This is a genomic window from Vibrio sp. HI00D65, from assembly GCF_001635455.1.
Classification (GTDB): Bacteria; Pseudomonadota; Gammaproteobacteria; order Enterobacterales; family Vibrionaceae; genus Vibrio.
Map to the genome: position 1 here is coordinate 1 of NZ_LWEH01000016.1, position 90,595 is coordinate 90,595.

Annotated in this window: 100 protein-coding genes, 1 tRNA gene, 1 rRNA gene, 3 pseudogenes and 1 riboswitch; of the genes and pseudogenes, 48 read left to right on the top strand and 57 right to left on the bottom strand. The window is 44.5% G+C overall.

Translation table 11 applies throughout. The features are described 5' to 3' along the window. The 7 genes and pseudogenes from A3712_RS04805 to A3712_RS04835 all read right to left on the bottom strand — a co-directional run. Positions 1 to 115: ribosomal RNA gene (locus A3712_RS04805) — 16S ribosomal RNA — on the bottom strand; the annotation flags it as partial. 555 nt (positions 116 to 670) lie between these two features. Next, a pseudogene (locus tag A3712_RS04810) lies at positions 671 to 1,824 on the bottom strand (HD-GYP domain-containing protein). A 79-nt stretch (positions 1,825 to 1,903) separates the two neighbouring features. After that, entirely contained in the window at positions 1,904 to 2,311 is a 408-nt protein-coding gene (locus tag A3712_RS04815; RefSeq protein ID WP_063522539.1) for a VOC family protein, read from the bottom strand. 820 nt (positions 2,312 to 3,131) lie between these two features. Next, the gene (locus A3712_RS04825; protein WP_063522541.1) at positions 3,132 to 3,335 is read right to left on the bottom strand and encodes a hypothetical protein; all 204 of its coding nucleotides are present in this window, start codon (positions 3,333 to 3,335) and stop codon (positions 3,132 to 3,134) included. A gap of 713 nt (positions 3,336 to 4,048) precedes the next feature. Next, positions 4,049 to 4,399 (bottom strand): IS66 family transposase, encoded by a 351-nt coding sequence (locus A3712_RS28810; protein WP_443083576.1) that lies wholly within the window; start codon positions 4,397 to 4,399, stop codon positions 4,049 to 4,051. Positions 4,400 to 4,683: 284 nt separating this feature from the next. Then, positions 4,684 to 4,839 (bottom strand): annotated as a pseudogene (locus A3712_RS28815) (hypothetical protein); the annotation flags it as partial. A gap of 835 nt (positions 4,840 to 5,674) precedes the next feature. Next, positions 5,675 to 5,759: transfer RNA gene (locus tag A3712_RS04835), tRNA-Leu, on the bottom strand. Between the two features lie 194 nt (positions 5,760 to 5,953). On the opposite strand from A3712_RS04835, the gene A3712_RS04840 reads away from it, so the two are divergent. Beyond that, positions 5,954 to 6,430 carry an RDD family protein gene (locus tag A3712_RS04840; RefSeq protein ID WP_004738663.1) on the top strand — a complete coding sequence of 159 codons (477 nt, stop codon included), beginning with the start codon at positions 5,954 to 5,956 and terminating at the stop codon, positions 6,428 to 6,430. A 59-nt stretch (positions 6,431 to 6,489) separates the two neighbouring features. On the opposite strand, the gene lptG is transcribed toward A3712_RS04840, so the two are convergent. Together lptG and lptF are read right to left on the bottom strand one after the other, a co-directional pair. Continuing rightward, entirely contained in the window at positions 6,490 to 7,560 is a 1,071-nt protein-coding gene (gene lptG / locus A3712_RS04845; protein WP_063522542.1) for an LPS export ABC transporter permease LptG, read from the bottom strand. A 3-nt stretch (positions 7,561 to 7,563) separates the two neighbouring features. Continuing rightward, positions 7,564 to 8,664 carry an LPS export ABC transporter permease LptF gene (lptF, locus tag A3712_RS04850; RefSeq protein ID WP_063522543.1) on the bottom strand — a complete coding sequence of 367 codons (1,101 nt, stop codon included), beginning with the start codon at positions 8,662 to 8,664 and terminating at the stop codon, positions 7,564 to 7,566. A 192-nt stretch (positions 8,665 to 8,856) separates the two neighbouring features. Between lptF and pepA the strand changes: the two genes are divergently transcribed. From pepA to A3712_RS04865, 3 genes are all read left to right on the top strand, one after another. Then, positions 8,857 to 10,377, top strand: coding sequence for a leucyl aminopeptidase (gene pepA / locus A3712_RS04855; protein WP_004738667.1), 1,521 nt, complete (start codon positions 8,857 to 8,859; stop codon positions 10,375 to 10,377). Positions 10,378 to 10,476: 99 nt separating this feature from the next. Next, complete coding sequence (locus tag A3712_RS04860) at positions 10,477 to 10,926, top strand: DNA polymerase III subunit chi (RefSeq protein ID WP_004738668.1); 450 nt, start codon at positions 10,477 to 10,479, stop codon at positions 10,924 to 10,926. A 102-nt stretch (positions 10,927 to 11,028) separates the two neighbouring features. Next, complete coding sequence (locus A3712_RS04865; protein WP_063522544.1) at positions 11,029 to 13,902, top strand: valine--tRNA ligase; 2,874 nt, start codon at positions 11,029 to 11,031, stop codon at positions 13,900 to 13,902. Between the two features lie 81 nt (positions 13,903 to 13,983). On the opposite strand, the gene A3712_RS04870 is transcribed toward A3712_RS04865, so the two are convergent. Both A3712_RS04870 and A3712_RS04875 read right to left on the bottom strand, forming a co-directional pair. Then, positions 13,984 to 14,985: a M48 family metallopeptidase gene (locus tag A3712_RS04870; RefSeq protein ID WP_063522545.1), complete on the bottom strand. Its 1,002-nt coding sequence runs from the start codon at positions 14,983 to 14,985 to the stop codon at positions 13,984 to 13,986. Beyond that, on the bottom strand, positions 14,985 to 16,157 hold the full coding sequence (locus A3712_RS04875; RefSeq protein WP_063522546.1) for a YjgN family protein: 1,173 nt from the start codon (positions 16,155 to 16,157) through the stop codon (positions 14,985 to 14,987). Before A3712_RS04875 ends, A3712_RS04870 begins: the two co-directional genes overlap by 1 nt. A 332-nt stretch (positions 16,158 to 16,489) precedes the next feature. Here A3712_RS04875 and A3712_RS04880 point away from each other — a divergent pair, with 332 nt between their 5' ends. Together A3712_RS04880 and A3712_RS04885 are read left to right on the top strand one after the other, a co-directional pair. Continuing rightward, positions 16,490 to 16,888: a DUF2061 domain-containing protein gene (locus A3712_RS04880; RefSeq protein ID WP_063522547.1), complete on the top strand. Its 399-nt coding sequence runs from the start codon at positions 16,490 to 16,492 to the stop codon at positions 16,886 to 16,888. Between the two features lie 121 nt (positions 16,889 to 17,009). Next, positions 17,010 to 17,915, top strand: a complete 906-nt coding sequence (locus A3712_RS04885) for a bifunctional helix-turn-helix transcriptional regulator/GNAT family N-acetyltransferase (RefSeq protein WP_063522548.1) — start codon at positions 17,010 to 17,012, stop codon at positions 17,913 to 17,915. A gap of 8 nt (positions 17,916 to 17,923) precedes the next feature. Here A3712_RS04885 and A3712_RS04890 read toward each other — a convergent pair whose 3' ends face one another. Further along, positions 17,924 to 18,718, bottom strand: a complete 795-nt coding sequence (locus A3712_RS04890; protein ID WP_063522549.1) for a glycosyl hydrolase 2 galactose-binding domain-containing protein — start codon at positions 18,716 to 18,718, stop codon at positions 17,924 to 17,926. A 124-nt stretch (positions 18,719 to 18,842) separates the two neighbouring features. Beyond that, a complete protein-coding gene (rraB, locus tag A3712_RS04895) occupies positions 18,843 to 19,259 on the bottom strand; it encodes a ribonuclease E inhibitor RraB (RefSeq protein WP_004738675.1) in 417 nt (138 codons plus the stop codon). Between the two features lie 576 nt (positions 19,260 to 19,835). Here rraB and arcA point away from each other — a divergent pair. The 5 genes from arcA (at position 19,836) to A3712_RS04920 (ending at position 24,412) form a co-directional block, all read left to right on the top strand. After that, positions 19,836 to 21,056, top strand: a complete 1,221-nt coding sequence (gene arcA / locus A3712_RS04900; RefSeq protein ID WP_063522550.1) for an arginine deiminase — start codon at positions 19,836 to 19,838, stop codon at positions 21,054 to 21,056. Between the two features lie 156 nt (positions 21,057 to 21,212). Beyond that, positions 21,213 to 22,214, top strand: a complete 1,002-nt coding sequence (locus A3712_RS04905; RefSeq protein ID WP_063522551.1) for an ornithine carbamoyltransferase — start codon at positions 21,213 to 21,215, stop codon at positions 22,212 to 22,214. A 269-nt stretch (positions 22,215 to 22,483) separates the two neighbouring features. Next, a complete protein-coding gene (gene pyrB / locus A3712_RS04910; RefSeq protein ID WP_063522552.1) occupies positions 22,484 to 23,413 on the top strand; it encodes an aspartate carbamoyltransferase in 930 nt (309 codons plus the stop codon). A 12-nt stretch (positions 23,414 to 23,425) separates the two neighbouring features. After that, positions 23,426 to 23,887: an aspartate carbamoyltransferase regulatory subunit gene (gene pyrI, locus A3712_RS04915; protein ID WP_063522553.1), complete on the top strand. Its 462-nt coding sequence runs from the start codon at positions 23,426 to 23,428 to the stop codon at positions 23,885 to 23,887. A 135-nt stretch (positions 23,888 to 24,022) separates the two neighbouring features. Continuing rightward, positions 24,023 to 24,412, top strand: a complete 390-nt coding sequence (locus A3712_RS04920; protein WP_063522554.1) for a RidA family protein — start codon at positions 24,023 to 24,025, stop codon at positions 24,410 to 24,412. A 108-nt stretch (positions 24,413 to 24,520) separates the two neighbouring features. Here A3712_RS04920 and A3712_RS04925 read toward each other — a convergent pair whose 3' ends face one another. From A3712_RS04925 to mlaF, 8 genes are all read right to left on the bottom strand, one after another. Further along, on the bottom strand, positions 24,521 to 25,246 hold the full coding sequence (locus tag A3712_RS04925) for a 1-acylglycerol-3-phosphate O-acyltransferase (RefSeq protein WP_063522555.1): 726 nt from the start codon (positions 25,244 to 25,246) through the stop codon (positions 24,521 to 24,523). 152 nt (positions 25,247 to 25,398) lie between these two features. Continuing rightward, positions 25,399 to 26,664 (bottom strand): UDP-N-acetylglucosamine 1-carboxyvinyltransferase, encoded by a 1,266-nt coding sequence (gene murA / locus A3712_RS04930; protein ID WP_063522556.1) that lies wholly within the window; start codon positions 26,662 to 26,664, stop codon positions 25,399 to 25,401. A gap of 8 nt (positions 26,665 to 26,672) precedes the next feature. Beyond that, the gene (ibaG, locus tag A3712_RS04935; RefSeq protein ID WP_004738686.1) at positions 26,673 to 26,927 is read right to left on the bottom strand and encodes a BolA family iron metabolism protein IbaG; all 255 of its coding nucleotides are present in this window, start codon (positions 26,925 to 26,927) and stop codon (positions 26,673 to 26,675) included. A gap of 13 nt (positions 26,928 to 26,940) precedes the next feature. Then, positions 26,941 to 27,249: an STAS domain-containing protein gene (locus A3712_RS04940; protein ID WP_063522557.1), complete on the bottom strand. Its 309-nt coding sequence runs from the start codon at positions 27,247 to 27,249 to the stop codon at positions 26,941 to 26,943. Then, positions 27,249 to 27,863, bottom strand: a complete 615-nt coding sequence (locus A3712_RS04945) for an ABC transporter substrate-binding protein (RefSeq protein ID WP_374955532.1) — start codon at positions 27,861 to 27,863, stop codon at positions 27,249 to 27,251. Before A3712_RS04945 ends, A3712_RS04940 begins: the two co-directional genes overlap by 1 nt. 49 nt (positions 27,864 to 27,912) lie before the next feature. Then, a complete protein-coding gene (gene mlaD / locus A3712_RS04950) occupies positions 27,913 to 28,404 on the bottom strand; it encodes an outer membrane lipid asymmetry maintenance protein MlaD (RefSeq protein WP_063522558.1) in 492 nt (163 codons plus the stop codon). 2 nt (positions 28,405 to 28,406) lie between these two features. Next, positions 28,407 to 29,186 (bottom strand): lipid asymmetry maintenance ABC transporter permease subunit MlaE, encoded by a 780-nt coding sequence (mlaE, locus tag A3712_RS04955; protein WP_004738692.1) that lies wholly within the window; start codon positions 29,184 to 29,186, stop codon positions 28,407 to 28,409. Position 29,187: 1 nt separating this feature from the next. Continuing rightward, a complete protein-coding gene (gene mlaF / locus A3712_RS04960; protein ID WP_063522559.1) occupies positions 29,188 to 29,982 on the bottom strand; it encodes a phospholipid ABC transporter ATP-binding protein MlaF in 795 nt (264 codons plus the stop codon). A gap of 265 nt (positions 29,983 to 30,247) precedes the next feature. Between mlaF and A3712_RS04965 the strand changes: the two genes are divergently transcribed. The 12 genes from A3712_RS04965 (at position 30,248) to mgtE (ending at position 39,519) form a co-directional block, all read left to right on the top strand. After that, positions 30,248 to 31,213, top strand: coding sequence for a calcium/sodium antiporter (locus tag A3712_RS04965; RefSeq protein ID WP_008220425.1), 966 nt, complete (start codon positions 30,248 to 30,250; stop codon positions 31,211 to 31,213). Between the two features lie 34 nt (positions 31,214 to 31,247). Then, positions 31,248 to 32,219 carry an arabinose-5-phosphate isomerase KdsD gene (gene kdsD / locus A3712_RS04970; RefSeq protein ID WP_063522560.1) on the top strand — a complete coding sequence of 324 codons (972 nt, stop codon included), beginning with the start codon at positions 31,248 to 31,250 and terminating at the stop codon, positions 32,217 to 32,219. Beyond that, positions 32,219 to 32,776, top strand: a complete 558-nt coding sequence (kdsC, locus tag A3712_RS04975) for a 3-deoxy-manno-octulosonate-8-phosphatase KdsC (RefSeq protein WP_063522561.1) — start codon at positions 32,219 to 32,221, stop codon at positions 32,774 to 32,776. The genes kdsD and kdsC overlap by 1 nt, the downstream gene beginning before the upstream one ends. Beyond that, on the top strand, positions 32,773 to 33,336 hold the full coding sequence (lptC, locus tag A3712_RS04980; RefSeq protein WP_063522562.1) for an LPS export ABC transporter periplasmic protein LptC: 564 nt from the start codon (positions 32,773 to 32,775) through the stop codon (positions 33,334 to 33,336). The genes kdsC and lptC overlap by 4 nt, the downstream gene beginning before the upstream one ends. After that, positions 33,317 to 33,811, top strand: coding sequence for a lipopolysaccharide transport periplasmic protein LptA (lptA, locus tag A3712_RS04985; RefSeq protein ID WP_004738701.1), 495 nt, complete (start codon positions 33,317 to 33,319; stop codon positions 33,809 to 33,811). The genes lptC and lptA overlap by 20 nt, the downstream gene beginning before the upstream one ends. A 2-nt stretch (positions 33,812 to 33,813) precedes the next feature. After that, a complete protein-coding gene (gene lptB, locus A3712_RS04990) occupies positions 33,814 to 34,539 on the top strand; it encodes an LPS export ABC transporter ATP-binding protein (RefSeq protein ID WP_004738702.1) in 726 nt (241 codons plus the stop codon). Positions 34,540 to 34,593: 54 nt separating this feature from the next. After that, complete coding sequence (locus A3712_RS04995) at positions 34,594 to 36,054, top strand: RNA polymerase factor sigma-54 (protein WP_063522563.1); 1,461 nt, start codon at positions 34,594 to 34,596, stop codon at positions 36,052 to 36,054. Positions 36,055 to 36,115: 61 nt separating this feature from the next. Next, on the top strand, positions 36,116 to 36,403 hold the full coding sequence (gene hpf, locus A3712_RS05000) for a ribosome hibernation promoting factor (protein WP_004738706.1): 288 nt from the start codon (positions 36,116 to 36,118) through the stop codon (positions 36,401 to 36,403). 1 nt (position 36,404) lies between these two features. Continuing rightward, positions 36,405 to 36,866, top strand: a complete 462-nt coding sequence (gene ptsN, locus A3712_RS05005) for a PTS IIA-like nitrogen regulatory protein PtsN (protein WP_004738707.1) — start codon at positions 36,405 to 36,407, stop codon at positions 36,864 to 36,866. Between the two features lies 1 nt (position 36,867). Beyond that, the gene (rapZ, locus tag A3712_RS05010; RefSeq protein ID WP_063522564.1) at positions 36,868 to 37,731 is read left to right on the top strand and encodes an RNase adapter RapZ; all 864 of its coding nucleotides are present in this window, start codon (positions 36,868 to 36,870) and stop codon (positions 37,729 to 37,731) included. Positions 37,732 to 37,739: 8 nt separating this feature from the next. Continuing rightward, a complete protein-coding gene (locus tag A3712_RS05015) occupies positions 37,740 to 38,015 on the top strand; it encodes an HPr family phosphocarrier protein (protein WP_008220439.1) in 276 nt (91 codons plus the stop codon). A gap of 148 nt (positions 38,016 to 38,163) precedes the next feature. Next, on the top strand, positions 38,164 to 39,519 hold the full coding sequence (gene mgtE, locus A3712_RS05020) for a magnesium transporter (RefSeq protein WP_004738711.1): 1,356 nt from the start codon (positions 38,164 to 38,166) through the stop codon (positions 39,517 to 39,519). Between the two features lie 95 nt (positions 39,520 to 39,614). Here mgtE and pmbA read toward each other — a convergent pair whose 3' ends face one another. Further along, positions 39,615 to 40,958 (bottom strand): metalloprotease PmbA, encoded by a 1,344-nt coding sequence (pmbA, locus tag A3712_RS05025; protein ID WP_063522565.1) that lies wholly within the window; start codon positions 40,956 to 40,958, stop codon positions 39,615 to 39,617. 118 nt (positions 40,959 to 41,076) lie between these two features. Here pmbA and yjgA point away from each other — a divergent pair, with 118 nt between their 5' ends. Next, positions 41,077 to 41,601, top strand: coding sequence for a ribosome biogenesis factor YjgA (gene yjgA / locus A3712_RS05030; protein ID WP_063522566.1), 525 nt, complete (start codon positions 41,077 to 41,079; stop codon positions 41,599 to 41,601). A gap of 77 nt (positions 41,602 to 41,678) precedes the next feature. Here the strand turns inward: yjgA and thiQ are convergent, their stop codons facing one another. The 5 genes from thiQ to mpl all read right to left on the bottom strand — a co-directional run bounded on the left by thiQ (position 41,679) and on the right by mpl (position 47,301). Then, positions 41,679 to 42,383: a thiamine ABC transporter ATP-binding protein gene (gene thiQ, locus A3712_RS05035; protein ID WP_063522602.1), complete on the bottom strand. Its 705-nt coding sequence runs from the start codon at positions 42,381 to 42,383 to the stop codon at positions 41,679 to 41,681. A gap of 10 nt (positions 42,384 to 42,393) precedes the next feature. Beyond that, the gene (gene thiP, locus A3712_RS05040) at positions 42,394 to 43,989 is read right to left on the bottom strand and encodes a thiamine/thiamine pyrophosphate ABC transporter permease ThiP (RefSeq protein WP_063522567.1); all 1,596 of its coding nucleotides are present in this window, start codon (positions 43,987 to 43,989) and stop codon (positions 42,394 to 42,396) included. Positions 43,990 to 44,071: 82 nt separating this feature from the next. Further along, positions 44,072 to 45,064, bottom strand: coding sequence for a thiamine ABC transporter substrate binding subunit (gene thiB, locus A3712_RS05045; RefSeq protein WP_063522568.1), 993 nt, complete (start codon positions 45,062 to 45,064; stop codon positions 44,072 to 44,074). Positions 45,065 to 45,117: 53 nt separating this feature from the next. After that, positions 45,118 to 45,237, bottom strand: a riboswitch (TPP riboswitch). Positions 45,238 to 45,280: 43 nt separating this feature from the next. Next, positions 45,281 to 45,904, bottom strand: a complete 624-nt coding sequence (locus A3712_RS05050) for a flavin prenyltransferase UbiX (RefSeq protein ID WP_063522569.1) — start codon at positions 45,902 to 45,904, stop codon at positions 45,281 to 45,283. Between the two features lie 38 nt (positions 45,905 to 45,942). Next, positions 45,943 to 47,301 (bottom strand): UDP-N-acetylmuramate:L-alanyl-gamma-D-glutamyl-meso-diaminopimelate ligase, encoded by a 1,359-nt coding sequence (gene mpl, locus A3712_RS05055; protein ID WP_063522570.1) that lies wholly within the window; start codon positions 47,299 to 47,301, stop codon positions 45,943 to 45,945. Between the two features lie 275 nt (positions 47,302 to 47,576). Here mpl and fbp point away from each other — a divergent pair, with 275 nt between their 5' ends. Beyond that, a complete protein-coding gene (fbp, locus tag A3712_RS05060) occupies positions 47,577 to 48,587 on the top strand; it encodes a class 1 fructose-bisphosphatase (RefSeq protein ID WP_063522571.1) in 1,011 nt (336 codons plus the stop codon). An 83-nt stretch (positions 48,588 to 48,670) separates the two neighbouring features. Here fbp and A3712_RS05065 read toward each other — a convergent pair whose 3' ends face one another. Genes A3712_RS05065 through tamA form a run of 3 tightly spaced genes read right to left on the bottom strand, consistent with a single transcriptional unit; the run spans position 48,671 to position 54,557 of the window. Beyond that, positions 48,671 to 49,030, bottom strand: a complete 360-nt coding sequence (locus tag A3712_RS05065; RefSeq protein ID WP_063522572.1) for a gamma-glutamylcyclotransferase family protein — start codon at positions 49,028 to 49,030, stop codon at positions 48,671 to 48,673. Between the two features lie 59 nt (positions 49,031 to 49,089). Further along, complete coding sequence (gene tamB, locus A3712_RS05070; RefSeq protein WP_063522573.1) at positions 49,090 to 52,848, bottom strand: autotransporter assembly complex protein TamB; 3,759 nt, start codon at positions 52,846 to 52,848, stop codon at positions 49,090 to 49,092. Beyond that, complete coding sequence (gene tamA / locus A3712_RS05075; RefSeq protein ID WP_063522574.1) at positions 52,845 to 54,557, bottom strand: autotransporter assembly complex protein TamA; 1,713 nt, start codon at positions 54,555 to 54,557, stop codon at positions 52,845 to 52,847. Before tamA ends, tamB begins: the two co-directional genes overlap by 4 nt. Before the next feature lie 193 nt (positions 54,558 to 54,750). Between tamA and msrA the strand changes: the two genes are divergently transcribed. Continuing rightward, on the top strand, positions 54,751 to 55,380 hold the full coding sequence (gene msrA, locus A3712_RS05080) for a peptide-methionine (S)-S-oxide reductase MsrA (protein ID WP_063522575.1): 630 nt from the start codon (positions 54,751 to 54,753) through the stop codon (positions 55,378 to 55,380). Between the two features lie 108 nt (positions 55,381 to 55,488). On the opposite strand, the gene A3712_RS05085 is transcribed toward msrA, so the two are convergent. Next, positions 55,489 to 55,689: a DUF1107 family protein gene (locus A3712_RS05085; RefSeq protein ID WP_004738731.1), complete on the bottom strand. Its 201-nt coding sequence runs from the start codon at positions 55,687 to 55,689 to the stop codon at positions 55,489 to 55,491. A gap of 251 nt (positions 55,690 to 55,940) precedes the next feature. Here A3712_RS05085 and A3712_RS05090 point away from each other — a divergent pair, with 251 nt between their 5' ends. The 7 genes from A3712_RS05090 to A3712_RS05120 all read left to right on the top strand — a co-directional run bounded on the left by A3712_RS05090 (position 55,941) and on the right by A3712_RS05120 (position 61,692). Beyond that, the gene (locus A3712_RS05090) at positions 55,941 to 56,492 is read left to right on the top strand and encodes a YtfJ family protein (RefSeq protein WP_063522603.1); all 552 of its coding nucleotides are present in this window, start codon (positions 55,941 to 55,943) and stop codon (positions 56,490 to 56,492) included. Positions 56,493 to 56,583: 91 nt separating this feature from the next. After that, complete coding sequence (locus A3712_RS05095) at positions 56,584 to 56,874, top strand: DUF2607 domain-containing protein (RefSeq protein ID WP_063522576.1); 291 nt, start codon at positions 56,584 to 56,586, stop codon at positions 56,872 to 56,874. A 41-nt stretch (positions 56,875 to 56,915) separates the two neighbouring features. Beyond that, on the top strand, positions 56,916 to 57,716 hold the full coding sequence (gene zrgA, locus A3712_RS05100) for a zinc uptake protein ZrgA (RefSeq protein WP_063522577.1): 801 nt from the start codon (positions 56,916 to 56,918) through the stop codon (positions 57,714 to 57,716). A 140-nt stretch (positions 57,717 to 57,856) separates the two neighbouring features. After that, the gene (locus tag A3712_RS05105) at positions 57,857 to 58,573 is read left to right on the top strand and encodes an ABC transporter ATP-binding protein (RefSeq protein WP_063522578.1); all 717 of its coding nucleotides are present in this window, start codon (positions 57,857 to 57,859) and stop codon (positions 58,571 to 58,573) included. After that, positions 58,570 to 59,829, top strand: a complete 1,260-nt coding sequence (locus A3712_RS05110) for an ABC transporter permease (RefSeq protein ID WP_063522579.1) — start codon at positions 58,570 to 58,572, stop codon at positions 59,827 to 59,829. The genes A3712_RS05105 and A3712_RS05110 overlap by 4 nt, the downstream gene beginning before the upstream one ends. Before the next feature lie 13 nt (positions 59,830 to 59,842). Next, a complete protein-coding gene (locus A3712_RS05115) occupies positions 59,843 to 60,358 on the top strand; it encodes a DUF3299 domain-containing protein (protein ID WP_063522580.1) in 516 nt (171 codons plus the stop codon). Between the two features lie 425 nt (positions 60,359 to 60,783). Continuing rightward, entirely contained in the window at positions 60,784 to 61,692 is a 909-nt protein-coding gene (locus A3712_RS05120) for a TIGR03899 family protein (protein WP_063522581.1), read from the top strand. A 131-nt stretch (positions 61,693 to 61,823) separates the two neighbouring features. Here A3712_RS05120 and cysC read toward each other — a convergent pair whose 3' ends face one another. The 4 genes from cysC to cysD form a co-directional block, all read right to left on the bottom strand. Continuing rightward, positions 61,824 to 62,444 carry an adenylyl-sulfate kinase gene (cysC, locus tag A3712_RS05125; protein WP_063522582.1) on the bottom strand — a complete coding sequence of 207 codons (621 nt, stop codon included), beginning with the start codon at positions 62,442 to 62,444 and terminating at the stop codon, positions 61,824 to 61,826. A gap of 24 nt (positions 62,445 to 62,468) precedes the next feature. Further along, a complete protein-coding gene (locus tag A3712_RS05130; RefSeq protein WP_063522583.1) occupies positions 62,469 to 64,193 on the bottom strand; it encodes an SLC13 family permease in 1,725 nt (574 codons plus the stop codon). A gap of 65 nt (positions 64,194 to 64,258) precedes the next feature. Beyond that, positions 64,259 to 65,689: a sulfate adenylyltransferase subunit CysN gene (gene cysN, locus A3712_RS05135; RefSeq protein ID WP_063522584.1), complete on the bottom strand. Its 1,431-nt coding sequence runs from the start codon at positions 65,687 to 65,689 to the stop codon at positions 64,259 to 64,261. A 17-nt stretch (positions 65,690 to 65,706) separates the two neighbouring features. Further along, entirely contained in the window at positions 65,707 to 66,651 is a 945-nt protein-coding gene (cysD, locus tag A3712_RS05140; RefSeq protein WP_269451410.1) for a sulfate adenylyltransferase subunit CysD, read from the bottom strand. Positions 66,652 to 67,063: 412 nt separating this feature from the next. On the opposite strand from cysD, the gene A3712_RS05145 reads away from it, so the two are divergent. From A3712_RS05145 to A3712_RS05200, 12 genes are all read left to right on the top strand, one after another. Continuing rightward, positions 67,064 to 69,040, top strand: a complete 1,977-nt coding sequence (locus tag A3712_RS05145; RefSeq protein ID WP_063522586.1) for a bifunctional 2',3'-cyclic-nucleotide 2'-phosphodiesterase/3'-nucleotidase — start codon at positions 67,064 to 67,066, stop codon at positions 69,038 to 69,040. Positions 69,041 to 69,367: 327 nt separating this feature from the next. Then, a complete protein-coding gene (locus A3712_RS05150) occupies positions 69,368 to 69,955 on the top strand; it encodes a DedA family protein (protein ID WP_063522587.1) in 588 nt (195 codons plus the stop codon). Continuing rightward, positions 69,952 to 71,085 carry an ATP-grasp domain-containing protein gene (locus A3712_RS05155; RefSeq protein WP_063522588.1) on the top strand — a complete coding sequence of 378 codons (1,134 nt, stop codon included), beginning with the start codon at positions 69,952 to 69,954 and terminating at the stop codon, positions 71,083 to 71,085. Before A3712_RS05150 ends, A3712_RS05155 begins: the two co-directional genes overlap by 4 nt. Positions 71,086 to 71,104: 19 nt before the next feature. Continuing rightward, positions 71,105 to 71,647 (top strand): DinB family protein, encoded by a 543-nt coding sequence (locus tag A3712_RS05160; protein WP_063522589.1) that lies wholly within the window; start codon positions 71,105 to 71,107, stop codon positions 71,645 to 71,647. Positions 71,648 to 71,649: 2 nt separating this feature from the next. Next, on the top strand, positions 71,650 to 72,399 hold the full coding sequence (locus A3712_RS05165; protein WP_063522590.1) for an NRDE family protein: 750 nt from the start codon (positions 71,650 to 71,652) through the stop codon (positions 72,397 to 72,399). Positions 72,400 to 72,411: 12 nt separating this feature from the next. Continuing rightward, positions 72,412 to 72,849 carry a YHS domain-containing (seleno)protein gene (locus A3712_RS05170; protein ID WP_063522591.1) on the top strand — a complete coding sequence of 146 codons (438 nt, stop codon included), beginning with the start codon at positions 72,412 to 72,414 and terminating at the stop codon, positions 72,847 to 72,849. A 12-nt stretch (positions 72,850 to 72,861) separates the two neighbouring features. Further along, positions 72,862 to 74,616 (top strand): lysophospholipid acyltransferase family protein, encoded by a 1,755-nt coding sequence (locus tag A3712_RS05175; RefSeq protein WP_063522592.1) that lies wholly within the window; start codon positions 72,862 to 72,864, stop codon positions 74,614 to 74,616. A gap of 71 nt (positions 74,617 to 74,687) precedes the next feature. After that, entirely contained in the window at positions 74,688 to 75,254 is a 567-nt protein-coding gene (locus A3712_RS05180; protein ID WP_063522593.1) for a Crp/Fnr family transcriptional regulator, read from the top strand. A 57-nt stretch (positions 75,255 to 75,311) separates the two neighbouring features. Next, positions 75,312 to 75,764, top strand: a complete 453-nt coding sequence (locus A3712_RS05185; protein ID WP_063522594.1) for a GNAT family N-acetyltransferase — start codon at positions 75,312 to 75,314, stop codon at positions 75,762 to 75,764. Beyond that, positions 75,764 to 76,642 carry a DMT family transporter gene (locus A3712_RS05190; protein WP_063522595.1) on the top strand — a complete coding sequence of 293 codons (879 nt, stop codon included), beginning with the start codon at positions 75,764 to 75,766 and terminating at the stop codon, positions 76,640 to 76,642. Before A3712_RS05185 ends, A3712_RS05190 begins: the two co-directional genes overlap by 1 nt. After that, positions 76,623 to 77,333 (top strand): AraC family transcriptional regulator, encoded by a 711-nt coding sequence (locus tag A3712_RS05195; protein ID WP_063522596.1) that lies wholly within the window; start codon positions 76,623 to 76,625, stop codon positions 77,331 to 77,333. The genes A3712_RS05190 and A3712_RS05195 overlap by 20 nt, the downstream gene beginning before the upstream one ends. 92 nt (positions 77,334 to 77,425) lie before the next feature. Continuing rightward, positions 77,426 to 77,902, top strand: coding sequence for a DUF4405 domain-containing protein (locus A3712_RS05200; RefSeq protein ID WP_063522597.1), 477 nt, complete (start codon positions 77,426 to 77,428; stop codon positions 77,900 to 77,902). Between the two features lie 111 nt (positions 77,903 to 78,013). On the opposite strand, the gene A3712_RS05205 is transcribed toward A3712_RS05200, so the two are convergent. Next, the gene (locus A3712_RS05205) at positions 78,014 to 78,598 is read right to left on the bottom strand and encodes a LysM-like peptidoglycan-binding domain-containing protein (RefSeq protein ID WP_063522598.1); all 585 of its coding nucleotides are present in this window, start codon (positions 78,596 to 78,598) and stop codon (positions 78,014 to 78,016) included. Positions 78,599 to 78,811: 213 nt separating this feature from the next. Here A3712_RS05205 and A3712_RS05210 point away from each other — a divergent pair, with 213 nt between their 5' ends. After that, on the top strand, positions 78,812 to 79,432 hold the full coding sequence (locus A3712_RS05210; protein ID WP_004738774.1) for an FKBP-type peptidyl-prolyl cis-trans isomerase: 621 nt from the start codon (positions 78,812 to 78,814) through the stop codon (positions 79,430 to 79,432). A gap of 134 nt (positions 79,433 to 79,566) precedes the next feature. Continuing rightward, positions 79,567 to 80,061 (top strand): DUF2780 domain-containing protein, encoded by a 495-nt coding sequence (locus A3712_RS05215; protein WP_063522599.1) that lies wholly within the window; start codon positions 79,567 to 79,569, stop codon positions 80,059 to 80,061. A gap of 208 nt (positions 80,062 to 80,269) precedes the next feature. On the opposite strand, the gene rplQ is transcribed toward A3712_RS05215, so the two are convergent. The 21 genes and pseudogenes from rplQ to rpsC all read right to left on the bottom strand — a co-directional run. Continuing rightward, positions 80,270 to 80,650: a 50S ribosomal protein L17 gene (gene rplQ / locus A3712_RS05220; RefSeq protein ID WP_004729812.1), complete on the bottom strand. Its 381-nt coding sequence runs from the start codon at positions 80,648 to 80,650 to the stop codon at positions 80,270 to 80,272. Between the two features lie 24 nt (positions 80,651 to 80,674). Then, positions 80,675 to 81,667 carry a DNA-directed RNA polymerase subunit alpha gene (locus tag A3712_RS05225; RefSeq protein WP_004729813.1) on the bottom strand — a complete coding sequence of 331 codons (993 nt, stop codon included), beginning with the start codon at positions 81,665 to 81,667 and terminating at the stop codon, positions 80,675 to 80,677. Positions 81,668 to 81,689: 22 nt separating this feature from the next. Next, a complete protein-coding gene (gene rpsD / locus A3712_RS05230) occupies positions 81,690 to 82,310 on the bottom strand; it encodes a 30S ribosomal protein S4 (protein ID WP_004738777.1) in 621 nt (206 codons plus the stop codon). Positions 82,311 to 82,341: 31 nt separating this feature from the next. Beyond that, complete coding sequence (gene rpsK, locus A3712_RS05235) at positions 82,342 to 82,731, bottom strand: 30S ribosomal protein S11 (protein WP_004738778.1); 390 nt, start codon at positions 82,729 to 82,731, stop codon at positions 82,342 to 82,344. Positions 82,732 to 82,750: 19 nt separating this feature from the next. Further along, the gene (gene rpsM / locus A3712_RS05240; protein WP_004738779.1) at positions 82,751 to 83,107 is read right to left on the bottom strand and encodes a 30S ribosomal protein S13; all 357 of its coding nucleotides are present in this window, start codon (positions 83,105 to 83,107) and stop codon (positions 82,751 to 82,753) included. Positions 83,108 to 83,255: 148 nt separating this feature from the next. Next, on the bottom strand, positions 83,256 to 83,369 hold the full coding sequence (rpmJ, locus tag A3712_RS05245; protein ID WP_000868186.1) for a 50S ribosomal protein L36: 114 nt from the start codon (positions 83,367 to 83,369) through the stop codon (positions 83,256 to 83,258). Positions 83,370 to 83,410: 41 nt separating this feature from the next. Continuing rightward, entirely contained in the window at positions 83,411 to 84,745 is a 1,335-nt protein-coding gene (gene secY, locus A3712_RS05250) for a preprotein translocase subunit SecY (protein ID WP_004738781.1), read from the bottom strand. 20 nt (positions 84,746 to 84,765) lie between these two features. Beyond that, positions 84,766 to 85,200: a 50S ribosomal protein L15 gene (gene rplO / locus A3712_RS05255; protein WP_004736758.1), complete on the bottom strand. Its 435-nt coding sequence runs from the start codon at positions 85,198 to 85,200 to the stop codon at positions 84,766 to 84,768. 5 nt (positions 85,201 to 85,205) lie between these two features. Next, positions 85,206 to 85,382 (bottom strand): 50S ribosomal protein L30, encoded by a 177-nt coding sequence (gene rpmD / locus A3712_RS05260; RefSeq protein WP_004736756.1) that lies wholly within the window; start codon positions 85,380 to 85,382, stop codon positions 85,206 to 85,208. A 7-nt stretch (positions 85,383 to 85,389) separates the two neighbouring features. Next, positions 85,390 to 85,890, bottom strand: a complete 501-nt coding sequence (rpsE, locus tag A3712_RS05265) for a 30S ribosomal protein S5 (RefSeq protein ID WP_004738783.1) — start codon at positions 85,888 to 85,890, stop codon at positions 85,390 to 85,392. A 14-nt stretch (positions 85,891 to 85,904) separates the two neighbouring features. Continuing rightward, positions 85,905 to 86,258, bottom strand: a complete 354-nt coding sequence (gene rplR, locus A3712_RS05270; protein ID WP_004738784.1) for a 50S ribosomal protein L18 — start codon at positions 86,256 to 86,258, stop codon at positions 85,905 to 85,907. Between the two features lie 9 nt (positions 86,259 to 86,267). Continuing rightward, entirely contained in the window at positions 86,268 to 86,801 is a 534-nt protein-coding gene (rplF, locus tag A3712_RS05275; protein ID WP_004738786.1) for a 50S ribosomal protein L6, read from the bottom strand. 13 nt (positions 86,802 to 86,814) lie between these two features. Further along, on the bottom strand, positions 86,815 to 87,207 hold the full coding sequence (gene rpsH / locus A3712_RS05280) for a 30S ribosomal protein S8 (protein ID WP_004738788.1): 393 nt from the start codon (positions 87,205 to 87,207) through the stop codon (positions 86,815 to 86,817). Between the two features lie 29 nt (positions 87,208 to 87,236). Continuing rightward, positions 87,237 to 87,542: a 30S ribosomal protein S14 gene (gene rpsN, locus A3712_RS05285; RefSeq protein ID WP_004738789.1), complete on the bottom strand. Its 306-nt coding sequence runs from the start codon at positions 87,540 to 87,542 to the stop codon at positions 87,237 to 87,239. Positions 87,543 to 87,558: 16 nt separating this feature from the next. Continuing rightward, positions 87,559 to 88,098 carry a 50S ribosomal protein L5 gene (gene rplE / locus A3712_RS05290; RefSeq protein ID WP_004738790.1) on the bottom strand — a complete coding sequence of 180 codons (540 nt, stop codon included), beginning with the start codon at positions 88,096 to 88,098 and terminating at the stop codon, positions 87,559 to 87,561. 24 nt (positions 88,099 to 88,122) lie between these two features. Next, positions 88,123 to 88,440, bottom strand: a complete 318-nt coding sequence (rplX, locus tag A3712_RS05295; protein ID WP_063522600.1) for a 50S ribosomal protein L24 — start codon at positions 88,438 to 88,440, stop codon at positions 88,123 to 88,125. An 11-nt stretch (positions 88,441 to 88,451) separates the two neighbouring features. Then, complete coding sequence (gene rplN, locus A3712_RS05300; RefSeq protein WP_004738793.1) at positions 88,452 to 88,823, bottom strand: 50S ribosomal protein L14; 372 nt, start codon at positions 88,821 to 88,823, stop codon at positions 88,452 to 88,454. Positions 88,824 to 88,984: 161 nt separating this feature from the next. Then, positions 88,985 to 89,239 carry a 30S ribosomal protein S17 gene (gene rpsQ, locus A3712_RS05305; RefSeq protein WP_004738796.1) on the bottom strand — a complete coding sequence of 85 codons (255 nt, stop codon included), beginning with the start codon at positions 89,237 to 89,239 and terminating at the stop codon, positions 88,985 to 88,987. Next, a complete protein-coding gene (gene rpmC, locus A3712_RS05310) occupies positions 89,239 to 89,430 on the bottom strand; it encodes a 50S ribosomal protein L29 (protein ID WP_004736737.1) in 192 nt (63 codons plus the stop codon). The genes rpsQ and rpmC overlap by 1 nt, the downstream gene beginning before the upstream one ends. Next, entirely contained in the window at positions 89,430 to 89,840 is a 411-nt protein-coding gene (rplP, locus tag A3712_RS05315) for a 50S ribosomal protein L16 (RefSeq protein ID WP_004736736.1), read from the bottom strand. Before rplP ends, rpmC begins: the two co-directional genes overlap by 1 nt. An 11-nt stretch (positions 89,841 to 89,851) precedes the next feature. After that, a pseudogene (gene rpsC / locus A3712_RS05320) lies at positions 89,852 to 90,427 on the bottom strand (30S ribosomal protein S3); the annotation flags it as partial. Positions 90,428 to 90,457: 30 nt separating this feature from the next. Between rpsC and A3712_RS26535 the strand changes: the two are divergent. Next, on the top strand, positions 90,458 to 90,595 hold a 138-nt coding region (locus A3712_RS26535; protein ID WP_443083577.1), incomplete at its 3' end, for a KH domain-containing protein.

The window sequence follows — 90,595 nt, forward strand, 5'->3', positions numbered from 1 at the left end:
CCGCTCGACGCCGTTATCGTTCCCCGAAGGTTCAGCTAACTCGTTTCCGCTCGACTTGCATGTGTTAGGCCTGCCGCCAGCGTTCAATCTGAGCCATGATCAAACTCTTCAATTTAAGATTTTGGTGACTCAATGAATACTGACTTCAAAACTACAAAAAGTAATTTTAAAGCTATTACCATTCCAACAGAATGATAATGAATTGACTGTGCCGATAATAAATTATCGATTGGTCACTCAGTTCATTGAAATCAATGTGATTCCTAAGAATCAATTTTGATATTCATCAACGAGTGCCCACACAGATTGATAGGTTTAAATTGTTAAAGAGCTTCTCTTCATTGTAACTTACGTCACTTCGCAAGAGGCGGCCATTCTAGCTACTTAATTCTCAGTGTCAAACACTTATTTGGAATTAATTTCTGCTTTCTAAAAGTAAGAGTAAATTATCACTCAAAGCTAGTTGCCTATACTAACATTCTTCGCTGAAGCCTTGTGGCGCTTGCCGTGTCAGTGAGGCGGCATTATAGAGATGCCTCTCACATTGGCAAGCATTAAATGCATTTTTTATTGAAAAAAGAGGTTAAGCGAAGACATTTCAACCAAGGGCTTATTTGTACCACTTTAGACCCAACTTTCGAACAAATTACTCACAACATCCTGTGGATAACTACTCACCACTATCAAAAAAGTAAGACAATCGAGACCTGGGGTTTAGGTACTCTCTCACTTGTTCAGGTAGTTTGTTGGGGTTAACCGCATTAACGATCTTGATATCTTTAGCAAGCAGGTCGATTACAGAGGCTTGTGTTCTGGGTACGCTAGGGTCATAGGTCAGTACATTAGGATAAAGCATATGCTTGGCATTTACCGAAATCACAATACCAATTGAATCATTGGAGAGCTGGACCACTGTTCCTGGCGGTTACACTCCCATAAACTTAACCAATAGGCTTAAGTTGTCTTGCCTATATAGGTGTTTGCAGTTCTTGTATAAGTGGGAAAGCGATAAATAAGGGATCATTGGCTGTGACTGTGTTTTGCCATGGCAGAAGTTATCGAATGCATTGGCCACCGCCACTATCTTGGCAAACTCATCAATCTCTTCTTCGTTTAAGCCTTCTGGGTAACCCGAACCATCATTCATCTCATGATGCTGAGCAATTACCTTTTTAGCTGTTTCAGGAAAAATCATCTATTCCTGAAACGATATCCGCACCATACTTAGTATGGAGCTTTAAGTAGTTCTCTTCTGGCACCGTCAATGCGCTCTGCTTTCTTAATATAGCAACAGGTATTTTGATTTTGCCCACGTCATGGAATAACGCAGCAAAAGAGAGCTCTTTCAATTGTTGAGTGTTGTAGCCTTTAGCTTTGCCGATCATCATGGCAACAACAGCAACATTTAATGTGTGGAAGTAGATATCTTCAAAGTCAGCTTTACCATTCATTAGGTGAAGTGTGACGTTATCATCACATACTAATGTTTCGACAATATCATCAACGAGGGATTTTACCTCCCCTACCGCATCTAAAGGACGATTGCGAATTTTGGTCATGACTGAACGCATTCGAGCAAGTGAACGCTCAAACTCTTTCTCACAATTACTCACTCTGCGTCGGTAAGAACTTAAAGTTTCAATGCGATCATGCTTTTCTTTCCACATTTTTTCAGCTTCAAGACTAACCTGATCGTCATCTCCTGATTCCAACTCAACCACATGGTTAACTGGCAAAGGTGAAGTATCACTTTGATTAAGGTTTATATAGACGTATATGTAGACCGGGCTGAATGCGATCTACGGTAATCTTTATGCTGCCCATTTATATAGCGCTGATTAATAATCTCTATTTATAGTTCTAATAAAACCAAGCAGCAATTTCACTATCCTATTTCACAGGTTCAATTTAAAGAATCGCAATGTACCATCCATCTTATACCGAACTTATCTTCAACTTTGCCAAACCTAGCGCCCCAAAACGTGTCTGCAAGTGGCGTCATAATTCGCCCGCCCTGCGTTAGTTTTTCAAAGATCTGCTCTTGGGTCGCTGTGTTGTCTGTAACAAGAGAAAGTGCAAGGTTGTTCCCTTCAAGTTCTTTAGCTTTGACCCCATCAGACATCATCAGCTTCATACCAAAGGCTTCAAATTTAGCATGCATGATCCAATCAGGCTGCGCTCCCTCTATTACCTGTGGAGCATCACTAAAAAGTTGTTTCGATAAGACCACTCCACCAAAGCATTTATGATAAAAATCCAACGCCTCGCCACAACGACCATCGAAAAATAAGTAGGGTGTTACTGTCAGCATATCTTTCTCCTCTATTTGCTACTTTAAACATAGACAATAGAAATAAGAATTACAGGTAACAGGCTGATTTAATATAATTAATTTATTGAAAGTTATTAACACGATGGGAATCAATGAGATTTATGAGTGAAACATCAAGATTTAACTGATTCGTAGTTTGCATCCAAACCGACACGTTGGATTTTAAATTCACAAACGCCTAAAACGACGAAAGGTCGCTACAAAAGCAACCTTTCTATATATGGTAACGGTTTAGGCGGCTTGATTGGACAGATATTCCTGCCGCTAACACGAAGGCAAGCTTTCCAGACTCCAGAAGCAACAAAGCCCCGACAGAAGTCGAGGCTTTGTTGCTTCAATATGGTACCAGTGGGCAGACTTGATCCACCACGCCCGAAGGCAACGGATTTTGAATCCCTTGAAACAACCTTAGTTATCGGCAGTCAATTTTCCGGCAAACAGCCACTACGATGCTTCACCGTCGATAACATTGCCACAGCTTAGACATTATCTTTAACCAATATGGTTTATTAGTGATCACAATTGATAGAGGCAGAAAACGTTTAGGCCATCCTGTTCGCTCAGTGACTGTTATCGTGGCACCACTAGGCACTGTAATAATCAATCGAAATAATGGCGATGAGCCTACCCCTCTCATAAAAGAGCGAAAATTGAGTTTCAATGCCCGCACAAGTTCAAGGCACGCTATCAACAACGTCGGATCACTTAGGTGAAGGGTAATTGTCTGTTCATTGGCAAGAAGGTGGATAGTTTTGTCATCCACCTCCATGACTAACGCTCCATGAATACTCAGCATATGTTACTCTAAGTTTCGACCTCGAATACTGATGCTCCCACTGATAGTCCAAGTCGCGTGATCCGATTTTTCTCCAGTGCCACTAGGTACACCGATCTCAATCTTGTCCAATTCATACGTTAATTCAGCCTGACGCTCAATAAGCTTGTCATACAAAGCTCCTGCCAACTCGGGCCAATTAGTTGTATTGTTGTTTGCATCTGCCATTGCTCTCTCCTACTTTTTTAATCCACACCGCCTTGTGATGGACAAAGTAAAATGCCATTTTTACCTTGCCCTAAAGCTAATAACTTTCGCCAGCTTATACACATAACCCTAACTACAGACTAGCAATTACTGGCATTTGTACCCAAATGAAATCAACGTCTCTAGTGGAGAGAGCAGTATAGCAATGCCTACCAGCCTCTCACATCTCGCTAAAATTAACATCTTGATATGACGTGGGTACACACATTATAGCTGCTGTAACAACTTACTGCTCTCGAGAACACGAGTCACCGCCGCTATATTGCCTGCTTTCTCTGATATTCAGTAATAAAAAGGTAAGCGTTCACCGGGATAGTTTGATTTATTAAAAATGGGCGGGTACAACCTAAAGATAAGAGACGTTCGGGTAAGGCTTCTTCTCAACGACTGATGTGATGATATCGTTCAACACCGACATTGGTGATAAACCACGTTTTTTTACAGGTTTCGATAAGTGTATGAATACAAATACGGAATTTATCGCCAGCATCTGAGGTCGCTCCAAAGCTGATTTTCCTTTGAATGACAAAACTTCTAATACATTGCTCAGCTTCATTATTAGTTAAGGTGATTGAGGTTCGTTAGTAAACAAAGGTGTTTACCAATATAAGCGGTGTGGGCACCGCCACTATAATCAGCTATTTGTTGAAGATTGCGCTTCACATGCGCCCAAGCTATAACTGATGAGGGTCTGCGGCTACCCAGTTATAGCTTGGGCACTGGCCGCTAACCACAATGCCTGTATAGTCTTCATCAATGACCTTTTTCGCTGATGAGATCGAGCATGAATACAGTATTTGTTCATAGACAAGGTCATCACTGACCACTAACCAACACCAACGAAGGCTTTGCTCATCATTTCTATGGTGAGAGGTTTCGTCTGTATGAATCAAAGGGGTTTTCTTTAACGCGTGTTTTACCGCTTGATGCAATGGAGTCAACATTGAAGCGACTTTGGTTTGTGCTTCGATAATCGCACCGACCGAAAAGGTTGTGCCAATCTGTTCTTTGAGCAGTGATTGGATTTTTCAAACGCTGGAATGATATTGTCCCGCAAGCACGCCAATGTAGCTTAATAGATTAGGCCCGATGATACTTTGTGAGACATTGTCAGGTTTTTGAGCTTTCACTGTTTCTTTGCAGTGGCGACATTAACCAGCAAATAAACGGTATTCAATGATGTCGACCGTAGGTTTGGGAATACCAAAGATTTGATGCCGGTAGTACGGCCCACCATAAAAATAGCTATCAGACTGGGCAAACCAAGGGCACGCCTCAGGAAAATAATCGATAACAACATCCATTGCTTTTAGAGGTGAGAGTTTGCGTTGATGCTCTGTGTGGCCTTCTTTAGCTCCTCTCGAATTGCGACCACCAGAGCTTTCATCTTTTTTTGCTCATGGCGATCTTTAGGGCTGCCTGATGAGAGGCGATTTGACGAGTTTTTGGAGCTAGTGGTTAGCTTATCTTCATAATGTCAGAGCTGTTCCCAGAACTCATTAATAAGTACCTTAGCCTCATTCAAGTCTGAGACTTTAGGTGGTGCATCTTAATATTTAGGTGCTTTTTTTAGTCATGAAACCATAATGACTTCCCAGAATGTTCACTCAATAGAAAAAGTTGGATCAAATGCGTAAGGTCACTCTTTTATGTCAATAGGGCTTGGTGAACACTTACAACCAACTTAACAGCATCTGATTTCGAAAATACAAATACCTTGTCGACAATCTCAGCATTGATCTTCTTAAGCTCCTTTAAACCTATATTTTCCACATCAACAAGTATCGCTTTTATTCAAATCAATTCCATTCACTTAAAGCCAGTAAAAAAATATAATGAACATAATCACGTAAAATGCAACCGAACACATACTTGTGGGATTAATTACTAATGTATATCTCCAGCGCGCTAGTAACACACAACCCAATACCACCCATGATAAAAGGCTTAACGATACTCTATCAAAACGATCTTCTATGCAAACCAGAATCACATTACAAATTCATAGCACCGTAAAGTCACCATGATCGTACCATGATTCTCTGACTCCACAGCCTTTGGTAATACTGGCTTGCAAGATTGCAGAAGTTTGCATTTATTGGATTTACTAGGATTCCCTTGAGCACAGAATCGACATGTGATGAACCATAGATGCACCATGGAAGAAAATTCAAGGTTGATAAAGTGAGTCTATTGAGGGGGAAAAGTGTAGATAACAGAAAAGGAAAACTAAGCTAAGCTTTTGATTAGCCGAGATATAACAAAGCCCCGACTTTCGTCGAGGCTTTGTCATTTAAATATGGTACCGGTAGGCGGACTTGAACCGCCACGCCCGAAGGCAACGGATTTTGAATCCGTCGTGTATACCAATTTCACCATACCGGCATTATCGTGGGCATTGCCCTTTCGATGTTTGGCATTATACGTATGCAAGCTGATGTGGCAAGTATAAAAACTTGAATTCACGTGTGTTTGCCGATAATTTCGCCACTAAGTCATAAGCTGTGCGTCATGTCTCTTTTCACGTTCAGCCTTAAACTATATTCTGACGCCTAAATTTTTGAAGAAGTAATAACACCATGACATCCACCAACACATTGCCACCAGCTGGAATGATGCGCCGATTCGGTGCTTTGTTCTATGACGCCCTTATCGTAATCGCTATTGAAATGATGGCAGCTGGCGTCATTATCGCTTTACTGCATGCGCTTATGGCTCTTGGCATTTTTGACCATAGTGGTTATGCTGATGTCAGTGACTTCCTAACCAACCACCCTATCTGGAGCCCGGTTTACACATTTTATCTAGTGGCGGTTTGGGTTTACTTCTTTGTGTTCTTCTGGACTCGAGCTGGTCAAACTCTGGGAATGAGAGCGTGGAAGCTTCGCGTCCAGAACAAAGATGGCTCTGCGATTACTGTCACTCAAGCTCTTATTCGCTTAGGAACTTCTGGTTTTGGTCTAGCCAATCTGTGCGTTCCCTTAGATCCTCAAAAGCGTGGCTTTCACGATATCTGGGCGAAAACAGAAGTGGTTGTGTTGCCTCAAGCACGTTAATGTTTCTAAACAGCTTCAACTAAGATCAAAAAAGGAAGGCGTTATGCCTTCCTTTTTCATTATAGCTTCCGCCTCAAGAGCATCACAGCTATTCCGAGGAATACCACGCTCGGTGCTATTGCACCAAAGGCCGGTGGTATCTGATACACCAAACTCACTGGGCCAAAGAACTCACTGGATATATAGAAGGTAAAGCCTGCGATAACACCAGATAGGATTCTTGCACCCATCGTCACACTACGCAGTGGACCAAAAATAAATGACAGCGCCATCAACATCATCACTGCGATAGAGATAGGCTGAGTTATCTTTCTCCACAATGCCAGTTCATAACGAGCGGCATCTTGTTCTGACGCTTTCAGATAAGATACGTAATCATACAAACCACTTAATGACAGTTCTTCTGGTTTAACCGTCACGATCGCAAGCTTGTCTGGAGCGAGTGATGTTTTCCAAGTATATGTTGGCAAATTCTCTTTTGTTATCTGCAGTTCATTTTCAAACGAAGTGACGACAACATCTTTCATCGTCCAAACATTGTCTCCAACGTAATCCACTTCTTCAGAATAGATAGCGGTTTTCAGAACCTTGTTTTCATCAAAACGCCACATGTTCATACCGTATAGCTTGTCATCATCGATTTTGACAATAAAGATGAAATCATTGGCATCTCGAGCCCAGACACCGCTTTGCGTGGAGATGATATTCCCTCCTGCAATCGATATAGTTCTTAAGTCACGAGCCATCTTTTGCGCTTGAGGTGCCCCCCATTGTCCTAATAGCGTCACCACTATCATTAATGGAATCGCAGTTTTAAGTACCGACAAACCGATATCTAACTTAGAGAAACCCGCCGCCTGCATGACGACCAGCTCAGAGCTCGCCGCAAGCATACCCAATCCGATCAATGCACCAAGCAAGGCTGCCATTGGGAAAAACATTTCGATATCACGTGGGATACTTAATAAAACAAAGTACAGAGCTTGGAGCAGATCGTAGGTACCACGCCCCACTTTTCTTAGCTGCTCTACATATTTGATGATCCCTGAGAGGCCAACAAACGTCACCAATACCAGTGATGTGGTTGCGATGATGGTTCTGCCTATATATAAATCGAGAATCTTAAACACGGCTTAAGCCAACCTCTTATTCTTGAATTTTTCTTTCAAACGCCTTACTGGCACGCTATCCATAAAGTTTGCACCAATCGCGACAATTAACAACAAAGCATTGATTGGCCACATGCCGACTACTGCAGGGATACTACCCTCTTCTATTGCTGATTTGGTTGCACTGATTGCCAAAAAGTAGGTCAGGTAAATCAAAATTGCAGGACCAATCTTAGCGAAGCGTCCCTGTCTTGGGTTTACCGCCGAGAGTGGCACAACAAGCATGGTCAACAACGGAATACAGAGTACCAATGAAATTCGCCATTGCAATTCAGCTTTTGCGCTGTTGTTTGGATTACCGACAAGATCAAGTGTCGGAATCGCTTCCCAATCACGACCTTTCTTCTCCACTTCTCGCTGGCCAATCAAGCCTTCATACTCTTCGAAGTGTGTCACCATATAATCAAGACGAGTTGGGACACCTTCATGACGAGTACCATCGTACATCACGATAACTTGGCGACCGTCGCTGAGCTCTTTTACATCGCCCGACTTCGAATACATAACACTTGGAAGTACAGAATCACGTGGACGCATTTGAGCAACGAACACGTTTTCTAGCTTATTTCCGTCGATATCATCGATGAACACCACAGACGAACCGTCTGGCGTTCCTTCAAACTTCCCCTTTGGTAGCAAATCAACACTGTTCTCTGCTGCCACTTCCTCATACATCTGTTCAACCTTGTCTTGCGACCAAGGGGATAACCAGAATGAGTTAAAAGCGGCAGCCGATGCGGTAATCAAAGCTAAGTACAGCGCCGATTGAATCAGGAATTTGTTACCGATGCCGGTCGCGTTCATGACCACTATTTCACTTTCAGCGTAAAGACGCCCAAAAGTAAGCAAAATACCAATATAGATGCTAAGCGGAAGCATCAATAAGCCCATCGCAGGCATATTAAGGCTAACGATAGACAAGATTAGACTCGCAGGGATAGCACCATCAGAGGCGTCCGCTAACACACTGATGAATTTTTGGCTGAGAAACACGAGAAAGAGAACAAAAAAGATCGCAAATTGGCTCTTGATTGTCTCGCGGATCAAATATCTAACAATAATCACGCTCAAATTACCTATACAAAACTTGTTTTTTTGATTGAATCACTATAATTTCCCGTTGAACCTTTTATTTTTTTAAATTTTAAGCTAAGTGTTAGCGTTCTTCTTTAAGGTTAGTTCCATTATAGGATCCAACAAGTAAGAACTCATTATCTAACATTTAGTTCGATTTGTCTTCAGGATGTAGGAGTACGCATGGAGTTCAGTGTAAAAAGTGGCAGCCCAGAGAAACAACGCAGCGCATGTATCGTTGTCGGTGTGTTCGAACCGCGCCGTCTTTCTCCAGTAGCCGAGCAATTAGATAAGATTAGTGATGGCTACATTAGTTCACTGCTTCGTCGCGGTGACCTAGAGGGTAAACCTGGTCAGATGCTACTACTGCATCAAGTACCTGGTGTACTTTCAGAACGTGTTCTACTTGTAGGCTGTGGTAAAGAGCGTGAGCTAGGCGAACGTCAATACAAAGAAATTATTCAGAAAACCATCAGCACACTAAACGAAACAGGTTCTATGGAAGCAGTATGTTTCCTAACAGAACTGCACGTTAAAGGCCGCGATACTTACTGGAAAGTTCGTCAAGCGGTAGAAGCGACTAAAGATGGTCTTTACACATTTGACCAATTCAAGAGCAACAAGCCAGAGACTCGTCGCCCACTACGTAAATTGGTATTCAACGTACCAACACGTCGTGAACTGAGCCTAGGTGAAAAAGCGATTGCTCACGGTCTTGCGATTGCTTCAGGTGTGAAAGCATCTAAAGACCTTGGCAACATGCCACCAAACATCGCTAACCCAGCATACCTTGCATCTCAAGCTCGTCGCCTAGCTGACGACTTCGAAACCGTAACGACTAAGATCATCGGCGAAGAAGAGATGGAAAAACTGGGCATGACCTCTTACCTAGCGGTTGGTCGTGGTTCAAAGAACGAATCTATGATGTCTATCATGGAGTACAAGGGCGCACCAGATTCTGATGCAAAACCGATTGTACTTGTTGGTAAAGGCCTAACGTTTGATTCAGGCGGTATCTCACTTAAGCCTGGAGAAGGTATGGATGAGATGAAGTACGACATGTGTGGCGCTGCGTCTGTATTCGGTACTATGAAAGCGCTAGCTAAACTGAACCTGCCAATCAACGTTGTGGGTATTCTTGCTGGTTGTGAAAACATGCCAGGTAGTAATGCTTACCGCCCAGGAGACATCCTAACGACGATGTCAGGCCAAACAGTTGAAGTGTTAAACACTGATGCTGAAGGTCGCTTGGTTCTTTGTGATGCGCTAACTTACGTTGAGCGTTTCGAACCAGATTGTGTGGTTGACGTTGCAACACTAACAGGCGCATGTGTTATTGCTCTAGGTCACCACATCAGTGGCGTTCTATCGAACCACAACCCACTGTCTCACGAACTTGTGAATGCTTCTGAGCAAGCAAGTGACCGTGCATGGCGTCTACCAATGGCAGACGAGTACCATGAGCAGCTAAACAGCCCATTCGCAGATATGGCGAACATCGGCGGCCGCCCAGGCGGTACTATCACTGCTGGTTGCTTCCTGTCTAAGTTCACTAAGAAATACCACTGGGCTCACCTAGATATCGCAGGTACAGCTTGGAAATCTGGCGCAGCAAAAGGCTCGACAGGTCGTCCTGTCTCAATGCTAGTCCAATTCTTATTGAACCGCAGCGGCCAAGAGACTGAAGAGCAATCTTCAAAATAATAAGAAGGGCCTACGGGCCCTTTTTTAATAAGCGGTATTTGTTAGGGTCTGTTGACCAAGCAAGATAAATAGCCACGATTTTCAGTTCGAGTATTCAGTATGCAAACAGCTACGTTTTACATAGTGTCATCAGACAGCCCACAAGCAAGTGAAGAAGGTTTCGCTAACTATGTGCTGTTTCTTGCTCAGCACTTTGCAAAACAAGGCGCTAAACTTTATCTCAACTGTAATGACAAAGCCCATGCCGAACGTATCGCAGAAGTTTTCTGGCAAGTCGAGCCCAGTGAATTTATTGCGCATAACTTGGTTGGCGAAGGCCCGAAGTATTCAACCAACATTGAGATTGGCTACCAAGGTGTAAAGCACAATTGGAATCGTCAGCTAGTAATTAATCTGGCCGATAATCATACAACCTTTGCGAACGCCTTTGCTCAGGTGATAGACTTCGTCCCTTGCGAAGAAAAAGCTAAGCAACTCGCTCGAGAAAGGTATAAAATTTACCGTCAGGCTGGATATCAGCTGCAGACTATCGAGATTCAACATCCATAGTCAAACCTCATAGATAAAGCTATCTTTGAATTTAGATTCAAGAAGCTTCACTTATGAAGTTTGACCACGATTAACCATTCACAGTATCCGTTTAAGAGCACTATGGAAAAGACATACAACCCAACATCAATCGAACAAGCTCTGTATCAGACTTGGGAAGAGAAAGGCTACTTTAAGCCACACGGTGACACATCAAAAGAAGCTTACAGCATCATGATCCCGCCACCGAACGTCACTGGTAGCCTACACATGGGTCACGCGTTCCAAGACACTATCATGGATACTCTAATCCGTGCTGAGCGTATGAAAGGTAAGAACACGCTTTGGCAAGTGGGTACTGACCACGCAGGTATCGCAACTCAAATGGTTGTTGAGCGTAAGATCGCGGCAGAAGAAGGCAAAACTAAGCACGATTACGGCCGTGACGCTTTCATCGACAAGATCTGGGAATGGAAAAACGAATCTGGTGGCACAATCACTAAGCAACTTCGTCGTCTAGGCGCATCGGTAGACTGGGACCGTGAGCGTTTCACTATGGATGATGGCCTGTCTAACGCTGTTCAAGAAGTGTTTGTTCGCCTATACGAAGATGACCTAATCTACCGTGGTAAGCGTCTAGTAAACTGGGATCCTAAACTGCACACAGCAATTTCTGATCTTGAAGTTGAAAACAAAGACAAAAAAGGCCACATGTGGCACTTCCGCTACCCACTAGCAGACGGTGTGAAAACCGCTGAAGGTAAAGACTACATTGTTGTTGCGACAACTCGTCCAGAAACCATGCTTGGCGATACTGGTGTTGCAGTAAACCCAGAAGATCCACGTTACAAAGATCTTATTGGTAAAGAGATCCTACTTCCTATCGTTAACCGTTTAATCCCTATCGTAGGCGATGAGCACGCAGATATGGAAAAAGGCACAGGTTGTGTGAAGATCACGCCTGCACACGACTTCAATGACTACGAAGTTGGTAAACGTAATAACCTACCAATGATCAACATCCTAACCTTCAACGCAGACATTCGTGATGCGGCTGAAGTCTTCACTACAAACGGTGAAGCTAGCGATGTTTACTCTACAAAACTTCCAGCTAAGTACCACGGCATGGAGCGTTTTGCTGCACGTAAAGCGATCGTTGCTGAATTTGAAGAACTAGGTCTTCTTGATGAAATCAAAGATCATGATCTAACGGTACCTTACGGTGACCGTGGTGGTGTAGTTATCGAACCAATGCTAACTGACCAATGGTACGTGCGCGCGGCACCTCTTGCTGAGCCTGCAGTTAAAGCAGTTGAAGATGGTGAAATCCAATTCGTTCCTAAGCAGTACGAAAACATGTACTTCTCTTGGATGCGCGACATTCAAGACTGGTGTATCTCTCGTCAGCTTTGGTGGGGGCACCGTATCCCTGCATGGTACGATAACGATGGCAATGTATACGTAGGCCGTACTGAAGAAGAAGTACGTACGAACAACAACCTTGCACCAGTCATTGTTCTTCGCCAAGACGACGACGTACTTGACACATGGTTCTCTTCTGCTCTTTGGACGTTCGGTACTCAAGGCTGGCCTGAACAAACTGAAGACCTGAAGACATTCCACCCTTCAGATGTTCTAGTAACAGGCTTCGACATCATCTTCTTCTGGGTTGCACGTATGATCATGATGACCATGCACTTCAACAAAGATGAAAATGGTAAAGCACAAGTACCATTCAAGACAGTTTATGTTACCGGCCTAATCCGTGACGAAAACGGCGACAAGATGTCTAAGTCTAAAGGTAACGTTCTTGACCCTATCGACATGATCGATGGTATCGACCTTGAGTCTCTAGTTGAGAAGCGTTGTGGCAACATGATGCAGCCTCAACTAGCGAAGAAGATCGAGAAGAACACTCGTAAGACTTTCGAAAACGGTATCGAACCATACGGTACTGATGCACTGCGTTTCACTCTTGCTGCTATGGCTTCTACTGGCCGTGACATCAACTGGGACATGAAGCGTCTTGAAGGTTACCGTAACTTCTGTAACAAACTATGGAACGCAAGCCGTTACGTACTGATGAACACAGAAGAGCACGATTGTGGCATGTCACTATCTGCAGAAGACCGTGAAAACATGGAATTCTCTCTAGCAGATAAGTGGATTGAATCTCAGTTTGAGCTAGCAGCGAAAGAGTTTAATGCTCACCTAGACAACTACCGTCTAGACATGGCAGCAAACACGCTTTACGAATTCATCTGGAACCAATTCTGTGACTGGTACCTAGAGCTAACTAAGCCAGTTCTATGGAAAGGTACAGAAGCTCAGCAACAAGCGACTCGCTACATGCTGATCACTGTTCTAGAGAAGACACTACGTCTTGCTCACCCAGTGCTTCCTTACATCACTGAATCTATCTGGCAGAGCGTTAAGCCGCTAGTAGACGGTGTTGAAGGTGAAACTATCATGCTTCAAGCGCTTCCTCAGTTTAACGAAGAGAACTTCAACGCTGAGATCGTAGAAGACATCGAATGGGTTAAGACTTTCATCACGGCTATCCGTAACCTACGTGCGGAATACGACATTGCACCTAGCAAAGGTCTAGAAGTGATGCTCAAAGTTGCTAACGAGAAAGACGCGGCGCGTATCGAAGCGAACAAGGTAGTTCTTAACTCTCTTGCTAAGCTAGATAGCCTAACAGTTCTTACAGACGATGCTAAGACGCCAGCATGTGCGACTAAGCTAGTGGGTCAATCTGAGCTGATGATCCCAATGGCAGGTCTTATCGACAAAGATGCAGAACTTGCTCGTCTTGATAAAGAAGTGAAGAAAACGCACGGCGAGATCAAGCGTATCGAAGGCAAGCTAGGTAACGAAGGTTTCGTTGCTAAAGCTCCTGAAGCGGTTATCGCGAAAGAGCGTGAGAAGCTAGTTGGCTACCAAGAGACACTAGCGAAGCTTGAAGAACAGAAAGCGACTATCGCTGCCCTGTAATTGGTTAGCTAATTAGCTTGCCAACTCGAGCATATAAAAAGGGCAGATAATTCTGCCCTTTTTTGATCTTGTCGTTTATCGCTAATGAGCACTTTTTAGTGAACCTATACGCTCGGTTAACTCTGGATGGGTGCTTAACCACGCAGGTATTTCAGCCTCATTTTCAGAGCTCTCTTGTAACAACTCAAACATCTCAATCATAGGCTGATTGGTGCCGTGTATCTGCCACATTAAATCCGACGCAAACCTATCCGCTTCTCGTTCTGCCTGTTGCGACTGACCATTATTGGCGACGAAAACCCCGACTCCAGCTAAGTTATCGATCACACCTGCGCTCTCACCTGTCAACATTGCGACAGAGAGTGAAAGCAAGCTAGAGCGAACAATCGCTTTCATGACGTGTTGTTGCTCAATATGTCCCAACTCATGCATTAGGATACTATCCAATTGCTGCTCAGTTTCCGTTAGCGCTACCAAATCATCAAGCACGATGATGGTACTGTGGCTCAAGGCAAAAGCATTGGCACCGAGCTCAGAGGAGCGAAACAGCAAACGGACGTCCTCATCAATACCGATCGCTCTCAAATGACTTTCAAAACGCTGGCGGATCATAGTTTGCTGAGACAGTGTTAAGTTCGATGGCTCAAACAATTGCTCATCCAGAGAGACTAACACCCTATCCTCTACCATCATTGATGCTGAGTCAGGAAGGTAAGTGACCATTTTATTTGTTAGCCAAGGGATGCCGTGAGTGAATATTCCAATGGTCAACGTCAATATAACGATACAAGATAGCAGAATCGCCGTAACATTCTTTTCTAGCTTACCCATCCAATCGTGCTGACCATGCTGGTTTAAAAACGCCGTCAGTTCATCACTCGGTTTCGCCACAAACAGCCAGCCGTCAGGAAATGCGATCTTACTTGGCGTTGAACCAACACCGACATTGATTTTCACATCAGCAACGTTGGCCGAACTGCGTTGATTGTAGGCATTAATCACCAATATACCGTTGAGCGATATCTCTAATGTTGCCTCACAGCGTTCAGAACTGCGAGGCGGATGAGCGACACCGGATAGCATTAGCCAATACCAAGATCGACATCAAAGGCTTGTGCAACCTCATCAGAAACCGCTGACTTCACATTAGAGTCTTGATCAGTAGCTACCAGCAAGTCGAGATCGCCGTAAATAGAGGTATTGTTTGCTAAATAGTTCATCGTTCTTACCATAACCCAAGGACGAGCAATACCTAGCGTAACGACTTGCAGTAAGAAGTTAACCACAACCAAGCTAACGTAACCCTTAACCGTCAGAGTCGAAGCAAAAGTAAACTTAGGCTCACTCTCAGCTTCGCTAGATTGAAGAACCAGTTGCAAGAATGTGTAGTTTCGAACACGCACTTTCAAATACGCGCCTACGGCTAGACCGATAGCAATGAAACCGAAGTAGTAGCCAATCATGATAACGGCTAGTTCACTATGTCCCATGAGATCAAGGTACGATTCTGGGTTACTCATTAGATTAACACCAGCCATCATAAAGAAAGCTGCGACTAAAACTGCAGTGATAACAAGCCACGCTATCGTCGCGATCATATAGGTCTTGAAGTAAAACGCGTTTTTGTAATCTGCGCTAAATTGGCACTCACCATAGCGGTAGCCATTCGAGAAATAATTAGCCATACCAACCAAAGACCAAGCCTGCAGGTAGACATAAGCAGGTAAGAGTATAAGGATGGCTGCTACACCAGCGGTCATATTAAGACTCATGGTGAAGAACCCGGCAGCAATAGCTGCAACAAAACCAAGCATGGCAAGCATGCCACGACCTAGAATCGACCAGTACGCACCAGCAACTGTGCCGTAAAACGAAAAGTGCACATTGCGGAAGCTCGTCATTGCCGCGTCAAAGCGTGCATTGCTGCGAGCAAGTAAAGGTAGCAGCAGAACAAAAGCCGCGATTAATCCCAAAGAAAGCTCAGGAGAAAACTGTTCTGCAATCGACCACACTAATACACAAACAAGCGCGATAGCACGGCCTTTAAGAATCTGCATTGGCTGTCCATGGTACTCGAAGCTATCACCAGCTATCGATGTATGACCGTAGAAGTAGCGCTTATTACGTACTTTGGCCCACGCTGAATAAATCCCAAGCGTAATCACTGATAGCAGGATATTGACTATCCATATGCCAAAGTACTCTTTACCTTTGCCACTAAAGAGAACTTTAGTTTCTAACCCTTTGGTTTCCATTTTTTACTCCATCTAACATTTATCATTAAACCATGTACATCTAAGTGCGCATTGGGAGAGAGCACGCTATAGAAACACGCCATGCTGATCAATCAGCTGAATTAATAAATCAAAGGAAGCTATCATAGTTATTGAAAATGGTTGCAACGATTGAAATAAGGATTAATGATGTGTTTACCACTAATAAACGCATACTATTTTTAGGACACCTTCTGCTCGTTCTTCTTTGATAGTTTCTACCTATCAAAACAATATTAACTTCCCATTTTATTTAATGATAATAACTCTCAATAATAGCTTTATCGAAACAACACAACGATTGAGTAATTATCATGAAAAAGACACTAACCTTTGCTGCATTACATTTTACTATCGCATTTAGTGTCGCTTACGTACTAACAGGCGACATCTTAATTGGTAGCTTAATTGCCATGATTGAGCCCTCTGTAAATACGGTCGCCTTCTATTTTCATGAAAAGGCGTGGGCTCAAGTTCCAGTGCTTAAAGCTCGTCAGTGGATGACCAAATTAAAAACCGCAAGCTTTGCGACCATCCACTTCAGTGTCGCTTTTACCGTAGTCTACTTGCTGACTGGCGATGCCTTTGTAGGTGGTGTGATGGCGATGCTAGAGCCCGCTCTAAATACAGTCGCGTACTACTTCCATGAGAAAGTGTGGTTACGTAAATCAGACGCTCAAGCACCACAATTTTGCGCTCACCAACATGCTTAACATAGATCGAGTTACCTCCTCCATTTTATAGCTAACGAGTTCTCACCATTGATAATGTTGCGAACCGCAATTATATTAGTTGTGGTTCACAACTTTATTTCGAGATACAAGGTAAGTGATGATGAATACTCGACAGCTAAGACACTACTCCCGCCAAGCCGTTCGCTTACTGGGTATGCTCGATAAGCAATGTGGTGAGATCTCCCTAACACCAGTCCAGGCTCATGCATTAGGAGAAATCCAGATCCAACCGCTGACGATCAACCAACTTGCACAACGGTTGAATGTCGACAAGTCGAATGCCAGTCGTACTGTCGCAGGGCTAAACAAGTTAAAGTTGACCGACAGTATCGAGAATCCGAATGACAAACGCAGTCAAAAGGTCACACTCACCACTCAAGGACAGCTGGTACTGTCCAAGCTCGACCTACAACAAAACGCTTTCTTCGACAATATGCTAGAAGGCCTGAGCCAGGATGAGCAGCAGCAGTTAAAGCTTGGGTTAGAGGTTTACCTCAAAGGGCTAACTAAAGTCTGCCAATCTGACAAGTTTGTATTACGCCCACTCACTCAAGCTGACAACGAACAAGTTGCCGATGTCATTCGAGAAGTCTCTGCCGAACATGGCCTAACCGCAGACAAAGGCTATGGTGTGTCTGACCCAACACTTGATGACATGTACTCTGTGTATAGCCAACAAAATGCGATGTACTGGGTGATTGAGTATCAAGGTGAGGTTGTAGGCGGCGGCGGCTTTGCCCCACTAGCAGGCCGACCAGACGTATGTGAGCTACAAAAGATGTACTTCTTAAAACAGACTCGCGGACAAGGGCTGGCAAAACGCATCGTCGCTTTAAGTTTAAAGCTTGCCAAACAAATGGGTTATCAACAAATGTACTTAGAGACAACAGAGTGTTTGGGAGCTGCGATTAAACTTTATGAAGCATTAGGCTTTGAGCATCTAGAGAGTGCTTGGGGAGAAACAGGCCACGACGCTTGTGAAGTAGTCATGGCCAAAGTGCTATAGTGCAGCTTCTAGCGTAGAAAATTACTCACACAAGACGCAGGATTGAGGGCAACAAAAGAGCTCTCTTTTTGCCCATCGAGCTCAACTTCTAATTGATATAAATGCTTAGGGTTGGGCTTATCAACATTAAAGACAATCGGTGCTTCAACTTGGAATACAACGCCAGTGTGTTCTGCACGCACATCTATCGGCATCACCAGCGTCATACCATCGAACTTAATTGATGCCGATACCAGCCCTGCTTTGAGCGTCTGGTAGATTACATCCACTTTAAACTCACAACCACCGCCGTGGTGCCAGATCTGCTCAGTGACAACTTGGTCCAGCTTCACATTGCGAACAAACTGCAGATAAGGAGCTTGCCAAATACCCATTCGAGAGTCTGATTTAGCAATGGTTGGCGAAGATAATGGCTCATCCATATCTTCTTCTAGCAACAACCCTTCCTCTTCTTCAAGAAACAGGATCTCAAAGCGATTTCGACCTGGCTGCATGTAAGGGCGAATGTCTTTACGGTACTCTTCTTGGCTGCCATCACAATCAAAGACTGCTACACCATTAAGTCGCACTTCAGCAAAATAATCAACACCCGAAACGACTAGCTCAACAAAGGGGCAAGCCAGCATCGCATCATCGACTTCAATGTCATGCATTAAATGCCACTCTTGCTCTGCGATTTGCTCTTCACTCAAGGTATCAGGGAGCTTTGAACTCAACGGAGCCGGAAAGGTCATGTCATCTTGTGGAATAGAAAGATCCGTCAGTGGCGAAATTTGCCAAAGACCATCTAGAAGTAACCGCATATCATTCCTTGAGCCAGATCAATTTTGACCGCATTATAATGAATGAATGCATTTAAAGACATTTATTTTTCTAAGGATAAAAAAATGCCAGCTCGAGGCTGGCATTTTTCAAACTGGGAAGAAACTACTCTTCGCCTTCATCATCTTCTTCAGGGTAGATAGCATCTTCACCTTCGTAGTAAGTGCCCCAACCATCGTAAATAATGTCGAATTTCTCTGCAAGGTTTACAAGCTTTTCAACTTGCGCATCGATCGCTTCTGCATCTAGAGCTGACTGCATAGTCGCATCACAACAAAGCAACTTATTGCCATCTTCGTCTTCTGTCTCTTCAGCTTCAAGTACTTCAAAACCCATTTTGAATGCTTCAACAACGGCTTTCTCAAGCACTTCGAAATCTTCAGCAAATAGGTGATGCTCGATATCGTATAGAGCTTCAGGATCGCTACCATCTTCAATTAGTGCTTCAATGATGTCGCGAGTCTCTTCCTTTTGAAATTCAATTAATTCCGCTACTGATAGATATTCATCTTCGTGAGACATGTGTCTGCTCCAGAGTGTTGACTATGAAAAGATCAAATTTGATTGCCACGAAATATGGCACGGATCGTCCAGAAAAGCCACCCAGATCAGGCCTAGAAAGATAAGTTTATCGCTAGATAGCGGAGGTAATATCAATTCAAAAGTGAAATCAAAATCACAGAAACAAATTTTCAACATTTTATTAACTGGTGACTATTTCAGCATTTCGTCTCTATTGTCACTTTTGAATATATCAAATAGAAATTGCGTGCTTAGTCATGGTAAATGCATACGATGAACCGGTTTTGAGATGCATAAAACCTCAAGTTGCTTTCAAAAAGTGCATAATAGTGAATAAAAAATCATTAATAATAAGCAAAATAGATTTCAAGCAGACCGCAGATAGAGCATAGATCCGCAAAAATGTTGTTCCATGCCAAACGCACTCAATTAGAATTTAACACCTATTTTCTATTTAAAAATGGTTTTTAGCTCGGATAATTTCAAAAATACTTCACTTTTACACGAAATCTAAAACTTGCATATTACGATCAAGCTTGTCATAAATAGACGCTGGATTAAAAGTAAGGATGCAAAATGAGTAAGCTGTACGTTGGCTCCGAAGTAGGTCAATTAAGACGAGTTCTCCTAAATCGACCTGAAAGAGCACTCACCCACCTCACCCCTTCTAACTGCCATGACCTTCTATTTGATGATGTGTTGGCTGTGGAAGCTGCTGGTGAAGAACACGATGCCTTTGCAGAGACACTACGTAATCAAGACGTAGAAGTGCTGCTACTGCACAATTTATTGGTAGAGACACTTGCCGTACCTCAAGCTCGCGAATGGCTGCTAAACACTCAAATCTCAGATTTCCGTTATGGGCCTACTTTTGCCCGTGACCTAAGAAACTATCTTGCTCAAATGGATAATGAGCACCTAGCAACAATCTTACTAGGTGGTTTGGCGTATTCAGAGCTTCCTATCAAATCATCATCGATGCTTCCTAAAATGCATCGCCCACTAGATTTCGTTATCGAGCCACTTCCGAACCACTTATTTACACGTGATACTTCGTGCTGGGTTTATGGCGGTGTGTCGCTAAACCCAATGATGAAGCCAGCACGTCAACGTGAGACAAACCACCTGCGTGCTATCTATCGCTGGCACCCAGTGTTTGCAGGACAAGACTTCATTAAGTACTTTGGCGATGAGGACCTTCATTACGACAACGCCAACATTGAAGGCGGCGACGTACTGGTTATTGGTAAAGGCGCGGTACTTATCGGTATTTCTGAGCGAACCAAGCCACAAGGTGTTGAGAACTTAGCGGCGAGCCTATTTAAGTCAGGGCAAGCTAAAGAAGTGATCGCTATCGATTTACCGAAGCACCGTTCATGCATGCACCTTGATACGGTAATGACACACATGGATATCGATACATTCTCTGTTTACCCAGAAATCGTTCGTAAAGATTTAGACACATGGCGTCTAACACCAAAAGAGAATGGTGAGATGCGTGTAGAGAAAGCGGAAAACTACCTGTCAGCGATTGAAGGTGCGCTGGGACTTGATCAGCTTAAGATCATCACCACAGGTGGTGACAACTACGAAGCTGAACGTGAGCAGTGGAATGACGCCAACAACGTACTCACCGTGAAACCAGGCACGGTTATCGGTTACGAGCGTAATGTTTACACTAACGAGAAGTACGACAAAGCAGGTATCGAAGTTCTAACGATTCCTGGCAATGAACTGGGGCGTGGCCGTGGTGGCGCTCGCTGTATGAGCTGCCCTATTGAAAGAGACGGTATCTAAGCAGATAACTCATTAGCGTAAAAATACAATAACTCAACTAGGCCAGTACTATTGTACTGGCCTTTTTCATGAGAGAATAAAATAAATATTCACAAATATAGCATTTTTATGTTTAACTAAGTTCTTCATTGATTCTATATACGCAAGGAGCGAAAGATGGTCTTCAATCTTCGCAATCGTAACTTTCTAAAACTACTCGACTTTACTCCTAAAGAGATTCAGTTTTTACTCGACCTGTCAGCTGACCTAAAAAAAGCTAAGTATGCAGGCACTGAGCAGAAGAAACTTACTGGTAAAAACATCGCTTTGATCTTTGAAAAGGCATCAACACGAACTCGATGTGCGTTTGAAGTCGCCGCTTTTGATCAAGGCGCTCAAGTATCTTACCTGGGCCCTTCGGGCTCTCAGATCGGTACAAAAGAATCAATGAAAGATACTGCACGCGTATTAGGCCGTATGTACGATGGCATCGAGTACCGTGGCTTTGGTCAGAGCATCGTCGAAGACCTTGGCGCTTATGCTGGTGTCCCAGTGTGGAATGGCCTTACTGATGAATTTCACCCAACTCAGATCTTGGCTGACTTCCTGACCATGCTCGAACATGGTCGCGGTAAACTGCTGCATCAAATCAGCTTTACTTATCTGGGTGATGCTCGTAACAATATGGGTAACTCTCTATTAGTAGGAGCTGCCAAGATGGGCATGGATATTCGTCTTGTCGCGCCAAAAGCCTTCTGGCCAGAAGAACAACTTGTCGAAGAGTGCCAAGCTATCGCGCAAAGTACCGGCGCTAAAATCACGCTGACTGAGGACGTTGCTGAAGGCGTAAAAGGCTGTGACTTCCTCTACACCGATGTTTGGGTATCGATGGGCGAAGCGCCAGAAATTTGGGATGAACGTGTGGCAGTGATGAGACCATATCAAGTGAATATGGATGTGATTAAGCTGACGGGCAACCCTCAAGTGAAATTCATGCATTGCTTACCCGCTTTCCACAATAATGAGACCGTTATCGGTCAGCAAGTAGCTGACAAATATGGTATGAACGGTTTGGAAGTGACGGATGAAGTGTTTGAATCTGACTACTCTATCGTGTTTGACGAAGCGGAAAATCGCATGCACACCATCAAAGCCGTTATGGTCGCAACACTCGGTTAATTGAGAATAGTGAAAGTAAACAAAAGCTTGATGTAATCGCTTGCGCTCACAAGTTGAAAGCGTATAATTCTCGGCAATTTGTCTGAGAGTAGTGAAAATGACGCCAACCAATATTGTGATCACACATAATAAAATTGTGAAAACACCTAATATTGCTCGCAAGCTAGCATGCTTGCCAGGCGGTCTATTCTGCTTTTCAGCACTTTTTTAAAGCCTCCCATTATGGGGGGCTTTTTTGTGGCCAATACATTATTGTGGGGAAGAAGATCATGGCGAATTCGCTCTATAAAAAGCACATCATCTCAATTCCAGAGCTTTCTCGTGAAGAGCTAGAATTAATTGTTCAAACGGCTGGTCAGCTTAAAGCTGAACCAAACCCAGAACTTATCAAGAACAAAGTTGTGGCGAGCTGCTTCTTCGAACCTTCAACACGAACTCGCCTCTCTTTTGAAACTGCGATTCAACGCATCGGTGGTGATGTGATTGGTTTCGACAGCGGCGGTAACACCTCACTTGCTAAAAAGGGCGAAACGCTAGCAGACTCAGTACAGGTTATCTCTTCATACGTTGATGCTTACGTAATGCGTCACCCTCAAGAAGGTGCTGCGCGCCTAGCGTCTGAGTTCTCTAACGGTGTCCCAGTAATCAACGCTGGTGATGGTGCTAACCAACACCCAACACAGACTCTGCTTGATCTATTCTCTATCGCGGAAACACAAGGCCGCCTAGACAACCTTAATGTGGCATTCGTTGGTGACCTTAAATACGGCCGTACAGTTCACTCCCTCACTCAAGCACTGGCTAAGTTCGATAACATCTGTTTCTACTTTGTAGCGCCAGAAGCATTGGCTATGCCTGATTACATCTGTGAAGAGCTTGACGAAGCTGGCATCAAATACCAACTACTGACCGACATGGAAGATGTGATTCCAGAGCTGGATGTTCTATACATGACTCGCGTACAGAAAGAACGCTTTGATGAGTCGGAATACGCACACATCAAGTCAGCCTACATCCTAACGGCTGCTCTATTAGAAAATGCACGTGATAACTTGAAGGTCCTGCACCCACTTCCTCGTGTTGATGAAATCACTGTCGATGTCGACAAAACATCTTACGCCTACTACTTCCAGCAAGCTGAAAATGGTGTTTACGCGCGTGAAGCATTACTAGCCCTTGTTCTTAACGAAACGCTGTAGAGGAGAGATATCATGTCTAAAGAGACTCAATTAAAAGTTGAAGCAATCAAGAACGGTACCGTTATCGACCATATCCCAGCAAACATCGGGATCAAGGTCCTAAAACTGTTTGATATGCACAACTCTCATCAACGTGTCACTATTGGTTTGAATCTGCCTTCTTCAGCACTTGGAGACAAAGATTTGCTGAAGATTGAAAATGTGTTTATTACCGAAGAGCAAGCAAACAAGTTAGCACTTTACGCACCTCATGCGACGGTAAACCAAATCGAAGATTACGAAGTGGTTAAGAAGCTAGCGCTTGAACTGCCTGAACAAATCAACGATGTGTTTGAGTGTCCAAACACCAACTGTATTACTCACAACGAGCCGGTTGAAAGCAGCTTTCAGATCTTTGAAAAGAATGAAGACATTCGCCTGAAATGTAAGTACTGCGAAAAAGTCTTCTCTCGCGAGATCGTGACCGAAAGATAAGCTTTCGCGTAGCACGCAATAAATGTAAAAACCATGAAATACCTCGCCCGTGCGGGGTATTTTGCGCTTTACCTAGCCACGGTTTGTAGGCAAACTGAAAAACGATTTTTATCTAATAACTGATGGAATAAACCAATGACAAAAGTACTTCACACAGAATCGGCTCCAGCTGCAATCGGCCCATACGTCCAAGGCGTTGACCTTGGCAACATGGTACTGACTTCTGGTCAAATCCCAGTAAACCCAGCAACTGGTGAAGTATCTGCTAATATCGCAGAGCAAGCACGCCAATCTCTAGACAACGTAAAAGCGGTTGTAGAGGCTTCTGGCCTGACTGTAAAAGACATCGTTAAGCTAACTGTATTCGTTAAAGACCTAAACGACTTCGGCACAGTAAACGAAGTTTACGGTAAATTCTTTGATGAGCACGGCGTTGCAAACTACCCTGCACGTTCATGTGTTGAAGTAGCTCGTCTACCAAAAGATGTTGGTATCGAGATCGAAGCTATTGCAGTTCGTAAATAGACTTCACTCTATTTAGTCAGTGGCTTAGTTCTGAACTAAGCACTGATGAGATACAAAAAAGGTTGCCAACTAGGCAACCTTTTTTATTATTCGTTTTCTGCGTTTAAGCTACTTCTTATTAAGCTCAATCACTTCTTTGTCTAGCTCTTCCAACTTAGCCGCCATCTGTTCACGAGTTAGGTTTGCCAATTCACGAACGTTCGACTTGTCGTAGCCTTCAGTATTAATTGGGTCTAGCATTTCCACAATCACGTGGCCATTGTTCCAACGGTTCAGCTTAACGCCACCTGTAGAACTACATACGATAGGGATAATTGGTAAGCCTGCACCAATTGCAGCATGGAAAGCACCAGTTTTAAACGGCAACAGACCACGGCCTCGTGAACGCGTTCCTTCAGGGAACATCCATACCGAAACATCACTGTCTTTCAGGTTATCAACTACTTGATCGATCGTACCAACCGCTTTGCTGCGGTTTGCACGGTCAATTAGGATATTACCCGTCAACCAATAAAGCTGACCAAACAGAGGCATCCACGCTAGACTTTTCTTACCAACTGTTACCACTTTGGGTGTCACAGCCGATGATACCGTGAACAGGTCCCAGTTATTCTGATGGTTCGCAACATAAACATGTTGGCCACGAGAGTATGCATCTTCAGGGATACGTAGCTCTAGCTTGATACCAAACACTTTCGACATACGACCAAAGTAACGACCAAAGGTAAATACGTGCTTCGGGTTACGTGGGCTAAGTAGACAGTAGCCACAGCCGAATACAAACATAAGAATCGCAAATATCGCCAATGCGAAAATACGTAATATTGCTATCATTTTGTTCCTCACAACCGCAAAGCTCACCCACCTATTCACTTTATAATAAGCAAAAAGATGCACTTGCGATAAATACAAATATAAAAAAGCCGAAACCAAGGTTCCGACTTTTGTGTTTTCATTTTACTGATTCATGAATTGACTAACCTAAGTTAGTTCGAGTCTCGAAATCGGGTAATGTTTGCGCCTAGTGCTGAAAGCTTATCTTCAATCTTATCGTAGCCACGATCGATGTGATAAATACGGTCAACGATGGTTTCGCCTTGTGCGATACAACCAGCAATAACAAGGCTCGCAGATGCACGAAGATCCGTTGCCATTACTTGAGCGCCACTCAACTGCTCGGTTTCACCACAGATAGCTGTATTACCTTCAATCTCCGCTTTTGCACCCATTCGCTGAAGTTCAGGAATATGCATGAATCGGTTTTCGAAGATAGTTTCAGTGATCACGCCACTGCCCTTCGCCATCATGTTTAGCAGAGTAAACTGAGCTTGCATGTCAGTTGGGAAGCCAGGGTGAGGTGCCGTTACAATTTTCACTGCTTTAAGCTCACGACCTGTCATATCAAGACTAATCCAGTCTTCGCCCGTTTCAACCTTCGCACCCGCTTCTTCAAGCTTCGCTAGGGCAGCTTCAAGAAGATGAGCGTTAGTGTTACGACAAACAACTTTACCGCCAGAAACCGCAGCAGCAACAAGGAAAGTACCCGTTTCAATACGGTCTGCAACCACAGAGTGATGACCACCACCAAGGCGTTCAACACCTTCGATAGTAATTGTATCTGTACCTGCGCCAGAAATCTTCGCACCCAGTTTGTTAAGGAAATCTGCCGTGTCAACAATCTCAGGCTCACGCGCTGAGTTATCTAATACTGTTTTACCTTCTGCAAGTGTTGCTGCACACATGATAGTAATCGTAGCGCCCACGCTTACTTTATCCATCACGATGTGTGCGCCTTTCAGACGGCCATCAACACTTGCTTTCACATAACCATCTTCCAATGTAATGGTTGCACCTAGTTGCTGTAAGCCATGGATATGCAGATCAACAGGGCGAGCACCAATTGCACAACCGCCAGGAAGTGACACTTGGCCTTCACCAAAACGAGCAACTAGAGGACCTAAAGCCCAGATAGAAGCACGCATTGTTTTTACTAAATCGTAAGGCGCACAAAATTCATTAATTTCGCTGCCATCAACGTGAACGCTACCATTACGTGATACTTTCGCGCCTAAACGCTTTAGCAGTTCCATCGTCGTATCGATGTCACGTAGGTGAGGAACGTTACTTACTTCTACTGGCTCTTCAGCAAGAATTGAAGCAAATAGGATTGGTAGCGCTGCGTTTTTTGCGCCAGAGATCGTCACTTCACCGCTTAGCGGCTTGTATGATCCAATAACTCGAAACTTTTCCATCATAAACCTTAAAGTGACATCAGTTTCTTATCACGTTCCCACTCTTCCGGCGTGAATGCCTTGATAGAAAGAGCATGGATATCATTGCGTTGAATGTATTCCATTAGTGGGCCGTAGATTAGTTGCTGCTTCTTAACTCGATTCATGCCATCAAAACATGGATCAACCGCAACAACTTCGTAATGACTGCCTTCACCTTTCACGATAATCTCTTGAAGGTTAAGTGCCTCTGCTAATAATTCTTGTACTTTTGTGCTGTCCACAAATAGCTCCTGCCTAATTTTTTATGTGTTCTGCCATCATTGGCTGGATATTGCTCAATTGGAACAACGTTCGTAATTGTTCTGGCACGAAACTGAGCATTATATGACAGTTTTGATTTTTTGCATGCTCTAATAAGTGAATTAGCATAACCATTCCTGCTGAATCGACTCGATTTATATGGCTAAGGTCAATTTCAACGATCGATTCCGTTGTTTGCCACTTTTCCAATATACACCAGATTGCAGGAACGCTGTCTCGGTCGATATCTCCGAGAAGCTGATACTCTCTAGAGCTTAGCGCTTGCCATTGAGATTGGCTCATTATTTATTACTCTCAAAGCGAATAGGCTGTGCAGCCAGTTTCTCTAGCTCGCCAGCAACCGCTAAGATACCGTCTTGACGAATCTTAGTATTCCACTCTGATTGCTTGCTCGACAGTAAGCTAATCCCTTCCGCAACCATATCAAATGCTTTCCACTCGCCAGACTTTTTGTCTTTACGGAGTTTGAATTCAATTTTGATGTTAGGTCTTGGCGTATCAATGATATCAACCTTGATACTGGTGATACGGCTGTCGGCTTTGATTTTTGGTTCCGGGCCAAATTCGATGGTTTGGTCCGTGTATTGAGTTAACACTTGTGCGTATGAAGAGACTAGGTATTTACGAAATGCATCGATAAATACACGCACATCTTTTCTATCCGCGCCTTTCAAGTTTGGCCCCAGCAACTTAAGTGCTGCATATTGAGCATTAACATAAGGCATCAACTCTTCTTCCACGATCACCTTGAGTAATTCTGGGTCTTTGTGGATATTGTCTTGCTCGCTCTTCAAACGCTCAAATGCTATCTCACTAACTTGTGTCATCATTTGGTAAGGCTGCGTTTTATCAATAGTCGCATCAGCAAAAGCTTGAGTAGAAATCAACAAAGCCATTACAGCGACAAACCCTATTTTCAAGTGACTCATCATTTTTAACATCGTCTTATTCCTCAGCTTTATTGTCATCAGATCCGCCAACGCTATACAGCACTTGGCCAATCAAGTCTTCTAGTACCAATGCAGATTTAGTGTCTTCAATCGAATCACCATCAACCAACATCTCTTCATCGTCAAAAATGAAGCCGGGAACTAAACTGATGTACTGCTCACCGATTAAGCCTGACGTTAAGATTTTAGCACTAGAGGTATCAGGAAAATGTGAGTACTTTGCATCAATAGACATTTCAACCACAGGCAGGTAGCTCTCGGTATCAAGTTCAATGCTTTTAACACGACCAACAACCACGCCACCAACCTTCACTGGAGAACGAACTTTTAGGCTACCAATGTTGTCAAAAGTCGCTTTTAGATTGTAAGTATGGTTTGAACCCAGCCCTTTTACGTCAGCGACTTGAAAGATCATGATTAAGATTGCGCAAATTCCGGCTATAACAAATGTGCCGACCCATAATTCTAACTTTCGAGTTTGTTGCATGATTAATTCCCAAACATCAATGCGGTAAGAACAAAATCTAGCCCTAATACCGCTAGAGAAGAGTGTACTACTGTACGTGTGGTTGCTTGACTAATACCTTCTGAAGTCGGTACCGCATCATAACCATTGAAAAGAGCAATCCAAGTTACGGTGATAGCAAAGACCATGCATTTGATCATGCTGTTACCGATATCTCGACCTAGCTCAACAGAAGACTGCATCGCAGACCAAAAGCTGCCGTGATCAATGCCTTTCCAATCAACACCGACTAACTGGCCGCCCCAAATTCCGACCGCCATAAAGATCATCGCCAGTAGAGGCATAGAGATAAGTCCAGCCCACAAGCGTGGTGCGATAATGCGCTTTAGAGGGTCTACCGCCATCATTTCTAAACTGGATATCTGCTCCGTTGCTTTCATCAAACCGATTTCAGCCGTCAGCGCTGAACCAGCGCGACCTGCAAACAGCAATGCGGTGACCACAGGGCCAAGTTCACGTAACAATGAAAGCGCGACCATTTGGCCAAGGTTGCCCTCAGCGCCATAATCAATTAACACGACATAACCTTGTAGGCTCAACACCATGCCAATGAATAAGCCCGAAACTAAAATAATAGCCAATGACTGAACGCCGACGCTATAAAGTTGTTTTACCAATAAAGGGAAGTTTTTTAGTCGCGGGATGCCAAACAAAGCCCCGAATAACATCAAGCTTGCTCGACCAAATGACTCACAGATCGCAAGTGTTCGCTTACCGACACCTGCAATAGTTTTACCAATCATATTAAAACAAATCCTTTTCAAGACTTTGCGCTGGGAACCTAAATGGCACAGGGCCATCCGCCTCACCTTGCAAAAATTGCTGCACTCTCGGATCGTCATTGTTGTACAACTTTTCCGGTGACCCTGCCGCAATGATTTTGCCATCTGCGAGTAAGTAAACCCAATCAGCGATACTCATCACCTCAGGAACATCGTGAGAAACGACGATAGACGTCAAGCCCAACGCTTGATTGAGGTTACGAATAAGCTCTACCAATACACCCATTGTAATAGGGTCTTGCCCCACAAAGGGTTCATCGTACATGATCAGTTCGGGATCGAGTGCAATAGCACGCGCCAGTGCGGCACGCCTTGCCATTCCGCCAGACAACTCACTTGGCATTAGCTGAGCAGCTCCACGTAACCCTACCGCCTCAAGTTTAAGTAACACGATAGTACGAATGAGTTTTTCGTTAAGTTCAGTGTGCTCACGTAGTGGAAACGCCACATTATCAAACACATTGAGATCCGTAAAAAGTGCACCCGATTGGAAAAGCATGCTCATTTTTTTACGTGCTTGATATAGCTTTCGACGAGATAAGGTCGGAATGTTGTCGCCATCAAACCAAACTTCACCACTATCTGGGGGCAACTGCCCACCAATCAAACGCAGTAAAGTTGTTTTACCGATCCCCGATGGCCCCATGATTGCGGTTATTTTGCCTTGAGGCACCTCTAAACTGATGTCGTCAAAAATAACGCGATCACCGCGTGAGAAGCTAAGGCTCTTAACTTTTACAAGTTCAGTATTCGACATACTCTTGTAGTTTCCTTGCTTTAAAAAACGCCAATTATGGCTGCAATAATAATGAGTCTACTTTAGAATTAAAAGCACTGTTCAATTAATTTATATTAAACAGGAATGTATGCAGGGATCTGAAAGCATTAGAAAATTATCCATTCAGCTCTCTTTCTTGGTGACTAACTGGTAATTAATTTGCCGAGTGACTTCCCTTTTACCTACCAACAGGTCAAAATTAGCGGTTAATTCTCCGTTTTTTATTAATTTTTTAGGAATCATCATGCTTGAAGCGATTGCGTTTCTTATTATCGGTCTGGGTTTTTTGGTGTGGAGTGCAGATAAACTGGTTTACGGCGCCGCAGCTCTTGCTCGCAACTTCGGTATCTCACCATTAGTTATCGGTATGACGATTCTTGCAATGGGCTCTTCAGCTCCTGAAATGATGGTTTCTGCAACGGCTGCACTTGATGGCAAAACAGATACCGCAGTCGGTAATGTTCTAGGCTCAAACATCGCCAACATCGCGCTAATTTTAGGTATCACTGCGCTAATCAAGCCACTATCAATCAGCTCAGCTGTGATTCGTCGTGAACTACCACTCATGATTGGTGTCACTTTACTAGCTGGCGCACTACTTTGGGATAACCACTTAGGTTTCTACGAAGGCGTATTGTTATTTGTTCTGTTCGGCGCGTTTTTGTTTGCCATGCTGCAAATCAGCCGCAGTGAGAAAAAGAACGGCGATGCGTTTCTTGATGAACAAGAATCAGAGATTCCTGAGGGCGTAAGTAACCCGAAAGCTGCAATGTGGGTTGTAATTGGTCTAATCATTCTTCCTTTAGCTGCTGATATGCTGGTTGATAATGCCGTGATCATCGCTAAGTTCTTCGGTATGAGCGACCTTGTTATCGGTTTAACCATTATTGCTGTTGGTACTAGCCTACCTGAGCTTGCTGCATCACTTGCTGGTGTAATGAAAGGCGAAGACGATATGGCGGTGGGTAACATCATTGGCTCAAACGTATTCAACATTCTGGCTGTCATGGGTATTCCTGGTATCCTAAATCCTTCTATCTTGAGCGAATTTGCGATGGGTCGTGACTTCTGGGTCATGCTAGGTGTATCTCTGCTACTTGTTGTGATGGCGCTAGGTAAATCGCGTAGTGTGAATCGTATTGAAGGTGGCGTGCTAATCGTGACGTTTGTGGCTTACCAAAGCTACCTACTAATGAACATGTCGGCTTAATTGCTGACTTAACTTTCCGTACTTGGAGTATTTGATGTCTCAGCCATTTGATTATCGCAGTGTTGCCAAACAAGTTTTGGAAACTGAAGTTGCAGGTCTCACTCAATTGGACCAATATTTTAATTATGATTTTTGCAAAGCTTGCGACCTAATCCTAAACAACAAGGGTAAAGTGGTTGTAATGGGTATGGGTAAATCAGGCCATATTGGCAACAAAATCGCAGCAACGCTAGCAAGTACTGGCACATCAGCTTTCTTTGTACACCCAGGTGAAGCAGCACATGGCGACTTAGGCATGATCGAACCGGGCGATATTGTGATTGCCATATCGAACTCAGGTGAGTCAGGTGAAATCCTTAGCCTGTTCCCAGTGTTGAAGCGTTTGAACATCAAGATCATCAGCATGACAGGTAAACCTGCGTCGAATATGGCGACCTTGTCTGACATCCATTTACAAATTTCTGTGCCGGAAGAAGCGTGTCCGCTAGGCTTAGCACCAACAACCAGCACAACAGCTACCTTAGTGATGGGGGATGCATTAGCCGTCGCACTTTTACAAGCTCGAGGCTTCACAGCTCAAGACTTTGCCCTATCTCATCCAGGTGGCGCTTTAGGTCGTCAGCTACTATTGAAACTGGAGGACATCATGCACACGGGAGATGCACTCCCTATTGTCGCTCCGGATGCATTAGTAAGAGATGCTTTACTAGAGATATCTCAGAAAGGCTTGGGCATGACAGCCATCGTAGATCAGGGTGGCCAAATGGCTGGTATTTTTACCGATGGTGATTTGCGCCGCATCTTGGATAAACGCGTTGATATCCATAGTACTCAAATTGGCAATGTGATGACGCTAAATCCTACCGTTGCCGATCCAAACATGCTTGCTGTTGAAGGTTTAAACTTAATGCAAGCCAAAAGTATCAATGGCTTGATGCTATGCCAAGATGGCAAACTAGTTGGTGCTCTAAACATGCATGATTTATTGAAAGCTGGAGTAATGTAATGACACAGAAAGTCGAAACTCTATACGGCACTGTTGACTCAGATGTTTTTGCAATCGCAAAAGACATCAAACTCCTAATTTGCGATGTAGATGGCGTGTTCTCTGATGGCCGCATCTACATGGGCAACAATGGTGAAGAGCTAAAAACCTTTCACACTCGTGACGGTTACGGCATCAAATCACTGATGAACGCGGGCATTGAAATCGCAATCATCACAGGTCGCAAGTCTCAGATTGTTGAGAATCGAATGACGGCTCTCGGTATCAAACTTATTTATCAAGGCCAAGACGATAAAGTTAAGGCTTACCAAGATATTTGCGATAAGCTTTCAGTTGCCCCTGAGAATACAGGTTATATCGGCGACGATCTCATCGACTGGCCGGTAATGGAAAAAGTTGGCTTAAAGGTTTGTGTGGCAGATGGTCACCCGCTACTCGCACAGCGAGCAAACTACGTGACAACCATCAACGGTGGTCATGGTGCAGTTCGTGAAGTCTGCGACCTGATTTTACAAGCAAGAAATGAACTCGACGTGCACAAAGGTTTAAGCATATGAGTTTTACTCGTATTATCTATTTAATACTTATATTTATTGCCTCTTGGTCGACCTACTACTTGTTCGACAAAGAGCAAACATCGACGATACAAGTGGCTCCAAATTTAGAGCTACCTGCTTTTAGCGGCAACAGTCTAAACAACATCAGTTACGATGAGTCAGGTATTCGCAGCTACCAAGTTGAGTCGACATATTTAGAACACTTCTCAGTGGTTGGCGACACGCACTTTCAAAACCCTGTTCTTTCGGTCTTCCGAGAAGGACACACAATTGAATGGCAAGTCACCGCTGATCGCGCGATTATGGATGAAAATCAAGTTGTCACTTTTTATGACAACGTTGTGGCAAAGAATCTACTGCCAGAGGCAAGCTTCGATACAATGACCACAGACAAAATGGTTATTGAGCTAAAAAGCCGAGATTTTTATTCAGATACTCCGGTCCATATGATCGGTACATTTTTTGAAAATGAGGGCCAAGCAATAAAAGGTAACTTCGGTACCAACAATGCGACTCTCTTTAATTCTGTTCAAGGTAGATATGAAACTCTTACACCTTAGTTTATTCGCTTTGACTCTTGCGGCACCAAATGTCTACGCCCTATCTTCTGATAGCGAGCAACCTGTCTACATTGACTCAGACAGCCAGCAATTGGATATGAAAAGTAACCAAGTAACCTTCATTGGTGATGTAAACCTTAAACAAGGCAGCATCAATATCAATGCGGATAAGGTTATTGTTACCCGCAACGCCGTAAACGGTGAAATTGAAGAGATTCAAGGCTTCGGAAAACCGGCGACCTTCTCTCAGCTGACTGATGACGGAAAGACGCTCTACGGTGAAGCGGACGACCTGCATTACCAGCTTGTTGCCGACAAACTGATCATGACCAAGAATGCAATGCTATCTCAAGATGGCAGTATCATCCGTGGCTCTAAAATCACTTACCAGATTGGCTCCCAGAAGCTAGTCGCTGACAGTGGTGAGAACAAACGAGTATCAACGGTTTTACAACCAACGGAAGTGAATAAGTAGCCATGGCCGTTCTTAAAGCGCAAAACCTAGCGAAAACATACAGCAAACGTAAAGTAGTGACTGACGTAAGCCTACAGGTTGAGTCAGGCCAAATCGTCGGTTTGCTTGGTCCTAATGGTGCCGGAAAAACGACATCCTTCTACATGATTGTAGGCTTGGTTGCTCGTGACGAAGGTACTATCAGCATTGATGACCGAGATATTAGTATCTTGCCAATGCATAGCCGTTCACGCCTTGGTATTGGTTATCTGCCTCAGGAAGCATCAATCTTCCGTAAGCTGTCTGTAGAGAACAACATCATGGCCGTTTTACAGACCCGTGATGAGATGACCAATGAACAGCGTCAGGATAAGCTAGAAGACCTGCTAGAAGAGTTCCACATTCAGCATATCCGTCACAGTAATGGTATGGCCCTATCGGGTGGTGAGCGTCGACGTGTTGAAATCGCTCGCGCTCTTGCAGCAAACCCCCAGTTCATCTTGCTAGATGAACCATTTGCTGGTGTTGATCCGATATCTGTTATCGATATCAAGAAAATCATCGAACACCTGCGCGATCGCGGTTTGGGTGTTTTGATTACCGACCACAACGTTCGTGAAACATTAGACGTGTGTGAAAAGGCCTACATCGTGAGCCAAGGGCACCTGATCGCAGAGGGTACTCCTGAAGATGTTCTCAATAACGAACAAGTTAAACAAGTTTATCTAGGCGAACAATTCCGTCTATGATTATATAGAGAGTATCGAGAGTTCTAAGAATAATAACTAGGTAAGTAACACTGAATGAAACCCTCATTACAACTTAAGCTAGGCCAACAATTAGCAATGACTCCTCAATTGCAGCAAGCGATTCGTTTGTTGCAATTGTCTACTTTAGATTTGCAACAAGAGATCCAAGAAGCACTTGAATCTAACCCACTACTCGATGTCGAAGAAGGCAATGAAGAAACGCCATCATCGGAAGAAAAGCCTAGCAGTGACGAGAAAGAAACAGTTGAAGCCGCAGAGCAAGACTTACCTGACAGCTCAGACTTAATCGAAAAATCAGAGATTGGTAACGAGCTCGAGATCGACACAACTTGGGAAGATGTCTACAGCGCAAATACAGGTAACACTGGTATTGCTATCGATGACGACATGCCTGTCTATCAAGGTGTAACCACCCAAAGCCTGCACGATTACCTGCTTTGGCAACTCGACCTCACCCCCTTCACAGAAACAGACCGCAGCATTGCATTCGCGCTAATCGATGCCATTGATGACTATGGCTACCTCACCGTATCTTGTGAAGACATCCTTGAAAATTTCGACAGTGAAGACATTGAGCTTGATGAGATCGAAGCAGTGCGCAAAAGAATCCAACAGTTTGACCCATTGGGTGTTGGTTCACTAAATCTTCAAGATTGCTTACTGCTACAACTGGCAACTTTCCCACAAGACACGCCTTGGCTTGAAGAGGCTAAGCTAGTACTTACTAGCCATATCGACCAACTCGGTAACCGTGATTACAAACTCGTGATCAAGGAAACCAAGTTGAAAGAAGCAGAGCTACGTGAGGTTCTGCAGCTCATTCAACAACTGGACCCACGACCTGGCAGCAAGATTACGCCAGACGAAACCGAATATGTGGTTCCTGATGTGTCGGTATTTAAAGACCTAGGTAAATGGTTAGTGAGCATAAACCCTGACAGTGTACCAAAGCTGAAAGTCAATCAGCAATATGCTGACTTAGGCAGTAAAGGCAACAGCACCGATAACCAGTACATTCGCTCGAACTTGCAAGAGGCGAAGTGGTTAATCAAAAGCTTAGAAAGCCGAAATGAGACGCTACTCAAAGTTGCGCGATGCATTGTTGAACATCAGCGCGATTTCTTCGAACATGGCGAAGAAGCGATGAAGCCAATGGTACTCAACGATGTTGCTTTAGCCGTTGATATGCACGAATCCACGATCTCTCGTGTGACGACTCAAAAATTCATGCATACGCCTCGTGGCATCTTCGAACTGAAATACTTTTTCTCGAGCCATGTCAGTACTGACAATGGCGGTGAATGTTCATCGACAGCAATTCGAGCACTCATTAAGAAGCTTGTCGCGGCAGAAAATACCGCTAAGCCTCTTAGTGATAGCAAGATAGCTGCTTTACTGGCTGACCAAGGAATTCAGGTAGCTAGACGTACGATAGCGAAATACCGTGAGTCTCTGGGCATTGCCCCATCGAGTCAGCGTAAACGCCTACTATAAGCTCATTGAGTCACTCTTAACTCAATCGCTATTATCGGGCACCAACCGAAAAGGAAAGTCTATGCAAATCAATATTCAAGGCCATCACGTTGATCTTACCGATTCAATGCAAGACTATGTTCACACCAAATTCGACAAGCTTGAACGCTTCTTTGATCATATCAATAGTGTTCAGGTTGTTTTAAAAGTTGAGAAAATCAATCAAATTGCAGAAGCGACCCTTCACGTAAACCAAGGCGAGATTCACGCAACAGCAACAGATGAAAGCATGTATGCTGCGATTGATGCGTTGGTTGATAAACTCGTACGCCAACTCAACAAGCACAAAGAAAAGCTAAGTAGTCATTAACATGCAATTAAGCGAAGTACTTTCATTGGACTGCACCAAAAGTGCAGTCCAATGCACAAGCAAAAAAAGAGCTCTTGAGCTCATCAGTCAAATCGCAGCAGAGAGCTGTGGTCAAGATTCAACAGAGCTATTCGAATGCATGTTGAGCCGCGAGAAGATGGGCAGTACCGGTATTGGTAATGGTATCGCCATTCCCCATGCTCGTATGAATGTCAGTGATAAAGCGATAGCTGTATTACTGCAATGCCAAGATCCGATCGAATTTGATGCGATTGATAATCGTCCTGTCGACCTACTATTTGCTCTACTGGTTCCTAGTGAACAATGTAAAGAGCATCTAAAAACCCTTTCTTGTATGGCAGAACGACTAAACGACAAGCAGACTCTTAAACAGCTGCGCAATGCTCAGAGCGATCAAGAGCTTTACGACATCATGATTCAAGTGCCAACTTGCGAGCAATAACATGCGATTAATCGTGGTTAGTGGCCAATCAGGGGCCGGTAAAAGTGTTGCATTACGAGTCCTAGAAGACTTGGGGTATTACTGTGTCGATAATCTGCCGGTAAACCTGCTCAACAACTTTGTCGAATCGGTATGCGAAAGCAACCAAAACGTTGCGGTAAGCATTGATATACGTAACCTACCGAAAGAGCCTCAGTTAGTCACCGACACGCTTGAGCAACTCGAGTCCGCTACCAACATCGATGTTGATGTATTGTTCCTCGATGCCAGTAAGCAGACGCTCCTCAAGCGCTACAGCGAAACTCGCAGAATCCACCCTTTATCAATTGGCCAGGAGAAACTCTCTCTGGAACAGGCAATTGATTTAGAAAAGACGCTTCTCAGCCCTCTAGCAGAACAAGCCAGCATTGTGATTGATAGCAGTGACTGCAACCTCTACGAGTTGAGTGAAAAAGTGCGCTTTAAAGTCGAAGGCAAAGAGAAACAAGAGCTAATCATCGTCTTTCAATCTTTCGGCTTTAAATTTGGTCTGCCAAGCGATGCCGACTACGTGTTTGACGTTCGCTTCTTACCAAACCCTCACTGGAAACCTGACTTACGACCAATGACAGGCCTTGATGCTCCGATTCACTCTTTCCTAGAGCAGCATCAAGAAGTGATTGAACTCAAACAACAGATTCAAGGCTTTGTTGAGCAGTGGCTACCAATGTTAGAGAAAAACAATCGCAGTTACCTAACGGTAGCCATTGGTTGCACTGGTGGTAAGCACCGCTCAGTGTATCTAACGCAGAAAATTGGCGAATACTTCGAACAACTTGGTCATCAAGTTCAAATCAGACATGCCTCTCTAGAGAAGCACCAATAGGGCTAACCATGGAATTAACTCGAACTGTACTGATCCAAAACCGCTTGGGTCTTCACGCTAGAGCGGCCGTAAAGTTGGTTGAGCTTGCACAAAGCTTTGATGCCACTATCACAATTCATAGTGAAGAAGATAAAAGTGCTACCGCAGACAGCGTGATGGGACTATTGATGCTGGAATCCGCACAGGGACAACACATCACGATTCAAGCTTCCGGGACTGATTCACAACAAGCACTTGATGCCGTTTGCCACCTTATCGAAGATAAATTTGATGAAGGTGAGTAGCCAAAACGCCTTACTCACAACGACGTAAACTCAAACGGTGAACCAACCTATATTAAATCTTAGTTCTACCTAAGTTTATGATTTAAATAAGCCCTAGAATTAAGTTACTATTCCAAGCATTGTAAGAATAATGAGATAGGAGGAAAATATGGCAGAGCAATTAGAATTCGACCAAGCTCACCAAACCCTCCAAGAAGTCAGCGAAGCCCTAGAAAACGGCCGATTTGTACACGTACGCCGACAACTTCAGGACATGGAGCCTGAGGATATTGCACACCTTTTAGAAGCCTCCCCTCGCAAAAGTCGTGACGTACTTTGGCAACTCACCGATCCAGAAGACTACGGTGAAATTCTTGATGAACTAAACGAAGACGTCAAAGATGCTCTTGTGTCAAAGATGGCCCCAGAGACCTTGGCCGAAGCAACCGAAGGCATGGAAACGGATGACGTCGCGTACGTACTTCGAAGTCTACCTGACGATGTTTCCCGCGAAGTCCTTTCTCAAATGGACTCCGCCGATCGTGCACTAGTTGAAACCGCCCTGTCGTACCCAGAAGACTCTGCTGGTGCGATCATGAATACCGACGTAATCACGATTCGTGGTGATGTCGATGTTGATGTTGTACTGCGTTATTTGCGTATGCGTGGCGAACTGCCTGATGCAACCGATGCTCTGTATGTCATTGATGAAGAAGAGCGCCTTATTGGTAATTTGTCACTGACGACACTGATTACGACTCAGCCTGATATCGCAGTTTCAGAAGTGATGGACGATGCAGATGAAGCCATCTCTGTAGAGACCAGCGCTTCAGATATCGCAAGCTTATTTGAACGTCGTAACTGGGTTTCAGCACCGGTTGTCGACAGCAACCAACATCTCGTTGGTCGTATCACCATCGATGACGTGGTTGATGTTATCCGTGAAGATGCCGAACACTCAATGATGAGTATGGCGGGTATGGATGATGACGAAGATACCTTCGCACCGGTCGTAAAATCGGCTCGTCGTCGTAGCGTATGGCTTGGTGCTAACGTTCTAGCAGCGCTTGCTGCAGCATCTGTTTCCAACATGTTTGAAGCAACGCTCGACCAAATGGCTGCGATTGCGGTTCTGATGACGATTGTACCGTCGATGGGTGGTGTTGCTGGCAACCAAACCGTTGCTCTAGTGATTCGTGGTTTAGCACTTGGTCACATCGGTGACAGTAACAAACGCGAACTACTATTCAAAGAAGCGGCTATCGGCTTCCTCAACGGCGTTTTATGGGCCGTTATCATTGGTGGTATTGTGGTAGCTTGGAAAGGCAACTGGATACTGGGAGGCATCATCTCAGCCGCAATGATGACCAACTTGATAGTGGCTGGTATCGCCGGTGTAACCATTCCTGTGATGCTGAAGAAGATGAATATCGACCCAGCATTAGCCGGTGGTATGGCACTGACCACAGTAACCGATGTTATTGGCCTATCGGTGTTCTTGGGCCTAGCGACCATACTTATCTAAGTTACAGCCATAAACCGCTTTAACAGTGAAACACTGAATACAAAAAGGGAGCCATCGGCTCCCTTTTTTAGTTCATCAATCTGGCGTTAAGTGAATTACTCGCCTGCCACTTTCATAGACTCAAGCAGGATAGAACCCGTTTGAATTTGAGAGCGTGTTTCAACATCGTTACCAACTGCAACGATCTGATTGAACATGTCTTTTAGGTTACCCGCGATCGTCACTTCCGATACTGGGTATTGGATTTCTCCATTCTCAACCCAGAAACCTGCCGCACCACGAGAGTAATCACCCGTTACGGTATTCACGCCTTGGCCCATCACTTCAGTTACGAGGAAACCTGTGCCCAACTCTTTAAGCATCTGCTCAAAGTTTTGGCCTGTCGATTTAACGAACCAGTTATGAATACCACCAGCATGACCCGTCGGACTCATATCCATTTTACGTGCTGCGTAACTCGTTAGTAGGTAAGTTGCGAGTACACCATCAGTGATGATTTCACGATCTTGAGTAAGCACACCTTCACTATCAAATGGGCTAGATGCCAAACCGCGTAAGATATGAGGGCGCTCAGAGATGTTGAACCAATCAGGCAAGATTTTCTGACCTAGATGATCCAATAGAAAAGACGCTTTGCGGTATAGGTTACCACCACTGATCGCCATCACTAGATGACCAACAAGGCCAGTCGCCACATCATTGGCGAACATGATCGGGTATTGACCTGTTGCTAGCTTTTTCGCATCTAAACGGCTAATCGTCTTTTCTGCTGCTTCTTGACCTACTCGTTCAGGCGTCCATAACTCATCGCGGTGACGTGCAACGGTATAGCTGTAGTCACGTTCCATTTCACCATTAGCACCCTCACCAATCAAGCAACAGCTCGTGCTATGGCGGCTTGATGCATAGCTTGCTAGCAGGCCATGGCTGTTACCATAGACCTTAACACCGTAATGACTGTCGTAGCTTGCACCATCGCTTTGTTTGATTTTATCGCTGTAAGATAGCGCTTGTTTCTCAGCTGCAATCGCTATCTCAGCCGCGTAGTCTGGGTTCGGTTCATCAGGGTGGAAAAGGTCCAAGTCAGGAATCTCTTTCACCATGTATTCTTTTGCTGCAGGGCCTGCGAACGGATCTTCTGAGGTGTACTGAGCGATATCGAGTGCCGCTGCGACCGTTTGAGCAATCGCTTTTTCACTCAGATCAGATGTAGATGCACTGCCTTTTTTCTGGCCGCGATAAACAGTAATGCCTAGCGCACCATCACTATTAAATTCAACGTTTTCCACTTCACACATGCGTGTTGAAACACTCAAACCCGTTGACTTAGTAATAGCGACCTCAGCGGCGTCGGCACTCACAGAGGCCATGTCCAACGCTTTTGCAACTGCGGCTTCTAGATCAACTCTTTGCTGGGCGACTTGCTGTTTTACATCCATATCTATTCTAATTTTGTAGGTCAATATTACATAGGATAACAAGAATTTCGCTTTCTCCCCAAGATTCTTGCTAAAATAGGCAATATATTCGTTTGAGATAGTGACATAGGCAGAAAAGATGGCTCGCAAAAACCAAAAAGCTCCATGGGAACCAGAAGAAGAAATCATCTGGGTAAGTAAAACCGAAATGAAAACGGACATGGAAGCCCTACAGAAACTAGGGGAAGAACTTGTTACCCTAAAGCCATCAGTATTAGAGAAATTCCCTCTGTCTGAAGATTTGGCACTCGCGATTAAAGACGCACAACGCTTTAAGAACGAAGCAAAACGTCGCCAACTTCAATACATTGGTAAGATCATGCGTAACATCGACCCAGAGCCGATTCAAGCGGCATTGGACAAGGTACGTAACAAACACTCACAAGCAACAGCAGAGCTGCACAAGCTTGAGCAACTGCGTGACCGTATCGTTGAAGAAGGTGATGCTGCTATTTCAGAAGTCATGGAGATGTACCCTGAAGCAGACCGTCAACGTCTTCGTCAACTTGCTCGCCAAGCTAACAAAGAGAAGAAAGCAAACAAGCCAGCAAAGGCTTTCCGTGAGGTCTTCCAAATCCTGAAAGAGCTAAAACAAGAAGACTAATCCGTCATCGCTTTATCAGTTACTAAAAAAAGACCTAGCACACGCTAGGTTTTTTTGATTCTATTGGCAATTGAGTACTACTCACCAGCTCTTACAAATGAGCTCAACTCTGACTGCGGGTGGTCAACCGTTAGCATTTCTATCGAGTCCTCGACTAACACCTTACCCAACGCAACGAACACAAACTTATTCGCAATACTACGCGCATCACCTAAATGGTGCGTCACCATCAAAACAGTAATATTGCGTTCTGCAGCTAGCCGTTTCACAAGGCAAAGCATCTCTTCTCGTAGTAACGGATCCAGCGCCGAGAATGGTTCATCAAGTAACCAAATATCGTGAGGTTGAACGAAACAACGTGCTAATGCGACACGCTGACGCTGACCACCAGATAACTGTTCAGGCAACCTATCCAAATACTCAGCGACGCCAACTTGGGCAGCCGCTTGCTCCACCGCTTGCTTTTGGGTTGCAGTAAGCTTTAAGCCTGGGTGTAATCCTAAGCCAATGTTTTCACGCACCGTGAGATGAGCAAACAGGTTATGCTCTTGAAACAACATTGCCAATGGGCGCTGATGCGCTTCTTTACCAATCAGCGATTGCCCGGCGACAGAGATCTCTCCGGATGTCGGCTCAATAAAGCCCGCCACTAAAGCCAGCAGGGTTGATTTACCCGCGCCACTTGGTCCCATTAGAGCAACAATATCGCCCTGCTCTGCTTGGAAATCAAAACTAAACAACTCTTGGTGATAGTGGTAATCCACACCTTTCATCACTAACATCATCGGTCCCTTAACTCTTTAGCTTTGAGCTTCGAGTAAACAAAAATTCAATCAGGCTAAAACTGCCAACACTCAACAACAGTAGACTCACTGACACCACTGCCGCTGCTTCCATTTGATAGCTACCTAATAATTGGAATAGATACAAAGGCAAGGTTCTAAAGTCTTGGCTACCAAACAAGGCAATCGCGCTTAGATCGCCCATCGCCAACATAAAGCTGATAGAGAAAGCCTGCGCCATCGGTTTACGCAATGCACGCCACTCCACTAACCTAAAGCGAGTAAAGCCGGTCATACCCAAACTGGCACACACATATTGATATTGCTGAGACAGATGCAACATAGGTTGGGCGAGTGTCTTAATCACATAAGGCAGCGCCATTAGGCTATTTACAGCAATCACAATAAAGAAAGCCAAACTGAACACATCGGTAAATGAACGTAACAATAAGAAGATACCTGTGCTGATCACTAATCCCGGCGTCACCAAGATCATAGTGCCGATCAACTCGATCTTATCAGCTCTGATCGTCTTGTTTTGCAAGCGCCATGCACGACTGGTGAGCAATATCGCGATACCTATACCGACTGCAATAACACTCGCCAATAAAGCGACTCTTACCGAAGTCATCAACGCCGCCCAAAACGGCTCACTACTCAGTACAGTCAATGCCTGAGCGTTAATACCACTAACAAGCACCATCAACAGTGGCGGTAATACGAGTATTGAGACTATGATGATCCAAAAGCTATCCCAAGCTTTTGACCACCAGCTGTCCTTAACCAAATACTTCTCTTCCGACAGCTGACTCGCGGTCACTGAGATAGGCTTAGATAGGCGCTGAATACTCACCGCTAACACGCCACATAAAAGCATTTGCCATATCGCCAGCAAAGCCCCTGCTTGCAGATCAAAGTCGAACTTAATCGCCTGATAAATAGCAAGCTCGATAGTGGTTGATTTCGGACCACCACCTAGCGCCATCACAGTTGCAAAGCTGGTAAAGCACAGCATGAAGACTAAGCCACATACATGGGGTAACTGTTGTCTTAAGCGAGGCCATTCAACCCATCTGAATTTATTCCAATGACTCATGCCTAAATGCGCGCATAACTTGTGTTGCTCAGCAGGCACGGTATCTAACGCTTGCAAAAGTAAGCGACAGGCATAAGGCAGATTGAAGAAGACGTGTGCCAACAAAATACCATTCAAGCCATAAATCGAGAATGGGAGCTCAATATCGAAGTTCGCCAAGAATTTAGCTAACCGCCCACTGTTACCGTAAATCGCCAGCAAGCCAAATACACCGACTAACACAGGCAGAACAAGAGTCGACGCAAAAAGCCTTAACAGTAGCGCTCGCCCAAAAAACTGTCTGCGACACAGGGCGTGTGCAATAGGTATAGCAAAACCAACACTCAGTACCGTTGAGAGTGTCGCTTGATAAAAGCTGAACTTCGTTACATGCCAATAATAGGGATCGGACCATACTTGGCTGATATCAAGAGAAGGGGCATTGCTAAGCAATGCCCCTACTGCTGAAACCACGAAGGAGGTAATGAGTATCGCGACCCAAATACCGACCTTAGGCGTTTTCTTTATCATAAATTGATTATTACCGTAAAAAGTCCATTCCAAACGTAAAGAATGGATTTAAATACAGGTCGCTCATTCTGTTAAAAGTAAATTAAAAAGTAAGTGCACTCTGCCATTCACGAATCCAAGGCTTACGCTTCTCGGCGATCTCTTCAGAGCTAAAGCTTAACGCTTGCTGAGGTACCGTCAGTTGTTCGAAACCTTTAGGTAGCTCAACATCTGTCACTGGGTACATCCAGTTGCCTGTTGGCATCGCAGATTGGAATTCATCACTTAGGATAAACGCCATAAACTCATCAGCAAGCTTTTCATTCTTACTGCCTTTGACCTTTGCAGCGACTTCCACTTGAGTGTAATGCCCCTCTTCAAAGTTCGCAGCTGCGTACTTAGAATCGTTCTCTGCAATGATGTGGTAAGCCGGAGAAGTGGTGTAAGACAATACTAGATCAGATTCACCCTCTAGGAACATAGAGTAAGCTTCAGACCAGCCTTTAGTTACCGTCACCGTTTTCTGAGCTAGCTTCTTCCAAGCCGCTGTCGCTTCATCACCGTACACCGATTTCATCCAAAGCATCATGCCTTGGCCAGGTGTCGATGTCCGTGGATCTTGGTAGATAACCTTCAGGTCTTCACGTTGCTCAACCAACTCTTTCAGACTTTTCGGTGGGTTTGCTAGCTTCTCTGTGTTGTAGACAAAAGCGAAGTAGCCAAAGTCATAAGGTACAAATGTATTATCGTCCCAGCCATTTGGCAGTGTTACTGATGATGTGTCAACATTGTGCTCAGCCAGTAAACCAGTCGCTTTCGCTTCAGCCATCAGATTATTGTCTAAGCCCAGAACGATGTCAGCTTTGCTGTTGCCACCTTCAAGACGTAAACGGTTAAGAATAGATACGCCATCTTCGAGCGCAACAAAATTCACATCACAGCCACACTTTTCTTCAAATGCTTTCTCTACAGCAGGACGAGGCCCCCAATCAGCAGCAAAAGAGTCATAGGTGTATACGGTTAACGTATCGTCTGCAGCAAAGGCAGAAAAAGAGATCGCTGTAGTAACAGCAAGGGTAGTTAATGTGAATTTCACTGGACGCTCTCCATGGTCTGAGCGGCACAGGTTTGAGGGAGGATAACGATAGAGGTTGTTCCTAACTCAATTCCTACGCCAGCATTATCTGGTTCAGGTTTACGGGTCCCAAGCACCTGCTTGATCTCAGCTCGCATTCATTATTTGAATGGTTTGCTCCCCGATGAGTGTCCGGAATTGTAATTCGATTTTTAACAATAAGCTATCAAGTTTGGATCAATTACGTTGATCATAGCCCCATCTAGGCACTAAACCTTGGTCAATAGCTAGATGGTCCAGAATGCGCGCCACCATAAAATCGACTAAGTCTTCTATTGACTTAGGCTGGTGATAAAAACCCGGAGCAGCTGGCATGATGGTCACGCCCATCGTCGACAACTTGTGCATGTTCTCTAGGTGTAGTGTTGAGAATGGCGTTTCACGAACCACCAATAGCAGCTGGCCTCGCTCTTTCATCACCACATCTGCTGCGCGCTCAATCAGGTTGTCCGATAACCCATGGGCTATCGATGCCAAACTGCCCGCAGAACATGGACAAACCACCATCTGCTTCGGCGCTGCAGAACCTGATGCTACAGGAGAGAACCAGTCATCTTTTCCGCACACCACCAACTTTTCTGGATCGCAGCACAAGTGCTTAACCAAGGCTTGCTTTGCCGCATCCGGCCCGGCAGATAACTTGAGCTCATGCTCTGTTGCCAACACCACTCGCGCTGCCGAGGAAATCAACAGGTAGACCTGATAGTCTGCTGCCAACAAGCATTCAAGCAAACGCAGTCCGTAAGGCGCACCAGATGCGCCAGTGAAGGCAAGAGTTATCGCTTTATCGTGTTTTGTCATGTTCTCAGTTACTTCAAATTATAAGGTCGTGGATTGGATTAACCTTTAAGAGCTAACGCATCCAACAGTTTCTGGTGAATACCACCAAAGCCACCATTACTCATTACCAGAATTTGGTCGCCCGCTTGCGCCTCTGAGACAATTTTAGCAACAAATACATCCATATCATCACTAACATGTGCAGGCTGGTGACAAGCATCCGCGACATCCTGTACCGACCAATCAATGTTGTCCGGCTGGAATAAGTAGGTGGAATCCGCTTGTTTGAGCGAATCAGCCAAAGTTTCTTTATGCACACCACGCTTCATGGTGGCGGAACGAGGCTCTAAAACGGCAATGATTTTTTTCGAGTCGACCTTATTACGTAAACCGCCGAGCGTAAGTTCAATCGCCGTTGGGTGATGCGCAAAATCATCATAAACAGACACACCAGCGACCTCGCCTTTAAATTCTAGACGACGTTTAGTATTGATGAATTTAGCCAACGATTCGCACGCTAAATCTGGTGTCACTCCCACATGCCTTGCCGCAGCAATCGCCATAAGAGCATTGTTGACGTTGTGATCACCAACCAGGTCCCAATCTACCGTACCAACACACTCACCTTGGAAGTAAACTTCAAATTGAGAGCCATCTTTAACTAGCTTTTTGGCATCCCAATCGCCCGCTTCGCCACTCGATTCTGTCTCGCTCCAACAGCCACGTGATAAAACATCTTGAATAGCGGTATCTTGCTTGGGTGAGAAAATACGACCATTGCCAGGCACAGTTCGCACTAAATGGTGGAATTGACGTTTGATAGCTTCAAGATCGTCAAAGATATCTGCATGATCGAACTCAAGGTTATTTATCACCAAGGTTCTTGGGTGGTAATGAACGAACTTAGAGCGTTTGTCGAAAAAAGCACTGTCATATTCGTCGGCTTCTACGACGAAGAACATGCTGTCACCTAGGCGAGCAGAGATACCAAAGTTACCTAGCACCCCACCAACCAAGAAGCCTGGGGCATAACCGCAGTCTTCTAAAACCCAAGCCAGCATGCTGGAAGTTGTGGTTTTACCGTGAGTACCGGACACCGCAAGAACCCAACGGTCGTGCAGTAAGAACTCTTGCAGCCATTGTGGACCAGATGTGTATCTAAGGTTGTTATCCAAGACATACTCAACACATGGGTTACCACGACTCATGGCATTACCGATAACCACCAGGTCAGGCCTAGGCTCTAGTTGGCTTGGGTCGAACCCTTCAATAATTTCAATCCCTTGCGACTCCAACAAAGTACTCATTGGAGGATAAACATTCGTGTCACTACCGGTAACCTTGTGACCTAATTGACGAGCCAATACCGCAGCACCGCCCATGAAGGTGCCACAAATTCCTAAGATATGAATATGCATAAATTGCTTCCAAACGCTTGGCTAATATAAACAGTGCCTAATTAAAACGGCTTGTACTCATTATCATTAAATGAAGATTAAAAGCGAGCGGCAATGCAAAACAATTTGAGTCGACATAGTAAGTGAGATCTGTGTCGCTTAGTTCATTACCATTAAAAAGATCTAAGCCTTAGAATTTAGGTAAGCGTCTAGATGAATAAAGCCCGCTTAAGAGGCAAATTCTATGGTGCTCAAATCCCCCCCCCCTAATATTCAGAGAAGTTTAAGGAAATAACATGTCTGAGATGCGCACCCTTGGTGAGTTCATTGTTGAGAAACAGAGTGACTTTCCCCATGCAAGTGGTGATCTATCATCCCTTTTGTCATCAATTCGTCTTGCTGCAAAAATTGTTAACCGTGAAATAAACAAAGCAGGTCTTGTCGACATTACTGGCGCTGTTGGTACAGACAACGTTCAAGGTGAAGAGCAGCAGAAGCTAGACCTTTATGCGAACGACAAATTTAAAGCGGCTCTAGAAGCTCGTGACCAAGTTTGTGGTGTAGCAAGTGAAGAAGAAGACGAAGCGGTTGCCTTCAATAAAGAGCTCAACAAAAACGCAAAATACGTCGTGCTGATGGATCCACTAGATGGCTCTTCAAATATCGATGTAAACGTATCGGTTGGTACGATTTTCTCTATCTACCGCCGTGTATCTCCAATCGGAACACCACCGACTCAAGAAGACTTCCTACAACCAGGTCACAAACAGGTAGCTGCCGGTTACGTGATTTACGGTTCTTCAACCATGCTGGTTTATACAACTGGTGCTGGCGTAAATGGTTTCACCTACGACCCATCTCTGGGCACTTTCTGTTTATCTCATGAAAACATGATGATTCCAGACGAAGGTAAGATCTACTCGATCAACGAAGGTAACTACATTCGCTTCCCAACGGGTGTGAAGAAATACATCAAGTACTGCCAGGAGAGCGAGCCAAGTGATAACCGCCCTTACACGTCACGTTACATTGGTTCTCTGGTATCAGATTTCCACCGCAACCTGCTAAAAGGCGGCATTTACTTATACCCAAGTACAGAAAGCCACCCTCAAGGTAAACTGCGTTTGCTTTATGAATGTAACCCTATTGCCTTCATCATGGAACAAGCAGGTGGTATCGCTTCTGATGGTGTACAGCGTATCATGGACATCAAACCAACTGAGCTACACCAGCGCATACCTTTCTTTGTTGGTTCAAAGAATATGGTACGTAAAGTAGAAGAGTTTCTTGAGCTGAATCCTGAGTAACCCTCTCGTTTCTTTCGCAACTTAATCTCATTAAAAAGCCAGCATCGAAATGCTGGCTTTTTGTTGTCTCGCTAGATGATTAGCTAATTGGAATCCCTGTTCCGCTTACACCAGTCCCCCGAAAATATTTCTTTATTAGCTGTTAGATCAAGCTGATACAAATATACCCATGCTAATCCAAATATAGTCTCTATTTGCTCACGACGATACTCGATAGGCACATCTTCTAGCCGATCGAGCGACTCCAAAACTTCGTCGTTAATCAAATAGACCTCCCCTGCGACACTTTTCTCTCCAAAAATCATCGCGGGATAAACATCTAGGTCAAAAAGAGCATATTCCTCTGGAGTATCAAACCTACCTAGTAATTGACAGCCCTTTAAATAATGGTGATTGGATTGGCCTTGCCTCAAGGTTCCATACACAAAAACAAGATGCTTCATAAATCCTCCACACCATTCATACGAGCACGGTAATCGACGGCTGATGTATTCAAATAGCTTTATTCGAACTCAAATTGATAAAGGAGATCTACCGCACTGTCTAAACCAGAAACGGCTTCAACGTAGAGATCCTGCATCAATCGATAACGAACGGTAAACTCACCAAGCGAGTTGAAGATACCCACACCATACTTAACCTGTAAGCCTGGAAGAATGTAACCGCTTACCGTTACTTGTGAATCCTCACCAGAACCTGCGGTATCCAGTTGCAAATCTTGTACACCAAAGGCCTGACCTATCTTCCCGACTACCTTACCGCTCTTCGCTAAGCTCAAACCAATTAAAGTGGTTGTCATAGAGCCACTCGACTCGCCATCGATATCTTGCCCACGCAAGATGTAGGAAAGAACATTCGCTTGCGGCATCGCAGGGTCAGAATAAATCTCAATAGCAGGCTCTGTCGCCGGGCCAGTCACTCGAATACCCGCTGTCACATCATCTTGCGTATTGTCAGGGTTACGGATCGCATTGATCGCTACATAAGGCTGATCCGGTGGTCCATTCATCAAGATCTTACCTTCTTCGATCAACAAGTCTTGACCGAAGGATTGGTAGGTACCATTAACGATGTTGACCTCACCAGTAACAAACGGACCTTGGTCTTTTTGAGCGACATTCAGTTTACCGACCAATTCACCTTCTAGGCCGAAGGCGGACAACTTAAAGTCATCGCCAATCGAGATATTAATGTTCGTCACGACATCAAATGGAATAGTCGATTCGCCCTCCGGTTGCAGATCTTTATTCAAGATAACTTGATCAGAAGAAACGCCAACCGCAGAAGGCGGCAAGTCTTCAACCACAATGCGTCCCCATGGTAATGCAATATTACCGGTAATTTTTGCAAGCTCAGGCGTAACGTCTATGGTCATATCAGGGACGACCTTAACCTTGACCATTGGAGGTACATCCACCATTAATTCATCGGCAAATACCCTAACGTTCGAGTGCCATGCTTGAAGATCTTGCCACTCACCAGAGCCTTCAATATCAAGCTGTCCATCTGGCGTTTCTACATTGGCATCCAGCTTTGCACTATAGCCATCAAAGTCGAGGTCAATACGGCCATCTTTCACATCAATTGGAGTAACATCGCCTTTAACTTGAATGCCGCCCACTGAGAATTGCCCGAACACTTGAGGATGCATCAAAGAACCTTTTACCTGCAAGTCACTCGAAAGATCCGCTTTCAACAAGCTGTATTCACCTAAAATAGGCTGCAAGAAATCCAAATGGAAAGTCGTCAACTTAATCGCAGCATCGACCATCTTATCTTGTGCAAGAATATCAGGCAGCGACACAGTACCAGACAAATCACCGTTATCAGAAACATCCAGTTTGAAGTCTGCATCTAGCTTGTTGTCTTTCAGTTGAGCGTTTAGAGCAACGCTCTCCCAACCGATTGTGATTGGTTCACCCACTTGTTGTACAGCCTGACCTTTGGGCATATCAAGGCTTATTGTGACTTCTGGCTGACCTTGTTCCGACCATTTTGCATGGGCTTTTACATTGACTAAGCCTTGTAGTTCTGTCTCTTTAGGAACAAAGGCTTTAATCTGTTCAAAGTCGAACTGATTAATTGCAATCTTGGCCTCACCCGATTTTCCCGCACGGATGTCTTCGTCCAGACACACACTCGAACCAGCTTGCTTCCAACAGTGCGCTTGGACATCAGCAAACTGCTTGTCGACATCAGCTTTAATAGAGACAGGTTGCTCAAGCACCCAAGGGCCTTGTTGAGTCGTGATTTTCACTCGGTCTAACGAGCCATTCCAAATAAGAGAAGGCTTTTGAATCAACTCACCAGAAATCGCCAAACTTGTCGATACGATGTCGGATATGACATCTAACATCACAATATGCTTTTTCTCACCGCTACTGACCGTTAAATCGATGCTTTCTACGTTTTGTTTTTGATAGCTCAAGTTCTTGGCTTTTAACACCAGGTCGGCTTGCGCTTCAGGTAATGGCAATGGAACTACTGAACCATTAAGAGATAGTGACTCTAGTGTTGCTTCGCTATTCCAATCCACCTCATTAACGTTCAGTGCTAGATCAACCTTAGGCTCTTGAGTTGGGCCGCTAAGTTGGATGTTACCAATCACTTGTCCTTTTAAGCCAGGAACACTTTTAACAAGCTCAGGGAAGTAAATATCAACGCCCATATTCCACTGGTTATCCAGCTGTCCCTGCGCCTTAATCGAATTAACGCCATGAGCCAAGCTCAAACCACTGGTTTTCAGTTTAGGCTCACCACTTGCGCTTCGATCTGACGCCGACAGCTGGCCTTCAATATCCAGTGTGTAACCACGCAAGATACCCTCGATATCAAGCTTAGGTAGCTCAATCGCCCAGCCACCAGCCTCAGTCAATTCACCCGAGGTCACTAAGCTACCGCTGATATTACCTTCCGCTTCAGGCCACTGCAGTCCAGGTTGAATATCTTTTAGGGATACATCTGCTTGCCAATTAACAAGCTTTGCCCAGCTAGCTTTTGCCGTACCATGGAGCTCACCGCCCAAGGTGTTCAATTTCAGTCGCTCAAGCTCTATTTTTTCAGGGGTACCTTTACCCTGTAAGTCGATGGCTAGGGCTGGAATCTCCTTACCGTCCGCCTCACCTTTAAGATGAACATTAAAACCATCTAATGAGCCATCAGCCTTGAAGCGTTCAATTTCAGCTTGGTAATCGCTTTCACCATTTAGAGGCCATTGTGCTTGTCCATCTTCTAGCAGTAAATCAAATGGCAGTGTCGGCTCTAAAGGTTGAAGATCCCCAGAGAGCTTTGCTTCTATCAAGTCAGAAAACTGCGAGTCGAGCTGTAGCTTAGCCACACTACCTTGTGCTTTTAGTGATAACTTCTGACCAGCAAGGTCGGTTTCCTTCACCTTAGCGTCCAATGAAAGCTCTAATGGGTAGCCATCTTTCAGTTCTACCTTAGTAGAAAGGTTCGCGCTCGCCTGTGGCATGTCGAGTTCAAGAGTGGATACATCGACGGTATTTTTTCCCGCTCTCGCTTCAAGCCCAAGGTGATTAACAACGATTGGCGCCTCTTGCTCTAAAGTGAAACGATTGAGATCAAATCGTTCTAGTACAACCTGTAATGGAATCCAAACCTCAGGCAGCTCTATCGCGGTTTTAACGGCAGGTTCAGGCTCAACGGCTTCTGGTTTTGACTCGTCAGTTGATTCAGCAAGTTTAACTTTTAGATCATTGAACAAGGTTGGCGATAATGTCAGTCTTTCACCTTGCATACTCAAAGCCGTTGAGAACAAGCTCCATTCAATCTCATTACCCAAGATGTTTAGCTTAATATCAGATAAAGCGATGCGGTTGATGGTGATTGGAAGTGGCGTTTTTACCGACTTAAGAGGTGGCGTTGGCTCATTCTCTTCCGTAGAGGCAGGAGGAAGCTCCGTAAAAGCAAAATCTAGCCCCTGAATTACAATGCGATCAACACACAACTTAGGATCGAGCAAACAACGAGGATTAATAGCCAATACCAGCTTTTCCACTTCGGTATCGATATGGAGGCTATCATCTTTGAATTGAACATTATTTAAGGTAAAGCTCGGGAATAAAGCACCTTTTGTGCTCCCCACTTTAAGTTGTGGTAGAGCTTTTTCAGCACCCCATAATACAGTGTTTAAGCCAGGGTTTGTAAACAATACAAAACCTAACAGGGCTATTAACAACAGCAAAATGGACGTCAATGAAATCGACGTCCATTTTATGCACTTGCCCATCACTTTGATCATAACTCTGGTCCTAAACTAAAGTGCAATTGGAACTCGTCACCTTTCTCTGCATCTAAGCCCCATGCAAAGTCAAGGCTGACAGGTCCAACGGGTGATGCCCAACGAACACCAACACCAGTACCACGTTTCCATTCAGGAGTATCATTAAATGCATCACCAATATCGTAAAAGGCTGCGCCCCACCAATTCCCAACTAAGCGGTATTGGTATTCGAATGAGCTGGTTGCGATGAACTTAGCACCTGTTAATGCCTTGCTTTCATCTCGAGGAGAAATCGATTCGTAGCCGTAACCGCGGATACTGTTGTCACCACCAGCGAAGAATCTTAGTGAGGGAGACAGTTTCTCAAACTCTTCAGCAAAGTTACCACCGAACTGCAGACGAGTTAGACCACGATGGTTATTACCAATGCTACGAATCCATGCCGTTTGCCCTTGAAAACGTACCACCTTGGTTTCCGACAATAAGGTGTCATCACCCGCTTCAATCATGATGGTTTGTTTGTCACCCCACATCGGCATCGAACCACCACGCGTTCGAGTTCGTGAGAAAGAGATACCCGGCAACACGAATTGCGCTAAATCATCCTGCAAACCTTGCTCATAGTTTTCAACCAAGTATCGAATGAAGACAGTACGTTGCCAGCCGTTATCAAGACGCCAATATCTCTCTAGTGCTAAGTTCGACTCCAAACTCTTGGTATCACGATTATCTAGGTTCTTCATCCCGTACTTAACTTGGTAATAGTCGTTAAGCACATCATCTAAGGGGATTTTATAAGTCGCAGTAATCGTCTGTTCAGGTTTGGATATCGACAAACTACTATTAAAGCTATGACCAAGTTCGTTAACCCAAGGTTTCTTCCATTTGAGCGTACCTTTAACACCAAGGTCAGTAGAAACACCAATACCCGTTTCAATCTGGTTACGCGCTTGAGGTGCAAGGCTAACCTTCATCGGGATTTCTCTACCTTCACCTAACTGGCTTAAATCAGGCTCAACAAAAACTGAAGAGAACCAATCCGTATTGGACAAGTTCTGGTTGTACTCACCCACTTTAGTAATCGAATAGGGCTCACCATCTTCAAAGGTCTTGAGAGATTGAACCTTATCGTCCTCGATTTGACTTCCAGTTGTTGTGGTTTTACCAAAGTGATAACGAATACCACTGTTGTAATGTAGGCGGACATAAGCACGATTCAGTTCAGGCGCAACCTCTAGCTTGCTAACCTCATATGCACCATCGAAGTAACCTTTAGCTAGACCGAGATTACGTATCGAAGACTTCAAAGAGTCGTAATTCCCATGATTCAAAATCGTGCCTTTCGAGAGCTTACTCTTCGCGATTAAGGCTAAAAAGTCTGGATCATCTTTGGCTTCACCACTCAGTACGATGTCTGATGTATAGATACGAACAGGCTTTCCCTGCTCAACGGTCACCGTAAGCTCAGTTTCATCTTCAGAGTGGGAAAAAGTAATGATGGGTTGGTAATAACCTAACGCATTGAGAGCTTCTTTAATCATAGACTCCAAGCGAGACTGGAATCTTAATGATACCGCATACTCTTCTTCAGGCACAGCACTCAAATAAGCATCTACGTTATCTTCAAGCGCTCTATCAAGCCCTTTAATTTCAAGGGAAACGTCAGCAAAAGCGAGCGTCGATGACAATAGAGTGCCAATCAGAACTGGTAAAGTTTTTCTTATCATGCTTAATTAGTGAAGAAGTTATCAATACGTTAATAATCAAAAAGAAATAATACCGCTAAAAAGGCATTGAGTCTGTAAGTAATCCTGCAATAACACGGTCTAATTTAAAGACTTATTTAATATGAACCAAGCGCTAATACACCCACAGTTCACAAAAGCCAACGTTGTCAACGTATGCGAAAAGGAATATGACATGCTGAACAAACAACAACTGATTTCCGCAGCCACCGCATTACCGGGAAATGCTGCTCCAATTCAAATCACTGAGCGCCATTACGTTAATCAAACTGACTTGCTAGCCGCCCCTGTGGGCTTCCAACAAGAAGTGTTGTTAGGCATGGGATGTTTCTGGGGAGCTGAACGTCTGTTTTGGCAATTAGACGGTGTGGTGTCTACGTCAGTGGGCTACGCAGGCGGTTACACAGTGAATCCAACCTACGAACAAGTGTGTACCGGACAAACAGGCCATACAGAAGTCGTTCGTGTCATTTTTGATAACGAGCAAACTTCTCTAGCACAAATACTAGAGACTTTCTGGGAGCGCCATGACCCGACTCAGGGCATGCGCCAAGGTAATGATTTAGGCACACAATACCGCTCTGCTATCTACACCTTCAGTGAAGAACAACAGACTATTGCTGAACAATCTCGACAAAATTATCAAAGAGCGATTACAGCCTCTTTAGGCAATAAGATTACGACAGAAGTTCTACCTGCTGGGAAATATTTTTTCGCGGAAACCTATCACCAACAGTACTTAGCTAAGAACCCTAATGGTTACTGTGGTTTAGGCGGAACCGGTGTTTGTTTCCCTCCGCAATAACGCATAGCGAGAGAGAAATTCAGAATAATCAAAACTAAAAAAGGGCTTTCGCTAGGAAGCCCTTTTTACGCTTAATCGTTCAAGATGAGAGCGATTTACAAAAATCAATTACACCGGAAGCGCTGCAATTGTGCCGTTCACTTCTTTAAAAATGGTGAGCTTTTGTTTATCTGAAACTTCGGGAAGCAGCACTTTACCATGGTCGAAACGAAACTCTCCGACGCCTTCGATGGCAAACTGGCCTTTGAATAGGACTTTAACGAAACGCGCCACCTGGTGTGGGCGGTAAGTAGAAAATTTTCTTAACATATTACAACCTCAATTCCATTTGAGTACTACAGCCACGCACCTGAACTCTGGCAAGTTCGAAGCACATTTAATCGCTAATTCCTTTAGCCAACAGCAAGATAATCTGTTGTTTATCTTGATATTGTTGCATTATACCTTTTGATAACAAGCTTGCAATTTTTTATACGCCGTACGATAAAAAAGTTAAGGAGGCATTTTTCAGATTTCATATTATACTTCCAATGCAAACCAACAAGCGGAACAAAAATATAATGAAAAACAAAACTCTACTGGCTTTATTAGCCGCAGCCTCTCCACTCTTCGCCAATGCTCACAACTTATCTGTAGGTTCAACTCTTCCTGCCGTTGATGTTAGCAACTATGGTGAGATCGTTCTAAAAGACGGAGCTACAGAATATCAAGCTTGGGCAACCAAGGATCTTCTGGGTAAAGTTCGTGTCGTTCAAGCTATCGCAGGCCGCAGCAGCTCTAAAGAGCTCAATGCACCACTGATGGCAGCTATCACAGCATCGAAGTTTTCAGAAGACAACTACCAAACTACGACCATTATCAATCAAGATGATGCGATTTGGGGCACAGGCTCTTTTGTAAAATCATCAGCTGAAAGCAGCAAAGAAGAGTTTCCATGGTCTTCTATGGTTCTTGATGAAAGTGGCACCGTTGCTTCATCATGGGCTCTAAAAGAAGAGAGCTCAGCGATTATCGTGCAAGACAAACAAGGTAAAATCTTGTTTGTGAAAGAAGGCGCACTTAACGAATCAGAGGTAACGCAAGTTATTGAATTGATTAAAGCGAGCCTTTAATCATATATTCGCGTCTTTTTCGAGACCTTATCAAAGGATATTGTTATATTATAACAGTATCCTTTTTTTAATTCTGTGGTTAATCATCCTCATGTGGCAAAACACACCCAACAATGTGAAACGCAAAACAAGCTTCTTGCTCGGGCTAATGCTCATGCTAAGCGTGCTAGCAGCGACACATATGATGGATATTGACCCGGAGCACCACACCTCACACCACTGTGAGCTGTTTTCCTTAAATCAGTTCATTACCTCGCACTCGCTGCCACAAGTTCCCGAGTTTCATTCAGAGTTTACTGCCATTATCACAGAGTCAGTAACCTCACTGCAGCGCCTGTATTTCGCCTATCTAGCGCGCTCTCCTCCTGCCAAAATTACTTAATTACCACTACTTTTTAATTAACCTTTATTCAGGAAAAAAACATGAAACCTTCTATTTTAGCCGTTGTTATCGGCATGACTGTCTCTACTAATGTTCTAGCTAACGAAGAATTCCGCTCTCACAGTGCACACGTGCATGGTCAGGTTGAAGTAAACATTGCTCAAGACGGACAAGAACTGCTTGTTGAAATAACAGCACCAGGTGCCGATGTGGTTGGCTTTGAACATGCTCCAGAAACCGCTGAGCAAAAAAAAGTGTTTGAGCAAGCTATCGCACAACTTAACAAGCCAGACGAGCTATTTAGCTTTAACAACGCGAACTGTACGCTGAAGTTTAAATCAGTGTCGAACACGTTAGAAGGCGATCATGATGAGCATGAAGGCCATAACCACGCTGAACACGGCCATGACGATCACAAAGACCATGATCACGCTGAACATAATCATGACGACCACGAAGGTCATGACCATGCTGAGCACGATCATGATGACCACAAAGACCATAACCACGCTGAACATGAGCATGATGACGATAAAGACCATGACCACGCTGAGCACGATCATGATGACCACAAAGACCATGACCACGCTGAACACGATCATGACGACCACGAAGGTCACGATCACCACGACCATGAAGGCCATGACCACTCTGAAGGTGGCCACGGTGAATTCACGGTTGAGTACCACTACCAGTGTTCAGATGTAGCTAAGCTAGACACAATTAGCACTCAATGGTTCTCTAAATTCAGCAACACTGAAAAAATGACTGTGAACTTACTAACAGACACAGCTCAAGTACAAGAAGTACTTAACGCAGAGCGTATTAGTTTTCGATTCTAATCACTCCTAGATCGGGTTAAACGTAAAATAAACAGCCAAGTAAGTGCCTACTTACTTGGCTGTTCAAATCGGTGTACTATGGGAATTTATGTCACTAACTGCTGTCCAGTAGATACACCGCTTTTATTATTGGAGCTAGCATGTCTTTTGACAGTTCATCACTTGTGGTCAAACTCGAAAATATCAGCTTTCGTTGGAAACCAGAATTACCCCCAACTCTAGAGATCCCTTCTCTGCATATCCAAGCCCAAGAGCACCTATTCATAAAAGGGCCAAGTGGCTGTGGCAAGTCAACACTGTTAGGGTTATTGACTGGCATAAACCAGGCTGAGCAAGGCGAAGTCTCTATTCTAGGTCAAGATTTGACTCAGCTAACACCTCGCCAAAGAGACACCTTTAGAGCCGATCATATTGGTTATATTTTCCAACAATTTAACCTTCTTCCATATTTATCAGTGATCGATAATGTCACGCTTCCTTGCCAATTCTCAAAAACACGTAAGCAACAAGTCACTGATAGCAAAAACAGTTTGCAAGAAACAGCCCAAGAACTGCTGCTCCGATTGAAGCTCCCTCAAGCTTTAATGAATAAGCCAGTGACTGAACTTAGTATTGGCCAGCAACAGCGTGTTGCCGCTGCCCGTGCTCTTATAGGGCAACCTAAAATCATCATTGCAGATGAACCTACCTCTGCACTCGATCATGACAACCGAGAAGCTTTTATCGAGCTATTGCTAGAGCAAGCCAATCAAGCAGGCTCAACCCTTATCTTTGTCAGTCATGATCCAACATTAGAAAAACTGTTCACTCGAACCATAGATCTAAAAACCGTTAACCAAGCTAAGGTTGCCGTATGAAAGTAATTACTCACTTAGCCCTAAAAAGCGTACTCAATCGTAAGGCCACGGCTATTCTCACCATTCTGACTGTGGCAGTCTCGGTCATTCTATTGCTCGGCGTAGAACGTGTTAGAACCGAAGCCAAGAGCAGCTTTGCTAATACTATTTCAGGAACTGACCTTATCGTTGGCGGCCGCTCAGGTCAGGTAAACCTTCTGCTCTACTCTGTATTTAGAATCGGTAATGCGACCAACAATATCGACTGGAAAAGCTATCAAGAATTTAGCCAGCACAAAGCCGTAAAGTGGGCGATCCCTATTTCATTGGGTGATTCTCATAAAGGTTTCCGTGTGATGGGTACTAACCATAGCTACTTTGAAAACTACCGCTATGGAAGTAAGCAACCACTTACTTTCCAGCAAGGTAAAGAGTTTAATGAGCTATTTGATGTAGTGATTGGTACCGATGTCGCGAAAAAGTTAGATTACAAGATTGGCGATCAAATCATTCTTGCACACGGTATCAGTGATGTTGCGTTCAGCCGACACGATAACCTACCCTTCAAGATTGTCGGGATACTCGCACCAACAGGAACGCCAGTCGACAAAACCGTGCATGTATCGTTAGAAGCGATCGAAGCGATTCACGTTGGTTGGGAGTCGGGTGCCAACCTAGGGCATACCCCTGATGCCGAAACCTTGAAAACCTATGATTTCGAACCTCAGCAAATCACAGCAATGATGCTTGGACTGAAATCGAAGATTCAAACCTTCGCCCTGCAAAGAGAAATCAATAACTACCGCCAAGAGCCGTTGAGCGCAATCATGCCAGGTATTGCTCTGCATGAATTATGGGGCATGATGTCTGTAGCAGAGCAAGCGCTGTTAATTGTATCAGGGTTTGTTGTTGTGGCCGGTTTACTGGGGATGCTAAGCAGCCTACTGACTAGCTTGCAAGAGAGGCGTCGTGAGATGGCGATTCTGCGTGCGATGGGCGCAAGGCCTCGTCATGTATTTGGTCTATTGATTAGTGAGGCCAGTGCCCTGACCTTCTTAGGCATAACATTGGGCGTTGCAGTTTTGTTTGCTCTGATCGCAGTAGTTGCTCCTATTGTGCAACAAAGTTATGGTATCAACATATCGATATCCGCAATCACACCGCATGAGTGGAAACTGCTTATGTTGGTACAAGTTGCCGGAATCATTATCGGCTTTATTCCCGCTTTCAGGGCTTACCGTCAGTCATTGTCTGATGGCATGACAATTCGAATCTAAATAGGAAACTACGATGCAACGCAAATTCCTACTGATACTTGGGCTACTTATGTTCCCATTTATGAGTACAGCTCACGCTGAAACGCCTCAGCATGAGGAATCAGTATTAACACTCGAATGGATTGATTTAATTCCAGAATCAGAGCGTGCTCAACTTGATTCGTTTGGAATGCCAATGGTTGACCATAACAGCACTGAGAAACCTCAGCAGTCGACTCTAGGCGCAGTTCGCCCCGAGCTAAACGGCAGTAAGGTTAAGATTCCAGGCTTTGTGATTCCATTGGAAGGCGATGAGAATATGATCACTGAGTTTCTGTTAGTGCCGTACTTTGGTGCATGTATCCACGTGCCACCACCGCCACCGAACCAAATCATCTACGTTAAGTTCCCCAAGGGAGCACCAATCCAGCAATTATGGGATGTTATCTATTTGGTGGGTACGCTGAAGACAGAATCGATAAGTCACGATTTAGCTCAAACAGGCTATCTGATTGAAGGTACTGCGATTGAAGAATATGACGATATGTAGTCGTTTGGAGGGTGGCTCAGCAATGAGCCGCCGTCACTGAATAAGCAAGATAATTCAGTAACAGTTTAATAACGATATTGTTCATCTTAATTACGCAATGTAATTAGATAAATAAACTAGTACACCCACATAAGTCGCGAGTAATAAACCTATACCAAGCTGCTTTTTCAGCTTGTTATCATTGACTTGATTCATAACTCCCCCTTGATAATTACAACAAATTTAACATTTTATTATCATTATCAAAAGTAAAATTTTGTTGAAGTCTTCAACTCTGTACGCAAAATCTAGCCACCAATCAGATAAAGAGTTACATTTTAAGCAGTTATACCAATCACAGTAAGTAATCGAATAGCGTTCTAACAAGCTAGGGCGAGCAATTAATAACTACGATTGGTGTTGATTCGTCTCCTAACGGTACTCTTATGTCAGAAACCAAACAGCCAGTGATCATTGAGCATGCTAGCGATACACAGCATAAGCATGAGAAAAAGCCTCATATTGCCGACAGTGCTAGTCGAATGCTGCACATTGCCCAAAGCTTCGGCTTAGACTCCTTAATTAGCCACAGTGAAAAAGCGAGCGATAAAGCCGCCAGCACCCTGATTGAGCGAGCGCTATTACGAGAGAAAAAACGTAAGGAGCTGCGCCAGAAGAACTTAGAGCAGATCCTGAAACTAGCTCACTCATCTTGTAAAGATGAAGCCGCAGGCGACCCTGATCAGGACTGGTTATATCGCTTTTTCGACATGGCACAAGAGATCCACAATACCTCGATGCAAAGGCTTTGGGCTCAGGTACTGAAAAGAGAAGTCACCAACCCAGGTTCTACGTCGATGAAGGCACTGCAAATCCTAAAAGACATGACGCCAAAGGAAGCACTGACCTTACAAAGAGCCGCTTCACTGGGTTGTAGCTTTGGTAGCGACAACAGTAAAAAGCTATTGCTTGGCTTTAAGTCTCACGCAGGGCTGTTTAGTTTTGGTAAAAGAGATACCACCAACACCATTAACCTTGGTGGGCATAACCTTCCCTACTCTAGCCTTCTCCACCTGATTGAACTTGGCATCATTCTAGGCACGGAGTTAGAGTCTGGAGAAATCGACTTCGACCCAGCATTACATCTAACGTACCAAGGGAAAAGTATGTCATTAGCGCCGCTATCAAAAGGCGTTAAGTTGGTGTACTACCGATTTAGCCCTACAGGCAATGAACTGTGTGCGCTACTAGGCAATAAACCTAACATGCCTTATTACGACCAATTGATTGCCCTATTGAGCCAGAAATTCACGGTACAAACCGAAGTGAAAAGCAGTGTGAACTACACCGTCTAAAGGTTGGACATTGCAAAATCGAAAAGCATTGAGAAGAATGAAGATAATCTAGAGGATAGGTTTCTTGTCTCGGTAGAGTAAGGCTACACTGCTTATAGCGGACATGCGCAACCTTAGTCATACCAGCGGTCTCAATTAGCTAAAATCTTACGCTTCTCTAACGCATCAATGCACAGCTCGAGCAATTCATCGATCGCCCTCTCTCCTGCAGGTAGATCGATCTCCGGGTTCTGTGGCGCTTCGTAAGTCGAGCTAATTCCGGTGAAATTGGGAATCTCTCCCGCACGTGCTTTCTTATACAAACCTTTAGGATCACGCTGTTCGCAAACCTCTAATGGCGTATTCACGAACACTTCAAGAAACTCTCCTTCAGGCAGTAAGTCGCGTACTAGTTGTCTTTCCGCTTGATGAGGAGAGATAAACGCAGACAATACAATCAAACCAGCATCGGCCATCAATTTAGCTAACTCACCGATACGACGAATATTCTCTCGGCGATCTTGCTCAGAAAAGCCAAGGTCACTACACAAACCATGACGAACATTATCTCCATCCAGCAAATAAGTATGGTAGCCCAGTTGCGCCAAACGATTCTCTAGCGCACCTGCCAGTGTCGATTTGCCAGAACCAGACAGCCCAGTGAACCAGAGCACGGCAGGCTTTTGTGATTTCAGATCCGCGCGGAATGCTTTATCAATCGAGTGTTGATGCCACACAACATTCTCATCTTTGTGTTTGAGTACTGCGGTCATAAATAGTCCTTTAAATAAACAGCATTAAAATGGGAAAAAGTAAGGAATTAGGGTCAGTACCAAGCCCGAATAAACAATCGAGATTGGGATACCGATACGCAGATAATCTGTAAGGTGATAATTACCCACGCTATAAACAAGTAAGTTAGTCTGGTAGCCGTATGGCGAAATGAAGCTCGCACTCGCACCAAACAATACCGCCATGATGAATGGCATTGGGTCAACCCCATAGCCTACCGCCATGCTGTAGCCGATCGGGAACGAGAGTGCCGCAGCGGCGTTATTGGTGACTAACTCTGTCAGAATCAGAGTCATCAGATAAGTCGCGACCAAGGCACCAAATACGCCCCAGCCATTAAATGCCTCAATGAACATCTGCCCCATACGTTCCGACAAACCCGATGAAATCATCAGCTGAGCAATAGAGAGCGCAGAGCCCACAATCACGACAATATCAACAGGAAAGCGGCGGCGAAGCTCACTCAGCTGCACGATACCAAATGCCACCAGCAATAATAAAAACCCAGCTAAGCCTTTAATTATTGGCACCATATCAAGCAGTGCTAAACCAATCACACTAGTGAAACCAAGTAGTACAAGCACCGATTTATCTGCATCAAGCTTGGCACTTGAATCCAAATCATTCATCAACACAAACTCTTTGTTGTGTTGTTGTCGCTGCTCTTCAAAGCGTTTGCCAGGCACCAGAATCAAGGTATCACCTGCCGTCAGCGTTATGTTGCCCAAGCCACCTTCGAGGCGTTCATGACCGCGACGAATCGCCACCACCACAGCATCAAAGCGGTCTCGGAACTGGCTGGTTTTCAGTGTTTTATTACAGAAGCTTGCCGATGAGCTCACCACTACTTCAACGAAGCTCTGACCGTTGAGGTGATGTTGACCAAACAGAGTTAGCCCTTGGATTTCTTGCAGCGTCGCAACACTCTCCACATCACCACAAAACAGCAGTCGATCACGAGCCTGCAATACAAAATCAGGGTCAATTGAGGCTGTGGTTTTACCGTCACGAATCACTTCCGCTAAGAACAACTTTCGCAGTGATCTTAGGTTATTCTCACTCACACTGCGACCAACCAACGGAGAGCCTGGTTCAACTCTTGCTTCTAAAAAGTAAGGCAGATCATCTTGCGATCCATCATCGTAGCTTGGTAGGAAATAACTCAGAGGAATAAGGATCAACACCCCACCCGCTAATACCGCTAAACCGATCAAAGTTGGCGTAAAAAAGTTTAGACTCGGCAATCCTGCATCTTCAACAAAACTATTAATGATCAAATTGGTTGAGGTGCCGATCAATGTCAGTGTTCCACCAAGAATAGCAGTATATGACAATGGAATAAGGAGTTTGGACGGCGCGTATTGTTGATTACGTTTGATCGCACCGATCAAAGAAACCACCACTGCCGTATTGTTGGTAAAAGAAGAAAGCAAGGCTGTGGAAATACCCAACTTTGCCACCACTGTGCCCAACCGACCTTCAGAAATATTGCGGCTAACCCAGCTGATTAAGCGAGTTTTTTCTAACGCACTTGATGCCAAAATCAGGAGAATTAGAGTCAGTAGTGAGGAGTTAGTGAAATTGTTGGCTATGCTCGATAGGTCGATCATCCCGCCCATAAAAGCAATGAACGCCGCGCAAGCAAAGATAAAGCTTGGCTTAATACGGGTGACTAGCAGGCAAGTAATAATGCCAAGCAAAATCGCTAATACAAATCCTTGTTGCCACATATACCCGTCCTTTGTGGCGGAAACGATCGGTTTCCGCCTGATTTAATAAGCAGCTACTTAGCCGTTTATGACTTCAGTAGTTGGCTTAAATCTTTGGAATCCCAATGAGGGAAGTGCTTGCGAACCAATGCATTAAACTCAAGCTCAAATGCAGAGAAGTTACCGACTTGCTGTTCAACAGAGTTCAAACGGTCTCGAATCAAACCCGCTCCAACTGTCACGTTGGTTAGACGGTCAATAACGATGAAGCCACCGGTATCGGCACTTTCACGGTATTTATCCAACGCGACCGTCTCGTTCAGTGACCACTCACATAAGCCAATACCATTGAGTGGTAACTCTTCAACCTCATGCGTCGACAGGTTGTTGATGTCGTATTGATGGCGGACGGCTTCCACCTGACCTACCGTTTTCTTACCTGCGATCTTGATGTCGTAAGCTTTACCCGGTTGCAGTGGTTGCTCTGTCATCCACACAATATCTGCCAATACGTGGTTGGTAGATTCAATCTGCGTGTTTTCTAGCACAATCAAATCACCACGACTGATATCGATTTCATCTTCAAGAGTCAGTGTTACCGCCAAGCCTGCTTGCGCTGACTCCAAATCTCCATCAAAGGTTACGATGCGAGCGACTTTAGAAGTTTTGCCCGATGGCAAAGCCTTGATTTCATCACCGACGCTAACACGACCAGAAGCCACTGTGCCGGCAAAGCCGCGGAAGTCTAAGTTAGGACGATTCACATACTGCACTGGGAAACGGAATTCACCAGCCGAGCGTTTTTGGTCGATATCAACTTTCTCTAACACTTCGAGTAGAGATGGGCCTTCAAACCATGCTAGCTCTTTACTAGGTGCAGCAACGTTGATGCCTTCTAGCGCCGAAACCGGCAAGATCTGAATGTTAGTTTCGCCTTCTAGATTTTCTGCAAACTCTAGATATTCATCGCGAATATCTTCAAAACGATCTTGTGAATAATCCACAAGATCCATCTTGTTCACTGCAACGATGAAATGCTTCAAACCAAGCAAGTTAGAAATAAACGAGTGACGACGCGTTTGATCCAGAACGCCCTTACGAGCATCAATCAAGATCACCGCCAGATCACAAGTTGAAGCGCCTGTAGCCATATTGCGCGTGTACTGCTCATGCCCTGGGGTATCAGCAATAATGAATTTACGTTTTTGTGTCGAGAAGTAGCGGTAAGCAACATCGATGGTGATGCCTTGTTCACGCTCAGCCTGCAGGCCATCAACAAGCAGTGCTAAATCAGGCTTCTCACCTGTGGTACCCACTCGTTGGCTATCCGAGTGAACTGCAGCTAGCTGATCTTCATAAATCTGTTTTGTATCATGGAGTAAGCGACCGATTAATGTACTTTTACCGTCATCTACCGAGCCACAAGTTAAGAATCTAAGCATAGATTTATGCTGATGCTGACTCAGATAACCTTCAATCCCTAGTTCAGCCAATTCGGCTTCTACTGCACTATTCATTTTCTTTCCTTAGATTCTTAGAAATAACCTTGGCGCTTTTTCAGCTCCATTGAGCCAGACTGATCATGGTCAATCGCTCGGCCTTGACGCTCACTGGACGTCGCCACCAGCATCTCTTCAATAATGCCTGTTAGCGTATTCGCCTCAGATTCAACCGCTCCGGTTAGTGGGTAACAGCCTAAAGTACGAAAACGAACGCTTTTCTCTTCAATCACTTCACCTTCTTGCAACACCATACGGTCATCATCAACCATAATCAGCATGCCATCACGCTCAACCACCGGACGCTTATCTGAAAGGTAAAGTGGAACAATATCGATGCTCTCTAGATAGATGTATTGCCAGATATCTAGCTCAGTCCAGTTTGATAGAGGGAATACACGGATGCTTTCGCCCTTGTTAACCTGACCGTTATAAGTGTGCCAAAGCTCTGGACGCTGGTTCTTTGGATCCCACGTGTGGTTCTTATCTCGGAAAGAGTAAACACGCTCTTTCGCTCGAGATTTCTCTTCGTCGCGACGCGCACCACCAAAGGCAGCATCGAACCCATACTTGTTTAACGCCTGCTTAAGGCCCTGAGTTTTCATGATGTCGGTATGCTTAGAAGAGCCGTGCACAAATGGGCTACACCCCATTGCGAGACCTTCGGGGTTCTTATGTACCAAAAGGTCAAAACCGTACTTTTTGGCTGTGCGGTCACGGAACTCAATCATCTCGCGAAATTTCCAGTCCGTATCAACGTGTAACAAAGGGAATGGAATCTTGCCTGGGTAAAACGCTTTGCGAGCTAAATGAAGCATCACAGAAGAATCTTTACCGATGGAGTACATCATTACTGGGTTATCAAACTCAGCCGCCACTTCACGGATAATATGAATACTTTCCGCTTCTAGCTGTTTTAGATGGGTTAAGCGTTCTTGGTCCATTTCAGTGCTTCCTTTAAGGCTCGCGTTACGAGCAATTCATTACTTGGTCTCACCAAGCAAGGGATTTAACTCATCCACTTAGTGAATGGGAGTATTGGCACTAGAAGAAAACATAAGCTTCGATTGAGCTGTCCTTGCTATTCATCTGCCTGATACGTCCTTGATATAGGCATTATGACGAGCAGCTCATATTGCTGGAAATTCTAAAATTTCATTTTTTATTCGAAAAGCTGATAAGGCGTGCAATAAATAGATAAGCAAGTGAAATGAATGGACTAATCTTATCGATATCATTTGTGCATGGATTGAGTAGCTTTGGGAGGCGTCTTGCAGAACACCATAAAGTAATCGATCTAAGTCACGAATTCACATTCGTTGTAATCATTGTTTCACTCCATTTTGTTACATTACGCAACAAATTTTCTTCTATCCACTTTGGAGCTACAAAATGAAAGTTGCAATGAAACCTTTATCATTGGCTGTACTTGCGGGTCTTGGTCTGACACTCGCAGGCTGCACAACAACACCAGATACCGATGAAGTGATTAAACTACGTGTCGTAGAGACAACTGACATCCATACTAACCTAATGGATTACGACTACTACAAAGACAAGCCATCACAAAAAATTGGCTTAGCACGTACTGCAACTCTAGTAAAAGAAGCTCAAAACGAAGTAACAAATAGCGTATTAGTTGATAACGGTGACCTACTACAAGGTAGCCCAATGGGTGATTACATGGCAGACAAAGGCATCGTTGCCGGTGAAGTTCATCCTGCTTACAAAGCAATGAACCAGCTAAGCTATGATGCAGCGAACATCGGTAACCACGAGTTCAACTACGGCCTAGAGTTCCTAGAAGAGTCTATAAACGACGCTGCTTTCCCATACATCAGTGCTAACGTTTACGATGCTGAAACGAAAGAGCACTACTTCACGCCTTACATTATCAAGACGCACACTTTCGCAGATACAGCGGGCGTAGAGCACGAGATCAAAGTAGGTTACATCGGCTTTGTTCCACCACAAATCATGACGTGGGATAAGAAGAACCTTGAAGGTAAAGTAATCGCTCGCGACATCGTTGAGACAGCAAACGAGCTAGTACCTCAAATGAAGGCTGAAGGTGCAGACGTTATCGTTGCGATTCCTCACTCTGGCGTATCTCAAGACCCATACAAAGCAGGCGAAGAAAACTCGACGCTTTACCTATCTGAAGTAGAAGGCATTGATGCGATTGCATTCGGTCATTCTCACGCCGTATTCCCAGGTAAAGGCTTCGACAACATCCAAGGCGTTGACAACGAAAACGGCACTATGAATGGTGTTGCGGCAGTAATGCCTGGTCGTTGGGGTAGCCACGTAGGTGTTATGGACCTAACACTGGCGCAAAAAGACGGTAAGTGGGAAGTAGTAAAAGGCCAATCTGAAGCTCGCCCTATTTATGACAAGATTGAGAAGAAATCACTGGCTGCAGCGGATGAAGGCATCGTAACTGCACTAGAAAAAGACCACCAAGGTACTCGCGATTTTGTGAACCAACCAATTGGTAAAGCAGATGACGTGATGTACAGCTTCCTATCGCTAGTACAAGACGATCCAACAGTACAGATCGTTAACCTTGCACAAAAAGATTACGTTGAGCAATTCATCCAAGGCGACCCTGATCTAGACGGTACACCAGTACTTTCTGCAGCGGCACCATTCAAAGCAGGCGGTCGTAAGAATGACCCAGCAAACTTCACTGAAGTTGAATCTGGTCAACTAACATTCCGTAACGCGGCTGACTTGTACCTTTACCCGAACACGCTAGTTGCGATGAAGGTAACGGGTCACGAAGTAAAAGAGTGGCTTGAGTGTTCTGCTGGTCAATTCAACCAGATCGATGTGAACTCTACAGCACCACAACAGCTGATTGAGTGGGATAACTTCCGAACTTACAACTTCGATGTTATCGACGGTGTGAATTACCAAATCGACGTAACTCAGCCTGCAAAATACGATGCAAACTGTAAAGTGGTTAACCCTGACTCTCAGCGTATTGTTGGTCTAACTTACCAAGGTAAACCAATCGACATGAAGCAAGACTTCCTGATCGCAACCAACAACTACCGTGCTTACAGCGCTAAGTTCCCAGGTACAGGTGAAGACTTCATCGCATTTGATGCACCAGATGAGAACCGTACGGTACTGGCGAACTACATCTCTCGCGTAAGCAAAGAGCAAGGTCAAGTGAGCCCAACAGCTGACAACAACTGGTCATTTGCACCAATCAAAACGGATAAGAAACTAGATATCCGCTTTGAAACGTCACCAAGTGAGAAAGCTGCTCAGTTCATCAAAGATAAAGGTCAATATCCGATGAGACGCGTTGCGACTGATGATGTTGGTTTCGGTGTTTACCAAATCGACCTAACTAAATAGATTACTCAAGTAATCGCTAGTTAACCTTCTAAAGGCTGAGTTTCACGACTCAGCCTTTTTGTATCTAAACACCTTAAGCAATTGAATAGCGTATAGATTAGTTCTTAATTTCTAATAATTCGTCACTCTCAAACTTTTTTTCAAATCACAGCCTCTTATCTAATTCCCTCGTCGAAACATCACTACGCTTACACTTACCGCTACTCAGCCAGATTAAAAAATCCGCAATGCGATGCAAGTTTTTCTCAGCTCCTCGTGTCTATTTAATTTACTACACTCAATGAATGGTCAAAAACCATTCATCTATAAGATAAATAGGGACATTTGATGAGTACCGCCGAGAGCATTCAAGCATGGTTACATTCAGGAGAAGAGTCGCAGCTATGGCTAATGCTTGGCATCATCGCGCTTTCTTACCTGCTTGAAGATCTAGCGATTGTGACCGCAGCTGGTTTGGCGACTCAAACACTCATCCCACCTCAATACGCACTGCTTGCGATTTTCATCGGCATTGCCACTGGTGATCTTGGTCTCTATTACCTTGGAAAGTCTGGGCGTTACTTTCGGGGAGTCCGTTATAAGGCGCTAACCAACCGACACTTTCGCGTACTTCGTACCAAATTACGTAAAAACGCATTCAGTAGTCTTTTTATGATCCGCTTTATACCCGGACTACGCACGATTGGTTTTACCTTGAGTGGTTTTTTCGCTATACCGCTTCTGGCTTTCTTACTGGCTGTAATCAGTGCTACCGCGTTATGGACAGGCGTTGTCTTCTCTGCCATCTACTATTTAGGGACATCAGCCTGGCTGCAAGCCTCTGAATATCAATGGATCGTCATCCCTTGTGCCATCGCTTTGCTGCTTGTCGGTAATCGATTAATGAATAAAACCTACTCTAGAGGATTATCATGAGTTCACCGCAAGATATTCGCGTTATTCCCGCACATCAAATCAATGCAGGCATGCCCCTTCTTGAAAAAGATACTGTGCGCTGTGTCTCACCTTATGAGTTTCTTCCGACTTGGTTTTTCTATACGCCTGTAGTGATTCAAAGCCTGATGCAAGGGCTACGGCATTTTGACTGGGCGCTACCACTCATTGCCAACCCGAGCATCAAACTCAGCGGCATGGTCGGCGAATCGAAACACGAGATACTGAGCCTTGCCGGATCGTCGAGCAAGCGTTGGATCTCTCCATTTATCACTTTAACCAAAACCGATCTCAGCAGTAAGAAGCAAGCTGAAGATGCGCGTACAGCACTAGTACAAACGGAGCTTAATTTCCCTATTGTGGCCAAACCGGATCTTGGTTGTCGCGGGGTTGGAGTAAAGCTGATCAACAACCAAGATCAACTTGAGCAATATATTGAATCCTTCCCAAATCACGCTCGTTTTCTACTGCAAAAAAAAGCGCCATACGTGGCTGAAGCGGGCGTGTTTTATGTTCGTTATCCGAATAAAAAACAAGGTGAGATCATCTCGATCACCCTCAAATATGCACCAATGGTCACTGGCGATGGCACTTCGACACTCAAGCAATTAATAGAAGATAACCCACGAGCCGGACAGCTCAGTCACCTGTATCTGCCTAGGCATGAAGACAAGTTAGATCAAGTGCTTGATGAAGGTGAAGAGTTCCAACTCGCCTTTGCAGGTAGCCATAGCCGTGGGTCTATCTTTCGAGACGGTAATCAATACATCACTCAGGCTTTAAGCGAACGCTTAGATGAGATATTCGATGACTTCGACGGTTTTCATTTTGGTCGACTGGACGTCAAGTTTAAAGACATCCATAGCCTAATGCGAGGCGAAGATTTTACGATTCTTGAAGTCAATGGCGCGAGCAGCGAGGCCGGACATATCTGGGATCGTAATACACCACTGCGAGAGATTTTTTCTACGCTACTCCAACAATACCGCATTCTTTTTAACATAGGTGCTCAGCAGAAACAGCGAGGCCACCAGCCTCCATCTTTTAAGAGCCTGCTAAATGCGTGGCAAGAAGAACGACGCCTAGTTCAACAATATCCGACCACCGACTAACTTTGTACGAGGAACATGCATGAATCCGATAGCCCAGCCGAGCGCCTTTGCCGCTGTCTCTCCTAGTATCAAGGGAGCGGTAGAGATACTGAATCAAGGCCTAGAGTTTCTGACAGCAATTTCTGATAGCGATTATCTAACGAGTGCTAAGCCACACGTCACTAGCTCTATTGGTGAGCATACTCGCCATACGCTGGATCTTTTTAACGCTTTGATTTTGAAAGAGGATGCGACCGTTGATTACAACACTCGTCGTCGTGGTCACCCAGTTGAATACGATAGGTCGATGGCAATCAAAGAGCTCCACTACGTGATCAATTGGCTGGAGCGATTAGACCATGATGATCTAGAAGCGCCTATCACGATCCAAACTGAAGTTTCGATGGATACTCAAGTGTTTGCTAGCCTGCCTTCAACACTAGAAAGGGAGATAGCCTTTGCGGCGCTGCACGCTAATCATCATTACGCGATGATCAAAGTGATCACCACCTTCCTTGATGTTGAAACCTGTAACACCTTTGGTTATGCCCCAACCACTAGCAGCTATCTGAGGGAACAATAATCATGTGTTCAGTATCTTGGTTGCTTGAAGAGAATGGCTATCAGGTCTTTTTTAATCGTGACGAACAAAAGACCCGAGCATTGGCCATGCCCCCTAAACAGTATCAGGTTAACGGTGTCGATATCATCATGCCACTCGACCCAACGGGCGGTGGTAGCTGGATCAGTATTAACGAGTTTGGGCTTTCACTATGCCTACTCAATAATTATCAAGGCATGGTTCCAGTCGGCCCATTGGTCAGCCGTGGTTTATTACTGAAGAACCTATCCTCGAGCTGTAATCTTGGTCAGCTTTCTGAGGCTTTTAATAGGCTCAACCTACACTCGTTTGCCCCATTTACCCTACTGGCTTTTGCCCCAAATCTAACGCAGCATAATGGTGTGGTGATTGCCTATATGTGGGATGGCATTCAACAGAGAGTAGTGAAAACCGACTCACCACTATTCTCATCCGGTGTTGATTTAGAACGTGTACAAACCTACCGACAAGCCCAATACGACCAACTCGTAGCAACGGAGAAGAATCAGCAGAACCTACTTGAGTTTCACTCTCACCATCACAGTGAACAGCCTCATCTAGCAACCTGTATGCATCGTGACGACGCGCACACAGTCAGCTTTACCCATTTACGTAATCTGCATGGTCATGCCTCGATGTTTTATGCGCCAGGCTCACCTTGCGAACCAATCAAACCACGCCAGATAAATCAGCAGCGTTTTACCTTCGATTTATCATCAGCAACCAATCTATAGATGGAGTCCATCATGAGAAAACTAATCACTATGGTCATGCTACTTGTTAGCCCTTACGTATTTGCCGCCGATGAAATCTATACCGGTTTCTTTAGCAGCAAGGCACTCGATGGCTACGATACCGTGGCTTACTTCACCTCAGGTAAGCCTGTTGAAGGCAGTAAACAATTCAGCACTGAATATAAAAGCTCGGATTGGTATTTCTCTTCTGAAAAGAATCTGACTTTATTTGTTAATAATCCTGAAAAATATGCCCCTCAATATGGTGGTTATTGCGCATGGGCCGTTTCAGCCAAAAACGACTTTGCACCAGGTGACCCACAATATTGGACCATAGTGGATGACAAACTTTACCTGAACTACGACCAAGAGATTCAAGAGACCTGGGATAAAGACCGTGCACAGCACATTCAACAAGCCGATAAAGCTTGGCCGCAGCTGATTAAATAAGGTAGCTTCATTATGATTGATAGTCCTTTTCGTTTACCACGTTACACGCCTTTTGGTTTGGGTGAGTCTGTTGTCGAGTGGGCAACTGGACTATCTCAGCTAGAGCGACTCTATCAAGATCGACAAGACGAGTTATCTAGTTTCGAATTCATGAATTACACCTTGTCGGCGCTCAATATCGACTACTCCATTGCATCGGGAAGCACAGGAAACATTCCTGAAGAAGGCCCTGTTGTAATTGTAGCGAACCACCCTCTCGGCGCGATTGAAGGTGTGATCCTAGCTGATCTCGCAGGATCAGTAAGAAAGGATGTGAAAGTGTTGGCGAATGAGTTACTCAAACGGCTACCTGAACTGAATGATCTTTTCATTGGTGTTGATGTCTTTAATGGTAAAGACTCAAAAAGGACCAATGCTAAAGCCATTCGAGATGCCAATCATCACCTAGCTGATGGTGGGCTATTAATCGTGTTCCCAGCCGGAGAAGTATCCAGTTACCGCAAAGGAGCAAAAACACTTACCGACATTGAGTGGAGCAAGTCCGTTGCTAAGTTTGTTAAGCGCCATCAAGCGACGACAGTTCCAATCTTTATCAACGGCAAAAACAGTGAGCTGTTCTACCAAGCCGGTCGAGTACATCCTCTATTGAGAACCGCTCTACTCGGGCGTGAACTTCTCAATAAAAAGGCGACAACTATCTCTATCTCGATTGGCTCATCGATTCCGTATTCAGAGATAAAATCTTTTGAAAAAGAGATGGATATCGTCAACTATCTAAGACTCAATACCTATCTTATGAGTCAACAAGATAACCCGAACACACAGATCCACGCGCCCTCTTTCGATACCCAAGTGATTGCGCCAATATCACCAGAGGTATTGGCAATAGAGATAGACTCACTACCTCAAGAAACGAAGATAATCGAACAGGGTGACTTCGATGTCTATTGTACGCCAAGCCAATCTATTCCCAACTTAATGCGAGAGATTGGTCGAGTCAGAGAAGAGAGCTTTCGAGAAGTAGGTGAAGGTAGCGGGCTTGCTTGTGACTTGGATGAGTATGACCTTTACTACCATCAACTGTTTGTGTGGAACAAAGCTAAGGCCGAATTAGTCGGAGCTTATCGACTGGGTATGGTCGACAAGCTAATTGCTGAACACGGATTAGACCAGCTCTATTCCCGTAGTCTGTTCAACTACGACCAAGAGTTCATCGATACCCTAGATAACAGTATTGAACTTGGGCGTTCAGTGGTAAGTAAACCTTACCAAAAGAGCCTCAACTCACTGTTACTACTATGGAAAGGCATTGCGACTTTTGTCTCTCGACACCCTCAATATACTCACCTATTTGGCCCGGTAAGTATCAGTAATGATTACAGCCACAATGCACGCCTGTTGATCGCGACTACCTTATCGATTCACCATTATGATGAAGAAAAGGCGAGTCTGGTTTATCCTTCGTCACCACTTAATACCAGCAGTCATGTGTTCTGGCAAAATCACCTATTGTCTTCACTGGCAAGTGTGCCTCTGCTATCCAAAGTATTAGCTCGTATGGAACAAGGAAAAGGGTTACCGGTACTACTGCGCCAGTATCTTGGGATGAATGGCAAGCTGGTGTGTTTTAACGTCGACCCATCGTTTAATGATGCGCTAGATGGCTTGATTGTGGTTAACCTTAAGAAAGTACCATTGAAAACCTTAGGCAAGTACATGGGGCGAGAGCTTGCTCAAGATTACCTAGAGCAGCACGCCCAAGGCTGATTTAGACCGAACTGTACCTACACTCAAATAAGTGCGATGATTTCAGCACTTATTCGGGTTAGGTTATTTTCATGCACACCTCTTTTATCGAACAACTGCAAAGCTTCGACTTCTCAGAAAGTCAGATTGAATCGCTAGTCGCTGTCGCCAAGCCTCTTGAGCTACCCACCAGACACATTCTTGTTAACCAAGGAGAGATGGCAGGCTCAATTTACTTCGTACTTGAAGGCCTATGCCACGCTTGTTATCTCACTAATGAGGGCAAGCAATACAGCAAAGAGTTCTACTGGGAACAAGACTGGATCATCGGCTTTGAGAGCTTGATAAAAAACCAAGCGTCCCCTTACCTGCTTGAAACCCTCACGCCTATTACGTTATTAGAACTGCCAATGAAGGCAGTAATCGAGTGGCGTGCCTCTAATAATCCTTTGTATTTAAAGTTGCTAGAAACCCAGCTGATGCACAAGGAAAACAAAGAGCGATTCATGTTGCTCTATACCCCAGAGCAACGTTACCAGCTTTTCTGTGAGCACTACCCAGATCTGGAACAACGCCTCAACGACAACCAAATTGCTGCCTACCTAGGAATAACGGCGATAAGCTTGAGTAGAATTAAAGGTCGAATTAACAATAGTTAATGCCAACGGTCAGTGTGCATAGTACATTCAAAGCATCGATAATCTCTGGATGTAAACATGATCACTTGGCACTCTATTCCCTTTTCTGAACTTTCAACACAACAGCTCTATCAACTGTTGCAACTACGAGTCGACGTATTTGTGGTTGAGCAAACCTGCCCTTATCCAGAACTCGATGGCAAAGACACCCTTGAAGGTGTCCAGCACCTAATGGGCTATGCGGACGGAGAGCTCATCGCTTGTGCTCGTTTATTGCCACCAGGTACAACTTATGACAATGCCAGTATTGGCCGAGTTGCAACCAAACAACCAGCTAGAGGCAATGGTTTAGGGCATGAATTGCTGGTAGAAGCATTAGCTCGCTGTGAAGCATTATGGCCGAACACGACCATCGACATTGGTGCGCAAGAGCACCTAGAAAGCTTCTACGCTAGCCATGGATTCAAGACGATCTCTAAAATGTATTTGGAAGATGATATTCCACACGTAGACATGAGATTAGAGAAGTAATGTCGAATATCACTGTCGGTATCCTACTTTTGATTGCGGGCAACCTGTTTGCCTCGCTCTCTGACGTAGCTGTGAAGTTATTGAACGGCGAAGTCCCACCTCTTCAGTATATTTTTTTCCGTCAGTTGATATCTCTGTTACTCATTACTCCTTTGTGGCTGCGACAAAGCAAGGAGCAACGCTGCTTGCAACAAGCCAAGGTCACCTTAATTCGTGGACAACTGATCTTAATCGGCAGTGGGTGTATGGTGATCGCGATCACCCATATGTCTTTAGCGACAGCTAACGCGGTATTTTACGTAGCCCCGTTATTAATGCTGCCTCTATCAGTGCTTCTGTTAAAAGAGCAGCCTGCGCTTGGCAAAATCCTCGCCACCACTGTCGGCTTTATTGGCGCGCTAATCGTATTGCGGCCATCACAATTTCACTGGGCAGCGCTGTTTGCGCTGGTCACAGCACTGACACTCGCACTTTTCAATATATTAGTAAGAAAGATTCCGAGTAAGCAATCAGTAGTAACAACACTGTGGTGGACAACATTATTTTCCCTGCCAATTTCTGCACTATTAGCAATAGTTAAATGGCAGCCCTTAACAACTATAGAGATGGGGTTAGTTTCCATAAGCGCGGTTTGCATTTTAGCCTACAACGGCTTAGCCGTGCTGGCTTACCAAAAAGCACCAGCAGGAGAAATTGCTTTTGCTGAATATTCGGGTTTAGTATTTGTTGTAATATTTGGCATATACTGGTTTGATGAAATACCGGATATTTTGAGCATCATTGGAATGGCGATGATCCTCATGCCGATAATGCTAAAAAATGCCATTTCCACTCGCTGGAGATCAGTAAAGAAGAAATATGATAAAGCACAAAATTAAGCATTATGAAATAGAAGAACATACGGATAATCACTGTCACCAAGAACATCAACTAGTCTATGTCCATAGCGGATTATGCGCCTCACAAACTGAGGGAAAAAACTACTATGCTGTCAATGGTCAGGCTCTTTGGATACCTGCAAACAAATCGCACTCAGCGAGCTTCTTTCAAGACTCCAGATTGAGCTTACTATTCTTTGACCAACCGCCACCGTCGCCCTTAACGACAGAACCAGCGTTACTTAGAGTCACAAACTTTTGGTCTCTATTAATGCATGAGTATTCCCAACATCATCTAGACTTCGACAACAATACACAACATGCTTATAACGATGTTCTTTGGGATCAAGTACAATATTTAAGCCAAATACAGGGCCCTCAATCTCACACAAATCATTGTGACAAACGACTCACTACTCTTATCAATACAGTATGCCTTAAGCCAAATAAGAATATTACTTTACAAGATTTTGCCAAACATTGCGGCGCTTCAGAAAGGACCTTAAACCGACTGTTCTACAAACAATTTCATCGTTCGTTTGGTGAGTGGCGGAATATGATCGTAATGGAGCGTGCCAATCAAATGCTCATGCAAGGCTTTAGCGCAACCGATATAGCGATTGAACTGGGATACCAAAGCCTTCCAACCTTTTCCTCTGCACTTAAACGTTATAACACAAAAAGACAATGACAAAGAAAGTGCTAACTTTGTCATGAATCGATAAGCCATATTTTAGCGGAACTTTATAATCATTTTAATGAATAAACTGAGGGTAAAGTATTATGCTAAAAAGAAAGAAAACCACACCGCTTCTGATAATCAGTGGCCTACTGGTATTAACATCAGGGGTCATGCTGTTTTTCGATATCATGCCGCGAAAAGTAGTGTTAATGCATGAGTGGATAGGCCTGATTCTTACTATAGCAGTCATGAGCCATGTCTTAATGCATAAAGCTTCAATAAAAATACACTTAAAAAAAGGTAGTAATCTGGTGTTGATGGTCTGTGTCTTACTACTTGGTAGTAGCATGTTACAGCCTGAAGGTGGCGCGGGTAACCCTGCAGCAAACCTATTCTCAGCTATAGACAACGCCCCAATGGAAACCATTGCTACGTTAAAGCATATATCATTTGAGGAAATGAAAGCTGTGATGCTAACCAATAACATTTCAATTGCTAGCAATAATACAACACTCACAGAAGTTGCTAAGCAAAACAGTATCACTGAGGAGCAACTACTAGAATTAATTTTTAGATAAATATCTTAAGCACAGTTGGCAACAAATAAAGCAAAGGTAAACTCAATATTTACCCAAGCATTCTCAAAGAGCTTGGGTAAACATTCTTTGAAGAACAGAGACAAATCTCTATTATTTACTTCGGCCAAAGCCACCATCAGATAAACGGAAGAACATAACTGATGTGTCGCCCTTCTCTAGCTGTAGAATATCAAGTTGTCCGGTCTCGGCTAATTTGAATCGAACTAACTGACCTTTACGAATTTGGCTGAGTGGTTTGTCTGCCCCTTCAATATGCACTAACGCATTTAAATCAGACAGCGGTAAATCGTTGTTACGGAAAACTTGAGCCAAGGTATCACCTTGCTTAACCAGGTACTCCTGCCAATTATTGTTCGTCGGCTCTGATGAGTTACTCTTCGTATTGTGCTGCTCGCTCAAGCCAACGGTATTGATCTCAAGCGCAACGCGAGATGTAACCGGAGTTGCTTCTACCTTAGGCTCGGGTAACGGCACAGCAAGTAGGATAAGAACGATCGGCGAAATCAACATTAATAATCTTTGGTGTAGCTTAGGTAATAAACCCCAAGTCTGCACTACCGAGGTTTTCATTTCTTTTATATCGATCGAGCTCAATTTCTCTTTGACCTGGTTCAGTCGATCCTTGAGTTCTGCTAAGTGGTCAACTTTCTGCTTTTTCTTTTGACGACGATTCATACCACTGCGTCCTATAAATTGAATAACTACAGTATAAAAACCAAAGTACCAACAGTATAGATCTTTCCGTCACAACGAGGCTCAATGCAAGAAAATTGACATGGCTGTGATTTGGACGCGTTAAAGCGCAAGTGATCAGGGACTAGCCGTTTCGTCACGCTGCTAATACTGGTATTCTTACCATTTTCGTACTGACAAAAAGAGTGACTTTTCATGTCTGAAGTAAAATTTGAAACTGTAGAGCAAAAAGCTAGCTACGGTATCGGTCTACAAATGGGCCAACAACTTGCTGGTTCTGGTCTTGAAGGCCTAAACGTTGACGCAATCGCTGCTGGTATCGCTACAGCTCTAGTTGGTGATATGCCAGCTATCGAAGTTGACGAAATCAACAACGCACTACAAGAACTACACACTCGCGGTGAAGCTGCACGTCAAGAACTAGCTAAAGCTGCAGCTGCAGACGGCGAAGCTTTCCTAGCTGACAACGCTCTTCGTTCAGAAGTAACAGTGCTTGAGTCTGGTCTTCAATACGAAGTACTAACTGAAGGCACTGGCGAAATCCCAACTGCAGACAAGCAAGTGCGTGTTCACTACCACGGCGAACTAACTGACGGTACTGTTTTCGACAGCTCTGTATCTCGCGGTCAACCAGCTGAATTCCCAGTAACTGGCGTAATTCAAGGTTGGGTTGAAGCTCTACAAATGATGCCTGTTGGCTCTAAGTGGAAGCTTTACATCCCTCAAAACCTAGCATACGGTGAGCGTGGCGCAGGTGCTGCAATCCCACCATTTGCTGCTCTAGTATTTGAAGTAGAACTTCTAGCTATTCTTTAATTTTTATAAAGACCTATGGTAAAACAAAATACTATAGTCAAATAAAATTAAAATAACGTATCGGCGATGTGACTACATCGCCGTTTTTCGTTTATAGTGAAAGAGTAAATTACTTTATTACTTAAGGACGAATAATGAAGAAAGTACTCATCACAGTTTTAAGCAGCCTCGCAGTTGTCTCTTGCGCTAGCACCAGCGATTCTGAACAAACCAGTTCTGGTTCTGATACCAACTACTCTAAACTATCACAAACTGCATTGCTGGCAGCTGTGAACATGTGGTCTCAACAAAACGAAACAACACCGCTTGCCGATACCGTTGCTGACCAAGCATCAGTAACTAGCGATCAAGCGATTGGCGGCATCGGCTCTATGTTAGCACTTGCACAGAATTCACTAGATACAGCTGACAACAAAGAACTCGCAACGCTTATTCCAGGTATGTCTAGCCTAGAGTCAACTGGCTTATCATCACTACTGAACTCACAAGGTGCAGTTGAAAGTGCCTTTTCTAGTTTAGGTATGGATCCATCGATGGTATCAACGTTTGCGCCAATCATTCTGCAAACACTGCAATCTCAAGGCGCAACGAGTGGTTTGATGGATTCGTTAGCAGCGATTTGGAAATAAGCTAAAGTAATAAGACTGTAGATTGAAATAATAAGGGCACTTCGGTGCTCTTTTTTATGGAATTAAGAAACTGAGATATGATGTTTTGAGAGCGACGCTTATTCTAAGCAAGAGAAAGTGCCGGGTATTATGGTGCCAGATCGAAAAGTAATAAATACAAAAAAGCCGAGCTAATGCTCGGCTTTTTGTATTAATAATCTAGTATAGATTACTCAGCAGCTTCTTCAGCAGCTGGGCGGTCTACAAGCTCAATGTAAGCCATTGGAGCTTTATCACCAGTACGGAAACCACATTTAAGAATGCGAGTGTAACCACCTTGGCGAGCCGCGAAACGCGGGCCTAGTTCATTAAATAGTTTTGCTACCACTTCGTTATCACGAGTGCGAGCGAATGCAAGACGACGGTTAGCAACACTGTCTGTCTTAGCTAGGGTAATCAACGGCTCAATTACGCGACGTAGTTCTTTTGCTTTAGGCACGGTAGTTTTGATAACTTCGTGACGAACAAGAGAGCTAGCCATGTTGCTGAACATCGCTTTACGATGACTGCTGTTGCGGTTGAGTTGACGACCACTTTTACGATGGCGCATGACCTAATCCTTCTAACTTTTCGATTAATCTTCAGCGATTGACGCTGGTGGCCAGTTTTCTAGACGCATGCCTAGAGAAAGACCACGTGAAGCAAGCACATCTTTAATCTCTGTAAGAGATTTCTTACCAAGGTTTGGCGTTTTAAGTAGCTCAACCTCAGTGCGCTGTACAAGATCACCGATGTAGTGAATCGCTTCTGCTTTCAAACAGTTAGCAGAGCGAACTGTTAGTTCAAGATCGTCTACAGGACGTAGTAGGATAGGATCGAATTCTGGCTTCTCTTCCTTCTCCTCAGGTACACGTACATCACGAAGATCTACGAACGCATCCAGTTGTTCAGCTAGGATAGTAGCTGCACGACGGATTGCTTCCTCAGGTTCTAGAGTACCGTTCGTTTCCATATCGATAACAAGCTTGTCTAAGTCAGTACGTTGTTCTACACGTGCCGCTTCTACAGCGTAAGCGATTTTATCAACCGGGCTGTAAGTAGCGTCAACAAGTAGACGACCGATTGGACGCTCATCTTCTTCAGTATGGATACGAGCTGAAGCTGGAACGTAACCACGACCACGTTCTACTTTGATACGCATTGCGATCTCAGCGTTGTCATCCGTTAGGTGACAAATTACGTGCTCAGGGTTAGCGATCTCTACATCACCATCGTGGGTGATGTCACCTGCAACAACAGGGCCTGAGCCTGATTTGTTCAGTGTAATAAACACTTCATCTTTGCCTTCAGCAACGCGCACAGCCAAACCTTTAAGGTTTAGAAGGATTTCCAGGATATCTTCCTGAACGCCTTCTTTAGTGCTGTATTCGTGTAGCACACCTTCGATTTCAACTTCTGTCACGGCACAACCCGGCATAGAAGATAGAAGAATGCGGCGAAGAGCATTACCTAGAGTGTGGCCGAAACCGCGCTCTAATGGCTCAAGAGTTACTTTCGCGTGTGTCGTATTGATCTGTTCAATGTCAACAAGACGCGGCTTAAGAAATTCTGTTACAGAACCCTGCATTGTGTCCTCTCTTTTTTTAACCTTACTTAGAGTAAAGTTCGACGATCAAGTGTTCATTGATGTCAGCTGATAGATCAGAACGCTCAGGCATACGCTTGAATGTACCTTCCATTTTGCCAGCATCTACTTCAATCCAAGTTGGCTTTTCACGTTGTTCAGCAACTTCTAGAGCCGCTTTAATACGAGATTGCTGTTTAGCTTTCTCGCGGATAGAAACAACGTCGTTTGCCGCTACTTTGAAAGAAGGAACGTTTACAACTTTACCGTTAACTAGGATAGACTTGTGGCTAACTAGTTGACGAGATTCAGCACGAGTTGCGCCAAAGCCCATACGGTAAACTACGTTATCAAGACGACCTTCAAGAAGCTGAAGCAGGTTTGCACCCGTGTTGCCTTTTAGACGTGCAGCTTCTTTGTAGTAGTTGCGGAATTGTTTTTCTAGAACGCCGTAGATACGACGAACTTTTTGCTTCTCACGAAGCTGAACGCCATACTCAGATAGACGACCGCGACGAGCGCCGTGTACACCTGGTGCGTTATCAATTTTACACTTGGTATCGATCGCACGGACACCAGACTTAAGGAATAAGTCAGTACCTTCGCGACGGCTAAGCTTTAGCTTAGGACCCAAATATCTTGCCATGATCTTTCTCCAATATTCCTAGAAACGAAACTTAAACGCGACGTTTCTTAGGTGGACGACAACCGTTATGAGGGATTGGTGTCGCATCAACAATGTTAGTGATACGGAAACCAGCAGCGTTCAGTGCGCGAACAGTAGATTCACGACCTGGACCTGGACCCTTAACCATAACTTCCAAGTTCTTTAGGCCATATTCTTTAGCCATTTCACCACAACGCTCAGCTGCAACTTGTGCTGCGAACGGAGTAGATTTACGAGAACCACGGAAACCTGAACCACCTGCTGTAGCCCATGCAAGAGCGTTGCCTTGACGGTCAGTGATAGTTACGATTGTGTTGTTGAAAGAAGCATGAATGTGCGCTACGCCATCAGCTACTTGCTTGCGTACGCGCTTACGCGCGCGAGTTGGTTGTTTTGCCATTGTACTCTACCTTATCCGACTATTTCTTGATCGGCTTGCGCGGACCCTTACGGGTGCGAGCGTTGGTTTTAGTACGCTGTCCACGTAGTGGTAGACTGCGACGATGACGAAGACCACGGTAACAGCCAAGGTCCATAAGACGCTTGATGTTCATCGATACTTCACGACGTAGATCACCTTCTACAGTGTACTTAGCTACACCATCACGCAGTTGATCGATCTGCTCTTCAGTTAGTTCACTGATCTTAGCATCTTCAGCAATACCCACTTCAGCTAGAATAGCTTGAGAGCGAGTTTTACCGATACCGTAGATTGCAGTAAGTGCAATTACAGAATGCTTGTGATCAGGAATGTTAATGCCGGCTATACGGGCCATTATTCACTCCTAAGGGGTTCATAAAAGAATTATCCGCAGCAAAGCCCGTTATGGATACGCTGCGGCATACTACTTCTTTTGCACGCAAAAGGTAGGCCGAGGAATATACTCGACTCTACCTTGTATTTCAAGTAAAAATTTCTGCTGATTAGCCTTGGCGTTGCTTATGCTTTGGCTCACTGCAAATCACGCGAACGACACCGTTACGCTTGATAACTTTACAGTTACGGCAGATTTTTTTAACGGAAGCACGAACTTTCATTGCTAAACTCCGTAAATGGAACTGAAATTATTACCACCGAATTAACGGCCGTAACCTTTCAGATTCGCTTTCTTTAACACAGAATCATACTGTTGTGACATCAGATGAGTCTGTACCTGTGCCATGAAATCCATGATAACTACCACTACGATTAGTAGTGAAGTGCCGCCGAAGTAGAAACGAACGTTCCACGCGACCATCATGAATTCAGGAATCAGACAAATAAAAGTAATGTATAGAGCGCCCGCAAGGGTTAGTCTAGTCATCACTTTATCGATATATTTCGCTGTCTGCTCACCTGGGCGGATACCGGGTACGAATGCACCAGACTTCTTCAAGTTATCAGCTGTTTCACGTGGATTAAACACCAACGCTGTATAGAAGAAACAGAAGAAGATTATAGCTGCTGCATAAAGCATTACATATAGAGGCTGACCTGGGCTAAGAGCTAATGACACGTCAGTTAACCAACCGAACGCGCTGCTTTCACCATTTTGACCAAACCACTGTGCTAATGTTCCTGGGAACAAAATAATGCTCGATGCGAAAATCGCTGGAATAACACCTGCCATATTAATTTTAAGTGGCAAGTGAGAGCTTTGTGCTGCAAAAACCTTACGACCTTGTTGACGTTTCGCATAGTTAACGACGATACGACGTTGACCACGTTCCATGAAAACTACGAAGTAGATAACAGCAAAAGACAATACAGCAATCAACAGCAGAAGAAGCACATGCAATTCACCTTGACGCGCTTGCTCGATTGTTTGACCGATTGCAGAAGGCAATCCAGCAACAATACCTGCAAAAATCAGAATGGAAATACCATTACCGATTCCTCGCTCAGTGATTTGTTCACCTAACCACATTAAGAACATGGTACCAGTTACTAAACTCACGGTAGCAATAAGCGTAAACATGGTTTGGTTGATAACAACCAGATTGTCGACCATGTTTGGTAAGCCCGTTGCAATACCAATAGCTTGGAATGTTGCAAGTACAAGCGTGCCGTAGCGTGTATATTGGCTTATCTTACGACGGCCTGCTTCACCCTCTTTCTTGAGTTCCGCTAACGCTGGATGAACTACAGTTAACAATTGGACTACGATCGATGCCGAAATGTACGGCATGATACCCAATGCTAATATAGATGCACGCTCAAGAGCACCACCGGAGAACATGTTAAACATTTCAACGATGGTACCTTTTTGCTGATCGAACAAATCGGCAAGTACAGCTGCGTCAATACCAGGGATCGGCACAAAAGAGCCGGCTCGGAATACTAAAAGTGCACCAATTACGAATAATAAGCGCGACTTTAGTTCACTTAAGCCGCTTTGAGCACTACGAAAATCTTGTCCTGGTTTCTTAGCCATCTGTACCTCGTTCCTCGAGATTATTCCTCGATTTTACCGCCTGCAGCTTCGATTGCAGCTTTAGCGCCTTTAGTCACGCGTAGACCTTTAACAGTCACAGCTTTGCTTAGGTCACCAGAAAGAACGATCTTAACGAATTCGATGTTCTTAGTGATAACGTTAGCAGCTTTAAGGCTGTTAAGATCAACTACGTCACCTGTTACTTTCGCTAGCTCAGCTAGACGAACTTCAGCAGACACTAGGCTCTTGCGAGAAGTGAAACCGAATTTAGGTAGACGTTGTTTTAGAGGCATTTGACCGCCTTCAAAACCTGGACGTACAGAGCCGCCAGAACGTGACTTTTGACCTTTGTGACCGCGGCCACCTGTTTTACCAAGGCCAGAACCGATACCACGACCTACACGCTTCTTAGAAGGTTTAGAGCCAGCAGCCGGTGATAGAGTATTCAAACGCATTCTGATTACTCCTCAATCTTAACCATGTAGTAAACCTTGTTGATCATACCGCGTACGCACGGAGTATCTTCAAGTTCTACTGTATGGTTGATGCGACGAAGACCTAGACCTTTAAGGCACGCTTTGTGCTTAGGTAGGCGACCAATTGAGCTTTTAGTTTGAGTTACTTTAATAGTTGCCATCGTGTGCTTACTCCGAAATAGATTCAACAGTTAGACCACGTTTAGCAGCAACCATTTCTGGTGACTTAACGTCTACTAGAGCACCAATCGTTGCACGAACGATGTTGATAGGGTTCGTAGAACCGTATGCTTTAGAAAGTACGTTATGTACGCCCGCAACTTCAAGTACAGCACGCATTGCACCACCGGCAATAACACCTGTACCTTCTGCAGCTGGCTGCATGTAAACTTTAGAGCCCGAATGACGACCTTTCACCGGGTGGTGAAGAGTGCCTTCGTTCAGCGCAACAGTAACCATGTTACGACGCGCTTTTTCCATTGCTTTTTGAATCGCAGCAGGTACTTCACGAGCTTTGCCGTAACCGAAACCTACACGACCATTACCGTCACCAACTACTGTTAGTGCAGTGAAGCTCATGATTCGACCGCCTTTAACCGTCTTAGATACACGGTTAACAGCGATCAGCTTTTCTTGCAAATCATTAGCTTGTTGTTGTTCTTTAGCCATCTTCCAACCCTACCTTAGAATTTCAGACCAGCTTCGCGAGCAGATTCTGCTAGCGCCGCTACTCGACCGTGGTATTGGAAACCAGAACGATCGAATGCAACTGAAGCTACGCCTTTCTCAAGAGCGCGCTCAGCAACAGCTTTACCAACTGCTTTAGCTGCATCAACGTTACCAGTGTTCTTAACTTGCTCACGGATCGCTTTTTCTACAGTAGAAGCAGCTGCGATAACCTCAGAGCCGTTTGCCGCGATAACTTGTGCGTAAACATGGCGAGGAGTACGGTGTACTACCAGGCGAGTTGCACCAAGTTCTGCAATCTTACGACGTGCACGTGTAGCACGACGGATGCGAGATGCTTTCTTATCCATAGTGATACCTTACTTCTTCTTAGCTTCTTTAGTACGCACATTTTCATCTGCGTAACGAACACCTTTACCCTTGTAAGGCTCAGGAGCACGGTAAGAACGAATGTCAGCCGCAACTTGACCAACTAGCTGCTTATCACAACCAGTTACAACGATCTCAGTTTGGCTAGGGCACTCAGCTTTAATACCTTCAGGTAGAGCGTGCTCTACTGGATGAGAAAAACCAAGAGTTAGAGCTACAGAGTTGCCTTTCATAGCAGCACGGTAACCAACACCCTTTAGAGTTAGCTTCTTAGTGAAGCCCTCTGTAACACCTACAACCATGTTGTTAACTAGAGCGCGAGCTGTACCAGCTTGTGCCCATGCGTTAGCAACACCTTCTTTCGGACCGAAAGTTAGGTTGTTTTCTTCCTGTGCAATAACTACGGCGTTGTTAAGAACGCGAGTAAGCTCACCTTTGCTACCTTTTACAGTAACTTCTTGGCCGTTTAGTTTCACCTCTACGCCAGCTGGAATAGCGACAGGTGCTTTAGCAACACGAGACATAATCTACTCCTTATTAAGCTACGTAACAGATGATTTCACCGCCAAGACCTGCTTTACGAGCAGCACGGTCAGACATTAGACCCTTGGAAGTAGAAACAACTGCAATACCAAGACCGCCCATCACTGTTGGTAGAGAGTCTTTATTTTTATAAACTCGTAGACCAGGACGTGATACACGCTTGATTTGCTCGATTACAGGTTTAGCTTGGAAGTACTTAAGAGTAACTTCTAGCTCTGGTTTTGCTTCGCCTTCAACAGCGAAGTCTACGATGTAACCTTCAGCTTTTAGTAGTGCAGCAATTGCAACTTTAAGCTTTGAAGAAGGCATTTTTACAGCAACTTTGTTTGCTGCCTGACCGTTACGAACGCGGGTCAGCATATCCGAAATCGGATCTTGCATGCTCATAAGATTTACTCCAAATGATTAAGTGGCAATTACCAGCTAGCCTTACGAAGACCCGGAATCTCGCCTTTCATGCAAGCTTCGCGAACCTTAATGCGGCTTAGACCGAATTTACGTAGGTAACCGTGTGGACGACCAGTTTGGTTGCAACGGTTACGCTGACGTGATGCACTTGAATCACGTGGAAGAGATTGCAGTTTAAGAACTGCATTCCAACGATCTTCTTCAGATGCGTTTACATCGCTAATGATAACTTTTAGCGCAGAACGCTTTTCAGCGAACTTAGCTACTAGTTTTGCACGTTTAGCTTCACGTGCTTTCATTGATTGTTTAGCCATAACAGTAACCCTACCCTTACTTACGGAATGGGAAGTTAAAGGCAGCCAGCAGAGCTCGGCCTTCCTCATCGGAACCCGCAGAAGTCGTGATAGTGATATCAAGACCGCGGACACGATCGACTTTATCGTAGTCGATTTCCGGAAAGATGATTTGCTCGCGAACGCCCATGCTGTAGTTACCGCGACCGTCGAAAGACTTAGCGCTAACACCACGGAAATCACGTACACGTGGAAGTGCGATAGAGATTAAACGCTCTAAAAATTCCCACATGCGCTCACCACGCAAGGTTACTTTACAACCAATTGGGTAGCCTTCACGAATTTTGAAACCAGCTACAGATTTACGCGCTTTAGTGATAAGTGGCTTTTGACCAGAGATCGTTGCCATATCAGCTGCTGCGTTTTCTAGCAGTTTCTTATCGTTGATTGCTTCACCAACGCCCATGTTTAGGGTGATTTTCTCAATCCTAGGGACTTGCATGACGCTTGTGTAGCTGAACTCTTTGGTAAGCTCAGCGACTACAGACGACTTGTAGTAATCATGCAGTTTCGCCATAGTAGAACTCCAAATTACTTCTAATTAGTTAGAAACAGTTTCGCCGTTAGATTTGAAGAAACGAACTTTCTTGCCATCTTCGATACGGAAACCGATACGGTCTGCTTTACCAGTAGCCGTGTTAAAAACTGCAACGTTAGAAGCGTCAATAGCTGCTTCTTGTTCAACGATGCCACCTTGTTGACCTAGAGCCGGAACCGGCTTTTGGTGTTTCTTAACAAGGTTGATGCCTTCAACGATAACTTTACCAGTTGTCAGAACCTTAGTTACTTTACCTTTCTTGCCTTTATCTTTACCAGCAAGAATGATTACTTCGTCATTACGACGGATTTTAGCTGCCATATTGCCGCTCCTTACAGAACTTCAGGTGCTAGTGATACAATCTTCATGAATTTCGCGTTACGAAGTTCACGAGTCACAGGACCAAAGATACGTGTGCCGACTGGTTGCTCAGTAGTGTCGTTTAACAATACACAAGCATTACTGTCGAAGCGAATGACAGAACCGTCTGGGCGACGAACGCCTTTACGGGTGCGCACTACTACCGCCTTCAGAACATCACCTTTTTTTACTTTACCGCGAGGAATTGCTTCCTTAACTGTAACTTTGATGATGTCACCGATATGTGCATAACGGCGGTGAGAGCCACCCAGAACCTTAATACACATTACCTTGCGCGCGCCAGAGTTATCTGCTGCGTCAAGTGTACTTTGCATCTGGATCATTGTTAGTGCTCCGCTAAATATTAAAACTAGACCCTCTCGGGTCGGGCTGCCTCTTTAAAAGGGACGCGAATTGTACCACCCTTTTTTTAAATTGGGTAGACAAAAAACAAGCGGCCCCAAAAATAATTTGGAGCCGCTTATAAGTTATAGAATTACAAAGATTAAATCTTCGCTTTTTCTAGAACTTTAACCAATGTCCAAGACTTAGTCTTAGACAGAGGACGACACTCAGCGATTTCAACTTTGTCGCCTAGGCCACAAGTGTTGTCTTCGTCGTGTGCGTGTACTTTAGTCGTGCGTTTAACGTATTTACCGTAAATTGGGTGTTTTACAGTACGTTCGATAGCAACAACGATAGACTTGTCCATCTTGTCACTTACTACACGGCCTTGCTGGATGCGGTTAGTTTCGCTCATTATGCGCCTGCCTTTTCAGTCAAAACAGTTTTCACACGTGCGATATCACGGCGTACAGCTTTTAGAGTATGAGTTTGCTGAAGCTGACCAGTTGCAGCTTGCATGCGCAAGTTGAACTGTTCACGTAGCAAATTCAATAGCTCAGCGTTAAGCTCTTCAACGTTCTTTTCGCGTAGATCTTGTGCTTTCATCACATCACCTGCTTAGTTACAAAAGTAGTTTTAACAGGCAGTTTACGTGCCGCTAGGCGGAACGCTTCACGTGCCAACTCTTCAGGTACGCCATTCATTTCGTACATAACTTTGCCAGGTTGGATTTGAGCAACCCAGTACGCTACTGAACCTTTACCTTTACCTTGACGAACTTCAAGAGGCTTTTCAGTAATCGGTTTGTCTGGGAATACACGAATCCAGATTTGACCTTGACGCTTAATGTGACGTGTCATAGCACGACGTGCCGCTTCGATTTGACGAGCAGTCAGACGACCACGGCCAACAGCTTTAAGACCGAATTCGCCGAAGCTTACTTCAGTACCTTTAGCTAGACCACGGTTACGACCAGTCATAACCTTGCGGAACTTAGTACGTTTTGGTTGTAGCATCGTTCGACTCCTTACTTACGGCCTTTACGCTGCTTCTTAGGCTTATCGCCTTTAGGCTCTACTGCGTTAGCAGCTGGCATACCGCCTAGAATCTCACCTTTGAAGATCCAAACTTTAATGCCGATCACACCGTATTGAGTGTGAGCCGAAGAAGTTGCGTAATCAATGTCTGCACGTAGAGTGTGTAGAGGCACACGGCCTTCACGGTACCACTCAGAACGTGCGATTTCAGCGCCGCCTAGACGACCACTTACTTCCACTTTGATACCTTTAGCGCCTAGACGCATAGCGTTTTGTACTGCGCGCTTCATAGCACGACGGAACATAACACGACGCTCTAGTTGAGACGCGATGCTATCAGCTACAAGCTGACCATCTAACTCAGGCTTACGTACTTCAGCGATATTGATTTGCGCTGGTACACCTGCGATTTTAGCTACAGCTGCGCGTAGCTTCTCTACGTCTTCACCTTTCTTACCGATAACAACGCCAGGACGAGCAGTGTGAATTGTCACACGGATGCTCTTAGCTGGACGCTCGATAACGATACGAGATAGTGATGCTTTTTGTAGTTCCTTTGTAAGGAACTACAAAAAGCATCACTATCTCGTATCGTTATCGAGCGTCCAGCTAAGAGCATCCGTGTGACAATTCACACTGCTCGTCCTGGCGTTGTTATCGGTAAGAAAGGTGAAGACGTAGAGAAGCTACGCGCAGCTGTAGCTAAAATCGCAGGTGTACCAGCGCAAATCAAT

Excerpts from the sequence above, each read along its gene's own strand:
- rplQ (WP_004729812.1), bottom strand. The coding sequence starts at position 80,650 with ATGCGCCATCGTAAAAGTGGTCGTCAACTCAACCGCAACAGCAGTCAT.
- fbp (WP_063522571.1), top strand. The coding sequence starts at position 47,577 with ATGTCTGAGATGCGCACCCTTGGTGAGTTCATTGTTGAGAAACAGAGT.
- A3712_RS05065 (WP_063522572.1), bottom strand. The coding sequence starts at position 49,030 with ATGAAGCATCTTGTTTTTGTGTATGGAACCTTGAGGCAAGGCCAATCC.
- A3712_RS05205 (WP_063522598.1), bottom strand. The coding sequence starts at position 78,598 with ATGAATCGTCGTCAAAAGAAAAAGCAGAAAGTTGACCACTTAGCAGAA.
- rplR (WP_004738784.1), bottom strand. The coding sequence starts at position 86,258 with ATGGATAAGAAAGCATCTCGCATCCGTCGTGCTACACGTGCACGTCGT.
- A3712_RS04890 (WP_063522549.1), bottom strand. The coding sequence starts at position 18,718 with ATGCGGTTACTTCTAGATGGTCTTTGGCAAATTTCGCCACTGACGGAT.
- kdsD (WP_063522560.1), top strand. The coding sequence starts at position 31,248 with ATGTCTCAGCCATTTGATTATCGCAGTGTTGCCAAACAAGTTTTGGAA.
- A3712_RS04925 (WP_063522555.1), bottom strand. The coding sequence starts at position 25,246 with ATGATAGCAATATTACGTATTTTCGCATTGGCGATATTTGCGATTCTT.
- A3712_RS05155 (WP_063522588.1), top strand. The coding sequence starts at position 69,952 with ATGAGTTCACCGCAAGATATTCGCGTTATTCCCGCACATCAAATCAAT.
- rpsH (WP_004738788.1), bottom strand. The coding sequence starts at position 87,207 with ATGAGCATGCAAGATCCGATTTCGGATATGCTGACCCGCGTTCGTAAC.
- rapZ (WP_063522564.1), top strand. The coding sequence starts at position 36,868 with ATGCGATTAATCGTGGTTAGTGGCCAATCAGGGGCCGGTAAAAGTGTT.
- yjgA (WP_063522566.1), top strand. The coding sequence starts at position 41,077 with ATGGCTCGCAAAAACCAAAAAGCTCCATGGGAACCAGAAGAAGAAATC.
- rplO (WP_004736758.1), bottom strand. The coding sequence starts at position 85,200 with ATGCGTTTGAATACTCTATCACCGGCTGCTGGCTCTAAACCTTCTAAG.
- A3712_RS05190 (WP_063522595.1), top strand. The coding sequence starts at position 75,764 with ATGTCGAATATCACTGTCGGTATCCTACTTTTGATTGCGGGCAACCTG.
- secY (WP_004738781.1), bottom strand. The coding sequence starts at position 84,745 with ATGGCTAAGAAACCAGGACAAGATTTTCGTAGTGCTCAAAGCGGCTTA.
- A3712_RS05115 (WP_063522580.1), top strand. The coding sequence starts at position 59,843 with ATGCAACGCAAATTCCTACTGATACTTGGGCTACTTATGTTCCCATTT.
- kdsC (WP_063522561.1), top strand. The coding sequence starts at position 32,219 with ATGACACAGAAAGTCGAAACTCTATACGGCACTGTTGACTCAGATGTT.
- A3712_RS04880 (WP_063522547.1), top strand. The coding sequence starts at position 16,490 with ATGAAAAAGACACTAACCTTTGCTGCATTACATTTTACTATCGCATTT.
- rpsD (WP_004738777.1), bottom strand. The coding sequence starts at position 82,310 with ATGGCAAGATATTTGGGTCCTAAGCTAAAGCTTAGCCGTCGCGAAGGT.
- A3712_RS05110 (WP_063522579.1), top strand. The coding sequence starts at position 58,570 with ATGAAAGTAATTACTCACTTAGCCCTAAAAAGCGTACTCAATCGTAAG.
- A3712_RS05150 (WP_063522587.1), top strand. The coding sequence starts at position 69,368 with ATGAGTACCGCCGAGAGCATTCAAGCATGGTTACATTCAGGAGAAGAG.
- rpsE (WP_004738783.1), bottom strand. The coding sequence starts at position 85,890 with ATGGCTAAAGAACAACAACAAGCTAATGATTTGCAAGAAAAGCTGATC.
- A3712_RS04905 (WP_063522551.1), top strand. The coding sequence starts at position 21,213 with ATGGTCTTCAATCTTCGCAATCGTAACTTTCTAAAACTACTCGACTTT.
- lptC (WP_063522562.1), top strand. The coding sequence starts at position 32,773 with ATGAGTTTTACTCGTATTATCTATTTAATACTTATATTTATTGCCTCT.
- A3712_RS05225 (WP_004729813.1), bottom strand. The coding sequence starts at position 81,667 with ATGCAGGGTTCTGTAACAGAATTTCTTAAGCCGCGTCTTGTTGACATT.
- A3712_RS05050 (WP_063522569.1), bottom strand. The coding sequence starts at position 45,904 with ATGACAAAACACGATAAAGCGATAACTCTTGCCTTCACTGGCGCATCT.
- A3712_RS04825 (WP_063522541.1), bottom strand. The coding sequence starts at position 3,335 with ATGGCAGATGCAAACAACAATACAACTAATTGGCCCGAGTTGGCAGGA.
- mlaD (WP_063522558.1), bottom strand. The coding sequence starts at position 28,404 with ATGCAACAAACTCGAAAGTTAGAATTATGGGTCGGCACATTTGTTATA.
- A3712_RS05095 (WP_063522576.1), top strand. The coding sequence starts at position 56,584 with ATGTGGCAAAACACACCCAACAATGTGAAACGCAAAACAAGCTTCTTG.
- mpl (WP_063522570.1), bottom strand. The coding sequence starts at position 47,301 with ATGCATATTCATATCTTAGGAATTTGTGGCACCTTCATGGGCGGTGCT.
- rplP (WP_004736736.1), bottom strand. The coding sequence starts at position 89,840 with ATGCTACAACCAAAACGTACTAAGTTCCGCAAGGTTATGACTGGTCGT.
- pmbA (WP_063522565.1), bottom strand. The coding sequence starts at position 40,958 with ATGGATGTAAAACAGCAAGTCGCCCAGCAAAGAGTTGATCTAGAAGCC.
- pyrB (WP_063522552.1), top strand. The coding sequence starts at position 22,484 with ATGGCGAATTCGCTCTATAAAAAGCACATCATCTCAATTCCAGAGCTT.
- msrA (WP_063522575.1), top strand. The coding sequence starts at position 54,751 with ATGCTGAACAAACAACAACTGATTTCCGCAGCCACCGCATTACCGGGA.
- A3712_RS04920 (WP_063522554.1), top strand. The coding sequence starts at position 24,023 with ATGACAAAAGTACTTCACACAGAATCGGCTCCAGCTGCAATCGGCCCA.
- ptsN (WP_004738707.1), top strand. The coding sequence starts at position 36,405 with ATGCAATTAAGCGAAGTACTTTCATTGGACTGCACCAAAAGTGCAGTC.
- A3712_RS05090 (WP_063522603.1), top strand. The coding sequence starts at position 55,941 with ATGAAAAACAAAACTCTACTGGCTTTATTAGCCGCAGCCTCTCCACTC.
- thiP (WP_063522567.1), bottom strand. The coding sequence starts at position 43,989 with ATGATAAAGAAAACGCCTAAGGTCGGTATTTGGGTCGCGATACTCATT.
- tamB (WP_063522573.1), bottom strand. The coding sequence starts at position 52,848 with ATGATCAAAGTGATGGGCAAGTGCATAAAATGGACGTCGATTTCATTG.
- mgtE (WP_004738711.1), top strand. The coding sequence starts at position 38,164 with ATGGCAGAGCAATTAGAATTCGACCAAGCTCACCAAACCCTCCAAGAA.
- A3712_RS05085 (WP_004738731.1), bottom strand. The coding sequence starts at position 55,689 with ATGTTAAGAAAATTTTCTACTTACCGCCCACACCAGGTGGCGCGTTTC.
- A3712_RS05170 (WP_063522591.1), top strand. The coding sequence starts at position 72,412 with ATGAGAAAACTAATCACTATGGTCATGCTACTTGTTAGCCCTTACGTA.
- rpmC (WP_004736737.1), bottom strand. The coding sequence starts at position 89,430 with ATGAAAGCACAAGATCTACGCGAAAAGAACGTTGAAGAGCTTAACGCT.
- pyrI (WP_063522553.1), top strand. The coding sequence starts at position 23,426 with ATGTCTAAAGAGACTCAATTAAAAGTTGAAGCAATCAAGAACGGTACC.
- rpmD (WP_004736756.1), bottom strand. The coding sequence starts at position 85,382 with ATGGCAACTATTAAAGTAACTCAAACTAAAAGCTCAATTGGTCGCCTA.
- A3712_RS05120 (WP_063522581.1), top strand. The coding sequence starts at position 60,784 with ATGTCAGAAACCAAACAGCCAGTGATCATTGAGCATGCTAGCGATACA.
- rpmJ (WP_000868186.1), bottom strand. The coding sequence starts at position 83,369 with ATGAAAGTTCGTGCTTCCGTTAAAAAAATCTGCCGTAACTGTAAAGTT.
- thiQ (WP_063522602.1), bottom strand. The coding sequence starts at position 42,383 with ATGTTAGTGATGAAAGGTGTGGATTACCACTATCACCAAGAGTTGTTT.
- rpsN (WP_004738789.1), bottom strand. The coding sequence starts at position 87,542 with ATGGCTAAACAATCAATGAAAGCACGTGAAGCTAAACGTGCAAAACTA.
- A3712_RS05015 (WP_008220439.1), top strand. The coding sequence starts at position 37,740 with ATGGAATTAACTCGAACTGTACTGATCCAAAACCGCTTGGGTCTTCAC.
- mlaE (WP_004738692.1), bottom strand. The coding sequence starts at position 29,186 with ATGATTGGTAAAACTATTGCAGGTGTCGGTAAGCGAACACTTGCGATC.
- arcA (WP_063522550.1), top strand. The coding sequence starts at position 19,836 with ATGAGTAAGCTGTACGTTGGCTCCGAAGTAGGTCAATTAAGACGAGTT.
- A3712_RS04965 (WP_008220425.1), top strand. The coding sequence starts at position 30,248 with ATGCTTGAAGCGATTGCGTTTCTTATTATCGGTCTGGGTTTTTTGGTG.
- lptA (WP_004738701.1), top strand. The coding sequence starts at position 33,317 with ATGAAACTCTTACACCTTAGTTTATTCGCTTTGACTCTTGCGGCACCA.
- cysC (WP_063522582.1), bottom strand. The coding sequence starts at position 62,444 with ATGACCGCAGTACTCAAACACAAAGATGAGAATGTTGTGTGGCATCAA.
- A3712_RS05180 (WP_063522593.1), top strand. The coding sequence starts at position 74,688 with ATGCACACCTCTTTTATCGAACAACTGCAAAGCTTCGACTTCTCAGAA.
- tamA (WP_063522574.1), bottom strand. The coding sequence starts at position 54,557 with ATGATAAGAAAAACTTTACCAGTTCTGATTGGCACTCTATTGTCATCG.
- A3712_RS04940 (WP_063522557.1), bottom strand. The coding sequence starts at position 27,249 with ATGAGCCAATCTCAATGGCAAGCGCTAAGCTCTAGAGAGTATCAGCTT.
- A3712_RS04840 (WP_004738663.1), top strand. The coding sequence starts at position 5,954 with ATGACATCCACCAACACATTGCCACCAGCTGGAATGATGCGCCGATTC.
- A3712_RS04865 (WP_063522544.1), top strand. The coding sequence starts at position 11,029 with ATGGAAAAGACATACAACCCAACATCAATCGAACAAGCTCTGTATCAG.
- A3712_RS04815 (WP_063522539.1), bottom strand. The coding sequence starts at position 2,311 with ATGCTGACAGTAACACCCTACTTATTTTTCGATGGTCGTTGTGGCGAG.
- A3712_RS05195 (WP_063522596.1), top strand. The coding sequence starts at position 76,623 with ATGATAAAGCACAAAATTAAGCATTATGAAATAGAAGAACATACGGAT.
- A3712_RS05130 (WP_063522583.1), bottom strand. The coding sequence starts at position 64,193 with ATGTGGCAACAAGGATTTGTATTAGCGATTTTGCTTGGCATTATTACT.
- A3712_RS05105 (WP_063522578.1), top strand. The coding sequence starts at position 57,857 with ATGTCTTTTGACAGTTCATCACTTGTGGTCAAACTCGAAAATATCAGC.
- rpsQ (WP_004738796.1), bottom strand. The coding sequence starts at position 89,239 with ATGAGCGAAACTAACCGCATCCAGCAAGGCCGTGTAGTAAGTGACAAG.
- A3712_RS05210 (WP_004738774.1), top strand. The coding sequence starts at position 78,812 with ATGTCTGAAGTAAAATTTGAAACTGTAGAGCAAAAAGCTAGCTACGGT.
- A3712_RS04875 (WP_063522546.1), bottom strand. The coding sequence starts at position 16,157 with ATGGAAACCAAAGGGTTAGAAACTAAAGTTCTCTTTAGTGGCAAAGGT.
- A3712_RS05215 (WP_063522599.1), top strand. The coding sequence starts at position 79,567 with ATGAAGAAAGTACTCATCACAGTTTTAAGCAGCCTCGCAGTTGTCTCT.
- zrgA (WP_063522577.1), top strand. The coding sequence starts at position 56,916 with ATGAAACCTTCTATTTTAGCCGTTGTTATCGGCATGACTGTCTCTACT.
- rplN (WP_004738793.1), bottom strand. The coding sequence starts at position 88,823 with ATGATCCAGATGCAAAGTACACTTGACGCAGCAGATAACTCTGGCGCG.
- rpsM (WP_004738779.1), bottom strand. The coding sequence starts at position 83,107 with ATGGCCCGTATAGCCGGCATTAACATTCCTGATCACAAGCATTCTGTA.
- murA (WP_063522556.1), bottom strand. The coding sequence starts at position 26,664 with ATGGAAAAGTTTCGAGTTATTGGATCATACAAGCCGCTAAGCGGTGAA.
- mlaF (WP_063522559.1), bottom strand. The coding sequence starts at position 29,982 with ATGTCGAATACTGAACTTGTAAAAGTTAAGAGCCTTAGCTTCTCACGC.
- rplE (WP_004738790.1), bottom strand. The coding sequence starts at position 88,098 with ATGGCGAAACTGCATGATTACTACAAGTCGTCTGTAGTCGCTGAGCTT.
- lptB (WP_004738702.1), top strand. The coding sequence starts at position 33,814 with ATGGCCGTTCTTAAAGCGCAAAACCTAGCGAAAACATACAGCAAACGT.
- A3712_RS04885 (WP_063522548.1), top strand. The coding sequence starts at position 17,010 with ATGAATACTCGACAGCTAAGACACTACTCCCGCCAAGCCGTTCGCTTA.
- A3712_RS05200 (WP_063522597.1), top strand. The coding sequence starts at position 77,426 with ATGCTAAAAAGAAAGAAAACCACACCGCTTCTGATAATCAGTGGCCTA.
- A3712_RS05160 (WP_063522589.1), top strand. The coding sequence starts at position 71,105 with ATGAATCCGATAGCCCAGCCGAGCGCCTTTGCCGCTGTCTCTCCTAGT.
- rraB (WP_004738675.1), bottom strand. The coding sequence starts at position 19,259 with ATGTCTCACGAAGATGAATATCTATCAGTAGCGGAATTAATTGAATTT.
- A3712_RS05165 (WP_063522590.1), top strand. The coding sequence starts at position 71,650 with ATGTGTTCAGTATCTTGGTTGCTTGAAGAGAATGGCTATCAGGTCTTT.
- rpsK (WP_004738778.1), bottom strand. The coding sequence starts at position 82,731 with ATGGCAAAACAACCAACTCGCGCGCGTAAGCGCGTACGCAAGCAAGTA.
- A3712_RS05145 (WP_063522586.1), top strand. The coding sequence starts at position 67,064 with ATGAAAGTTGCAATGAAACCTTTATCATTGGCTGTACTTGCGGGTCTT.
- A3712_RS05185 (WP_063522594.1), top strand. The coding sequence starts at position 75,312 with ATGATCACTTGGCACTCTATTCCCTTTTCTGAACTTTCAACACAACAG.
- rplF (WP_004738786.1), bottom strand. The coding sequence starts at position 86,801 with ATGTCTCGTGTTGCTAAAGCACCTGTCGCTATTCCAGCTGGCGTAGAG.
- A3712_RS04995 (WP_063522563.1), top strand. The coding sequence starts at position 34,594 with ATGAAACCCTCATTACAACTTAAGCTAGGCCAACAATTAGCAATGACT.
- A3712_RS04870 (WP_063522545.1), bottom strand. The coding sequence starts at position 14,985 with ATGCTATCCGGTGTCGCTCATCCGCCTCGCAGTTCTGAACGCTGTGAG.
- rplX (WP_063522600.1), bottom strand. The coding sequence starts at position 88,440 with ATGGCAGCTAAAATCCGTCGTAATGACGAAGTAATCATTCTTGCTGGT.
- A3712_RS04945 (WP_374955532.1), bottom strand. The coding sequence starts at position 27,863 with ATGGCTTTGTTGATTTCTACTCAAGCTTTTGCTGATGCGACTATTGAT.
- hpf (WP_004738706.1), top strand. The coding sequence starts at position 36,116 with ATGCAAATCAATATTCAAGGCCATCACGTTGATCTTACCGATTCAATG.
- pepA (WP_004738667.1), top strand. The coding sequence starts at position 8,857 with ATGGAGTTCAGTGTAAAAAGTGGCAGCCCAGAGAAACAACGCAGCGCA.
- A3712_RS05175 (WP_063522592.1), top strand. The coding sequence starts at position 72,862 with ATGATTGATAGTCCTTTTCGTTTACCACGTTACACGCCTTTTGGTTTG.
- cysN (WP_063522584.1), bottom strand. The coding sequence starts at position 65,689 with ATGAATAGTGCAGTAGAAGCCGAATTGGCTGAACTAGGGATTGAAGGT.
- A3712_RS04860 (WP_004738668.1), top strand. The coding sequence starts at position 10,477 with ATGCAAACAGCTACGTTTTACATAGTGTCATCAGACAGCCCACAAGCA.